General features: G+C 37.5%; 118 protein-coding genes and 1 tRNA gene (1 of these 119 running past the window's edge). 70 read left to right on the forward strand and 49 right to left on the reverse strand.

What is annotated here, in order from left to right; genetic code table 11:
* Positions 1-503 precede the first annotated feature (503 nt).
* Entirely contained in the window at positions 504-1,190 is a 687-nt protein-coding gene (locus tag B5X53_RS02815; protein WP_079711731.1) for an outer membrane beta-barrel protein, read from the forward strand.
* A 136-nt stretch (positions 1,191-1,326) separates the two neighbouring features.
* Positions 1,327-2,013, forward strand: a complete 687-nt coding sequence (locus tag B5X53_RS02820) for an MCP four helix bundle domain-containing protein (protein ID WP_157822088.1) — start codon at positions 1,327-1,329, stop codon at positions 2,011-2,013.
* 83 nt (positions 2,014-2,096) lie between these two features.
* Here B5X53_RS02820 and katG read toward each other — a convergent pair whose 3' ends face one another.
* Positions 2,097-4,352 (reverse strand): catalase/peroxidase HPI, encoded by a 2,256-nt coding sequence (katG, locus tag B5X53_RS02825; protein WP_079711733.1) that lies wholly within the window; start codon positions 4,350-4,352, stop codon positions 2,097-2,099.
* A 316-nt stretch (positions 4,353-4,668) separates the two neighbouring features.
* Here katG and B5X53_RS02830 point away from each other — a divergent pair, with 316 nt between their 5' ends.
* The 14 genes from B5X53_RS02830 to B5X53_RS02890 all read left to right on the forward strand — a co-directional run bounded on the left by B5X53_RS02830 (position 4,669) and on the right by B5X53_RS02890 (position 17,086).
* Entirely contained in the window at positions 4,669-5,211 is a 543-nt protein-coding gene (locus B5X53_RS02830; protein ID WP_079711734.1) for a lipid-binding SYLF domain-containing protein, read from the forward strand.
* Between the two features lie 264 nt (positions 5,212-5,475).
* Entirely contained in the window at positions 5,476-6,576 is a 1,101-nt protein-coding gene (locus B5X53_RS02835) for a sensor histidine kinase (protein WP_079711735.1), read from the forward strand.
* Position 6,577: 1 nt separating this feature from the next.
* Positions 6,578-7,897 carry a sigma-54-dependent transcriptional regulator gene (locus B5X53_RS02840; RefSeq protein WP_079711736.1) on the forward strand — a complete coding sequence of 440 codons (1,320 nt, stop codon included), beginning with the start codon at positions 6,578-6,580 and terminating at the stop codon, positions 7,895-7,897.
* A 170-nt stretch (positions 7,898-8,067) separates the two neighbouring features.
* The gene (locus B5X53_RS18995) at positions 8,068-8,232 is read left to right on the forward strand and encodes a hypothetical protein (protein ID WP_157822089.1); all 165 of its coding nucleotides are present in this window, start codon (positions 8,068-8,070) and stop codon (positions 8,230-8,232) included.
* A gap of 12 nt (positions 8,233-8,244) precedes the next feature.
* Entirely contained in the window at positions 8,245-9,525 is a 1,281-nt protein-coding gene (locus B5X53_RS02845) for a Glu/Leu/Phe/Val family dehydrogenase (protein ID WP_079711737.1), read from the forward strand.
* Positions 9,526-9,542: 17 nt separating this feature from the next.
* Positions 9,543-9,956, forward strand: a complete 414-nt coding sequence (locus B5X53_RS02850; protein ID WP_079711738.1) for a GreA/GreB family elongation factor — start codon at positions 9,543-9,545, stop codon at positions 9,954-9,956.
* 6 nt (positions 9,957-9,962) lie between these two features.
* Positions 9,963-10,379, forward strand: a complete 417-nt coding sequence (locus tag B5X53_RS02855) for a hypothetical protein (protein ID WP_079711739.1) — start codon at positions 9,963-9,965, stop codon at positions 10,377-10,379.
* 292 nt (positions 10,380-10,671) lie between these two features.
* A complete protein-coding gene (locus B5X53_RS02860) occupies positions 10,672-11,187 on the forward strand; it encodes a c-type cytochrome (RefSeq protein ID WP_079711740.1) in 516 nt (171 codons plus the stop codon).
* A 67-nt stretch (positions 11,188-11,254) separates the two neighbouring features.
* Positions 11,255-13,222 (forward strand): Sec-dependent nitrous-oxide reductase, encoded by a 1,968-nt coding sequence (nosZ, locus tag B5X53_RS02865; protein WP_079712070.1) that lies wholly within the window; start codon positions 11,255-11,257, stop codon positions 13,220-13,222.
* Between the two features lie 126 nt (positions 13,223-13,348).
* Positions 13,349-13,963, forward strand: coding sequence for a hypothetical protein (locus tag B5X53_RS02870; RefSeq protein ID WP_079711741.1), 615 nt, complete (start codon positions 13,349-13,351; stop codon positions 13,961-13,963).
* On the forward strand, positions 13,963-14,367 hold the full coding sequence (locus tag B5X53_RS02875) for a nitrous oxide reductase accessory protein NosL (protein ID WP_079711742.1): 405 nt from the start codon (positions 13,963-13,965) through the stop codon (positions 14,365-14,367). The genes B5X53_RS02870 and B5X53_RS02875 overlap by 1 nt, the downstream gene beginning before the upstream one ends.
* 6 nt (positions 14,368-14,373) lie before the next feature.
* Positions 14,374-15,609 carry a nitrous oxide reductase family maturation protein NosD gene (locus B5X53_RS02880; RefSeq protein ID WP_079711743.1) on the forward strand — a complete coding sequence of 412 codons (1,236 nt, stop codon included), beginning with the start codon at positions 14,374-14,376 and terminating at the stop codon, positions 15,607-15,609.
* Positions 15,603-16,298, forward strand: coding sequence for an ABC transporter ATP-binding protein (locus tag B5X53_RS02885; RefSeq protein ID WP_079711744.1), 696 nt, complete (start codon positions 15,603-15,605; stop codon positions 16,296-16,298). Before B5X53_RS02880 ends, B5X53_RS02885 begins: the two co-directional genes overlap by 7 nt.
* A 5-nt stretch (positions 16,299-16,303) precedes the next feature.
* Positions 16,304-17,086 carry an ABC transporter permease gene (locus B5X53_RS02890; protein ID WP_079711745.1) on the forward strand — a complete coding sequence of 261 codons (783 nt, stop codon included), beginning with the start codon at positions 16,304-16,306 and terminating at the stop codon, positions 17,084-17,086.
* 6 nt (positions 17,087-17,092) lie between these two features.
* Here B5X53_RS02890 and B5X53_RS02895 read toward each other — a convergent pair whose 3' ends face one another.
* From B5X53_RS02895 to B5X53_RS02915, 5 genes are all read right to left on the reverse strand, one after another.
* On the reverse strand, positions 17,093-17,689 hold the full coding sequence (locus tag B5X53_RS02895) for a Crp/Fnr family transcriptional regulator (RefSeq protein ID WP_079711746.1): 597 nt from the start codon (positions 17,687-17,689) through the stop codon (positions 17,093-17,095).
* A 162-nt stretch (positions 17,690-17,851) separates the two neighbouring features.
* Positions 17,852-19,078, reverse strand: a complete 1,227-nt coding sequence (locus B5X53_RS02900) for a hypothetical protein (protein WP_232764090.1) — start codon at positions 19,076-19,078, stop codon at positions 17,852-17,854.
* 276 nt (positions 19,079-19,354) lie between these two features.
* A complete protein-coding gene (gene ric, locus B5X53_RS02905) occupies positions 19,355-20,077 on the reverse strand; it encodes an iron-sulfur cluster repair di-iron protein (protein ID WP_079711747.1) in 723 nt (240 codons plus the stop codon).
* A 232-nt stretch (positions 20,078-20,309) separates the two neighbouring features.
* Positions 20,310-21,737, reverse strand: a complete 1,428-nt coding sequence (locus B5X53_RS02910; RefSeq protein WP_079711748.1) for an exonuclease domain-containing protein — start codon at positions 21,735-21,737, stop codon at positions 20,310-20,312.
* A gap of 272 nt (positions 21,738-22,009) precedes the next feature.
* Positions 22,010-22,573: a DUF4256 domain-containing protein gene (locus B5X53_RS02915; protein WP_079711749.1), complete on the reverse strand. Its 564-nt coding sequence runs from the start codon at positions 22,571-22,573 to the stop codon at positions 22,010-22,012.
* Positions 22,574-22,835: 262 nt separating this feature from the next.
* On the opposite strand from B5X53_RS02915, the gene B5X53_RS02920 reads away from it, so the two are divergent.
* The 3 genes from B5X53_RS02920 to B5X53_RS02930 all read left to right on the forward strand — a co-directional run bounded on the left by B5X53_RS02920 (position 22,836) and on the right by B5X53_RS02930 (position 25,161).
* Entirely contained in the window at positions 22,836-24,014 is a 1,179-nt protein-coding gene (locus tag B5X53_RS02920) for a DUF6920 family protein (protein ID WP_198550737.1), read from the forward strand.
* A 44-nt stretch (positions 24,015-24,058) separates the two neighbouring features.
* On the forward strand, positions 24,059-24,577 hold the full coding sequence (locus tag B5X53_RS02925) for a hypothetical protein (RefSeq protein ID WP_079711750.1): 519 nt from the start codon (positions 24,059-24,061) through the stop codon (positions 24,575-24,577).
* A gap of 92 nt (positions 24,578-24,669) precedes the next feature.
* On the forward strand, positions 24,670-25,161 hold the full coding sequence (locus B5X53_RS02930) for a DUF2306 domain-containing protein (RefSeq protein ID WP_079711751.1): 492 nt from the start codon (positions 24,670-24,672) through the stop codon (positions 25,159-25,161).
* Between the two features lie 94 nt (positions 25,162-25,255).
* Here B5X53_RS02930 and B5X53_RS02935 read toward each other — a convergent pair whose 3' ends face one another.
* The 4 genes from B5X53_RS02935 to B5X53_RS02950 form a co-directional block, all read right to left on the reverse strand.
* Positions 25,256-26,260, reverse strand: a complete 1,005-nt coding sequence (locus B5X53_RS02935; protein ID WP_079711752.1) for a potassium channel family protein — start codon at positions 26,258-26,260, stop codon at positions 25,256-25,258.
* 123 nt (positions 26,261-26,383) lie between these two features.
* On the reverse strand, positions 26,384-26,836 hold the full coding sequence (locus tag B5X53_RS02940; protein WP_079711753.1) for a DUF1801 domain-containing protein: 453 nt from the start codon (positions 26,834-26,836) through the stop codon (positions 26,384-26,386).
* A 106-nt stretch (positions 26,837-26,942) separates the two neighbouring features.
* Positions 26,943-27,788: a universal stress protein gene (locus B5X53_RS02945; RefSeq protein ID WP_079711754.1), complete on the reverse strand. Its 846-nt coding sequence runs from the start codon at positions 27,786-27,788 to the stop codon at positions 26,943-26,945.
* Positions 27,789-28,039: 251 nt separating this feature from the next.
* Positions 28,040-29,431 (reverse strand): dipeptidase, encoded by a 1,392-nt coding sequence (locus B5X53_RS02950; protein WP_079711755.1) that lies wholly within the window; start codon positions 29,429-29,431, stop codon positions 28,040-28,042.
* 213 nt (positions 29,432-29,644) lie between these two features.
* On the opposite strand from B5X53_RS02950, the gene B5X53_RS02955 reads away from it, so the two are divergent.
* Both B5X53_RS02955 and B5X53_RS02965 read left to right on the forward strand, forming a co-directional pair.
* A tRNA-Leu gene (locus B5X53_RS02955) sits at positions 29,645-29,726 on the forward strand.
* A gap of 336 nt (positions 29,727-30,062) precedes the next feature.
* Entirely contained in the window at positions 30,063-30,581 is a 519-nt protein-coding gene (locus tag B5X53_RS02965) for a hypothetical protein (RefSeq protein ID WP_079711757.1), read from the forward strand.
* A 242-nt stretch (positions 30,582-30,823) separates the two neighbouring features.
* On the opposite strand, the gene B5X53_RS02970 is transcribed toward B5X53_RS02965, so the two are convergent.
* From B5X53_RS02970 to B5X53_RS19000, 12 genes are all read right to left on the reverse strand, one after another.
* Positions 30,824-31,201, reverse strand: a complete 378-nt coding sequence (locus B5X53_RS02970) for a type IV toxin-antitoxin system AbiEi family antitoxin (RefSeq protein ID WP_101023048.1) — start codon at positions 31,199-31,201, stop codon at positions 30,824-30,826.
* Positions 31,202-31,437: 236 nt separating this feature from the next.
* Complete coding sequence (locus B5X53_RS02975; RefSeq protein WP_079711759.1) at positions 31,438-31,686, reverse strand: hypothetical protein; 249 nt, start codon at positions 31,684-31,686, stop codon at positions 31,438-31,440.
* A complete protein-coding gene (locus tag B5X53_RS02980; protein WP_079711760.1) occupies positions 31,640-31,954 on the reverse strand; it encodes a rhodanese-like domain-containing protein in 315 nt (104 codons plus the stop codon). The genes B5X53_RS02975 and B5X53_RS02980 overlap by 47 nt, the downstream gene beginning before the upstream one ends.
* On the reverse strand, positions 31,944-32,240 hold the full coding sequence (locus B5X53_RS02985) for a rhodanese-like domain-containing protein (protein WP_079711761.1): 297 nt from the start codon (positions 32,238-32,240) through the stop codon (positions 31,944-31,946). The genes B5X53_RS02980 and B5X53_RS02985 overlap by 11 nt, the downstream gene beginning before the upstream one ends.
* Positions 32,241-32,510: 270 nt before the next feature.
* Positions 32,511-32,900 carry a DUF302 domain-containing protein gene (locus B5X53_RS02990; RefSeq protein ID WP_079711762.1) on the reverse strand — a complete coding sequence of 130 codons (390 nt, stop codon included), beginning with the start codon at positions 32,898-32,900 and terminating at the stop codon, positions 32,511-32,513.
* Between the two features lie 122 nt (positions 32,901-33,022).
* Positions 33,023-33,232 (reverse strand): YgaP family membrane protein, encoded by a 210-nt coding sequence (locus B5X53_RS02995; protein WP_079711763.1) that lies wholly within the window; start codon positions 33,230-33,232, stop codon positions 33,023-33,025.
* Between the two features lie 17 nt (positions 33,233-33,249).
* Positions 33,250-33,555 (reverse strand): hypothetical protein, encoded by a 306-nt coding sequence (locus B5X53_RS03000; RefSeq protein WP_079711764.1) that lies wholly within the window; start codon positions 33,553-33,555, stop codon positions 33,250-33,252.
* Positions 33,556-33,678: 123 nt separating this feature from the next.
* A complete protein-coding gene (locus tag B5X53_RS03005) occupies positions 33,679-36,933 on the reverse strand; it encodes an efflux RND transporter permease subunit (protein ID WP_079711765.1) in 3,255 nt (1,084 codons plus the stop codon).
* Between the two features lie 26 nt (positions 36,934-36,959).
* The gene (locus B5X53_RS03010) at positions 36,960-38,036 is read right to left on the reverse strand and encodes an efflux RND transporter periplasmic adaptor subunit (protein ID WP_079711766.1); all 1,077 of its coding nucleotides are present in this window, start codon (positions 38,034-38,036) and stop codon (positions 36,960-36,962) included.
* A gap of 9 nt (positions 38,037-38,045) precedes the next feature.
* On the reverse strand, positions 38,046-39,353 hold the full coding sequence (locus B5X53_RS03015) for a TolC family protein (protein ID WP_079711767.1): 1,308 nt from the start codon (positions 39,351-39,353) through the stop codon (positions 38,046-38,048).
* A gap of 21 nt (positions 39,354-39,374) precedes the next feature.
* Positions 39,375-40,526 (reverse strand): NAD(P)/FAD-dependent oxidoreductase, encoded by a 1,152-nt coding sequence (locus B5X53_RS03020; RefSeq protein WP_079711768.1) that lies wholly within the window; start codon positions 40,524-40,526, stop codon positions 39,375-39,377.
* Entirely contained in the window at positions 40,523-40,669 is a 147-nt protein-coding gene (locus B5X53_RS19000) for a hypothetical protein (RefSeq protein ID WP_157822090.1), read from the reverse strand. Before B5X53_RS19000 ends, B5X53_RS03020 begins: the two co-directional genes overlap by 4 nt.
* Positions 40,670-41,064: 395 nt before the next feature.
* Here B5X53_RS19000 and B5X53_RS03025 point away from each other — a divergent pair, with 395 nt between their 5' ends.
* Positions 41,065-42,315 carry a S8 family peptidase gene (locus B5X53_RS03025; RefSeq protein ID WP_079711769.1) on the forward strand — a complete coding sequence of 417 codons (1,251 nt, stop codon included), beginning with the start codon at positions 41,065-41,067 and terminating at the stop codon, positions 42,313-42,315.
* A gap of 102 nt (positions 42,316-42,417) precedes the next feature.
* Here B5X53_RS03025 and B5X53_RS03030 read toward each other — a convergent pair whose 3' ends face one another.
* The 5 genes from B5X53_RS03030 to B5X53_RS03050 form a co-directional block, all read right to left on the reverse strand.
* Complete coding sequence (locus tag B5X53_RS03030; RefSeq protein ID WP_079711770.1) at positions 42,418-42,735, reverse strand: hypothetical protein; 318 nt, start codon at positions 42,733-42,735, stop codon at positions 42,418-42,420.
* Positions 42,736-42,814: 79 nt separating this feature from the next.
* Positions 42,815-44,191, reverse strand: a complete 1,377-nt coding sequence (locus B5X53_RS03035; protein WP_079711771.1) for a TolC family protein — start codon at positions 44,189-44,191, stop codon at positions 42,815-42,817.
* An 8-nt stretch (positions 44,192-44,199) separates the two neighbouring features.
* Positions 44,200-45,573 (reverse strand): HlyD family secretion protein, encoded by a 1,374-nt coding sequence (locus B5X53_RS03040; RefSeq protein WP_079711772.1) that lies wholly within the window; start codon positions 45,571-45,573, stop codon positions 44,200-44,202.
* A gap of 2 nt (positions 45,574-45,575) precedes the next feature.
* The gene (locus tag B5X53_RS03045; RefSeq protein ID WP_079711773.1) at positions 45,576-47,240 is read right to left on the reverse strand and encodes a peptidase domain-containing ABC transporter; all 1,665 of its coding nucleotides are present in this window, start codon (positions 47,238-47,240) and stop codon (positions 45,576-45,578) included.
* 181 nt (positions 47,241-47,421) lie between these two features.
* Positions 47,422-48,705 (reverse strand): Kelch repeat-containing protein, encoded by a 1,284-nt coding sequence (locus B5X53_RS03050; RefSeq protein ID WP_101023049.1) that lies wholly within the window; start codon positions 48,703-48,705, stop codon positions 47,422-47,424.
* Positions 48,706-48,827: 122 nt separating this feature from the next.
* Between B5X53_RS03050 and B5X53_RS03055 the strand changes: the two genes are divergently transcribed.
* Positions 48,828-49,478 (forward strand): flavodoxin family protein, encoded by a 651-nt coding sequence (locus B5X53_RS03055; protein ID WP_079711774.1) that lies wholly within the window; start codon positions 48,828-48,830, stop codon positions 49,476-49,478.
* 56 nt (positions 49,479-49,534) lie between these two features.
* On the opposite strand, the gene B5X53_RS03060 is transcribed toward B5X53_RS03055, so the two are convergent.
* The 5 genes from B5X53_RS03060 to B5X53_RS03080 form a co-directional block, all read right to left on the reverse strand.
* Positions 49,535-49,687, reverse strand: a complete 153-nt coding sequence (locus tag B5X53_RS03060; RefSeq protein WP_079711775.1) for an SsrA-binding protein — start codon at positions 49,685-49,687, stop codon at positions 49,535-49,537.
* A 180-nt stretch (positions 49,688-49,867) separates the two neighbouring features.
* Positions 49,868-50,278 carry a hypothetical protein gene (locus B5X53_RS03065; RefSeq protein WP_079711776.1) on the reverse strand — a complete coding sequence of 137 codons (411 nt, stop codon included), beginning with the start codon at positions 50,276-50,278 and terminating at the stop codon, positions 49,868-49,870.
* A 31-nt stretch (positions 50,279-50,309) separates the two neighbouring features.
* A complete protein-coding gene (locus B5X53_RS03070) occupies positions 50,310-52,352 on the reverse strand; it encodes a M56 family metallopeptidase (protein WP_079711777.1) in 2,043 nt (680 codons plus the stop codon).
* A gap of 3 nt (positions 52,353-52,355) precedes the next feature.
* Positions 52,356-52,721 (reverse strand): BlaI/MecI/CopY family transcriptional regulator, encoded by a 366-nt coding sequence (locus tag B5X53_RS03075; protein WP_079711778.1) that lies wholly within the window; start codon positions 52,719-52,721, stop codon positions 52,356-52,358.
* Positions 52,722-52,784: 63 nt separating this feature from the next.
* A complete protein-coding gene (locus B5X53_RS03080) occupies positions 52,785-53,798 on the reverse strand; it encodes a carboxypeptidase-like regulatory domain-containing protein (RefSeq protein ID WP_079711779.1) in 1,014 nt (337 codons plus the stop codon).
* Between the two features lie 115 nt (positions 53,799-53,913).
* On the opposite strand from B5X53_RS03080, the gene B5X53_RS03085 reads away from it, so the two are divergent.
* The 19 genes from B5X53_RS03085 (at position 53,914) to B5X53_RS18835 (ending at position 73,863) form a co-directional block, all read left to right on the forward strand.
* Positions 53,914-54,861, forward strand: a complete 948-nt coding sequence (locus tag B5X53_RS03085) for a calcium/sodium antiporter (protein ID WP_079711780.1) — start codon at positions 53,914-53,916, stop codon at positions 54,859-54,861.
* 122 nt (positions 54,862-54,983) lie between these two features.
* Positions 54,984-57,170, forward strand: coding sequence for a glutamine synthetase III family protein (locus tag B5X53_RS03090; protein ID WP_079711781.1), 2,187 nt, complete (start codon positions 54,984-54,986; stop codon positions 57,168-57,170).
* Positions 57,171-58,132: 962 nt separating this feature from the next.
* Positions 58,133-59,254: a hypothetical protein gene (locus B5X53_RS03095; RefSeq protein WP_079711782.1), complete on the forward strand. Its 1,122-nt coding sequence runs from the start codon at positions 58,133-58,135 to the stop codon at positions 59,252-59,254.
* Positions 59,255-59,741: 487 nt separating this feature from the next.
* Entirely contained in the window at positions 59,742-60,851 is a 1,110-nt protein-coding gene (locus tag B5X53_RS03100) for a hypothetical protein (protein ID WP_079711783.1), read from the forward strand.
* A 115-nt stretch (positions 60,852-60,966) separates the two neighbouring features.
* Positions 60,967-61,110 carry a hypothetical protein gene (locus B5X53_RS19005; protein WP_157822091.1) on the forward strand — a complete coding sequence of 48 codons (144 nt, stop codon included), beginning with the start codon at positions 60,967-60,969 and terminating at the stop codon, positions 61,108-61,110.
* A 282-nt stretch (positions 61,111-61,392) separates the two neighbouring features.
* Positions 61,393-61,794 (forward strand): curli-like amyloid fiber formation chaperone CsgH, encoded by a 402-nt coding sequence (gene csgH / locus B5X53_RS03105; protein ID WP_101023050.1) that lies wholly within the window; start codon positions 61,393-61,395, stop codon positions 61,792-61,794.
* Positions 61,795-62,069: 275 nt separating this feature from the next.
* Positions 62,070-62,384, forward strand: a complete 315-nt coding sequence (locus B5X53_RS03110; protein WP_079711785.1) for a hypothetical protein — start codon at positions 62,070-62,072, stop codon at positions 62,382-62,384.
* A 217-nt stretch (positions 62,385-62,601) separates the two neighbouring features.
* Entirely contained in the window at positions 62,602-62,826 is a 225-nt protein-coding gene (locus B5X53_RS03115; RefSeq protein ID WP_157822092.1) for a hypothetical protein, read from the forward strand.
* Positions 62,795-63,058 (forward strand): hypothetical protein, encoded by a 264-nt coding sequence (locus tag B5X53_RS03120; protein ID WP_157822093.1) that lies wholly within the window; start codon positions 62,795-62,797, stop codon positions 63,056-63,058. Before B5X53_RS03115 ends, B5X53_RS03120 begins: the two co-directional genes overlap by 32 nt.
* Positions 63,059-63,488: 430 nt before the next feature.
* Positions 63,489-64,535 carry a hypothetical protein gene (locus B5X53_RS03125; RefSeq protein WP_079711788.1) on the forward strand — a complete coding sequence of 349 codons (1,047 nt, stop codon included), beginning with the start codon at positions 63,489-63,491 and terminating at the stop codon, positions 64,533-64,535.
* A 468-nt stretch (positions 64,536-65,003) separates the two neighbouring features.
* Positions 65,004-66,161, forward strand: a complete 1,158-nt coding sequence (locus B5X53_RS03130) for a hypothetical protein (protein ID WP_079711789.1) — start codon at positions 65,004-65,006, stop codon at positions 66,159-66,161.
* 43 nt (positions 66,162-66,204) lie between these two features.
* The gene (locus B5X53_RS03135; protein WP_079711790.1) at positions 66,205-67,101 is read left to right on the forward strand and encodes a hypothetical protein; all 897 of its coding nucleotides are present in this window, start codon (positions 66,205-66,207) and stop codon (positions 67,099-67,101) included.
* A 63-nt stretch (positions 67,102-67,164) separates the two neighbouring features.
* Entirely contained in the window at positions 67,165-67,656 is a 492-nt protein-coding gene (locus B5X53_RS03140; RefSeq protein ID WP_143533231.1) for a hypothetical protein, read from the forward strand.
* 11 nt (positions 67,657-67,667) lie between these two features.
* The gene (locus tag B5X53_RS03145; RefSeq protein WP_079711792.1) at positions 67,668-68,414 is read left to right on the forward strand and encodes a CsgE family curli-type amyloid fiber assembly protein; all 747 of its coding nucleotides are present in this window, start codon (positions 67,668-67,670) and stop codon (positions 68,412-68,414) included.
* A gap of 15 nt (positions 68,415-68,429) precedes the next feature.
* The gene (locus tag B5X53_RS03150) at positions 68,430-68,837 is read left to right on the forward strand and encodes a curli production assembly/transport component CsgF (RefSeq protein ID WP_079711793.1); all 408 of its coding nucleotides are present in this window, start codon (positions 68,430-68,432) and stop codon (positions 68,835-68,837) included.
* Positions 68,838-68,843: 6 nt separating this feature from the next.
* Positions 68,844-70,229, forward strand: a complete 1,386-nt coding sequence (locus B5X53_RS03155) for a CsgG/HfaB family protein (RefSeq protein WP_079711794.1) — start codon at positions 68,844-68,846, stop codon at positions 70,227-70,229.
* Positions 70,230-70,233: 4 nt separating this feature from the next.
* Entirely contained in the window at positions 70,234-71,727 is a 1,494-nt protein-coding gene (locus tag B5X53_RS03160) for a carboxypeptidase regulatory-like domain-containing protein (RefSeq protein ID WP_079711795.1), read from the forward strand.
* A gap of 118 nt (positions 71,728-71,845) precedes the next feature.
* The gene (locus B5X53_RS03165; RefSeq protein ID WP_079711796.1) at positions 71,846-73,024 is read left to right on the forward strand and encodes an AIR synthase related protein; all 1,179 of its coding nucleotides are present in this window, start codon (positions 71,846-71,848) and stop codon (positions 73,022-73,024) included.
* Between the two features lie 506 nt (positions 73,025-73,530).
* On the forward strand, positions 73,531-73,863 hold the full coding sequence (locus tag B5X53_RS18835; protein WP_143533232.1) for a hypothetical protein: 333 nt from the start codon (positions 73,531-73,533) through the stop codon (positions 73,861-73,863).
* Positions 73,864-73,880: 17 nt separating this feature from the next.
* On the opposite strand, the gene B5X53_RS03175 is transcribed toward B5X53_RS18835, so the two are convergent.
* Positions 73,881-74,540 carry an ATP-binding cassette domain-containing protein gene (locus tag B5X53_RS03175; RefSeq protein WP_079711798.1) on the reverse strand — a complete coding sequence of 220 codons (660 nt, stop codon included), beginning with the start codon at positions 74,538-74,540 and terminating at the stop codon, positions 73,881-73,883.
* Positions 74,541-74,921: 381 nt separating this feature from the next.
* Between B5X53_RS03175 and prfA the strand changes: the two genes are divergently transcribed.
* The 3 genes from prfA to B5X53_RS03195 all read left to right on the forward strand — a co-directional run bounded on the left by prfA (position 74,922) and on the right by B5X53_RS03195 (position 77,727).
* A complete protein-coding gene (prfA, locus tag B5X53_RS03185; RefSeq protein ID WP_079711800.1) occupies positions 74,922-75,998 on the forward strand; it encodes a peptide chain release factor 1 in 1,077 nt (358 codons plus the stop codon).
* A gap of 127 nt (positions 75,999-76,125) precedes the next feature.
* A complete protein-coding gene (pyrF, locus tag B5X53_RS03190) occupies positions 76,126-76,944 on the forward strand; it encodes an orotidine-5'-phosphate decarboxylase (protein ID WP_079711801.1) in 819 nt (272 codons plus the stop codon).
* A 9-nt stretch (positions 76,945-76,953) separates the two neighbouring features.
* Positions 76,954-77,727 (forward strand): ABC transporter substrate-binding protein, encoded by a 774-nt coding sequence (locus B5X53_RS03195; RefSeq protein ID WP_079711802.1) that lies wholly within the window; start codon positions 76,954-76,956, stop codon positions 77,725-77,727.
* Here the strand turns inward: B5X53_RS03195 and B5X53_RS03200 are convergent.
* The 3 genes from B5X53_RS03200 to purU all read right to left on the reverse strand — a co-directional run bounded on the left by B5X53_RS03200 (position 77,724) and on the right by purU (position 79,655).
* Positions 77,724-77,906 carry a Lacal_2735 family protein gene (locus B5X53_RS03200; RefSeq protein ID WP_079712072.1) on the reverse strand — a complete coding sequence of 61 codons (183 nt, stop codon included), beginning with the start codon at positions 77,904-77,906 and terminating at the stop codon, positions 77,724-77,726. The two genes, B5X53_RS03195 and B5X53_RS03200, sit on opposite strands and share 4 nt — an antisense overlap.
* A gap of 127 nt (positions 77,907-78,033) precedes the next feature.
* Positions 78,034-78,741, reverse strand: coding sequence for a DUF4197 domain-containing protein (locus B5X53_RS03205; RefSeq protein ID WP_079711803.1), 708 nt, complete (start codon positions 78,739-78,741; stop codon positions 78,034-78,036).
* 62 nt (positions 78,742-78,803) lie between these two features.
* Positions 78,804-79,655: a formyltetrahydrofolate deformylase gene (gene purU / locus B5X53_RS03210; protein WP_079711804.1), complete on the reverse strand. Its 852-nt coding sequence runs from the start codon at positions 79,653-79,655 to the stop codon at positions 78,804-78,806.
* A gap of 141 nt (positions 79,656-79,796) precedes the next feature.
* Here purU and B5X53_RS03215 point away from each other — a divergent pair, with 141 nt between their 5' ends.
* The gene (locus tag B5X53_RS03215; protein ID WP_079711805.1) at positions 79,797-83,252 is read left to right on the forward strand and encodes a methylmalonyl-CoA mutase family protein; all 3,456 of its coding nucleotides are present in this window, start codon (positions 79,797-79,799) and stop codon (positions 83,250-83,252) included.
* On the opposite strand, the gene B5X53_RS19110 is transcribed toward B5X53_RS03215, so the two are convergent.
* Both B5X53_RS19110 and B5X53_RS03220 read right to left on the reverse strand, forming a co-directional pair.
* Entirely contained in the window at positions 83,176-83,598 is a 423-nt protein-coding gene (locus B5X53_RS19110) for a hypothetical protein (protein ID WP_198550748.1), read from the reverse strand. The genes B5X53_RS03215 and B5X53_RS19110 overlap by 77 nt on opposite strands.
* On the reverse strand, positions 83,562-83,939 hold the full coding sequence (locus tag B5X53_RS03220) for a hypothetical protein (RefSeq protein ID WP_198550749.1): 378 nt from the start codon (positions 83,937-83,939) through the stop codon (positions 83,562-83,564). Before B5X53_RS03220 ends, B5X53_RS19110 begins: the two co-directional genes overlap by 37 nt.
* Before the next feature lie 109 nt (positions 83,940-84,048).
* On the opposite strand from B5X53_RS03220, the gene B5X53_RS03225 reads away from it, so the two are divergent.
* Positions 84,049-84,660, forward strand: coding sequence for a MarC family protein (locus tag B5X53_RS03225; RefSeq protein ID WP_079711806.1), 612 nt, complete (start codon positions 84,049-84,051; stop codon positions 84,658-84,660).
* A 17-nt stretch (positions 84,661-84,677) separates the two neighbouring features.
* Here the strand turns inward: B5X53_RS03225 and B5X53_RS03230 are convergent, their stop codons facing one another.
* Positions 84,678-85,082 (reverse strand): hypothetical protein, encoded by a 405-nt coding sequence (locus B5X53_RS03230; protein ID WP_079711807.1) that lies wholly within the window; start codon positions 85,080-85,082, stop codon positions 84,678-84,680.
* Between the two features lie 117 nt (positions 85,083-85,199).
* Between B5X53_RS03230 and B5X53_RS03235 the strand changes: the two genes are divergently transcribed.
* The 3 genes from B5X53_RS03235 (at position 85,200) to B5X53_RS03245 (ending at position 87,590) form a co-directional block, all read left to right on the forward strand.
* Positions 85,200-85,649 carry an Lrp/AsnC family transcriptional regulator gene (locus B5X53_RS03235; RefSeq protein ID WP_079711808.1) on the forward strand — a complete coding sequence of 150 codons (450 nt, stop codon included), beginning with the start codon at positions 85,200-85,202 and terminating at the stop codon, positions 85,647-85,649.
* A gap of 217 nt (positions 85,650-85,866) precedes the next feature.
* Positions 85,867-86,061, forward strand: a complete 195-nt coding sequence (locus B5X53_RS03240; protein WP_079711809.1) for a DUF1328 domain-containing protein — start codon at positions 85,867-85,869, stop codon at positions 86,059-86,061.
* 104 nt (positions 86,062-86,165) lie between these two features.
* Entirely contained in the window at positions 86,166-87,590 is a 1,425-nt protein-coding gene (locus tag B5X53_RS03245; RefSeq protein WP_079711810.1) for an alpha/beta hydrolase family protein, read from the forward strand.
* Positions 87,591-87,803: 213 nt separating this feature from the next.
* Here B5X53_RS03245 and B5X53_RS03250 read toward each other — a convergent pair whose 3' ends face one another.
* From B5X53_RS03250 to B5X53_RS03270, 5 genes are all read right to left on the reverse strand, one after another.
* The gene (locus B5X53_RS03250; protein ID WP_079711811.1) at positions 87,804-88,919 is read right to left on the reverse strand and encodes a porin; all 1,116 of its coding nucleotides are present in this window, start codon (positions 88,917-88,919) and stop codon (positions 87,804-87,806) included.
* 111 nt (positions 88,920-89,030) lie between these two features.
* Positions 89,031-90,272 carry an ammonium transporter gene (locus B5X53_RS03255; RefSeq protein WP_079711812.1) on the reverse strand — a complete coding sequence of 414 codons (1,242 nt, stop codon included), beginning with the start codon at positions 90,270-90,272 and terminating at the stop codon, positions 89,031-89,033.
* A 32-nt stretch (positions 90,273-90,304) separates the two neighbouring features.
* Positions 90,305-90,643 (reverse strand): P-II family nitrogen regulator, encoded by a 339-nt coding sequence (locus B5X53_RS03260; RefSeq protein ID WP_079711813.1) that lies wholly within the window; start codon positions 90,641-90,643, stop codon positions 90,305-90,307.
* Between the two features lie 169 nt (positions 90,644-90,812).
* Positions 90,813-91,187 carry a fluoride efflux transporter CrcB gene (crcB, locus tag B5X53_RS03265; protein ID WP_079711814.1) on the reverse strand — a complete coding sequence of 125 codons (375 nt, stop codon included), beginning with the start codon at positions 91,185-91,187 and terminating at the stop codon, positions 90,813-90,815.
* A 6-nt stretch (positions 91,188-91,193) separates the two neighbouring features.
* Positions 91,194-92,225, reverse strand: coding sequence for an SRPBCC family protein (locus B5X53_RS03270; RefSeq protein WP_079711815.1), 1,032 nt, complete (start codon positions 92,223-92,225; stop codon positions 91,194-91,196).
* 437 nt (positions 92,226-92,662) lie between these two features.
* Here B5X53_RS03270 and B5X53_RS03280 point away from each other — a divergent pair, with 437 nt between their 5' ends.
* Positions 92,663-93,691: a Gmad2 immunoglobulin-like domain-containing protein gene (locus B5X53_RS03280; protein ID WP_079711817.1), complete on the forward strand. Its 1,029-nt coding sequence runs from the start codon at positions 92,663-92,665 to the stop codon at positions 93,689-93,691.
* A 115-nt stretch (positions 93,692-93,806) separates the two neighbouring features.
* Here B5X53_RS03280 and B5X53_RS03285 read toward each other — a convergent pair whose 3' ends face one another.
* Positions 93,807-94,874: a branched-chain amino acid aminotransferase gene (locus tag B5X53_RS03285; RefSeq protein WP_079711818.1), complete on the reverse strand. Its 1,068-nt coding sequence runs from the start codon at positions 94,872-94,874 to the stop codon at positions 93,807-93,809.
* Between the two features lie 103 nt (positions 94,875-94,977).
* Here B5X53_RS03285 and B5X53_RS03290 point away from each other — a divergent pair, with 103 nt between their 5' ends.
* The 3 genes from B5X53_RS03290 to B5X53_RS03300 all read left to right on the forward strand — a co-directional run bounded on the left by B5X53_RS03290 (position 94,978) and on the right by B5X53_RS03300 (position 97,133).
* On the forward strand, positions 94,978-95,484 hold the full coding sequence (locus B5X53_RS03290; protein ID WP_079711819.1) for a DUF4920 domain-containing protein: 507 nt from the start codon (positions 94,978-94,980) through the stop codon (positions 95,482-95,484).
* 1 nt (position 95,485) lies between these two features.
* Positions 95,486-96,160, forward strand: coding sequence for a tRNA (5-methylaminomethyl-2-thiouridine)(34)-methyltransferase MnmC2 (gene mnmD, locus B5X53_RS03295; protein WP_079711820.1), 675 nt, complete (start codon positions 95,486-95,488; stop codon positions 96,158-96,160).
* Positions 96,161-96,230: 70 nt separating this feature from the next.
* Positions 96,231-97,133: a TIGR01777 family oxidoreductase gene (locus B5X53_RS03300; RefSeq protein ID WP_079711821.1), complete on the forward strand. Its 903-nt coding sequence runs from the start codon at positions 96,231-96,233 to the stop codon at positions 97,131-97,133.
* 70 nt (positions 97,134-97,203) lie between these two features.
* Here the strand turns inward: B5X53_RS03300 and B5X53_RS03305 are convergent, their stop codons facing one another.
* Positions 97,204-97,872: a YceI family protein gene (locus B5X53_RS03305; protein ID WP_079711823.1), complete on the reverse strand. Its 669-nt coding sequence runs from the start codon at positions 97,870-97,872 to the stop codon at positions 97,204-97,206.
* Between the two features lie 171 nt (positions 97,873-98,043).
* Between B5X53_RS03305 and B5X53_RS03310 the strand changes: the two genes are divergently transcribed.
* The 7 genes from B5X53_RS03310 (at position 98,044) to B5X53_RS03340 (ending at position 105,318) form a co-directional block, all read left to right on the forward strand.
* On the forward strand, positions 98,044-98,637 hold the full coding sequence (locus B5X53_RS03310) for a nucleotide exchange factor GrpE (protein WP_079711824.1): 594 nt from the start codon (positions 98,044-98,046) through the stop codon (positions 98,635-98,637).
* A 30-nt stretch (positions 98,638-98,667) separates the two neighbouring features.
* Positions 98,668-99,795: a molecular chaperone DnaJ gene (gene dnaJ, locus B5X53_RS03315; protein WP_079711825.1), complete on the forward strand. Its 1,128-nt coding sequence runs from the start codon at positions 98,668-98,670 to the stop codon at positions 99,793-99,795.
* 303 nt (positions 99,796-100,098) lie between these two features.
* Positions 100,099-101,028: an ABC transporter ATP-binding protein gene (locus tag B5X53_RS03320; protein ID WP_079711826.1), complete on the forward strand. Its 930-nt coding sequence runs from the start codon at positions 100,099-100,101 to the stop codon at positions 101,026-101,028.
* Positions 101,021-102,313, forward strand: a complete 1,293-nt coding sequence (locus B5X53_RS03325; protein WP_079711827.1) for an ABC transporter permease — start codon at positions 101,021-101,023, stop codon at positions 102,311-102,313. The genes B5X53_RS03320 and B5X53_RS03325 overlap by 8 nt, the downstream gene beginning before the upstream one ends.
* Positions 102,314-102,316: 3 nt before the next feature.
* On the forward strand, positions 102,317-103,249 hold the full coding sequence (locus B5X53_RS03330; protein WP_079711829.1) for a mechanosensitive ion channel family protein: 933 nt from the start codon (positions 102,317-102,319) through the stop codon (positions 103,247-103,249).
* Positions 103,242-104,150, forward strand: a complete 909-nt coding sequence (locus tag B5X53_RS03335; protein WP_079711830.1) for a DUF6268 family outer membrane beta-barrel protein — start codon at positions 103,242-103,244, stop codon at positions 104,148-104,150. Before B5X53_RS03330 ends, B5X53_RS03335 begins: the two co-directional genes overlap by 8 nt.
* Before the next feature lies 1 nt (position 104,151).
* Positions 104,152-105,318, forward strand: coding sequence for a sigma-54-dependent transcriptional regulator (locus B5X53_RS03340; RefSeq protein WP_079711831.1), 1,167 nt, complete (start codon positions 104,152-104,154; stop codon positions 105,316-105,318).
* Positions 105,319-105,325: 7 nt separating this feature from the next.
* Here B5X53_RS03340 and B5X53_RS03345 read toward each other — a convergent pair whose 3' ends face one another.
* Positions 105,326-105,856: a hypothetical protein gene (locus B5X53_RS03345; protein ID WP_394341612.1), complete on the reverse strand. Its 531-nt coding sequence runs from the start codon at positions 105,854-105,856 to the stop codon at positions 105,326-105,328.
* Between the two features lie 300 nt (positions 105,857-106,156).
* Here B5X53_RS03345 and B5X53_RS03350 point away from each other — a divergent pair, with 300 nt between their 5' ends.
* From B5X53_RS03350 to B5X53_RS03365, 4 genes are all read left to right on the forward strand, one after another.
* Positions 106,157-107,575 carry a M20/M25/M40 family metallo-hydrolase gene (locus tag B5X53_RS03350; protein ID WP_079711833.1) on the forward strand — a complete coding sequence of 473 codons (1,419 nt, stop codon included), beginning with the start codon at positions 106,157-106,159 and terminating at the stop codon, positions 107,573-107,575.
* Between the two features lie 82 nt (positions 107,576-107,657).
* Complete coding sequence (locus B5X53_RS03355) at positions 107,658-109,028, forward strand: MATE family efflux transporter (RefSeq protein ID WP_079711835.1); 1,371 nt, start codon at positions 107,658-107,660, stop codon at positions 109,026-109,028.
* 3 nt (positions 109,029-109,031) lie between these two features.
* Positions 109,032-109,262: a hypothetical protein gene (locus B5X53_RS03360; RefSeq protein WP_079711836.1), complete on the forward strand. Its 231-nt coding sequence runs from the start codon at positions 109,032-109,034 to the stop codon at positions 109,260-109,262.
* The gene (locus B5X53_RS03365) at positions 109,262-109,831 is read left to right on the forward strand and encodes a phosphatase PAP2 family protein (protein ID WP_079711837.1); all 570 of its coding nucleotides are present in this window, start codon (positions 109,262-109,264) and stop codon (positions 109,829-109,831) included. Before B5X53_RS03360 ends, B5X53_RS03365 begins: the two co-directional genes overlap by 1 nt.
* Here the strand turns inward: B5X53_RS03365 and meaB are convergent.
* Positions 109,828-110,916 carry a methylmalonyl Co-A mutase-associated GTPase MeaB gene (meaB, locus tag B5X53_RS03370; RefSeq protein WP_079711838.1) on the reverse strand — a complete coding sequence of 363 codons (1,089 nt, stop codon included), beginning with the start codon at positions 110,914-110,916 and terminating at the stop codon, positions 109,828-109,830. The genes B5X53_RS03365 and meaB overlap by 4 nt on opposite strands.
* Positions 110,917-111,011: 95 nt before the next feature.
* On the opposite strand from meaB, the gene B5X53_RS03375 reads away from it, so the two are divergent.
* Positions 111,012-111,443, forward strand: coding sequence for an organic hydroperoxide resistance protein (locus tag B5X53_RS03375; protein ID WP_079711839.1), 432 nt, complete (start codon positions 111,012-111,014; stop codon positions 111,441-111,443).
* A 187-nt stretch (positions 111,444-111,630) separates the two neighbouring features.
* Here the strand turns inward: B5X53_RS03375 and B5X53_RS03380 are convergent, their stop codons facing one another.
* Positions 111,631-112,194, reverse strand: coding sequence for a DUF2911 domain-containing protein (locus B5X53_RS03380; RefSeq protein ID WP_079711840.1), 564 nt, complete (start codon positions 112,192-112,194; stop codon positions 111,631-111,633).
* A 153-nt stretch (positions 112,195-112,347) separates the two neighbouring features.
* On the opposite strand from B5X53_RS03380, the gene B5X53_RS03385 reads away from it, so the two are divergent.
* The 4 genes in view from B5X53_RS03385 to B5X53_RS03400 are tightly spaced (at most 56 nt apart) and all read left to right on the forward strand, a layout consistent with a single transcriptional unit that may run on beyond the window.
* Complete coding sequence (locus B5X53_RS03385) at positions 112,348-112,893, forward strand: RNA polymerase sigma factor (RefSeq protein WP_079711841.1); 546 nt, start codon at positions 112,348-112,350, stop codon at positions 112,891-112,893.
* The gene (locus tag B5X53_RS03390; protein ID WP_079711842.1) at positions 112,877-113,491 is read left to right on the forward strand and encodes a hypothetical protein; all 615 of its coding nucleotides are present in this window, start codon (positions 112,877-112,879) and stop codon (positions 113,489-113,491) included. The genes B5X53_RS03385 and B5X53_RS03390 overlap by 17 nt, the downstream gene beginning before the upstream one ends.
* Positions 113,481-114,869, forward strand: a complete 1,389-nt coding sequence (locus B5X53_RS03395; RefSeq protein ID WP_232764108.1) for a DUF4097 domain-containing protein — start codon at positions 113,481-113,483, stop codon at positions 114,867-114,869. Before B5X53_RS03390 ends, B5X53_RS03395 begins: the two co-directional genes overlap by 11 nt.
* Before the next feature lie 56 nt (positions 114,870-114,925).
* A protein-coding gene (locus B5X53_RS03400) for a peptidoglycan DD-metalloendopeptidase family protein (RefSeq protein WP_079711845.1) crosses the window boundary here: on the forward strand, positions 114,926-115,343 show its 5' portion. Its footprint extends 284 nt past the window's final position; only the first 418 of its 702 coding nucleotides appear in the window; the start codon lies at positions 114,926-114,928; its stop codon lies off the right edge, out of view.

Consider the following 115,343-nt stretch of genomic DNA (forward strand, 5'->3'; position numbering starts at 1 on the left):
CATAGATCGCTGGTACCGTCGACGTCTAAGGATGTGTATCTGGAAACAATGGAAACGCATCCGCACGAAAGGAAAGATGCTTATCAAGCTTGGCCTGAACAAGTGGAAAGCGTGGGAATATGCCAACACGAGGAAAAGCTACTGGCATACAGCTAACAGCTTTATCCTCAAAAGGACTATTACCATCCACAGACTGAGACAGGCTGGTTACACTTCTCTTCTGGACTATTACCTTAAAGTTAGAACGTAAATTAGGGAACCGCCCAGTACGGAACCGTATGCTGGGTGGTGTGGGAGGACAGGTAGGGAAATAATCCTTACCTTTCTACCCGATCTGATTATTTTAAGTACTTTAATTTGTATTAACGGGCGCAGAAATATATTATATAACAGATATATACGCAATTGAATTTTTATGCGTTAAAAAGAAACCGGGAACTCTATTATTATTTTAGATAATTGATATATTTACCCGCAAGAACAGACCTACTAAATTTATTTTTATGAACAGATATTTTTTAATGATTATTATTAGCATTTTTTGCGTGTCTTTTACTCAGGCTCAGGAGTATAGTTTTGGCGTTAAAGGTGGTGGTAATTACGTTATGGGAGGGGAATTAACCGGACTTGATTCTGGTGAAGGTTTTAATTCTGATACTTTTAATGCCGAAGCACAGTTTGGATTTCATGCGGGAATATTTTTTGAATTAAATTTTGGTAAATTTTTCGTTCGTCCCGAAGTAATCTATAATTCTATGGAAACTGAATTTCCTTTTCCGGATCAAAATTCTACCTATGCCGTAGAAAAATTAAGTATTCCCCTATTATTTGGTTACAACGTATGGGGACCTGTAGATGTGTACGCTGGGCCTGCGTACCAGAATATAATGAATGCCACTCTTGAAGGAACTGAACCCATAAATCAAACAATTGTAGCACAAAATACTCCGCTAGCTGCTCAGGCCGGAATTAAGGTTGGATTTGGAAGGTTTGAAATTGATTTTAGGTATGATAGGAGTTTAGCTTCAGCGGAAACTCAGTCTATTGACATTAATAATGGAGATTACGGGGTTAATCGAGCTGAATTCACCGATACAAGATTAAACCAATTCTTAGTAAGCCTTAGTTTTAAAATAGGCGATAGTGAATCTAATACCGGACGAAGAAGAGGTGGAGGATGTTATTTCTAACCGAAAAGTAAAAAGTAAATAAGGAGCCTTAATTGTTAATTTTTCAATTAAGGCTTTTTTTATGAGCATAATCATAAAATAAATGGCTTAAAATCATTAAATTGATAGGTATATTTGCATGCTTAAATTTATCGAAATGAAAGACCTCTATTCCATAAAGCCGAAAAAACGCAAACGTCTTATCTTATTGTTAAGTGCTTTTTTTGCACTATTGTTAATCACAGAAATTATTGAGAAAAGAAGTTTGAAAAGCATAGACCAGGATATTTCCTCCCTTTATCAGGACCGACTTCTGCCTGCTTCTCAAATTTATGAACTTTCTGAAATTCTCCATGAGAAAAGAATGCTATTTGAGGACATTAAAGATAATGGGGAGTATAATGCAGCCTTCAATTTAATGGAAATTAAGGCCTATAATTCTCAAGTTGACCAGGTTTTAAAAGATTATGGTAAGACCTATTTAGTAGAGCGCGAGGAAGTTTATTTTCAAGATTTCCAGAAGCATTATGAAGAGTACCTGGTTTTAGAAAACACTATTCTAGAAAATTTAAAGGAAGAAGATTTTACTACTGCTATCTACCTAATTAATAAAAATGCAACCGACTATTTTAAAATCTTAAACGTCGATTTGCATAATATTGCCAGCATTCAACCGGAAATTGGGGAGCAATTAATGGCTCATTATAAAACCAGTTCGGGAATAACTTCGTTACTCTACTATTTCAAAATAGCATTAACCATTTTAATAGGTATTTTTGTATTGCGCCTTTTAGGTTTAGAAAAGCTACTGCGCCAACCCAAACAACAATTTGAGCTGAATTAACTTTTTAAAGTTAGCAAAGGTTTCAAAAAATAAACCCCATAATTACAGATTATGGGGTTAAATAATTACCAGTTTTTTAGGTATCAAACATCAAAACGATCTAAGTTCATAACCTTGTCCCAGGCCTTTACAAAGTCTTTTACAAACTTTTCCTGTGAGTCTTCACACCCGTACACTTCGGCTAAAGCACGCAGTTCAGAATTTGATCCAAAAATAAGATCTACTCTTGTTCCTGTCCATTTCACACTGTTTGTTGTACGATCGCTTCCTTCAAATTCTGTTTGAGCATCTGATGTTGCTTTCCAGGTAGTTCGCATATCCAGAATATTCTTGAAAAAATCGTTGGTTAGCTGTCCCGGGCGATCTGTGAAAACACCATGTTTAGAACCATCAAAGTTTGTATTTAATACACGCATCCCGCCAACTAACACAGTCATTTCTGGCGGAGTTAAGCTTAATAATTGAGCTTTATCTACCAGCATTTCTTCCGCTGAAGCTGAAATATTATCCCGGTTTCTGGCATAATTTCGGAACCCGTCAGCATTTGGTTCTAATGGCTCAAAGGCTTCTACATCGGTTTTCTCTGCCGTGGCATCGGTACGTCCCGGTGTAAACGGAACTCCAATATCAAAACCGGCATCTGCAGCAGCTTTCTTAATAGCCACGCAACCTCCAAGGACAATAAGATCTGCAAGGGAAACCTTTTTGTTTCCGGTTTGCGCATCATTAAATTCTTTTTGAATATTTTCAAGCTTGGTGATTACCTGTTGCAATTGTGGCGGATTGTTAACCTCCCAGTGTCTTTGTGGTTCGAGCCTAATACGAGCACCATTTGCACCACCTCTTTTATCTGAATTTCTAAAAGTAGAGGCCGATCCCCAGGCGGTAGATACCAACTGTGATACCGTTAAACCTGAATCAAGAATTTTTTTCTTAAGTTGAGCTACGTCTTTATCGTTAATTATTTCGTGATCTACCTTTGGTACTGGATCTTGCCAAATAAGCTCTTCTGACGGAACTTCAGGGCCTAAATAGCGCGAAAGTGGTCCCATATCACGGTGGGTTAATTTATACCAGGCTTTAGAAAATGCTTCTGCAAATTCTTCAGGATTTTCGTAAAAATTTCTTGAAATCTTCTCGTATGCAGGATCTTCCTTTAAAGATAAATCGGTGGTAAGCATAAAGGGAGCATGACTTTTGGAAGGATCATGGGCATCTGGAATTGTACCGGCTCCGGCATCACCTTTTGGTTTCCACTGGTAAGCGCCACCCGGTCCTTTAATACATTCCCAGTCATATTTAAAAAGATTGTCAAAGAAGCTATTGCTCCATTTAGTCGGTGTATTGGTCCAGGCACCTTCAATTCCACTGGTTATGGTATCCCCAGCATTTCCTTTTCCCATACTGTTTTTCCAGCCAAGTCCCATTTCTTCAATAGCACTTCCTGCAGGTTCTGCACCTACATATTGCTCGGCGTCTCCCGCACCGTGGGTTTTTCCAAAGGTATGACCGCCGGCTATTAACGCTACTGTTTCGTAATCGTTCATCGCCATTCGACCAAAAGTTTCGCGAATATCTTTGGCTGCTGCAACGGGATCTGGATTTCCGTTAGGACCTTCCGGATTTACGTAGATAAGACCCATATGGGAAGCTCCTAAAGGGCTTTCCAATTCGTTATTTTCAGAATATCTTTCTTTATTTCCCAGCCATTCACCTTCAGAACCCCAGTAGATATCTTCTTCCGGTTCCCAAATATCTTCACGGCCACCACCAAATCCAAAGGTTTCTAATCCCATAGATTCCAGGGCACAGTTCCCGGTAAGAATCATAAGATCTGCCCAGGAAATTTTTCTTCCATATTTTTGTTTAATTGGCCACAATAAAAGGCGGGCTTTATCTAAGTTGGCATTATCTGGCCAACTGTTTAAAGGAGCAAACCGCTGTGAACCTGAGCTGGCACCCCCACGCCCATCGCCAATACGGTAGGTTCCCGCACTGTGCCAGGCCATGCGTATAAAGAAAGGACCATAATGCCCATAATCGGCCGGCCACCATTCCTGGGAATCTTCCATAAGCTCAAAAATATCTTTTTTTACAGCTTTTAGATCCAGGCTTTTAAATTCTTCAGCATAATTAAAATCTTCGTCCATAGGAGTGGACAAATTAGAGTGTTGTCTTAAAATTGACAGGTTTAATTGGTTAGGCCACCAGTCACGGTTAGAGGTTCCGCTACCGGCAGTTTTATCAAGTGCGCCACCCATAAACGGGCAACGACTGGATTCGTTTACTTCCCATACCTTGTGATTATCGGGATGGTTTCTGTGATCGTTTTTTTCCATAATTTGGAGAGTTTTAAAGGATTAATAGCTTAAAATTACTATAATTATTTTTTATGGAAATTTATTATTCATATTAAATAACTATGGTGATTAAGTAAAAACTATAATATAGTAAAAATGGCGCACACTTTTAATCATAAAAATGACCTTAGCCCTTAGGACCCCGCTTCATTTTATATTATTTCAGGCTAATTTGATTGTGTTTTCTTTAACTATTTGTGCTAAAAAGCTAATGTTAAGCAAAATAACAGTCGATTAACAATTTTTCTTTATTTGAATAACTAATTTCATAAGGAAACCAAAAAATAATGAAGAAATGAAAGCACTAACCAACAATTTTTACAAACCAGTATTTGTAATAGTACTTTTGCTTTTTGCAAGTTGCGGAAGTATGCAGAATACTGAAGACGATCTAAGAAGTGATGCTACTGATGCCAGAAATGAAATAAGGCAGAATCATACTAACGCGGCGGAGATGCTAGATAACTCTGCGGGTTATGCTATTTTCCCAAATGTAGGTAAAGGAGCCTATGTAATTGGGGGAGCTTCCGGTAATGGTGTTGTTTATCAGGGCAATAACATTATAGGATATGCAGACCTTAAACAAGTAGATATTGGCTTACAGGCAGGAGGAAAGGCTTTTATTGAAGTTCTATTCTTTGAAACCGATGCCGATCTGGAAAGATTTAAAGAGGGTGATTACGAGCTTTCTGCAAATGCATCTGCCGTAATTCTAGATAAAGGAGCTTCACGGGATATTGATTTCCAAGATGGAGTAGCCGTAGTAACCATTCCTAAAGGTGGTGCAATGGCTGGAGTTTCCGTTGGAGGTCAGCGATTTTCCTTCCAACCTAGATAGAATATAATTATTTACAGTTTTGAAAGCGGCTCTAAGAGCCGCTTTTTTTGTTTTTACTCGATAATCGAGATTTAAATATTCCAAGGTTTATCTTGAAAATTTGAACAATATTTATCAATGAATGCCTCGTGAGTTTGCTCCGCGGTAGTTTACTCCTTAAAATTAATGTTTAAAAAGTATTTTGATATATACTTAAGTCAAAACCTACCTAAATTCACTTAGCTTAAGAAATCCCCTTATCTTTGCTGAAAGAATCCTTTTAAAATGGCGCCTGAAAGTATTTCTGTAGAAGAGAAGTTGCAAGAGCGAATTAAAGAACTCTCCTGTCTTTATCAGGTTTCATCGGCTATTAGAGAGTTTGAAGGTTCTTATGAAGTTACTTTAGAATCTATTGTGCAAATTCTTAAAAGTGCCTGGCGTTTTCCAGAGCTGGCAACCGTAGAGATACGGTGCGAATCTTATCATTTAAGCTCTAACCCAATTCCAAAGGAAGGCTACTCTCAAAAAAGCATCATCAAAATTTCTAAAAATGAAATAGGTTTTATAAAAGTACATTACCCGGCTGCAGATTTATCTAAAGCGCATTTTCTGGTAGAAGAACAGCGACTTTTAGATAAAATTGCCGATGAGATTGCGCTGTTTTTTGAACGTCAAAATATTAAGGTTCAGGAAGAACATTTAAAACAAACTGCCGCAAGAAATGATCGGCTTGCCATTTTAGGAGAAATTACCGCGGGTATAGCTCACGAGCTGAATACTCCCCTTGGTAATATTTTAGGTTTTGCCGAATTTATTGAAGAAAAGACTGCTGAAAAACAAACTAAACGAGATGCGCAAAAAATCCTAAATTCTGCGATTTATTCCAGGGAAGTAGTAAAAAAACTTATGTTTTTCTCCTGTGATATGCCTCAGGATATTAAAAAGATTAAGGTAAAACCCATAATTACCCAGGCACTGTCGCTTTTAAAACCTAATTTCAAAAAAGCTAATATTCGGTTTAAATTTAATATTCAGGATCCCGTTTTAAAAGCCCAGGTAGATCCTATACAGTTAACCCAGGTGTTTTTTAACCTGGTAATAAATGCCATTTATTATTCCCCGGAAAATTCACAAATTGTTATTTCTATTTATAGTAATGAAAGTCATTATACTATTGAAATTGCCGATGAAGGCAAAGGAATTGATCATAAAGTAAAAGATAAAATATTTGAACCTTTTTATACTACAAAACCCCTGGGAGAAGGCTCCGGGCTGGGATTAAGCGTGGTACATGGCATTATTAAAAGTCATAAAGGAGAAATTAGCATTGCCAGTAACATTCCAAAAGGAACTATCTTTAAAATTAAATTACCATTGAACTTCTAATATGTCTATACGCAAAGAAAACTTACTTATAGTAGATGACGATTACGATATGCTGGAAGTACTGGACCGCCATCTAAAACAGGAGAATTACCATAATTACAAGGCTGGTTCGGTGATGGAAGCGATAGATATTTTAAAGCACAGCAGTATAGATTTATTGATAACCGATTTACAAATGCCGGGAATGAACGGGATGGAATTGGTTAAATATGTAGACGATCATTATCCTGAAATTCCAAAACTTGTAATTACCGGCTATCCTTCTATAGATAATGCTCTAACAGCAATAAAGTCTGGGGCGTTAGATTATTTGCCTAAACCTTTTACGAAATCTGAATTACTTACTTCAGTTAAAAAATCTTTAGTAAACCGGCCTTCAACTCAAAAATCAACCGCTACGAAAGAAATTAGAACCAATTACGGTGGAATGGTGGGCTCTTCAGCAAAATTTGAAGAGTTGGTTGATATTATTGAAAGGGTGAAAAATAACCGCGCTACAATTTTGATAAGAGGGGAGAGCGGTACCGGGAAAGAACTTGTGGCAAGGGCAATTCATTACAAAGGTTCTTTTGCACAAAATCCATTTATCGCGGTAAATTGTGGCGCTATTCCCGAGAATTTACTGGAATCAGAATTATTCGGATCTACCAAAGGTGCCTATACCGGCGCTTCAGAAACCCGGGAAGGTTACTTCCAGGCGGCTAATGGTGGTACTATTTTTTTAGATGAAATAGGAACGGCTTCACTGGCGGTTCAGGTTAGATTGTTGCGGGTGCTTCAGGAAAAAGAAATAAGGAAACTGGGGGGCAGAAATTCAGAAAAAATCCAGGTTCGGGTTATTGCCGCTACAAATAGTGATTTACGGGAAATGGTAGAAAAAGGAACTTTTCGAGAAGATCTTTATTATCGTTTAAATGTGGTAGATATTCTTACACCGCCGTTGCGGGAACGTAAAGAAGATATTCTACCGCTTGCCAAAACCTTTCTGGATAAATATCAGCGGGATTATGGAAAAACCGGTTTAAAATTATCTGAGAAGACCCTTGAAATTTTAAAACGTTACAATTGGCCGGGGAATATTCGGGAGTTAGAAAACGTAATTCAACGGGCTATAATTATGAGTGAAGATGAAATTCTTCCGCAGGACTTACCTGCGTCGGTAAAATACCAGGTTCCGGCTGTAGATGATGAATTAGTTGCCTTAAAAGAGGTAGAAAAAAAACATATTTTAAAAGTTCTTGCCGCGGTAGATCAAAATAAATCTAAAGCTGCAGAAATCCTTCAAATAGACCGCAAAACCTTACGGGAAAAAATTAAATAATCGCCGGGTAATTATCTCCCACCCGGGTAATTTCTTTCCATCAGGGAAAATAAGAAGAATTCTCTCATTCTTTATTGTTATCTGATAATCAACAAATTAAAATAATCATTCTCTTTTTTTAATTTTTTGGGCACAGCTTTAGCTTTAGTGTATTCCAAAATACAGATTCTATGAATATAGTTGAAATGGAAAGACCGGCAGTTGTAGAAGAAACTGAGAAAGAACTGGAGCAGGCAGGTAGCGAACTCTTTAAAACGCTTTGTTTTAATTGCGATTTAAGGCACCACTGCAGCTGGAAAGATAACAGAAAAATGTATTGTGAACATTTTCAATAAAATTATAAAAGAATGATAGCAACAAAGTCAATGCCCAAACAAAGTATGTATGATACGGTTATAAAGCAGTTTAATAAAACGGCCGATATCATCGATTTAAATCCGAATATTAAAAAAATACTTGAAATTACCAATAATGAGATTGTGGTACACTTTCCCGTAAAAATGGATAACGGCAAAGTAGAAATTTTCACCGGTTACAGGGTTCAGCATAATAATGCGCTGGGACCATATAAAGGTGGATTACGTTACCACCCAACGGTAGATGTAGATGCTGCCAAAGCCCTTGCTATGTGGATGACTTGGAAAACTTCTTTAGCAGGTTTACCTTATGGCGGAGCAAAAGGAGGAATCCAGATAGATCCCAGGAATTATTCTGATGGAGAACTGGAGCGAATTACCCGTAGGTTTACATATGCATTAGGTGAAAATATAGGTCCGGAACATGATATTCCCGCACCAGATGTGAATACCAATGCGCAAACTATGGCGTGGATTGCAGATACCTATATGTCAACAATTTCTACTTCAGAACGTTCGCAAAACCAACATGTAGTAACCGGAAAACCGGTTGGTTCAGGTGGTTTGGAAGGCCGTGACCGTGCTACCGGTTTTGGGGTGTATTTAACCACTAAAGAACTTGTAAAATCTCGTGGAGAATCTTTAAAAGATAAAACTTTTATTGTACAGGGATTTGGAAATGTAGGTTATTGGGCTTCAAAATTCTTGATTGCCGATGGTGCAAAAATGCTTGCGGTACAAGATGCGCACGCCACATTATATAATGAGGAAGGAATTTCAGTAGAAAAATTATTTGAACATTCAAGTCCAAGAAAAGGTTCTATCCAAGGCTTTACTGATGCGGAAGAAATGAATCCTGAGGATTTTTTTGGCCTGGAATGCGATATTTTAATTCCGGCCGCACTTGGTAACCAGATTACCGGCGAGAATGCTTTCAAAATAAAGGCTTCAATAGTTGCTGAAGGCGCTAATGGGCCTACAAACGAAGAAGGTGAAGCGATTTTGTTAGAAAAAGGAATCACTATTATTCCCGATATTCTATGTAATTCAGGAGGAGTTATTGGTAGTTATTTTGAATGGCTACAGAACCGAAATGGTGAATTATGGGAGCTTGATGAAGTAATGCAGAAATTAGAGAAAAAACTGCTTCAGGTGTTTAAAAAAGTTGAAAAAGAAGTTGAAGAACGAAAAACCGACTGGCGAACTGCTGCTTATATCCTGGCTATTTCCAGGATTGAGACTGCTTATAACCAGCGAGGTATTTTTCCTTAATTAATTGTTGTGAAGAAATGAAATATGATGTCATTATAATTGAAAAGGTAGAGTATGAGCTTTTAAAACGAATAGTTTCCATGGCGCAATATTATAAAGATAGTACCTATCGTGCGTCTATAGAAAAGCTAAAGAACGAACTTGATTTTGCTAAAATTGTGAGTGAAAAGAATATGCCCGAAGATGTGGTGAGATTCAACTCTAAAGTCGAAATTTCTACTCCTTTTGGTGTAAATAGAACATACCAGATTGTCACTCCAGATCATAGCAATATTAAAGAAAATAAGATTTCTATTCTTGCCCCCATGGGTCTGGCCTTATTTGGGTATGCCCAGGGAGACAAGGTAGAATGGGAATTCCCTACCGGTAAGAACGCTGTTAATATTATAAAAGTAGAACAGATGGCAAGGGAAATGAAAATGCAAAAATAAAGGAAGATGATGGAAAAATTTCAGGAACATCATAATGATGAGGAAATACAAATTTTAAGTATCCAATCTGAATCAGAAGACTGGGAGGAACACCTGATATATATTAGTGAGGAAATTAATTTCTTCAGCAATATTTTAAAATCAGGCTTAAAAGAAACTATAGAGGTGGAGATAAACCGGGAAGATGCTTCGTACCTAAAGAAGCAACTTGATTTGTTAAACAAAGCCAATGAGTTTCATTTAACCACCTTCTTTGATTATAAAAATAAGCTAGAAGGATTAAAAGAATGTGACGATGTACAGTGTGAAAACTTTTATTTAAAAGATCACCTTGTTTTTAAAAATACACTTCGAAAACATTTTAAAGACTTCAGACAGCTTAAAATTTTAATATTTAAATTCTTAAAAGTTAGTTTCAACTAGTTTTTAAATTTGACTGTGTTTGGTTGACTAATGTGGGGCGGTTTTTAACCGCCCCTTTTTTGTTTTAAAAATTCAACAACAGGCCACATCTACTTCAGAATAAGAACTTTCTTATTTGATTAGTTTTTTTCTCAAAAATATTAATCAAAATACTACTCGAAAAGTTTTTTAAGTGATTAAAAATCAACAAAATAAACCAATTACTTCAATTAATCCCCTTCCTTATGATTGGGGTCATAAAATAAGATTGACTTCTCGGGTAATTTTACCATCGAAATCAAAATCTATAACTATGAAATTAATTGTAAGAATAGGATTGGCTCTAGCCCTTGTATTTTCTTTTGCGGCTTGTGGCGATTCTGAAAAAGAGGAAAAAGAAAACCTTCGCTTAGATGATTACTCTTCAAAACCACAAGAAAAAGAAACTGAAACCACAGAAGATGAGGGAGATTCCGAAGACGATTTGTCTAATAAAGGAATTGGTCCAATAAAATCTATGGATTTACCAGAGAGCATTGACTCAGATATGGCAGCTAATGGAGCCAGTATCTTCAAAAATATGTGTTCTGCCTGCCACAAAATGGATAAGAAATTTGTAGGCCCGGCAATAGAAGGTGTAACCGAAAGACGCTCCCCGGAGTGGATTATGAACATGATTCTTAATCCCGAAGAAATGATTAAAAAAGATCCTATCGCTAAAAGGTTAATGGTAGAGTCTAATATGGCAATAATGGCCGATCAGGGACTTGAAGAAGATCAAGCCAGGGCTATTGTAGAGTATTTTAGACAATATGATGCCGAAAACTGATAGTGCTCATGGAAGCTTGAAAATAAACACCTTAGTTTTGAATCACATTCAATTAATATCTAATCAGATGAAAAAAATCACAAATTTTATTGCCGTTTTTGCACTTGCCGCCATCTTTACTTCCTGTAACCAGAATGACGAAGGAGAGAAATCTGGTGCTATGGCTTCCAGTGCTGCAGAAAAAGTTTATGTTAGCCCTGGAGAACATGACGAATACTATGCTTTCCTTTCTGGAGGGTACAGTGGAAACCTAACTGTTTATGGGCTTCCATCAGGAAGAATGCTAAAAGAAATTCCTGTATTTTCTCAGTTTCCTACCAATGGTTATGGTTATTCTGAAGAAACAAAAGATATGCTAAAAACCTCCTTTGGAATGGTTCCTTGGGGAGATTCTCACCACCCCGATATTTCCCAAACAAACGGGGAAATAGATGGTAGGTGGATTTTTATTAACGAAAATAACACCCCAAGAATTGCCAGAATTAGCCTGGAAACTTTTGAAACCGAAGAGATTATTGAAATCCCGCACAGTGCGGGTAACCACTCATCTTCTTATGTGACCGAGAACACCGAATATGTGGTGGCCGGTACACGATTTTCAGTGCCTTATCCACAACGGGATATGCCTATAGATGAAATGAAAGGAAATTTCAAAGGCCCTCTTACTTTTATCGCAGTAGACGATGACGGACATATGGAAATTGATTTTCAAGTAGATATGCCTGGCTTTAATTATGACCTTTCTCACCCAGGTCGTGGGGAATCTCACGGTTGGTTCTTCTTTACCACTTACAATACAGAAGAGTCACATACTATGCAGGAAGTAAATGCTTCGCAAAACGATAAGGATTTCATCGCTGCAGTAAACTGGAAAAAAATAAGCGAATATGTAGAAAATGGAGGCGGGGAGATTATGGATGCCGAGTATGTTCATAATGTTTTTGACCACGATACTCAAACTACTATTTCTACCACTAAAAACGAGGTGCTTAAAGTAGATCCTCGTGATATACCCGGTGCAGTATTTTTTATGCCAACTCCAAAATCTCCTCACGGTTGTGACGTAGATCCTTCAGGAGAATATATTATTGGAAATGGAAAACTATCCAGTGACCTTACTGTGCATTCATTTAGTAAAATGCTTGATGCTATTGACAATGAAGAATTTGATGGTGATGCTTACGGGATTCCAGTCCTTAAATTTGAGTCTACCTTAGCCGGAACCGTTAAAGACGCAGGTTTAGGTCCATTGCATACCGAATTTGATGATAAAGGAAACGCTTATACCACATTCTTTATCTCTTCTGAAGTAGTTAAATGGAAAGTAGGTTCCTGGGAAGTTTTAGACAGACAACCAAGTTACTATTCTGTTGGTCACTTAATGATTTCCGGAGGGAATTCAAGAAAACCAGATGGAAAATATATGATTTCCTTAAACAAAATTACCAAAGACAGATACTTACCAACCGGTCCTGAGTTAGAACATTCTGCCCAGTTGTTTGATATTTCTGGTGATAAAATGGAATTATTACTCGATTTCCCAACACACGGTGAGCCGCACTATGCTGCTGCTATTAAAGCTGATAAAATAAAGGAAAATTCTAAAAAGATTTACAGACTTGATGAGAATAATCACAAATACGCCGCTCTTAATGAAGGTGAAACTAAAATGGTTCGCGAAGGTAATGAAGTACACGTGTATATGACAACGGTAAGAAGTCACTTTGCTCCAGATAACTTAGAAGGTATTCACGTAGGCGATAAAGTTTATTTCCACGTAACCAATTTAGAGCAGGATTTTGATGTGCCGCACGGTTTCGCAGTAATTGGAGCCAATACTTCAGAGCTTTTAATTATGCCAGGACAAACAAAAACCATTACGTGGGAACCTAAGAAACCAGGTGTATGGCCATTCTATTGTACTGACTTCTGTTCTGCCCTTCACCAGGAGATGCAGGGTTATATAAGAGTTTCTGCAGAAGGAGCTAATACCCCGATGAAATGGGGCTTAGACGACGAATATACAAGTAACTAGTTAAAGGTTGTTTTAGATTGATAAGGAGGGTGGCGGCCATTTGTTTGCGCCCTCCTTTATTTTTTGAAGGTATTTAACCTAATCCTATGGATAGCTTCCCAAATCTATTTAATAATATTTAAGATTATGAAACGATCTGCAATTTTAATGATATTGGGCTCACTCCTCTTACTAGGCCTGTTTTATTTTCCTTTATGGAATATTCAACTTGGCGCACCCCAATATCCCGATCCTATGGGAATGAATATTTTTATTAGCGGGATAGAAGGTGAAGAAGAGTTTGATATTCAAAATATAGACGGGGTAAATCATTACATTGGAATGAAGAAAATTCCAACACCTGCAGAAATGTGGGAATTCCAGGTTTTCCCGATAGTAATTGGAGGAATGGCAGCCTTAGGAATGGTTATTGGCGTATTGGGCTTTTTTAGAAAAATTCACCCTTCCTGGTTTTTAGGTTGGTTTATCTTAATGCTGGTACTGGGATTACTGGGAATGTACGATTTCAACAACTGGTTGTTAGATTATGGTACCGATCTGGATCCTAAAGCCATTATAAAATTAACCGATCCAGAGGGAAATCCTATAAACTATAAGCCTCCATTATTCGGTACTCAAAAAATTCTAAACTTTACTGCTCATTCTTATCCGAGAACCGGTGCTTACCTAATGTTTGTTGGAATGACCTTAACTTTGGGAGCCTGGTGGATTCGAAAAAAAGCTTTAAAAACTATTAAATAATGAAATTTTCATTTTACATATTAGCCATAGTATTTGTTTTTTCGGCCTGTAATTTTGAGCCCGAACCAATCAATTATGGTGAAGACAATTGCCATTTTTGTCAAATGACTATTGTAGAGCAGGCTTATTCGGCACAAATGGTGACCGATAAAGGAAAACAATATAAGTATGATGCCATAGAATGTTTGGTTAATGATATGAACCAGAGAGAATACCAAACCTCCTTTCTTTTAGTATCTAATTACGATAAACCCGGTAAAATGCTTCCGGTTTCTGAAGCCGAATTTGTGCAAAATGACAGCTTAAGAAGCCCAATGGGCGCCAACCTCGCTGCTGTGAAAAAAGAGAGTCGGGATAGCGATGAACTTCAGGATTGGGAAGAATTGAAAAATAATTTTAAGTAATTTATAATGAAAGCTGTACTCTTCATCTTCCTTTCTTTTGTTAGCTTCAGCTTTTATGCCACAGAAATTACCGTCTGTGAAACCTGTGAAATCAAATCGATTAAAAAAGCGGTTGAAGTTGCTGAATCCGGGGATACAATTAGGGTGAAACCTGGAATTTATAAGGAAAATGATATTGTTATAAAAGATAAATCTATAACCATAATTGGAGACGATTTTCCGGTTATTGATGCTGAAATGCAGGGCACGGCTATTAGTATTAGCGCTGAAGCATTTAAAATTGAAGGTTTTAAGATTATCAATATTGGGAGAAGCCATACGAGCGATTTTTCTGCAATTCTAGTCAGTAATTCCACTAATTTTGAGATTAAGAATAACCGTTTTGATAATATTTTCTTCGGAATTTTAATTGAGCGATCTAATAACGGGCGCATTATTGGCAACAGGGTGACCGGTAAGGCGAAAAGCCAGGCCCATTCCGGGAATGCTATTCATCTTTGGAAAACTGAAGAAATGCATATTGAAAATAATTACCTGGAAGGCGTCCGTGACGGGATTTATCTGGAATTTACAGACGATACTGAAATTATAAACAATGTTTGTAAAAATAACCTAAGATACGGTCTGCATTTTATGTTTTCTGATGGGAATACCTATTCCGGAAATCTTTTTGAAAACAATGGAGCAGGAGTTGCGGTAATGTATTCCAAAGAAATTTTAATGTACCGCAATACTTTTAAAAATAACTGGGGAAGTGCTTCTTATGGTTTACTGCTAAAGGACATAACAGATTCTGAATTGAAACAAAATACTTTTGAAGAAAACACAGTGGGTATTAGTGCCGATAATACCAACCGGATAAATTATATAGAAAACGATTTTAAAAGTAATGGCTACGCGGTAAAAATTAGAGGTGGCTGTTATAATAACGTTTTTGAACGAAATAATTTTTTATATAATTCATTTGATCTTACCTATAACGGGCATAGTAACGAGAATACTTTTAACGGAAATTACTGGAGTAATTACTCCGGCTATGATCTTGATAAAGACAATTTTGGAGATATTCCTTACAGGCCGGTAAGTTTGTTTTCTTATTTAGTAGATAAAACGCCCGAAAGTATTGTAATGCTTAGGAGCCTGTTTATTGATCTGATTGAATTTTCAGAAAAAGTTTCTCCCATTTTTACCCCGGCCAATGTGCTGGACGAACAACCTTATATTAGAAAAATACAATGGTAACGGTAACAAATCTTCATAAACGTTTTGGTTCACAAAAAGTTTTAAACGGCCTAAACCTGGAGACCCACCTCCCGGGAATAATTGCGGTGCTTGGACCAAACGGTTCAGGAAAAACCACACTTATTAAAAGTTTACTGGGGATGGTAATTCCGCAAAAAGGAGAAATCGCTGTCAATGGCAAGGAAATTCGCCGGCAAAGTGACTATCGAAAAGAGATTGATTACCTCCCTCAAATTGCCAATTTCCCCGGTAACCTTACGGTGAAAGAATTGATCGGAATGATTAAGGATCTAAGGGGGAAACCTGCCCGGGATAAAGAACTAATTGCTTTTTTTGGTATAGAAAGTTTCCTGGATAAAAAACTAAGTAAACTCTCCGGTGGTACCCGCCAAAAGGTGAATATCGTATTGTGTTTTATGTTTGACAGTCCATTAATAATTTTAGATGAACCAACTTCAGGGCTGGATCCTGCTTCTTTAATAAAACTAAGAGAGTTATTGCAAAAAGAAAAAGCAGCCGGGAAAACAATTATTATCACTTCTCACATTATGAATTTCGTGGAAGAAACTGCCGACAGGATTTTGTTCCTTTTAGAAGGAGTAATTTACTTTAATGGTAGTATCACCGAGCTTAAAACACAAACCGGCCAGGATGATCTTGAACACGCTATTGCCCAAATTTTAACCTAAACCTTATGTTTAAAATTCTTAAATACAGTTTTTTTGATCTTTTTAGAAGTCGGTGGAGCTTTGTTTATTTCTTCTTCTACCTGTTATTGGGCTTGGTGTTATTGTTTTTAAATAACGACCTTTCTAATGCGATCATTACTTTAATGAATGTTATTATTGTTTTAGTACCGCTTATCGGGACCATCTTTGGAATTATGTATTTTTATAATTCCCGGGAATTTACCGAGCTTCTCCTGGCGCAACCCATAGCCCGAAAACATATTTTCTTAGGGCAGTATTTAGGCGTGGCAATCTCCCTGGCGCTTAGCCTCGTATTAGGACTGGGAATTCCCTTTATAATTTATGGTTTGTTTGAATCTTCAGCCATTTGGGATTTCTTTTCCTTATTGGTGGTGGGTTCTTTCCTTACTTTTATTTTTACCGCCCTTTCCTTTGGAATTGCACTTAGGTTTGAAAATAAAATTAAAGGTTTCGGGATGGCAATTTTAATGTGGTTATTCCTGGCCATTATTTATGACGGAATTTTCCTTTTGCTTTTAATGTATTTCCAGGAGTATCCTTTAGAAGATTTTGCGCTGGCTGCAAGTGTGTTAAACCCTATTGATCTAAGCCGAACTTTGATTTTACTAAAATTGGATATTTCAGCACTTTTAGGTTATACCGGTGCAGTATTTAAATCATTTTTTGGTACAACCAAAGGGAGTATAATAAGTTTTGGCGTGTTGCTGGCCTGGGTAATTTTACCGATTTGGGGAATGCTACGCCTTGCTTCAAAAAAAGATTTCTAATCGGGATTAACGATAAACTTTTCCGCTTCTAATTTTTAATTCGCCTTTTTTCTCAAGGCCTTTCATAGCTCTAATAACGGTTTCTACGCGCAGTCCGGTTAAATCAGCTATCTGTTGTCGGGTAAGGTTTACTTTAAATTTAAACTGCCCTTCAATTTGATGTACGTAGCGTTTTAAATAATCCAGGATCCTGATTATTCTATGCTCCGGATCCTGACTCGAAATTTCGGAAACCATAATCGCCTTGTAAAAAAGCCGTTCGGCCAGGGTGCGGGTGAGTTTTAGGTGGGTTTCGGGATGTTTTGTAAGCAGCTCCAGGAAATTTAATTTTGGCAGCTTTAAAACTTCAGAGGTTTTTATAGCTTCAGCATTTGCAGGATACTTTACATCGGCCAGCAAGGGTGGTTCACCAAAGGTTTGCCCGTCTGAAAACATTCCCTGGATGAATTCTTTTCCATCGGCATTATAATTATTCATCTTGATTTCTCCGGAAATTATCTGAAAAAAATTAAGCGCAATTTCTCCTTCCCTAAAAAGCTGGTCACCTTTATGATAAGTTTCCCTTGAAGCTCCAAATTCCAGTAAAATATTTTCCGCAACCATATTTTAAATTTTTAATCAAAACAAACTTATAAAAAACAAGGAGACCATACCTAAGTCAACACGCTAAAGCTAAACATTTCATTATTTATCGCTTCAATAAATTCACTCGATAATCGAGGTTCAGATGCTCCTAGGCTTGCCTCGAAAATTTAATCATGGTTCTCAATGAATGCCTCGTGAACTTGCTCCCAGGTAGTTCACACCCACAATCCATCCCACCGCTATTGGCATTAAGGCACTTACTAAAACCAGTAATAAAAAATAATTACTGAAAAATGGCAGTCCCAGCCAAAGTACCAGACCTTTGTAGAAAATAAGTATTTCAGAAATTAAGAAGCCGCTGAGGTAGAGATAAAACGCATTTTTTGGAATACGAATCAATTTTAACCAGTTTAGAAAAGCGAATAAAGCCAGGGAAACAAATCCCAGGAAAACCCAGTGTAAATACCCAATTACAAAATCGAGGTTATTAAAAGCCAGATCGGCGAAAAATGGTATGGCGCTAAGGCTTTGCATTAAAATTTTACCGACTAGCAATACCCCCGAAATCAATAAAATTCGATAATTAAATGTGCTTAATACCGATTTCAGAAGATTTTTATTCCGTAGGATAAATGCGAAAAGTTGGTAAAAAGCTATCAGGAGCAAAATCACACCGAGGCCGCCCAACAGGTAGAAGACTAATGGCGGATTGGTCCAGTAAGTAGAAAGAAAAAAACTTAAAATAACGCCTGAATTCAGCAACAGGAAAAACCGCTTGAATTCCTTTCTGCCGAAATCTAAATTTAATTTCTGAAAGAGGTAAAATAAAATTCCCAGCAGTGCTACTAAAAACCACGCATTATATTGAAAATGTAAATAGAAATATACTGAGAGTTTGTACCAAATTGAGGTGTTTCCCAGGGTACTCATAATCCCTCCCAGCGCCCAGGGGCCAATACTGGAAAATACCATATACCACAAGGATGCTTTAATTAGTTTAAAGCTTAGGGTTTTACTGTGCTTATGTGGAATGTTCCGCAGTACAAAAGCTGCGTAAAAATAGGAGCAAAAGAGAAAAAGAGTAGAAAAAATAATAGAAATGATTGCATATCCCTGGAAAGGAAAACTAAACAGCATTCCTAATAAGCTAATATTAGTAGCCAGGAAAATATAAATGTATTTTTTTGAAAGTTTTGTTTTATGAAAATATAAACCATAAATAATCCCGGTTAAAGCAAGATACACCCAACCTAATAAAGCAATATGCGAATGCGCGTGCAGAATGTATTTATAATTTCCGGGAAGGGGAGTGACGTAAAATAATCTCAAAAATATTCCCAGCAGCGCTGCCAGGAGAAAATAGGCGAGGGCGATGTTGTGATGAGTTTTTAAATCTAAACGCAGCATAGGCCGAAAGATACTAAAAAGAAAAGAAGTTAGCTTAAAAACTGAACTAGGAATGATATTACGAACGCAGTGAAGTAATCTACAATTTTAACCTGAAATCTATAGATTGTTTCTCCCCATAAATATCAGGATCGCAATGATGATTTAGCGATATCATTATAATGATTAACCCCATAACATTGCTGCTATGGGGTTTCTTCAACACAATTAAAACATTCTAAAATAAAAAACTAAATTTCACATAGGTATTGGGGATAGTCCAACGTGAAACAACCTTTAACCGTTTAAACGGCGTTCAAGCTCAATCGCCTTGGGGAAAAGTATATTATTTTCTAAATGTACGTGGTGGTGCAAGTCGGTTTCAAATTCTTCCAGTTTTGCATAAAATGCCCTGTAGGTATTGCAGGCCCATTCAGGATAATTATAATTATCGCTTAATTCTGAAATTTCTTTAAAAATGGCCCCGGCATCATCGTGCTCGGTTTCCATCATTTTAATAGGATTGTCAATTTTCCCAAATTGTGGTTGGGGTACCGGTGTGCCTTCTTCCTGGGCTCTTACCAGTTTCTTGATAAAAGGAAACAGGATAAGTTCTTCTTTCTTTAAATGAGCGCTTAATTCCTGGGCAACTTCGGTAAATAATTGCTGAATTCTTTTAAGTTCAGGTCTTTCATGGCCGTGTACTTTGGCTACACGTGCCGCATATTGAATAAGCAATGGAATATTTTCTTCTACATACTGGTGATGTACATTTATAATATGGTCGGTTAAAAAATCCAGCTTCCAGGCTTTAAAATCGTATCCGGGTGAGGTAACCGAGGCTGTGTCCTCTAATTCTTTCTCCAGCACCTCAAGGCTCACATTAGCCTTTTCCGCAGCCTGGGCTAAACTAATTCCGCCACCGCAACAAAAATCGATCCCGTGTTTTTTAAACAGGTGAGCGTTTTTAATATTTTCAGTAACATAGTCGGCTACGGTTTTTACAGTTTCGGTATTCATAATAATAGCTTTAAGTTGAACAATATTTCTTTACAAATATCTGCCTTGTCTTCTTGCTATTTTATGAGTTTGGTCATAAGCCTAATTTTTTACTCAATAATCGCAATTTAATGCGTCGGGGCTTGCTTCAAGTAGGTTACTAAAAAATCCTGATATTAATTAAAAAATTGTCAGCCGCGCTCCTGTCGGGAAGTTTTATACCAGGCTTCAACTTAAAAAGTCCCGAATTAATTTACCCAAACCATTCTTCGGTCTCGCGTTCTTCAACTTCTTCGCCTGTATTCAAGTTTAAACGGGTAATATTCTTTTTTGTATTTAAATATCGGTTCACAATTCTGTCGGCATAACTGGAATTTGTTTGCGGCACCAGGTAATCTTCAAACTGCCCGGGACCATTAAAATCATCTGAATTTTCTACGAATCCGTAGCCGGCATAGCGGCCTTTCTTGAGGTAGATAAAAGATTTTTCAGCTTTCGTTCTTCCTTTTTCTACCAGCAGGCAGGAGTTTTCATATTGCTGAATATACTCTACCGCCTCAGAAACTCGTCGGTTGTATTCCTCTTTATTAATTTCTCCTTTACACATCCCGCTGCAGTTGACTATTTTATAATGGCTGCAATGCGAAACACCGGTTTGCAACCCGCAATAACGTGGGCATAAATCAAATTCTGTGCAAATATTTTCCAGGAATTTTATAGCTTCTTCTCGGGTGTAAAATTTCATCCAGCTTACCGGTGAAACTTTGTTTTTATGAATCACAAACTGTTCGATCCCTTTTTGATTATGGTAGGAGGTAAGGGTATAAGGCCTACTCACTTTTTTCTGCGCCTTGTTGAATTCAGGGAAATGTTTTAGAATCAAAGCCGATTCCCGCAAAAGCGCCAGCAATTCACTACCGGTAAGTTCGTAGTCTATGCTGTACGTGGCCTGCATCAGCTTATATTTTCGGTTCGATTTTTCCTGAAAATGAGATTTTATCCTGCTTTTAATATTTTTAGCTTTCCCGATATAAAGCGGAATCCCATCTTTATCCTTAAAAAAATAGACTCCCGTTGAAGCGGGTAATTTTTCGAAATCTGAATTTTTGAAATTGGGCGGAAGATAAGAAGCCGCCGTTCTTTGGTTCAAAAATGCTTTAAAAACTTCATATTCGGGATCCAGGTCCAGGCAACGCTGAAAAAGTGTGACCGTGGCTTCGCAATCGCCGCGCGCCCTGTGCCTGTCTACGTGCGGAATATTAATAGACGTACAAATATTTCCCAGGCTGTAAGAAAAAAGCCCCGGAATTAGCCTCTTGGCGAGCCGTACCGTACATAGACGTTTTCGTTGAAACGACAGTTCCAAATTATTAAATTCAGCCTTAATAATATTATAATCGAAATTCACATTGTGGGCTACAAACACACAATCTTTGGTGATTTTATCAATTTCAGGAGCTATTTCAGCGAATTTTGGCGCATCGGCCACCATGTTGTCAGTGATGTTAGTAAGGGTTTCAATATATAGTGGAATCTCGGTCCCGGGATTAACTAAAGAACTGTACTCATCTATAACTTCTCCGTTTTGTACTACCAGCACACAAATTTCGGTGATCTTATTTCCCTTAATCCCGCCGCCTGTGGTCTCAATATCGGTTATGGCAAATTTCACATCTTTCATGCGGCCAAATTATAATTATTTCTGAAAGTTTAAAAGGAAAAAATACTAAATAATGGAAATATTCCTGATTTAGTTAGGTTTCGTCAAAATTAAAAGAGGTCTCGACTGCGCTCGATCTGACACGGCTTGAAAGTTTCGTGGATCGTCATTCCACTTTCCCGAAGCCTCGGCGTATTTCAGACTTTATCCCGAATTAACTTTGGGATTCTAACATGAAATAAGTATCAAGCATCTTAGATCCTGAAATAAGTTAGGATGACTGTTTAAAAAACCTAAACCTTTAAAAACCCTCTAAAACCCCGCGCGCCGTAGTACGATTCGGCGCCGTTGTGGTAGATAAAAACTCTGCCAAATCTAAAATCTCCAAAAATAGCTCCACCGAGTTCCCTGATTTCTTCTGGGGTTTTGAGCCAACTGGATGTTTTAGTGTCAAATTCTCCTAATTGCTGTAATTCCCGGTACTGTTCTTCATCTAAAATTTCAATGCCTATTTCGGACGCCAAATCCAGGGCGTTGTTTCTTGGTTTAAATTTTTTTCTGGATTCCAGGGCTTCGCGATCGTAACATAAACTTCGCCTGCCTTTCGGACTTTCCTTCGAAAAATCACAAAAAGTGAACTCATTGGTTTTAGCGTCGTAGCTAAGCAAATTAGGCTCACCGCCGGTTTCTTTCATCTCGTTTAGAACCTGGAGTTTCTTAGGATTTGCCTTTAATTTTTCTTCAATTTCAGGCCATTCCACTTGCTTAAAATAAGTTTTATGCTGCTCAAAACGGGTTTTTAGCATTTGAATAATTTCTTCTTCCCGGTCTTTTGAAAGGGATTTTTTCCTACTCATCTCCAATAAATTTTTTCAGCATTAATTTAATAATTATTTGTTTTAAGTAATAAACTTTTCTTGGCTAAAAGATTTTTCCAGGGAATTTTTACAATATTTAATCTTCTTCCTATATTGTTAAAAATCTAACATAGATAGATTAATTAAACAACACCTATCCAAACGGCCATCCCTACAGGCTGATTGTTTTATCAAGAACTAATATTCCTGATTTTTTTTTGGAATAACTTTATTTTACCGCTGACTATAAATAGAAATAATAATGCGAATAGCTTTAATCATATTGATTGGAATACATGGAATCATCCATTTATTCGGATTTTTTAAGGGATTTGGCATAGCTGAATTTAGTGCGATTTCCCAACCAATTTCAAAAACCTATGGAATATTTTGGTTCTTAACATTTCTGCTTTTTGCACTTACCGTTATTTTAGTTTTGGTTCATTCTAATTATTGGTGGGTAAGCGGTTTTTTGGCGGTGCTTTTGTCCCAGGTTTTGATCTTCAACTATTGGTCTGACGCAAGGTATGGGACTATAGTAAACCTGATTATATTATTAGCGGCAATGATTGCATTTTCAAATTTCAACTTTAAGAATCTAATCAAAGGAGAAAGAATAGCGCTGTTTGAAAATTCGCAACTTAAAACCCGGGAAATTGTTACCGAGGAGGCATTGCAGGATTTACCGCAAATTGCTCAAAAATGGTTGACTAATAGCGGAATGATAGGTAAACCATTAATTTCTAATGTTCATTTAGTTCAGGAGCTGCAACTCAAACTGAAACCCGAACAAACAAGCTGGAATAATGGTACGGCAGAACAATACTTTACCATTCAGCCGCCAGCGTTCAATTGGAATATTAATACTAAAATGAACTCCATGTTGAGCGTAGTAGGTAGAGACAAATTTGAAGATGGCAAAGGCGAAATGACAATAAAACTTCTTTCACTTATTCCGGTTGTAAATGCAAAAAATGACGAAAAGGTAGACCAGGCAACTTTGGAACGATATTTGGCTGAAATCGTTTGGTTTCCCTCAGCTGCTTTGAGTCCGTATATAGAATGGGAGCCTATAAACGAGTATTCGGCCAGGGCAACAATGGAATATAAAGGAACAAAGGGTTCAGGAGAATTTCATTTTGAAGAACAAGGGGTTTTTAAAAAGTTTGTAGCGATGCGTTATCAGAATGCAAATGATACCAAACCTACCAAATGGACTGTGACTGCGACCAAAACCGAAGAAATGAATGGAATAAAAATACCTGTGGAATGCGAAGCAAGCTGGGAATTGGAGAGTGGTCCATGGACCTGGTTAAAATTGAAAATAAAGGAGATTCAGTACAACGTAAAAGAAATGCCGGTGGCTACCAATGGTAATAAGCAATCGGGGCTAGGTTCCGAAGATGATACTAATAAGATAGGCATTCAAACAAATGATTAAAATCCTCACATCACTAATAACAACAAAAACTCAACTGAAAAACTATGATTTGGTTTAACCTCAAAAAACTGGAACGACTACTAATTCAAAATAAGATCACCGAAGCAATTTCTTATCAATATTTACTGGTTTTACTGGTGCTGCTCACTTTAAGCTCTAATGTTCCGGTAAAATATTTTTCGCATACCGGCTGGGAAATTTCTTATATTATTTTAGATTTATTGATAACCATCGTGGGTACCTATTTGTTATTTAAGGTAAATTCAAATGGAGATAACCGCGACTTCCTAAAACGCTATTTTTCGCTCGCCTTTGTGAATGCTCTTCGCCTGATAATATTCTACCTGGTTTTGAGGCTGATTTTTAAAATAATTATGTTTGTAATTCCGCTGGATCTCTGGTATACTATCAATGATTTTCTGGGTGAAGATGCCGGAGAATTTTTCTTCGATATTATTTTCTCTTTAATCTTTTACTGGTTGTTAATGAGTTCTTTTAAAAGAGTAAATTCAGGCAGGAGTGAGGAAAAAGTTGCAGTGCAAAGTGATGTAAAAAAGGCTTAATCTTTACAATTCATCGGTATTTTTCTACGTTTCAGAATTATAAAATGGCATTTCTAAATTTTCTGCTTCAGTTTTGTATCAAAACCTGAAAAATGCCACACGATATTATCGGATGGATTCATACTATTGCCGCTATAATTGCTTTAATCACAGGAAGTATGATTTTAGCAAAAGCTAAAGGAACTTTTCAGCATAAAATTACTGGAAGGATTTATGGAGTTTCTATGCTTATTGTTTGCATCACCGCATTTATGATCTACCGGGTTCATCACACGTTTGGGGTTCTTCATGTTTTTGCGGTGGTTAGTACAATAACGCTGGTTTTAGGAATGCTTCCTATGTATTTAAAGGTTTATAAAAAACCAAGGATAGTACACTTATCTTGGATGTACTGGTCGGTTATTGGGCTTTACTGCGCTTTTGCTGCTGAGATTTTTACTCGCCTACCGCTTATCTTTGACCTGCCCAATACCTATGGATTTTTCTATATGTTAGTCGGATTATCGGCCGGTGCAGTAGGAATGATCGGCAGTTACTTTTTTAAACGGAAGCAAAAGGTGTGGGAAACGCGGTTTGGTACGTAGTCTAATCGGCGGCGCAAACAAAGCTACTTTGCGTCATCGCGAACGCTCGACTGACGGCTCAGACACCAACGACAAACAACAAATTAAAAAATCATCATTTCTCTTCCACCACGTCTTCCCACTCCCAGCCGTCTTTTTTAATATAACCAAGCAATTTACCGCGGCGTTTATTGAAATCTTCATCTTTGGGAATTCCGGGATCTTCTTCAAAATTCGCCTTTAATTCATCGGGAAGATCATTAAAATAATCAAAAACCGGCGGATCGTCTGCCAGCGACGTATAACTTTCATGAAGCCTTACCGCCAGATTATCCATAGCCCCGCGCAAAACGCGCCAGGTAAATGCATTAGCCGATTTATCTAAATGATAAGCTTCCTGGATATTTAAAGCTTCATCTAATATAGCGAGGTTCAACCTTATATTATGAGATCTTTTATGAGTATGAAAGTAATGCAGAATAGGATAGGCAAGGTGATGCTCCCCGTGTTTTAAAAGCATAGTTTCCAAATTCTGTAAGCGGGAATAGAGCGGCGAAAAATCTTCTCCGTTAAAACCTTTATTGATAATTTCTTTAGGAGATCTTCCTAGTTGATAGATATAAACAGCGAGTGTTCTTTTATCTACAACAGCCTGAAGCACGGGCAGTAAATAGGAAATTCCCAGACTTATAAAGATCATACTGTTCATCCCCATAATATTAGAAATAATACGCCAAAAGTCTGAGCCCGCCCTAAGATCGCCGTTTCCCAGGGAGGTGAGGGTGTAACCAACGTAATAAATGTTTCCGATAAAATTGGCATTTTCACCGGTACTGGTTTCTACAACCGAATTAGGGTCTGAAAGGTAAATTAAACTGTAACCCACCCAAATTAAAAAGATCCACATGGCAACCAGGGCCATTAAAATTGTACCTCCGGCAAAATTGAGAATAGGGGCTTTTCCCTTGCCACGGGCAATTTTAAAATATACCCACCATATTTTTCTGGCAGTGAAGGAAGACAGCCTTCCGCCACCGTTTATGTAAAGAATAGTTTTAAAAATATCTATGAGCGCAATTACAAGAATAAATATCCCTAGAGGAATTAACAGATAACTCATCTTTAATGGTTGGTTGTGGTTTGAAACTCAAATTAGGAAGTATTGCTGAAAATCAGTGTTTAAGGAAACTTAATTCTTTGTGAAATGATGCAAAGGGAATAATTTATTATCCCTATTTCTGAATTATCGTTGTGTACATTCGTATAAATCAACCCACTCCTGCACGCTCATTTTTGAAACCAATTCTCCAATTAATTGAAAAGGAATTTTTTCAGAATTTTTAAACCTGATACAACTTTTCCCCATATCCAGTTTATTAAGGGGTAATTTGGCATATTCCTCTTTGAACCATTGCAATAATTCAGGATCGGCATATAAACCCATATGATAAAGCGCGATAAAATTCTTTTGCATCGCGATATTTATAAAAGGTAGGGGTAGTTTTGGGTTGGCGTGGTATCCAGCGGGATAAATTGTGTGAGGGATCACATAACCAATCATTCCGTAGTTTAGAGTTTCGGTAAACCCTTCGGGAATATTTTTAAGAATAACATTTCGAAGTTCAATTATAGCCGGTTTTTTATCTTCCGGAACCTTAGCTATATATTCTTCAACAGTGGCAGCTTCAATTTTCATCTTAAAAATTTTAGTCGATAATCGAGATTTAAATGCTACGGGGATAGCTTCGAAATCAGCTTGTATTTTTCAATATTGCTTCGTGGACTGACCCCGAAGTAGTTTATTATTCCAGTTCTTTTAAAATCAATACAGGTACCTTCGGATTAAAATCGATTTCTTCCTTAAACCGCTGCGAAAAGAGTTTACTGAAAAAACCCTGTTTACGTTTATAAAGCGCCAGGAAATTACTGTCCCTACTTTCAATAAATAAATGAATCCCTGTAGTTTCTGTAGTCTGCGTGAGTTTATGAAAACTGAAATCTACATCTGAAAAATAAGTTTTTAGCGCCTCCTTGTTTTGTTCCTGTTCTTTGCTAAGTGGCCTGCCATCGCTATCAATATATAAGATCCTAATGCTTGCTTTTAAATTTCGGGCCATATCTATAAGCGCCGCCACTTCTTTATTTTTAAAGGGAAACTTATAATTAGTAGGAAACACAATTTCCCGTTTGGAAGCCGGTAATTCCTGCATTTTCTCTGGAAGAATTAAAAAAGGACAGTCCTGGACTTTTTCGGTCACCTCAGAAATTTCGTTTTCAAATGCTGCGTTTATCGAAACATTTTCGCCTCGGGAAACCATTAAAATCAGGTCTATATTATGCGTGTTTACAGCTTCCTGTAGTGCTTCAACCAGATCCTTATTTCGGGAAATAGTTTCAAACTTATGCTTCTGATTTTCTTTTCTGAAATTTAAACCCTGTAGAATTTTCTGCAGGCCATTTTCAGATTCAGCCTTCGCTGCTTCCAGTTCAGCGCTGTGATTCCGCTTTAATGAAATTCTTACAGGAACTTCGTAAGCATTCAGAATATAAAAAGTACAGGGAATATTTTTGTAAAGATTCAAGGCATACACCAGGGTATTCCAGGCATGTTTCGTGAAATTAGTAGGAATAAGAATTTTCTTTTCCATAGAAGAAATTGAATTTAAAAGCAATCCCTGTAAATATACTAAAACTTACTTCCCGTTATTTCTATTTTTCTACGGAAAAAAGGTGTGTTGAAAATTGACGTCATCCTGAACTCATTTCAGGATCTAACATGTTTTTATCTAGAACCTAGATGCTGAAATAATCCCGAAGCTTCGGGACAGGATGACGTTTATTTTCAGACAACCTCACATGAATGATTTTACTCATTAAAAAAGTAAATCCTCAAATCAATCTACTCCTGCTTCATTTCGGTGAAATATTTATAAAACCATGGAATGGTTTCTATGCCTTTTAGGTAATTCCAGATACCAAAATGTTCGTTAGGGGAGTGGATGGCATCGGTATCAAAACCAAAGCCCATTAAAATAATTTTGCTTTTAAGTTCTTTTTCAAATAATGTCACAATAGGTATACTGCCCCCACTTCGCTGGGGAATTGGCGTTTTCCCGAAAGAAGCTTCATAAGCTTTGCTGGCTGCACGGTAGCCAATATTGTCTATTGGAGTCACATAAGCCTGGCCGCCGTGGTGAGGTTTCACTTCAACTTTAACCGCATCTGGGGCAATACTTTCAAAATGTTTTTTGAAGAGTTGGGTAATTTCTCTCCAATCCTGGTTAGGAACCAGTCGCATAGAAATTTTAGCATAAGCTTTACCCGGAAGCACCGTTTTAGCGCCTTCACCAATATAGCCGCCCCAAATTCCGTTGACATCTAAAGTTGGACGAATAGAGGCTCTCTCCAGCGTTGAAAATCCCGCTTCCCCGTAAACATCTTTAATATCGAGTTTCTTTTTATAAGCTTCTTCGCTATAAGGAGCTTCAGCCATTTTAGCGCGTTCTTCCTTGCTTAATTCTTCAACCTTATCGTAAAACCCGGGAATGGTTATATGGTTATTTTCATCGGTTAAAGAAGCGATCATTTTACTTAAAATGTTGATGGGGTTTGCCACAGCACCACCATAGAGACCTGAATGCAGGTCACGGTTTGGGCCGGTAACTTCAACTTCAATATAGGAGAGTCCGCGCAGGCCGGTAGTGATAGAAGGTGTGTCTTTGGCGATCATCCCCGTGTCGGAAATAAGGATCACATCATTGGCCAGTTTTTCTTTATTTTTTTCTATAAACCAACCCAGGTGTTCACTACCCACTTCTTCTTCACCTTCAATCATAAATTTCACGTTGCAGGGCAGCTCGTTGTTTTTGGTCATATATTCCAGCGCTTTTACGTGCATAAACATCTGACCTTTATCGTCACAGGCGCCACGCGCAAAAATTGCTCCTTCTGGATGAATTTCGGTTTCTTTAATCACGGGTTCAAAAGGAGGGGAGTTCCAAAGGTCTAAAGGGTCTGGCGGTTGTACATCGTAATGCCCGTATACCAAAACCGTGGGTAGGTTTTTGTCTGTTATTTTTTCGCCATACACCACCGGATGACCGGGAGTTTCACAAATTTCGGCAGCATCACAGCCTGCTTCCAGCAAATTTTTCTTTATTGCTTCAGCGGTTTGCAGCATGGAATCTTTGTAGTTAGAATCGGCGCTTATAGACGGAATTTTCAGTAAATCAATAAGTTCAGTTAAGAAACGATCTTTATTTTCTTCAACGTAAGATTTGATGTCTTTCATTCTTTGAAATTTTAATTCACTAAGTGAGATTTGAAATATTTCGATGCCTATCGAAAATTAAACAATTGTTGACTATGAATGCCTCGTAAGCTTGCTTCGAGATAGTTGATTAATTTATTATGATAAAGGTAAAAAAAATATTTCCAGACTATTTGTGAATTGAAACATTTATGTATATTTGCATCCGCTTACAACAAGCAAATATATTGAAATGCGGGCGTGGTGGAATTGGTAGACACGCTAGACTTAGGATCTAGTGCCTTACGGTGTGAGAGTTCGAGTCTCTCCGCCCGCACATAAGAAAGAGCTTAACAGACTGATAAATAGTTTGTTAGGCTTTTTTTTATGTTTTGTATTCCCCGAAAAAACACCCCATTTCATAAACCTATTAGATTATTAATCAATTTTAATCATTTCGAATTTTCATTTTCTCTAATTAAAAGCAATTTAAAAATTGACCCGGGGGCACCCATAATTCAATCAAAAAGAGAAGGGGAAAGCGGGATGGTACCTATTGAGTTTACTGCGATTAAAATTTTGGGTTAATTACTATTTATGGGTATAATCCAGTATTGAGAAATTTTATTAAAATTCATTATTTGAAAAAGTAAATTTTATAAAATTTAGGAAAATGCCTTTACCAGAAATTTGGTTTCCATTCAATAAAGATTCTGACGTAGACAATGTGGTACATTTCTTAGAAGAGCTTCCAGCAAATATCAAAAGTATTACTGATCCTGATAATTCAAACTTTTACGAAGTCTGTTTATATAAGGCAGAACTTGGTATTGACAGAATATTATATGAAGCGAGCCTTAAGGAAGCAACTGAAGAATTTTTAAGTAGTCTAGATGAATCTAAAGAAAACTGGTCAGAGCAAAATTTAAGAAGAATTGGTTTTTCTGGAGAAAGTTTAATATTAAAGGCGAAAATTCTTGATGGTTTATGGAAAAAAATGCGAGATTTAATGAAGGATGTTTGGAAGGAATATATTGACTTTACAAATGATACTGTAGTTAAATGGCTACGAGAGTTTTTAGCTTTCCTAAATTCCATCCTGGGAAGCTTAAAGACTTTAATTCCAGGGATTGATAGTATAAAGGAATCTAAAGAAATAATGGAAACCTTTATAAGTATCACAGAGAAATAGTTTTATTCTTCGACAGAAAATTAGTATGCCGAAGAATCCAAGACTTTATAAAACTATTTTGCCTTTTTTAGACAGTTGTTAGACTATAGTGTCTATATTTTTTTTTATCATTGGATAATTACAAATTAAAATTTACAATGATTTAAGAATTAACCTTTTCTGATTCAGATTTTAAACATCCTAATCATCATTTTCCAGAAGAAATAACTAATAACCCTAGAGTTCTTTATCACCCTTACGATTTAAAATATTTTTTCTGGCCAGTTGGAAACGGTAAAAAAGTCAAGTTTAACAGCTCCTTTGGAGACTGAAGGCAATGGGGATTTATCGTGAAGTATATACTCCTTTTGTATTTGTTGGTGGCTTGTACCAAAATACTTTGCAGCAGAATATAGGCCGAGGTAATAGTTTCTATTTTGAAAACCAAATAGTTTATCTAAATACAGCTCTATAGGTAGTTTGCCAGAATGAGAATATCTAGGCGGAATAATTAGATAAAACTTATGCCGTAATGAAACAACATCGCCATTACTCACAGCATAGTAGAGATCATTACGTATCAAGGATTCGGATTTATCAGACATCCCTTCAACTGGTTTTATAAATTTGCTTATACTCATCTTTAGTAAAAATTCTAGAAATACAGTGATTTTTGCCACATTTCTCGAATAATTACTAAAAAATATAATAAGGTTTTTTCTAATATAGGTTGTCTAAGAAAAATCATTTATTGAAAAATTATACTTTTTCGACAATACCTTTGGCGATGAACCTGCAGAATTTTATTTCTAATCCATAGTATTCAATTTGTAGCTGGTGAATTTTCAAATACTATATGGGGCTTTAATAATCAGGTCTATACATTACAATTTCCATCATCGCAATTTTTTTCTGGGCAAGCAAGTCCGAAAAGTCCCATAACAGCAGGCCAGGCGCCAAGAAGAATTCCAATCCATTCTCCTTCAAATGCACTTTGTACAATTACGAAAATTGCTATAAATAAATAGGCAGCTCTTATCCAGGTCCAACCTGTGGAATTCGTTCTAACATCAAAAGGATTATATTTTACTCTGTAGGGAAGCCCAACTTCCGCCGTTATACACATTGTTAAATCCGCTGGATTTTAATATACTCTTGGCTGAAGCACTTCGCATCCCGGAAGCGCAACAGGTAATAACCGGTTTATTTTTATCCTTTAGAATATTGGTGTTTGCATTTAGCGTTTGCAAAGGAATATTTTTCGAGCCTTTTATATGCCCACCGGCATATTCAGCCTTAGTTCTTACATCTATTATTATTCCGCCTTCTTTGATTAATTGACTATAATCGGGTGGAGGTTTTATGCCTAATAATTCTTTTAATTTATTTATCATATTCGGTTTCTTTTGAGGTTAAATAGTTAACGTCTAGCCAGGATCCTCCATTTACACAATCATATCCCTTATTGCCAAGATAGTTCGCGGCCTGCCCACTTCTATTTCCAGAGGCACAGCATAGAATTAATGGTGATTCTAATTCTTTTAATTCATCAAGCCTTAATGGAATTTCGTTTAATGGAATATTTATTGCCCTTGCAACACTTCCGCCCTGGAATTCTGGAACTGTTCTAACATCTACTATAGTTCCTTTATTATTTTTAATTAAATCTTCTGCCTTCATCCTGAAAAAATTTTATTTTAAAATTCGTTTTAATCTGTATTAAAGAATATACATTTAATAAGACAAAATTACCGTTTATCTCTGCCTGCTACAGTTACTTTTGTTACATAACCGATTAAAAAACAGGGTGGAAGAGAAAATCAATGATTCAGAAAATCTAAATGAAGCTTGCAGTGGAGATAGAAGATATAAGAAGCAAGAAGAGGGTATAAAAAAATTCAGGATGACGTAATTGCCATCCTGAAAATAATATTTCGAAATTTAACAAATCTAGGAAAGCCGCTCGATTACAGTTTTTAATTTAGAACGAACTTCTTGTGCAATGCTTCCAAGTTCGTCGTTTTCTATGGCAGTCATCGAAGCTACAGGATCTACCGCAGAAACTTCAGTTTTCCCATCTTCAGTTTCCTGTACAATCAGGTTGCACGGTAGCATGGTACCAATTTTACTTTCAGCCGAAATTGCCTGGTGCGCCATTTTTGGATTACAGGCTCCAAGAATTCTGTATTTTCTAAAATCTACATCAAGTTTCTTCTTGAAGGTTTCCTTTACATCAATTTCCGTTAGGATTCCAAAACCTTCTTCTTTTAATTCTTTGGTCACTTTATCTATTGCCTCGTCGAATGAATCGTCAAGGACTTTTGAAAAATAATAGCTCATAATATAAAATTTTATTGATTCCCTTAAAGTTAATTGTTTTCTATCGTGGGAGGAAAAAGGAAATATTAATCTTATGTGAATTTCCTGAGAACTTCCTTTTTATATTGATTTTCCCAAAAGTGTTAGCACTTCTGGTCGGGTCTGATTTCATCTGTCACTCCGAGCCTTTCCAGTATCTTATCCATAAGACACCAGTGGGTTAAGGAAGATTGAAGGAGGTTTGCCCCTACAAAAGCGGTAAACCACAACCAATTTATGTTTACATAGACGGCTAAAAGCAAGCTTACCAGGACAAATGTTCCTGCAATTCCACGTACAACTCTGTTTTTCATTTTAGATAAATTTTGGATTAGATATAATTTTCAATGTTGACCACTGCCACCCTTATGGGGTTATTGGTTTCCAGATTTTTATTGAATTCTGAAACCAGTTCGAACAGCAGGTCGATCTTTTCTTTTTCGGTGAAAGAGAAAAACATAAGAGATTCGTTTCCACCTTTTTCTCCGGGAAACCAGCTCATAGTGGCTATTACCGAATTCGAACTTTTATAGCCGTCTATTTCTGTGCGGCTAAAGGCTTCAATATTTGCCTTTTTAAAGATGTTGAGGATCTCTTTCTGAAATTCTGCAACACTTGTGACTATTAGTAGTTTCATAATCTAAGACTTTAAAGTTCAAAGTTTAATGTTCAAGGTTGTTGTTGAATTTGATTGCGTGCTACTCCTCTCCGCCTCCCTTTAGGGCAGGGCAAGGCGGAAAGCGCGACACACAACTCATAACTATTTCACTTCAACCGGTTCCTTTTCTTCTACAACCACCGGCTTTTCATCCCGGGCTTCATACTTCTTGCGCTCAATCATATAGTACACTAAGGGCACTACCAACAACGTAAGAATAGTCGAGACAATAGTTCCTCCCATAAGGGAGATCGCCAACCCTTGGAAGATCGGGTCGAAGAGGATCACAAATGCTCCTATTACAACCGTTCCCGCGGTTAAAAGAATCGGAGTGGTACGCACTGCACCGGCTTCTATCACGGCCTGTTTCAACGGTACTCCGTCCTCCAGTCGCAGGTTTACGAAGTCGATAAGCAACACCGAGTTCCTTACCATAATTCCTGCAAGGGCGATCATCCCTATAAAGGAGGTAGCGGTAAAGAAAGCTCCCATAATCCAGTGGCCCAGCACGATCCCAATTAAGGAAAGCGGAATGGCCACCATCATCACGATAGGTGCACGGTAGTTCTGGAACCATCCTACTATTAAGATGTAGATGATGAAGATCACCCCAAGAAATGCTATTCCCAGATCTCTGAATACCTCCAGAGTAATTTGCCATTCACCATCCCATTTTACTGTATAATCATCTTCCAGTTCGGGTTGTTGTATGTAGAGTTCATCAAGTTCATACCCCGCCGGAAGCTCGATTTCTTTCAGTTTATCTTCCATTCCGAGGATAGCATATACGGGGCTTTCTAGCTCCCCGGCCATATCGGCCATTACGTATACCACACGTTTTTGATTCTTTCTAAAAATACTGTTTTCCCTAACTTGTTCCTCGATCTGAACAAGATCGGCCACACTCACCATTTGTCCGGTTTGCGATACCATCTTGATCTGAGAAATATCTACAGGAGTAGATTTTTCCTGTTCTGCCAGGGCCAGAATGATCTCCACTCTTTGGGTAGCATCTTCATCATACAAATGTGCCACTGCTCTTTCTCCCAGTGCTGCATTCATCGTATGCACAATTTGCTGCGGAGCAATTCCATAGCGCATTGCCTTCTCCTTGTCGATCTCGAAATGGTATTCAATCTGGTCTGCCTCTACCATCCAGTCTACATCCACCACATCGGGAGTTTTTCTAAGGATTCCTTGAATTTTATCAGCGATCTCCATCTGCTTGTCGTAGTCGGGTCCGTAGACTTCCGCAACGATCGTAGACATTACAGGAGGTCCCGGAGGAACTTCCACGATCTTCACATTCGCATCAAATTTTGTCGCGATTTTCTGAATATCCGGCCTTAGCAATTTTGCAATGTCATGGCTTTGCTCACTTCTTTCGCTCTTGTCTTTCAGGTTTACCTGGATATCTGCAGTGTTGCTTGCTCCTCGCAGATCATAATGCCTTACGAGTCCGTTGAAGGTTATTGGAGCCGATGTTCCCGCATAACTCTGATAATTCACCACTTCCGGTCTTTTAGACAGGTATTGACTTATTTCTCTTGAGACCGTTGCTGTTCTTTCCAAAGTTGTGCCCTCTGGCATATCAATCACCACCTGGAATTCGTTTTTGTTGTCAAAGGGCAGCATTTTCACGGCAACCGATTTGGTAAAGAACAAGGCAACCGAGCCCAGCAACAACAGCATAGTCGTACCCAGGAAGATCCAACGGGTCCTTTTGTTGTCAATAAGCGGTCTTTCAAGTTTATTGTAGATCTTATAGATTCTGGTGTCTTCGATCTGTTCTGTGGATTCTTCCTCTACAGTCTCCTTACCTTTGCTTTTTTCTCTCAAAAAGATAAGGCCTAGGTAAGGTGTTATTGTTAACGCCACGAACAGAGACAGGATCATTGCAATGGAAGCTCCAATAGGCATCGGGCTCATATAAGGTCCCATCAATCCGCTCACAAAAGCCATTGGCAATACCGAAGCAATTACCGTAAAGGTTGCAAGGATAGTCGGGTTTCCTACTTCGTTGATGGCATAAAGAGCAGCCTGCTTGAAGGGCAGCCGTTTCATCTTGAAATGCCGGTGCATATTTTCGGCTATGATAATAGAATCATCAACCACAATCCCTGTTACGAATACCAGAGCAAAAAGGGTAATTCTGTTAAGCGTGTAATCCAATAAATAGTAACTGAGCAGCGTAAGCGCAAAGGTCACGGGGACCGAAAGGAAAACCACCAATCCGCCACGCCAGCCCATTGCCAGCATCACCACCAGGGTAACCGCTATTATGGCACCGATCAAATGCAGTAGTAGTTCGGAAACTTTGTGAGAAGCTGTTTCCCCATAGTTTCGGGTAACTTCCACGTGAACATCATCGGGAATAAGATTTGTCTTCAGATGTTCTACTTTGTCGAGGATCACATCGGCTATTTTCATAGCATCTGCACCTTTGATCTTAGCCACCGAAATGGTCACCGCAGGATATTCTGAAGAAAAATCACTTCCGACTGCAGAGCCTTTTCCGTAGCCAAAAGAGACATATTCCTTTGGTAATTCAGGTCCTTCGATCACTTCAGCAATCTGGTACAGATAGACCGGCTGTTGCTGCTGAGATCCAATAATAAGGTTCTCCACATCTTCAGCAGACTCCAGGAAACTTCCGGTGTTTACGAAGAATTCAGTGTCATTCTGATTAAAACTTCCGGAGGAAAGTTGCTGATTGCTGGCCTGGATCATTTTAGAAACACCAAGGAAATCCACTCCGCTGGCAGCCATTTTTTCCTTATCAAGCACCACGCGCACCTGCCTGCTACGGCCACCGATTTTGTTGGTAATGGAAACATCGGGCACCTTTTCGATCTCGTGCGTAAGTTCATTGGCAATTTGCCTAAGCTGGTAATCATCATAAGTTTCACTCCATAGCGTGAGGCCCAGCACGGGAACATCGTCAATGGCACGGGTCTTTACCAGCGGCATCGTCGAGCCCTGGGGCATCTGGTCCATATGCTTCATAAGTTCATTATAGAGCTTCACATAGGAGCGTTCGATATCTTCACCCACCAGGAACTGTACGGTCACCATTCCCTTTTCCTTCATTGAAGTGGAATAGATATATTCTACCCCGGGAATATTGGAAACCATTTTCTCAAGCGGTCGTATCACCCTCGATTCAAGTTCTGTTGGGCTCGCACCAGGGTAACCAACAAAGATGTCGGCCATTGGTACGTCTATCTGGGGTTCTTCTTCCCTTGGGATCAAAAATGAACTGTAGACTCCAATGACCATAAACACGATCATTAGAAGTACCGTAAGTTTCGAATCCATGAAGCCTTTGGCAATTTTGCCTGCTAATCCTTCTCTCATTTCGTAGTAGTTTTATTGCTGAAGGCTTACCGAATTTCGAGCCTGGTCCCGTTATATAATTTTCCTTCGGCGGTAGAGATATAGGACTCCCCTGCATTAAGGCCTGAAAGTATTTCCACCTCATCCCCAACCGTTCTGCCTAGTCGCACCCATCTTAAAATGGCTGTGTTTTGCTGGCTTGGTGTATAAATTCCGTGCAGATCCCCACGCGTAACAAGGGCTGAAGCCGGAATTAAAACAACCTCGCTGTTTTCCCTAGCGGTGGTTGGGAACTGAACGCTGGCATACATTCCCGAATAGATCGAGGCATCTGTCTCCTCCAGGGCTACTTTTACAACATACTGTCCTCCTGAATTCCTGGCGGAAGTGCTTATTTCTGAAACTATTCCTTTTAAGGTTTCTCCGGAAGATTTCACCAGTACATCGACTTCTGTTCCCTGTTTAACTGAAGCTATTTCAGATTCCGGCACACTCGCCTTTACTTCAAATTTTCCGGGAACTTCCAGGTTGAGTAGCGGCATTCCGGGATTTGCCATATCACCAACCTCCACATTCTTAGCTGTAACCACCCCATTAAAAGGAGCTACAATATTGGAATAGGCAAATTGTGCGTTGATCTCGTTCTTTTGCTGGGTTGCGCCTTCAAGTCTTGCTTTTGCCATTTCATACCTCGCGGTGATGTCATCCATTTCCTTTTGGGTAGCGCTGTTGTCTTCAAACAAAGACTTGTAGCGTTCAAAATCCTTTTCGGCATTATTGAAAGCTGCGGTAGCTTCAGTGATTCCTGCATTCACCTGTGCCCGCTTTGCCTGTAAGTCGGCATTGTTTATTTCGATTAGCAGCTCACCTTTTTTCACCTCATCTCCCACTTTGGCATTCACCCGGGTGACATAACCCATATTTCGGGTGCTTAAAGTGGCATTTTCAACAGCTTCTATTTTTCCGCTAAAAGTGAGGAAAGATTGATCAGATCTTGAAGGGGTTTTCACGGTAACTTCCACTGCCGGGGCATTTTCTGCAGTATTTTGCTCTGGTGAATCTCCGCAACTAAAGAGTAGGGTTGTTGCTCCCAAAAGACTCAGGATATATAATTTAGTTTTCATAAGTGACTGTTATTTATTTAAAAATTCAAGTTGTGCCTGTGCGTAATTGTATTCAAAAATGGTTTGTGCGTATTCCAGTTGTTTCTGGGAAAATTGTGCTTCGGCTGTAAGCAGGTCACTGGTTTTCTCAAGGCCCTGCTCGAACCTATTGGAACGTATGCGCAAAGATTCTTCAGCTTGTTCCAGCGCCAAGCGGGTTAGGTTGAGGTTATTTTCAGCATCCTTAACGGCACGGCTGGCCCTGTTCTTTTCCATCTCGCTCCTGGAAACATACGAATCGTATTCCAGCCTTGCTTTTTCATAGGTTGCCCTGCTTTTCTGAAGCTTTCCGAAGCGCTTATAACCTTCAAACACGTCCCATTTCAGCTGAATTCCCGCAAGATATCCGCTGGCATCCCCGGCAAAGACCTCGTCATCGTAAAGTTCATAGCTTCCAAAGGCATTAAGGCGGGGCAGGAAAGACATCTTAACTGCCTGCAGCATTTCGCCGTAAGCCTCAGTAGCCAGTTCCATCGCCCGGATATCTGCCCGGTCCGGAGAAACAGTCTCTAAATTTCCCTGAACAGGTACCGAAACTTCCAAAGGATCTGTAGGCTCAAAAATGGTATTTACAGGTTCGTTTAAGAGGTACGCCAAATAATCGGATGCGTTGATCACGTTACTCTTCGCATACTGCAGCTGATTATTCACTTCAGAAACTCTGATCTCCACGGAAAGCACATCAGATCGTTGCAGGTATCCCTGTTTATAGCTGTCATTCGCCAGTTTTTTATTGGCAAGTGCTGCTTTTTGTGCACTCTCCAGAACTGTTACAGCCTGCTGCGCAAGTTGCAGCTGCATATAGGCTTTTTCCACCTCCAGCACCATATAATCTACGGTACGATCCGTTTGTAAAGCAGTTGCATCCATCTTCTTTTTAGCCGCTTTTCTCTGGTAGATCCCATTCACATTGATAAGTGGTTGTTCTACTTCGATCTTTGTAGCAAAATTGTCGATCCTCTCGGGGTTGTTTAAAAAGTCAGGATTAAAGTCCTCTTGGGTAACTATTCCCTGGTTAAGTTTAGATCCAAAAGCCATCAATGGATTCGTTGTGGTCATCCCGGTATGGGATACTGCCACATTCGGCAAAAAGATCGAATTCGTTTGCCGGTAGTCTCCCCTTGATTCGAGGAATTCCTGCTGCGATATCTTGATCTTCCTGTTATTTTCCTTTACCAGCTGTATGGCTTCGCTCCGGGAGATTGGCTTCGTTTCCTGGGCCTGTAACCACAGTCCCGGCAGTAAAGCCAGTATCATTATTATATATTTATTCTTCATCGTTTCGTTTACATTTTCTGGTTAAAAGTTTTTGAAGAACCAGGATTTCTCATCCCACCATTTGGAAAAGTGTCCCCATTGGGCGGGAGTTTTCATTTTCACATCATTCTTCCCGGTAACCGAAAATCTTCCTCCGGTCTCACTGGCTTTTCCTTTCCCGACTTCGATAAAGTATTTTCCTTCGGGCACGAATGTTTGGTCAGGCTTCTGGTTAGCCAGTTTTCTGTCAATATTATGGGCTACAACAGCTGCCTGCTGCCTTGCAAAAACCCCGATCTTTGGTAGCACAGATCCATTTTTAGCTGTCACGTGGGTGATGTCACCAATCGCGTAAACATTTGAAAATTTGGTTTCCAGCGTTTTGTTATCGACATCTACCCACCCTGATTTTCCTGCTAAATCACTCGTTTTGATCACCTCGGGTAGCAGGTGCTTTGGAGTATATGCCAGAAGATCATAAGAATAAATTTCACCATTGCTGAATTCCAGCGAATTTCCTGAAACAATTTTCAACTCGTAGTTTGGATAATATTTGATCCCTTTCTTCTCCAGCAGCTCCCTTAGTTCCTGTGAAGCTTCAGCCCCTGCGAATTCCATAGGGCCTGCTTCAGGAGTGTAAAGGGAAACAGTGGTGTTTTTAAGGAGGTTGTTCTTTCCAACATAATCTTCTATAAGCATAGCTGCCTCATAAGGTGCTGCCGGGCTTTTGAACGGAAGGGAAGAGACCAAAATAGCAATTTCACCTCCGGCGAATTTTTTCAATTGAGTATAAAAATCTTGAGCTCCTTTTAGGGTGAAGAAATTGAAGCCGTATTTCCGGAGGTCAAAAGCATCTGTTTGTGCAACTCCAAGAGAAACTACCATATGATCTCCCTTGTACTGCTTTCCTTTAACAGTCACAGCAATATTTTTAGGATCTATGTTCTCTATTTCTCCTTTAATAACCTCCAGCCCCGAAGCATCCAGCCTATGTATACGCTCTGTGATCTCCTCCTGTTTGCTTTTTCCAACCATCACCCATGGGAGAGAAGGGGAATACACATTGGTTTCCTCTTTTTCGAAAACCAGGATCTTTACCAGGTTGATATCTTCTTCGTTCCCGCTATGTCTGCTCAATTCCCTGGCAGTTACAATTCCGCCTTGTCCGGCTCCTAATACTAAGATGGTCTTCATGATTGATTATTTTTAAGGTTAATATTGTGAACCCTTATTAGCAAAGCTTTAGGTTCTATTGGTGTAGGTTGCAGGGTAAAAACCAAGGCTTCCATAATTACTATCAAGGATTTTTTAAAATACTGGTGTAGCTTGTTCATCATTCAAGATTTTTAGTGCTTTGAGTAAAAACTCAAACAATTTTTATTTCTAATTTGATGACAAAATTAGGACGTGGGTTAGCTGTGGAAAGCTACTTTTGTTACATAAAAGCCTGATTGATAAGGGCGCATACGGGAATGTTTATTAGTATCCTATGATGCAGATCAGGTTTTTAAGAATCCGTACAAAAGAATTTAAATTTTAGTAGGATTACACTTATAGGAATAAAATATATTTCAAGCTTATAGAACTACTAGAAACAGTAGATTTCAACAAAAAATTTCAAAAATTCAATAATGATATTATCAAATTATTACGATAAAAGTTTGGAAATTGTCGATATAGTGATAGTTTAGACGAATCTATTAACCTTTAATTAATCAAACATTTTATTTTTATGAATTTAAAAAATTTTAAATCGTTCGCGGTAACTGCCATAGCTGCCGCTTTTTTTGTGTCATGTTCTCAGGACGAAGCACGGGAACAATCTATGGATGAAGAACTGGTAGCTCCTTCTTCAGCCGATATTATTGAAGGCCAGTATATCGTGGTTTTTAATGAAGATGTTACCGGAAATGCTTCTTCAAAATATCCGGAAAGTTATACCAAAGCCCAGGAGGAAGTAGCGAACACTACTAAGAGAGTCTTATCTGAAGCTAATATTCCTGATACCGAACTTTTAGCAGTTTACAGTAAAACAATTAATGGCGCTGCGCTAAAACTTAGCCTGGAGCAGGTTGAAGCTTTAAGAGGTAAAAAAGAAATCGCTTTTATCGAGGAAAATAGAATTGTACAATTCGCTCCGCCTTGTGGAACGCCAAACGGCGGGCCTTGTGATGAAGATCCGGGCGATGGAGACGATGGGGGAGGAGACTCTTCTCAAGATGTACCTTACGGAATTACACGTGTTAATGGTGTAGCTTCTTACACTGGATCTAACGTGGCCTGGGTAATTGATAGCGGGATTGACACAGACCATCCTGATCTTAATGTAGATGCTTCAAGAGGCTTCAATGCTTTTACCTCAGGAAAAGACGGAAAATCAACCGATGATGGAAATGGTCACGGAACGCACGTTGCCGGAACCATCGCAGCTTTAAATAATGATTTTGGAGTCGTAGGTGTAGCTCCGGGAGCTTTAGTAATTCCGGTAAAAGTTTTGGATAGTCGTGGTAGCGGTTCTTACTCTGGTGTAATAGCCGGTGTAGATCACGTTGCTGCTTACGGTAGTGCAGGCGATGTTGCTAATATGAGCCTTGGCGGACCAACTTCAGATGCGTTGGATAATGCTGTACTTTCAGCTTCAGAAAATGGAATTATTTTCGCCCTTGCAGCCGGAAATGAAAGTTCTGATGCGAATACCAGTTCTCCTGCGAGAGTGAACGGAACAAATATTGTAACAATTTCTGCAATGGATTCTAACGATAACTGGGCTTCTTTCTCTAATTACGGGAACCCACCGGTAGATTATGCTGCTCCTGGAGTTGCTGTTAATTCTACCTGGAAAGGCGGTGGTTATAATTCTATAAGCGGAACTTCTATGGCATCACCACACGCTGCCGGAGTTTTATTATTAGGTAGTGCCTCTACAGACGGTACCGTAAACGGAGATCCTGATGGAACTGCCGATGCGATTATTGTACACTAAAAAATAGCTTAAATTTTATACTGAAAAGCATCGCGCTGGCGGTGCTTTTTTTATATAGCTAAGAATCGTTTAAGATGAAATTATTCGTTAATGGTTAGAAAATTACTCCATGATTTTTACAGAAATGGGATCTAAACCTTTTTCCGTTTTTTCAACTTTAACTTCAACTTTCTGTCCTTTTTCTAATTCTGAAAACTCTACAGTATTACCATCTCTGGTTAATTGAGTATTATCATTAAAATATAGTTCCAAAGTTTTATTATCATCTATTTTTACATAGATTTCATCTTTAGAAGGTTCCACTTCTTCTATTGTTCCCTGGTAAGTTCCAGATTCAACAACATCTGAACTTTCCCCGCAGGAAACCATGAAAAGAAAAACACTTAAAAAAGCAACGGATTTTAAAATTTTATTGTTCATAATTTTAATATTTTGATTATTTATAAAGTTACGAATAATAAATTTTGGTAGGAGAAACCTAAATGATATCAGATAAAATTTACTGAACTGGGTTTCCCCCCAAGGCCTGAAGATATTCTGCCTGGGTTTTTAAATATTTAACCTGAAGATCTAATTGTTCCAGCCTGGCTTCAATAAACCGGGTTTCGCGGGTATTGATTAAAAAGATTGAACTTTCTCCGAAATTGAACTTACGCACTTCAGCCTGAAGTAAGACGTTGGAGTCCACAACCATTTGTTCTGTCATTTCAATTTGCTCTAGAAAGGCCTGTAGTTGTTGTTCTAGGGCGTTAATCTTGGCTTGTAGCTGGTTATCTTTAAGATTGAGCTCCAGTCTGGCATCCTGTAATTCGTATTCAGCTATCTTGAGGTCGCCTCGTTCCCTTCTTAAGAATAAAGGCATTGAGAATTTCACACCTGCTTTGTAAGCACTGGCATTAAAAGTTTCAAAATTATCGGGTTCTTCTGAAAGGAAATTATATTCCAGATCAATCTTTGGTAATAGCTGATTAATTCGATAACGTTTTTCTATCTGAAGCGCTTCTATTTTTCGCCTGTAAAATTCTAATTGCGGGTGGGTGTCTAAGTTTGCTTCCGGAATTTCAGAAATTAAGGTACGAAAAACTTCTTCGGTACTTACCGGAGACACCTGTTCCTCCAGAATAAGTGGTTGATCCTGATTCCATAAATAGGTAGAAAGTTCCAGTCTTTTTTTTCTGAGTTCTACCAAGGCCTGATTGGCCTGCAATCTTCGCTTTTGAATATTTAGACTTGCTTCTACAGTATCTATACCAGCAACTTCGCCCGTCTGGGCGCCGCGCCTGATTCCGCGGTAGCGTTCATTTGCATTTTCCAGGAAATCCTCAAAAATCTGTAGTTTCTGGTGTGCCCGTAACCAATCAAAATACACAAAAGAAGCATCAAGAAGAATATCATTTATTATTAATTGCTGCTCAGCACGACTTTGTTCCCGGTATGCCTGGGCTTTGCGTAAGCCCGCCATTCGGGAGTTAATCCAAAGTCCTTCTCCAACAGATAAAACTACCCCAGCCTGAAATAAACCGGCCTCCGGTACTTTATTTTGCGGATTTACATACGTGCCTTGATTTTGCTGAAATCCGCCTTTTAATTTTATTCCGTACCACATAGGTACCTGTAGTTGTGCATCAAGAAGATCGTAATATTCGGTTCCTTTATACTCTTTTTCCTTATAATCTACTTCAAACCGAGGATCAAATGCGCCTCTTGCTGATTGTACCTCGGCATCACCAATATTTCTCACTAAACCGGCCTGGCTAACCACGGGATGTTCGCTTATTACAATATCTAAAAATTCGGTATAACTCAGGCTGTCTGTTTGGGCAATTGCCGAAGAACAAATAAAAAACAGGATAGTAAAATAGTGTACAAAGCGCATTTATTTGTCTACTTTTTATTATTATTTTTTGCAGCTTGATTTTCGGTATTACCACCCGTTTCTGGTTCATAATAGTTAGGTGGGAAACCATTTAGGTTTCGCCATAATTCATACCAAATTGGAACATTTTCTAAGAGGGCGATGGTTTGCGCGCCACTGCCGATACCAATCTGCTCGGGCCAGGGATTATCTTCAGGATCTGGCGCAAGAAGTACACGGTATTTACCATTTTTAGAAATATAATTTTCTACCGCTACAACTTCGGCACCATAAGTACCATAAGAAAGGTTGGGCCAGCCACTAAAAATAATAGAAGGCCAACCATCAAATTGAATACGTACATCTTCGCCAACGTGAATTAATGGCAAATCCAGGGGCCTTACATAAGTTTCTACAGCCATTTGATAGTTGGAAGGCATTATACCAACTAATTGTTCTCCTTGGGAAAAAGTCTCACCTAAACCGGCGCGCAGTGCTTTATTTACATAACCATCCTGGGGCGCGAGGATATAATATAAACTGCTGCGTTGTTCGTAATTTGAAAGCTGAATTTGAAGTTTATCAACTTCAGCGAGGGTACCAAACTGGTTACTTTGTGTGGTAAAAATTTCCTGCCGGGTTTTAGAAATTTTATCAGCATATTCAGCAGAAATACGGTTGATTTCAATTTCAGCATTTATTACTTCATTTCGGCTGGCTAAAAGTTGATTTTCCTGGGCTATTAATTGCGCCTGGGCTTCCTGCAATCTTAAACGTCTTGCTTCTAAATCGGTTAAAGATTTCAGACCTTCTTCCTGCAGGGTTTGCATACGTTCAAATTGCGTTCTGGCAATTTCTACTTCGGTTTTGGCTGCTTCCAGTTTTATACTATCGCTTCGAACTTTTAAGCCGGCTTGCGCCAGCTTATTAGTAGCCATACTTCGTTTTAACTCGCGTTCCTGCTGCTGCGCGTCTAATTGCTGCCTGAGTGCATTAATCTTTTGGTCATACGAATCAGCCGACTGGCTTTTTGCATCTATTTGGCTGGAAGTTCTATTGATTAATAGAGGATCAAAATAATCACTGCTTACCTCTGAAATTCTCAAAATAGTGTCTCCTCTATTTACAAAATCACCTTCGTCAATATACCATTGTTCAATTTTGCCCGGAATGGGAGATTGTATGGTTTGCGGGCGGTGTTCAGGACTTAGCGTGGTAACATTTCCGCTGGATCTTATATTTTGCGTCCAGGGGAGAAAGAGAATAATTATAAATAATAAGAACATTCCAATAAGCACCTTATTGAAGATGGTGTAGTGCTTTCTATTAAATACGAATTTCCCCGATCTTGAATCAGAAAGATCTATGCGTTCATTTAATTTTTCTTCAGAAATATTCAGCATATCTACAGGGATTTAACGATTTTGCCGTCCTCTAATTCCAGGCGCTCATCACAAATATCTTTCCATAAATCATCATTACTGGCTACAATTAAGCTCCATTTATGCTGCGGATCGGTTAAAAACTTCAATATCCTTTTCTTTTCCTGAGGTTCAAATTTTGTAAAAGGTTCTTTTAAAATAAGTATTGCGGGCTTTTTCACAATAGCCCTGGCCAGGATTATTCTTTGTGAAATAAGCGTAGACAAATACCTCCCTTCAGGATGAATTTGAGTGTAAATGCCGTTATTTTGCTCTCTTACAAATTCCTTTAAGCCCGAATGTTCTAATGCCCAATCTATATCCTGATCTGAAATAGATTCATCTCCAAAAGTTATATTCTCCCAAAGACTGCCTTCAAATGGAATTTCATCTGGTAATAAAGTGCCGAGATATTGCCTGTATTCATTTAAAACCAGGGTATGACGGGCAAGATCGTTTATGTAAATCTTACCTTTTGTAGGGCTAAAAATACCGGCAATTAGTTTTAAAAGGCTGGTTCTTCCATTTCCTGGCGGGCCGGTAATGACCAGATACTTTCCAGGATTAATCGTAAAATTAATTCCCTTTAAAACCGAATAACCTTCAGGTTCAAATGCCACGTCTTTAAATTCTAATTTAATACCATTTACCGGGTTTACAGAATTCTGATTTTCGGCAGGTTCTAAGGGTTTATCTACAACCTGTCCCAATTTTTCCAGAGAGGTAAGGGTATCGTAAATATCCTCAAGGCCGCGTATCATCTTCTCTACTGAAGAAATAATCAATAAAATTATGATCTCGGCGGCTACAAATTGACCAATATTCATTTGCTGATTTAGAACCAACATTCCTCCAATAGCCAGCAGACCGCCGGCTACCAGAACTTTAAAAACAATCAGTTTGATGTATTGAATTTTAAGAACACCAAAATGCTCTTCCCGTTCTCTTAGGTATTTTTCGGTAAGTCTATCGTTTTTATCCAGCGCCAGCCTGCTTCGGCCAGAAATTTTAAAACTATTTAAATTACGGGCCACTTCCTGGATCCAGTGAGCAACCTGGTATTTGTTCTTCGATTCGTCTAAGCTGGTTTTTAAACCTTTTTCAGCGGTAAACTTAAAAACTATATAAAGTAATAGCACCAGTAATAATCCGTATAAAATAAAGAACGGATGATAAAGAGAGAGCAGGATAACTCCAAAAACAACCTGAACTGTGGCTGCCGGAAGATCCAGCAAAATCTTACTTACTCCATTTTGAACTTTTATGGTGTCAAAGAATCGGTTTGCCAATTCTGGCGGATAGATATTTTGTAAAGCTTCGCTTTTAATTTTTGGGAAACGATAAGAAAACTCAAAACTGGAACGGGTAAAAATTTTTTGTTGAATATTTTCTGCCAATCTAAGTTGCAGTAGTTCGAAGACTCCAACCAAGCCTACTGCGAGGGTAACTAAAATCACTAAAATAACCCAGCTGGTACTAACTTTTCCTCCCTGGATTAAATTTACAATTGCCTGGATTCCTAAGGGAACTGCTAAATTGATTAAACCGGCAAAAAGTGCATAAAATAGAATATGGCTTACATCTCGCTTGTCTAATTTAAGTAAATTCCAAAGTCTTTTTACCGGAGTACCTGGTTTAGTTTTGCTCATCAATTAATACTATGCAGTTTAAAAGCGATTTTTCTATAATATGCAAAAATAATTTTCAATAGAATTTTTAACTAGGGTTTAATCCAATTTTAACGCTTGTTCTAGTTTAATTTCTGTCTAGGTCTCGGTTTTATTTTATTTAGAATGCAAATTTATTTGATTTATAATTAAGATTAAAATACTATTTATCGTTTTTCCTATTCAGCGTTACTTTAAGGTCTTCTTTTTTACCCGCTCTTTTAATAATTAATTCTCCTGTATTTTGATTTCCTTTTATTTTGAGTTCAAATTCTGAACGTGGGGCTAAAATGAAAGGGAGACTTTTCTTGTTTACAATATTGAAGTTATCGCTAATGTTTATTTTGGTAATCACAATGGCCTGGTTGCCGCCTTTATGAGAAATTCGAAGACTTTTAGTTTCTTCTTTTGAAAAATCAAGATTGTCTTCTGAGGCTCTTAATTCACCCGCAAGGATAGCATCGGTACTAAAATTAAGGGAATTGTCTTGCGCAAAAACCTCAAAAGAATTTAGTTCGGGGCCGCCGCCACGGTTTCCACTTCCTGCGCCAATAATAATTTGTTTATTAATAGTGATTGCCTGGGTGCCGTGCCGGCCTTCTTTTAAAGGGGGCAGGCTATCCCATTTTCCTTCGGCAAAATCAAAGATTTCAGCTTCGTTGTGAGCTTCTTCCTGCGCATCGCTTTCACCTCCCAAAATCACAGGATTATGATCTAAAAGACCAACCGCTGTACCGCCTCTTGGCGTAGGAATTTCAGAAATAGTTTTCCATTCTTCGGCTTCAAAATCGTAAACATCTGTGGCTTTTACCGTACCGGCAAATCCGTTTCCTTCAACACTTCCCGATTTTCTTCCGCCGGCAACAAAAAGTATATCCCCGGTTATTACCGCCTGGAAGTGATCGCGTTCATTAGGCGAATTTAGAAGTTTTTTCCATTTATTATTATAAACATCATACTCATCAAACCAGTTTACCCAGCCCGAAGTATGCCCATTGGTAATTCCGTTTATTAAATAGATCTTTTTATCTTTTACTACAACCCCGGCTGCACCGCGCCTTCTATCTGCAGGGATTTCCGGGCCTTTGATCCAAAGATCTTCCAATGGATCGTAAATGTAAATATGAGGGATAGGGTCTTCATCTGGCCAGCCGCCGGTAAAAGCACCTAAAATATATACCAGTCCGTCCAGACTCACCGCCTGGGTGTGGTGAATTTCCAGGGGAGGTTGTGCGCCTTTTTTCCATTTCTGGTTTTCGGTATCGTAGATATCAATTGGTTTATTACCGCGACCCCCAATTAAAATAAACCGCTTTCCTGCCTGTACAAAGGCATTTTCGTGGCGTTCCTGTGCTTCTTCATTGGCAGGAAGTGTTTTCCAGGATTGAGAATTAAGGCTTAATACCGAAAAACAAAAAATGCTAAGTAAAAGGTATTTCTTCATCATAATTAATACTTTACCATAAATATAGGGCTTCTAACAAAACACTAAGGTAGGTTTAACCAAGCCTTAACTGCTTTAGGTTTGGCTTTTTAATAAGTTGCAGTGTAAACCATAAAATCTAAATTATGAAACTGAAAGCTTTATTTTTGAATTGTACCCTTAAAAAATCTCCTAAAACTTCTAATACCGAGGCCTTTATTGAAGAAGCCGAAAAGGTGTTTAAAGATCTTGATGTTTATACCGAAATTGTTCGCGTGGTAGACCATGATGTGAAATTTGGTGTTACCTCTGATGAAGAAAATGGAGATGAATGGCCTAAAATATTAAAGAAGGTTAAGACCGCCGATATTTTAATTCTTGCTACACCAATTTGGCGTGGAGATCGTGGTGCTGTTGCAAAAATGGTTGCAGAACGTTTTGATGGAATAATGGAAGAGGGAAGCGAAGAAAACGGGCAATTCCCAACCTATAATAAAGTGGCCGGAGTTATGGTAGATGGTAACGAAGACGGTGCTAAAAAAGCAATTTCCAGTATGGTTTTTGATCTTTCTGAACACGGATTTACGGTGCCCGTGAACGGATTTTGTTATTACGTTGGTGAAGCTGGCCCCGGACCAAGTTATATTGAAGCAGGAGGGAATAAACACGAATTCACCAATAACATGATGTTGCTTATGGCACACAACCTGGTGCATTTAGCAAAAACCTTAAAAGAAAATCCGTATCCTACTGATGTGAAAAAACTGGAAGAGAAAGCTAAAGAAATGAGTAAGTAAAAAAACGATTTTAATATTTTACAGAAAGCTCTTGAAAATAATTTTAAGGGCTTTTTTTAATCTAAAGAATTCCGGGTAACCCAGGATTTCCAGCCAATAATGGCCATTTGTACTTTACTGGCTTTTCTAAGGTCTAGTTCCTTTTTAGTATAACTAGGCAGGAATTTCTTATTAAGTTTTGAAAGTGCTTTAAAAATTTTCTTTTTCATTGTGGGTTGGTTTACTCGATCATCGAGATTTAAATGCCCGGAGCGTAATTCTTGAGTATGCTCCAAAGCGGTTTACTTCAAAGATATTGAAAATCAGGCAAAAGAAAAAGGCAGGGAATGAGCCTGCCTTTAATTCAAATTTAAATGAAAAGAAAAATTATTCCTAGTAAGTTTCTAATTTCAAAATCTGTATCTTATTCCACCACTGCCTCTTAGAACACTTGATTCTCTTAAAATTGGTGCTAATTCAATTTGAAAGCCAAAATTCTTTTTCTCAAAAGGATAAATATTTAAACCAACGGGGACAACTATACCTTCTAAACTCCCAATTCTTCCACCAACACCGGCATAGATATTAACTATTTCATTTCGTTTAAAAATATAATTAACGGCAAATTCCAGGCTTGTATCTTCTATATAATTATCGGCACCAATTCTAAGCTCAGGAAGAAACTTATTATTTATCTCATAACTTATTCCTACAAAAGGTAAATTAGATTGATGAAAACTAACCCCTAACTGAGCAAAGGATTTAATTGAGATGAAAAAAATGGATAAAACAAGAATACATTTTAAAGTAATTTTGTACATAGTTGATCGCTGGGTTAGTTAATACTATATTTTAGTTCTGCTTTGTATCTGAAGGTGATTTAGTAATAATTTCAATTACCCCATCTTCAGCATCTTCTCCATATTTTTCTAATGCAGCTTTACCTTTAAGAACATTAATGTTCTCGATGTTTTCCGGTTGCAGTTCCTCTTTCATAAACTCGGCACTTTTCTTTTTTCCATCAATTATAACTAAAGGAGAAGGTTGTTTCCGTTCATACGTGAAAACATTCGCTTTAACGCCATATCCCGTTACCTGACCGGATTTTTTATTTTTCTCATATTTCTGAAAAGCGTTTAGATCATCCGAATCAGAAAGACTGAAACTGTTGCCGGTCATTATTTTGTAATCTGATTTCTTCTGAAACCTGTTTTCCTTTTCCTGAACATTAATAGAACCAGTTCCGTTTAGGGTTTTATTATTTCCTTTATCTAAAGTTTTTGTAGTAATAATTACCGCCCCCTCTTTGGCTTCTTCGCCATAAAGAGAAATTGCGCTTTCGCCTTTTAGAACATTCACGCTCTTAATTAAACTTTTATCAATTAGCTCTATAATGTCCTTTTTACTTTTTTCGCCGTTTAGGATATAAATTGGATTGCCAGGAATCTCCTGAAGGTTTTTTGAAGTTTTTGTAGTGATAAGTATCACCCCATTCTCACCTTTCTTCCCAACGTCATCTATTGCCTCTTCTCCCTTAAGCACCTGCATTTCGGCTATTTCCTCCGGGTTTAATCTCTCTGCATCTGCTATAGAAACTATTTCCCCATCAATTTTATAAACTAAATTTTCAGGTAGTTTTTTGTGCTTTATTGGCGGAACCTCTTGTGCAATTAATTGAGAATTAACGGGTTCGCCTAATTTTTTATTACTAATTGAAATAAAAGCTATTTTACTGTTGTCATGAAATCGGGCACCAATTTTAAACGCTAATAAGTTCCCATCATCATTAGTTTCTGACTGAAATTGACGGCTGTCTCCAGTTTCTAAAGTATAGGTTATATGAATATTTTTAAGTTTATTATCTGAATACTGAATGTCTTTCCACTGAAGTTTTACATTTTTTTCAGCGAATGCATCCTGGTAGTTTTGAAGATCTTCTTTTGAAGTGTTTTCTGAAAAATGAGCTTCTAATAGTTTTTGATCTTCTTCAATATTGATATTCTGAAATTTTTTGTCATCTGAAGGAGTAATGCGGGCCTCGGTCTTGACATTAAAAGTTAGCATAAAAGCCAGGACAAAAGGAAAAACAAGGCTTATTTTCCAAAGTCCGGAGTTTTTAGATGGTTTTTTATTTAGCATAAGAATTCGTTTTTTGATAAATGAATGATAAAAATGATTAGTGAGCGCCGGTTGTAAGTTGGCAATAGAAACTTTTACCAGGGCTTGTTGATACGATTTTTTTGCGCCCGAAATAGCCACAGTTTCCCTGTCGGCAATAAATTCCAGGTTTTGTTCCACGCTCTTTTTATACAACCAGCTTAACGGGTTAAACCAGAGTAGGGCAGTAGTGAGATTAGCAATTAGAATGTCTGTAGAATGCCATTGCGCAGCGTGTATTTTTTCGTGCTGCAGGATCATTTGCAAATCTTTTTCTGAATGCGCGGCCGGATTGTAAACGATGAATTGAAAGAACGAAAAAGGACTTACGGTAGCCTCTGTTTTGAGAAAGCTAAAACCATCAGCTTTGTGTATTTGGCTTCGTCTAATAAGTTTTTGGATATTGAAAAGCTGCACCGAAATTTTTACCAGGAAAAACAGCGTACCAAGTAAATAAATTACACCTAAAATTTCCCAGGTCCCAGTAGTTGATATAATATCTTCTGAAGAAACATGGGTAGTCACAGGAACATCGTTGAAGGAAAAACTACTGGCTTCCACAGTCACTTTTCGGGTAAAATAAATGGCAGGTAAAACTGCAGAGGTTAAAATTCCACCCAGTAAAAACCTGCGATTTACCTGGAAATTGGTTTCTTTTTTCAGTAGAATAATATAGGCGAGATAAAAAATACATAACAGGCCGGCACTTTTAAGAAGATAATTTAGAAATGCTTCCATAAGTTATTCTTTTTTGTCCTTTTCTATAATTTCAAGGATTTCCCTAAGTTCCTTGGCACTTATTTTCTCTTCTTTAGCGAAAAAGGAAACCATACTCTTATAAGAATTGTCAAAAAAGCGTTTTGAAGTAAGGCTCATAATATGTTTTCTGTATTTCTCTTTAGAAATTATGGGATAGTATTGATGCGTATTCCCATAAGCTTTGTGCGCTACAAAGCCTTTGTCTTCTAAATGCCTCACAATAGTTGAAACCGTATTATAATGATATTTTTTATCCTGTATAAGCGGGATAATTTCCTTTACAAATGCTTTCTCTAATTGCCAGAGAATACGCATTACTTCTTCTTCTTTATTAGTTAATCTTTTCATTTATGATTTTGTTTGGTTATTTCAAAATTAACGAAAAAAATAGTTTAAATACTATTATTGTAGTTAATTTTCGATTCTATAATTTAAAGGCAAGGTTTCAGCCATTCGTTTATGGGCAATTTCTCCACTAAAAATTATAGAGTTTGGGGGTGAATGATTTCCCATTTCATCAATTATAAAACTACCTATTGTCTGAAAAGCTGATTGTTCCAAATCTTTATAAAGAATACTTATTTTGGAGGTAAGAAGTTTTACTTTCGTGAAATTTCCTGTATTATTTATTTCGAAAAACTTGTAAGGAGATACCTGGAATTTCTCGTGAAAAATCCTGAAATTATTTTCTACCAATTTTTTTGTGGCTAAAGCTCGCATAAAATGAAGTCCAGAGCCGGAATAACTATTTTTCCGGTTTTTGAAAATTTTTTTTCGAGGGTTTTTACGTAATTCTTCAAAATAGCTAGACCCCTCATAATAAACTGAATGAACTAAGCTTAACCCTGACGTTCCGGTCCTGAATTTGACTTCAAAATTCGTTAAATTGTACTTTATATTATAACTTAAATATCTATTTTTAATTATCAGATCCTGATTAGCTTGAGCTGTCAGGGTTTTAGTAGAAGGGCGGTAATTAAGCTCAAGAACTTCTTCATTCAAAATCTTACATTTACTGGCTGAGCTTGTCTTACCCAGAAATTCCTTTTGAAAAATTTCCAATTTTTTCTTTCGGCTCCAAGGATCTGTTTCTACAAAAACCGCATCTAGATTATCGGCTTTTTCTTTAAGATAAATATCAGGGATTTTATTAAGGCCGGAATAATTACTAACTGTTACCTTTTGAAATCCTAAAGAACTAATAATTAAAGGAGAAGAACTTTCTTTAGAACTTGCAATTTTATAAAATCCCTCCTCATTTGTTGAAACCCCTATACTGGTGCCATCGAAATATACCGAGGTGCCAAAAAGTGCCGTAGAATCTTCAGCACTGTAAACAAATCCACTTAGCTGTGTTTGTCCCTGGCAAATCCCTACAATTAGAAGAATACAGGCTGGTATTATTTTATTTAGGTTATTAAACATAATTCAAATATAACTATAAAAATAGTTTTAATACTAGAAAAATAGTTAAGTTAACAATTTTATGTTCATGATGAAACCTTGGTAGTTTCTTTTATCTTCGCAAAAAAAACTTTAGATGAGTATTGTTTTTATTCTTATTGGGCTTGCTTTGTTAGTGGTAGGGGGAGAATTTTTAGTTAGAGCTTCCGTAGCTATCTCTTTTAAATTCAATATTTCCCGAATGGTAATAGGCTTAACGGTGGTATCTTTTGCTACTTCGGCTCCAGAGCTTCTGGTGAGTTTACAAGCCGCTTTAAGTGGATTTTCTGATATTTCCCTTGGAAATGTAATAGGTTCTAATATTGCCAATTTAGGTTTGGTGCTGGGAATTACGGCGATAATTACTTCCATTTCTGTAGACAGGGAGTTTTACCGGTTTAACTGGCCGACAATGATGCTTTTTTCTATTGTACTTTACTACTTTTTATATACCGGTGGACATATCTCCCGTTTGGAAGGTCTCTTATTATTTATAGGCCTTATCGTTTTTCTAATTTTATTAATAAGAAGATCTCGTAGAAAAACTGAAATTGCGGTTGAAGGAATAGACGATTCCCTTAAAGATACTTCTAACTTTAAAATGATAATGTGGTTATTAATAGGAGGTGTTGCACTTTGGGGAGGCTCAGAATTGCTGGTAGATGGGGCCGTAGATCTTGCCACCATGTTAGGGGTAAGTGAACGAGTGATCTCGGTTACAATGATTGCGGTAGGTACGAGTGTGCCCGAACTTGCAGCTTCGGTTATTGCAGCCTTAAAAAAGGAAAAAGCGCTTTCGCTTGGAAACCTTATAGGGTCTAATATTTTTAATATTGCTTCGGTTTTAGGGATCACTGCAATGATTCAACCTATTTATATTCAGTCAGATCAGATACTTACTAACGACATTTTCTGGATGATTGGTATTTCTTTTGCCATAGCACCGCTCGCTTTCGTACCAAAAAGATTTCTTTTCACCAGATACAAAGGTGTGATTTTATTTGTGAGCTATGTAATTTTTACGGGTCTTGCATTTTTGGGTTAATTTTAAGGGGGTATATTAAGGAATACATAAAAATTTAAATCAGAGGGTTGATATTTGACGGGGTGTCTGTAAAAATACATACATTTGGTAGCTGAAATTTAAAATTTATCAAACATACCAATATGTCAACTTTACGATTTGAAGCTTTAAAAGAAACCTTTAACCGCAAGCCGGTTAAGATTAAAGAGCCGGCCAGAAGGTCTGAGCTTTTTGGAACAAATGTGTTCAACGAAGCCTCCATGAAGCAATACCTTACCAAGGAAGCTTACGAAAATGTTATGGAAGCTATAAAAACCGGTAAGAAAATTGACCGTAGAGTGTCAGACCATATTTCTACCGGGATGAAGGAATGGGCCATTGCAAAAGGAGCAACCCATTACACGCACTGGTTTCAACCATTAACGGGGGCAACTGCAGAAAAACACGATGCTTTTTTTGAAACTCAGGCCGATGGTTCTGCAATAGAAAAATTTGGTGGAGGAGCTTTGGTACAACAAGAACCAGATGCCTCTAGTTTCCCAAGTGGAGGAATTAGAAATACTTTTGAAGCCCGTGGTTATACTGCATGGGACCCTACTTCTCCTGCTTTTCTTTGGGGAACAACACTTTGCATTCCTACGATTTTTGTTTCTTATACAGGTGAAGCTTTAGATTATAAAACGCCACTTTTACGAGCATTACAGGCTGTAGACCAAGCTGCAACTTCAGTAGCTAAGTATTTTGATAAAAATGTTACAAAAGTAACTGCAACCCTAGGTTGGGAGCAGGAATATTTTCTTATTGATTCAGCTTTAGCAGCAACCCGACCAGACCTTTCTTTGGCCGGACGTACTTTGTTGGGACATTCTCCTGCAAAAGGACAACAATTAGACGATCATTATTTTGGTTCAATTCCATCAAGGGTATTGGCCTATATGCGTGACCTGGAAATTGAATGTATGAAACTTGGTATTCCGGTAAAAACGCGTCATAACGAGGTTGCACCAAATCAGTTTGAGCTTGCACCTATTTTTGAAGAAGGTAACCTTGCTGTAGACCATAATTCATTAATTATGGATATTATGAGCAAAATTGCCGAAAAACACCATTTCAAAGTAATTCTGCACGAAAAACCATTCGCAGGAATTAACGGTAGTGGTAAACACAATAACTGGTCTTTGGCAACAGATACTGGTACAAACCTTTTAGCACCGGGTTCTACCCCAATGAAGAACCTTCAATTCTTAACTTTCTTTATCAATATTATTAAAGCGGTTCACGATAACGAAGAGTTGTTGAGAGCGGCCATTGCCAGTGCATCTAACGATCACAGGTTGGGAGCTAACGAAGCACCACCGGCAATTATTTCAGCATTTATTGGTTCTCAGTTAACCGAGGTGCTGGATGAATTAGAAAAAGTAACCGACGGAAAACTTTCTCCGCAAGAGAAAACGGAACTAAAACTTAATGTAGTAGGGAAGATTCCGGAAATTTTACTGGATAATACCGATCGTAACCGTACCTCTTCTTTTGCCTTCACCGGTAATAAATTTGAATTTAGAGCTGTAGGTTCTACCGCGAACTGCGCGAACCCAATGACGGTGATTAATACTATTATGGCCAAGCAACTAAACGACTTTAAAGCTGAAGTTGATGAGTTGATTAAAGGCAAGAAAATGAAGAAGGATGATGCTATTTTTAATGTACTTAGAGAATACATCAAAAAATCCAAAAACATCCGTTTTGAAGGAGATGGTTATGGTGAAGCCTGGGAAAAGGAAGCTAAAAAACGTGGTTTAAGTAATAACAGAACTACTCCGCAAGCTTTAAAAGCTCAGATTTCTGAGAAAACAATCGCTCTTTATGAAGAAATGAAGGTGATGAACAAAGTGGAACTTGAAGCGCGTCACGAAATTGAATTGGAAGATTACGCGATGCGAATCCAGATTGAAGGTAGAATCCTTGGAGATATCGCCAGAAATCATGTAATCCCGACTGCAGTTCGCTACCAGAATATTCTTATTGAGAACGTAGAAGGTCTGAAGCATATTTATAACGAAGACTTCAAGAAACATTCTAACGAGCAACTGGAACTCATTGAAGAGATTTCTGAACACATTGCTAAAATTAACAGCGGAGTTAAAGCTATGATAGAGGCAAGAAAAGTGGCTAATAAGATAGAAGATTCTGAAAAACGAGCCTTTGCTTATTGTGATGATGTGAAGCCTTATTTTGATGAAATAAGATACCATTGTGATAAACTGGAACTTTTGGTAGATGATGAGCTATGGCCATTAACTAAGTACAGGGAGTTGCTTTTTACTAGGTAATCTCAGTAAGCAAATAAATAAATATTAGAAACCACGTGTGTAAAGCACGTGGTTTTCCATTTTTGAGCGCCATTGTATTGCTTGCTTGTTAATTTCCACCTATACCTCGATTCTGATTATATCCTTTGCTTGGTAAATTTAAAGTTTATAAGGTTTAGTTATAAAATTATCATATCCCTGTTTTCTTTTATCTTTTGCTTTGATATCGGAAAAATATAAGGTAAAAAATCAGCAATGCTTCGTAAAATTTCCATTTATATATAAGTGATTTCCTACGAGCATTATTAAATAGTTCCCTTTTTCACAACTTTTTTAGATTTTCTTATTTGTACTAAAACGAGTTGTTGAACGTGCTGGTATTTAGTTGTTTATGACTAATGTATTTCTGATATCCATAGCGTTTTGTTTGTTCACGTGAAGAATATTCCTTTTTAACTTACACCGATAAATTCTACTTTTTATAACTTTTGACTCTTTATATGATAGCTTCCGATTTTCACCATAATTTCAGATTTATACAGATTTATATAAATTTAAAAATCAACTAATTATATTCTAATTAATTAGGTTTATTGTAAAATGAATTCCCAGAATTTGCATACAAAGGAAGTAAGAAAAAACCTACATGTTTTTTAAAAACAGGGCATGTTTATGAAGCTGTGCTTTAATAAATTGGGTATTCCTATTCATCAAATATTGCCGCAATTCATCGAAAAAAATTACTGAAAAGTTAAAATACTTCTACATTAGCACCAGAATTGTCACCCCTGCTGCCCCGGATAATTCACGTGATACGATACCTACAATTACTCCCTACTATTTTAAGCCCCCCCTGAAATGAACTTAGGCTCTGATTTATGTTCATTTGGTTAAAATGTCACGAGACACTATATGCCCTGCCCCAAAATTGAGTTTTAATGAAAATTTTATTTAATCAATTTTATAACCTTTAATTATTTATTATGAAAAAAGTGATTTTTTGCGCGTCAGCGCTAATGTTTGGAGCAATTGGATTTGCTCAAAATAATGAAAGTACAGTCGGACAAACCGGAAATGCTAATGATGCTCAGGTAAACCAGATAGGTAGCAATATGAGTTCGGTAGCACAGGAAACTACTGCAAACGTAGCCGAAGTGAATCAAGTAGGAGAAAATACTTCAACGGTACAACAACGTGGTGATGTAAACGATAACGTTGCTGCTAGTGGAGAGAACAATAGGGCTTACGTTCATCAGTATGGAGAAGAAAATGACTCCGACATTGATCAAAATGGAGATCGCAACTTTGCTTCGGCCTGGCAGTATGGAAGTGACAATGATTCAGACATTATGCAAGGAACTGGTGGTGCAGAGGATAATAAAGCCTTTGTAACTCAAATGGGTGATGGCAATACTTCTAATGTAGAGCAACATAATGATAACAATCAGGCATATGTAAAGCAGGATGGGCAAGATAACTCCGTATGGTTGTATCAAAATGCGCACGGAGGAAGTACAGATGGAAACTTTTCTTTCTTAGTGCAGCATGGTAATGATAACGAAATAGAAACTACCCAAAGGACAGATTCTAGAAATAATGGCTATATAAGCAATCGAGAGTCTGTAGTTCAGGCAGGCAATGATAATTACTCTTTACTAAACCAGTGGGGTGATGGTAATCTATCCAGCCTATACCAGGCCGGTAATGACAATAGTAGTAAAGTTTCTCAGGGAAATCCAACTAGTGAAGGCCCTTATAATGATAATACCTCTTATGTTACCCAAATTGGTGATGATAATGATGCCTTTACCAGACAGTGGGGGAATGATAACTGGAGTGCAACAAAACAATTTGGTGAAAATAATGATTCTAAAGTTCGTCAGGAAGGTGATGACAACTTTAGTTTAGTAAATCAATACGGTAATGACCATGTCTCTGATGTAACCCAAAACGGATCAGCACATATGAGTATGGTTAAGCAGTGGGGTGGTAATGGAAACGCTGCTACTGTTCTTCAAAATGATATGAATCATAATAGTTCTATTATGCAAAATGGATCAGGGAATACTGCTACTGTTACCCAGTCAGGTTTCGTTGCGCAGTAATATAATTTAATTTTTCTATTTTCTTTTATAGATTTTAATATGGTAAAAGGAAGGTGAAAATTAATTGGATATAAGTGAAGGATGCTAAACAGTCCTTCACTTTTTTATTAGGACTATCCCATAAACTGTGTATATAGAAAAATAACAGGGGTCGCGACCCCCTGTTATTTTTTTGTCTAATTTAAATTTTACACAGTATGAAAAAAGAAGAATTATTTAGCGATGAATTTTTGAATAATAAGTCTTTTCCTACAAGTTTATTTTCGAAATTCCATGTTTATATAATCTTATTTCCTTAAAATATCAACATAACGATTTTTCGGGTTTCCTATCGAAAATAATCTATTTGCTGTTATTAATACCTTAAATTCACATAAGGATGAGAACATAAAATCTCTAATTTTTATCCTCAAATATACTTAAAACTGCCTCCTGCCTCAATTTCTTAGTAAGAAGATATCAGTAGTTAATAATAAATTTTTCAATTATGAAAAAAGTGATTTTTTGTTTGGGGACACTATTAATTGGTTCCCTTGGGTTTGCTCAAAACAACAGTTCTGTAAGCCAGGTAGGTAATAACAACGACGCTTCTGTAGTTCACTCGGGTATCCAAAATGTCTCAACGGTTATCCAGGGTATAGATGGGGATGAAGCCTACTCTAACAAAGCGATCATTACACAATCCAGCCATAGGAATGAGTCTACTGTGAAACAATTTGACGGTAGGGAGGGGGAGAATGAAAACAACTTGGCTACTGTGACGCAAACAGGTTATGATCACGTTTCCATGGTGGAGCAATTAGATGATGATAATATTGCAGAGGTTTCTCAAAGAGGGAGAAGAAGTAATAGTGATATATACCAAAATGGGTCTTCCAATTTTTCTTATATAGATCAGGTAGGGAGTCTACATACCTCTGTTATAAATCAATCGGGCGACGCAGGGGAGATTGAACCCAACAATGAGACTTATGTATACCAGAGTGGAAAGGCTAATAATTCTATAGTTTACCAGGATAATACCTTAAATTTTGCAGATGTTTATCAACGTGGTGTAGTTAATGAATCGGAAGTACAACAAGCAACCATTAATCCCACCGGCGGTACTGAAAATCATGCTGAAATTTACCAGTGGGGTGACTTCAATACTACCCGTGTAATTCAGGCGGGGCAATATCCTCAAGGCAGGTTGGGCTTAGGTAGTTATTACAATGAATCTTTCCAGACACAAATTGGGGATTATAATGAAGCCCTTGTAAGGCAGGAAGGAAGTGGTCATTTAGTTGTTCAGGAACAATTTGGTAACGGCAACCGGGTAGATGATTTTCAAAAAGGTGCCTCCCAGGAATCTCAAGTGCTGCAGGACGGGGATTATAATGTAAGTGAGACGCTTCAAAATGGTTGGGATCATTATTCAGACGTAGGCCAACTAGGGTCTGGGAATGATAGTAATGTTTACCAAACCGGTGGCGAAAATCATTCCACAGTAATCCAGGACGGTATGAGTAACGCTAGTATTGTTAGTCAAATGGGAAATAGTAATGCAAATACGGTTAGTCAAACAGGAAATGGAAACTCTTCGATGGTAACACAGTAGTGATTGTTATTTTCAATGCCTTTATCTATTAAAACAAGCATATGAAAACTTCAGTAATGTTGATGTTTTTTTAATCCTAAGTTTTGATGTATGTGCTCAAAAATTAATAAGTCCAGTGGAAGAGCGAACAATTATTGAAAACAGGGAATTTGGAAATGTTATTGCCTTTCAGACCCCACTTTCAATATTTAAGATCCCTGGAAATAAAAAAGAAGTACAGGGCGATACTCAAATTTGTATAGGACAAATAGAGATGTAAATTCTGTAAATGCGGTTAATTATCGGAGAATAGTAATCTGAATTATTTCAATTTGGTACTGAAAATTATATTTAATACATGGGGGATGCCAGAAACCTGGAAGGGCCAGTTATCCAGGAAGGGGGTAATAACAATGCCTTTGATTTTACGGGAACCCCAGTCCGGATATTACCGCTAATGTCATACAGGGTGGTAATAATCTCTATTTTGAAAGATACGGCGCTAATTCCATTTGTCATAGTTTGAGATTTATCCAAACCGGGACAATAAATCTGTAATTATATGAAGTTTTCAATGAAAGATTATTTAAGTATTCCAACAATCTTCTTAATGTTTTTTTGTGTTAGTACTTCTTTTAGTCAGGATCACAAGGAGCAAAATATTGAAGCGAAAATAAAGCTGGATAACAAAGACAGGTTCCTAAATATTTCAGGAGAGGCCATAAATAATACTTCTGAAGATTATCAATTACGTTATAAACTCTCGGTAGTTACCGGTGGTGAGCAGCATAGCAATTCTTCCCAAAACAACCAGTCAGGAAGTTTCTTACTTCCTTCTTCTGACACCAAAATACTCTCCAGAACTTCCATTTCTCAAAACCCAGGCAATCGGGCAGAAATCCATCTTCATATAATGGATAAGGATAAAGTAGTGGCCAGGGATTCAATCACTTTTCAATTCTAATTCATACAGAATAAGCGTTTCCTAAAAACCCTCTGGTTTTTGCCTTTTTGTATGGGATAATACACGTATTCGATCAAAAAAATCAGGATATCGATTTTAAGCGTGATCTGTCGAATACATTGTAAGGCTCCCCTGTATTTTTTATAATTACGACGTGCAAGAAAGGAAAACCCTACTTCTTCCCGTAAGCTGCCCCAAAAATAATTTACAAGTTTTACTAAGCACATTAATGATTGTGTTGGAGTCTTATTTATTAATTTATTAAATTTTTTAGAATGAAAAAAGTTATTCTAGGCGCAGCAGCGCTAATGATTGGAGCAATTAGTTTTGCCCAAAGCAATGGAAGTACAGTTGGACAAAAAGGAGATAATAACGCTGCCCAGGTTGATCAGGTTGGGTATTCTCATATTTCGACAGTGGAAACAAAAGGATTTGAAAACGCGATAGATGTAGATCAATATGGGGGAAATCAAAATAACTCTGATGTTTTGCAGGGTGCCTCTAATGCAGAATATAATTCGGCTGTTGTAGAGCAGGTTGGAGATTATAATGATTCTGATATAGAACAGCATAACGATTATAATTGCTGATGTAAGCCAGGACGGAAATAGAAATACTATTGATCTTTATCAAAACGCTGATGGCGGTAGTACAGATGGGAATTCTTCTACGATTAGCCAGGTGGGAAATAATAACAGAACCGAAACTGATCAGCAAACAGCTGACAGAACTTTGGAGTTATTAGCAATACTGAAGTTGTTACTCAAACTGGAAACGGAAATGGATCTGATTTAAGTCAGTATGGCGATGGAGATTTCTTTAAGCCTAACACAGGTAGGTGATAGAAACTATAGCCAGGTAGTTCAGGGAGTAAAGTTAAATGTAGGTCCTTATAACGACCACACTTCCAATGTTGAGCAAATAGGAGACGATAACAGAAGTTTTATAAAACAGTGGGGTGAAAATAATAGGTCTTCCGTCGTGCAAACCGGTGATGACAATGATTCAAAAACATTTTCAGCAGTTTGGTAACGATAACGTATCCGAGGTTATCCAAACAGGAAATGAAAATATCTCAAGTGTAACACAAGAAGGAAGCCGCCATTGGAGTATGGTGGACCAATTAGGTAATGGAAATAAGGCTACTGTAAATCAATTTGGCAATGACCATTCAAGCACGATCATGCAAAACGGATCAGGAAACACTGCTACAGTAAATCAATGGTTCAGTTTTTCAATCTTAAGTGGGTACTTACTAGCATAAAACGAAGATATTATATTAGTTCAAAAGTAGGCATTGATGATCTTAATGTCTATTTTCTTTTTGGTCTGATACAGAATTGTTGTTATAAAAGCCATCTTTTTTTCAATTCCGTAGGATTTTTGAGCTTAAAAAGAAGCAAAACTTGTTTTACGCTATTATATATAAGTGTTTTCCTACAAAGTTGCAGCCTTTGCAACTGTAAAATTTTGTTTAAATAGATTTACTGAGGAAAAGGCATCTGAATAACGATTTTCCGGGTGTTCTGTCGAAAATTCCTTAAACGTCCTTAAAATTAATATAGTTTAGCAATGTGATAAGGGAAAACCCTACTTCTTCCCAATCGCTGCCCCAAAGTTTTTTTGCAATTAACACGAGCACATTCTAAAAATGTGTGGGAAATCTTTATTTATTAATTTTTTAATTCATTAAAATGAAAAAAGTAATTTTAGGAACAGCAGCTTTATTATGTGGTGCTGTAACATTCGCTCAGAACAACGATAGCGATGTAAATCAAAACGGTACTAATCACGGGGCAGTTGTTAATCAAACGGGAACTTCTAATAGAAACGATGTAGATCAGGATGGTCATGCTAACAATGCTGAGGTAGGCCAGGAAGGGATATCGAATACATCATCAGTAATTCAAACAGATGGTGATCCAGACGAAAACTCAAATCATGAGGCTTATGTAGATCAGTACGGAATAGATAATGACTCTTACGTTCTTCAAGCCGGCGATGATCAGATTGCTCGTATCGATCAAATTGGAAATAATAATGAATCTGATACTTATCAGTATGGTTCGTCTAACCTTACGGAAGTTTGGCAAGATGGAAACGGGAACAATGCTTTGGTTTTCCAGATGGGAGATGCCGGGGCAACTGAACCTAACAACCGTGCCTTCGTAACCCAGTTAGGAAATAATAATACTACTATTCAAAAACAATTCGGAACAGAGAACCTGGCAACATCTATGCAGGAAGCTAAAGGAAGTGATGTATTTCAGCTTCAGATAGGTGCCAATAACGAGGCTGAAGCTACTCAAACCGGGGGTGTTCCAGGTCAAAGTGGAAGAGGGATTCATGCTGTAGTTCAGACGCAGCTTGGGAATGATAACATTGCGGTTTCTAACCAAATGAAGAATAACCAGGAAGCATGGCAAACTCAAACTGGTGATGGTAACGAATCATATGTGACTCAAACAGAACAGCATAACGATTCCTATCAGACTCAAGTTGGTTATGGTAACCAATCTTCAGTAGATCAAAGACATGCTCTTATGCCTATAAATGGAGATAGAAGTAGAAACGTATCTGTAACTTTACAAATAGGAGAGATGAACAACGTAACCCATATGCAAAATGGATTAAGGAATGAAGCTACCACTGAACAATTTGGAGCTTTTCATTCTTCTAACGTAAACCAAACAGGTGCTTATAATACAGCAACGGTAACGCAATCTGGTTTAGGACTGTAATTGAGCAATTTTGTTTCAAATAAATAAGCAGGCATTGCTCGTATCTGTGCCTGCTTATTCTTTTAGAACATAATGTTCGGAAAATCACCTAACCTGGTAAACACCATATTTATAAACTATTTTGCATGGTCGTATATGCCTAAAAGATGGCCGTTGGGATCAAAATCTTGGAAATAGAATGGATAAAAAATATAAGTTTTTTCCTACAAATATTGTGATTTTTCATTCTAAAATTTATAAGACTACAGGTATATTCTGTTAAAAATACCATAATAACGATTTTTCAGGCGTTCCGTCGAAAACTTTACAATGCTCCTTGAAAATTATATAGTTTAGCTAAGCGTTAAGGGATAACCCTACTTCTTCCCAACCGCTGTCCCAACAATTACTTACAACGATTATCCAGCACATTTAAGCTATGTGTGCAAACCATTTATTTTATTTATTAATCTATTAATTCTTTACAAAATGAAAAAAGTAATTTTAGGAACGGCAGCTATTTTATGCGGCGCTGTTACATTCGCTCAAAACAATGACAGCGATGTAGATCAAAACGGAAATGCCAACTCGGCAATTGTTAACCAAGTTGGATCAATCAATCTATCGGAGATCACCCAGGAAGGTGGTGACAGTGATGAAACTGCCAATCACGAGGCGACAGTGAATCAGACTGGTACAGATAACTGGTCTTTTCTTACCCAAATTGATGATGATAACATCGCATTTATAAATCAAACTGGAGATATAAACACTTCCGATGTTTATCAGGAAGGTTCTTCAAACCTTGCTAACGTAGATCAAACTGGTATTTTCAATAACGTATTGACAGTACAAATTGGTGATGCGGGTACTATCGAGCCAAATAATGTTATCGACATTGATCAAATTGGTGGTCTTAATGACGCAAGTGTTTATCAAGAGGGAGCGTTAAATTCCTCGGTTGTGCTTCAGGAAGGTGATCTTAATAGTGCCTTAGTTGAACAAATCGGGTCTGGAAATTCAGGAGATATCCGTCAGTGGGGTGATGGTAATTCTGCTTTTCAATTTCAGGGAAACCCTCTTGTGGATTTAGGAACGGATAATACTGCCATTATTAGACAGGGAGAAGCTCTTAGCGGATGGCAAAGTGCACAAAATAGTGTTGCTCAACAAGAGCAGTACGGCGAGGATAACTATGCTGAGATTACTCAAAGAGGAGATACTCAGAGAGCTATTCAGGCACAACTTGGGGACGATAACGTAGTGACTGCATACCAGGGTAATGATAATAACTTTTCCAGACAATACCAGGAAGGTGATGGGAACGATGCCAATACCCAGCAATATTTCAGTGGGAACATTTCTTTCCAGGAACAAGTTGGTAACGATAACATAGCTCACACTGTTCAAACAGGGCCTGGAGCAGGCTTGAATTTCTCTATATTAACCCAGAGTGGAAATGATAATCTTGCAATGCATACCCAGAATGGTTTCTTCAATGATGCAAGTACTACTCAGGTAGGTGATATGCATATAAGCAATATCAACCAGCTGGGGAGTAATAATCAAACTACTGTAACTCAAAGTTCTCCAGGAGCTATAAGTGTTCCAGCTAGTTATCAACCACAAATGGTTGGAGGACTATAATATCAAATATCAAAAATTTTTAACTATAATTAATTAATATCTTATGAAAAAAGTAATTTTATGTTTAGGTGCACTAACTTTCAGTGCTGCTATGTTTGCTCAGTCAAATGAAAGTGACGTAGATCAGGATGGAGATCTTAACGCTGCAATTGTAACTCAGGTAGGAATGGATAACGAGGCTGTTACCAATCAATCGGGTACAAGCAATTCTTCAGACATAGATCAGGAAGGATTGGCCAATGAGGCAGTAGTCCTTCAGGTAGGAACTTCAAATGATGCAATCGCTACTCAGGCAGGAGAAATAAACGACGCAAGGATAGACCAGGCAGGAGAAGGTCATTCTGCTATTCAGGACCAGTCTGGGGATGATAACAGAGCCAATACTTTCCAAAGAGGTTGGGATAACACTTCAATGCAAGTTCAGGATGGTACGGCCAACCAGGGAGTTGTAGTACAAAACCAGGGAGATAACCTTGCAGTACAATTTCAGTCAGGTTCTGGTAATTTCGGTCAGCTAAACCAAAACCATTTTGGAGCCGGAGGTTCTAATGAAGGTTACCAGGTTCAGGTAGGAGATAATAACGGAGCGTTTATTTACCAGGCTTCTCAGTATGGTAATGGCACCAATAATTCTACAGCTGTACAATTTCAACTTGGTGAAGATAACCATGCAGAAATAGAGCAACAAGGGAATAACCACATGGCTGTACAATTGCAGTATGGAAATGGAAACGAAGCTTACGATCTTCAAAAAGGGGCTAGTGAAGAATCATTAGTATTACAATCTGGTATGGATCATTTCAGTACTGTAGAACAAAACGGTTGGGGACATGACTCAGTGGTTTCACAGTATGGAAACAGCCACGAGAGTGATGTTTTCCAAACTGGAGGTCAAAACTCTTCTGTAGTTACCCAATATAATGGGATGACTGCCAACTAAATTATAAATATTAAAGGCGGTATGGTAAACATGCCGCCTTTTTTTAATATTTTTATAATGAAAATGAAAATAACAATATTAAATATCATATTTTTCTTTTGTACGCTTGGCGTTTTTTCTCAAATTGAGAATATTCCAAGTACTTCTTTGTGGGAAATGCAAATGCTTTCAGAAAATATGAAGCCCGAAAGTGCCAGTGCGGCTAAATCATTAAATGAAAATAATGTTTTTATCAGGCAGGTAGGGGAGGGAAATAATGTTACCGCTAATATTAGTGCTAATAATACTGCTGTTTCTTATACCCAGGAGGGTAACTTTAATCATATAGGTGTAGACGTTAATGTAGAAGATTACCAAAGCACTATTAATCAAAATGGTAATAATAATAACTTTTTTGATCAAATGTATAACTCAGATACCGGTGCTTCCATGGAACTGAATCAAACGGGGGACAACCTACATTTTGAGCGATTTGGATCCAATAGTATAGGCGACAAGCTTCAGTTTAATATGACCGGGGAATCCAGAAGCATTATAGTTAGAAATTTTAATTAACCTAAGAATTAATGAAAATTTTTGTTTTTGTAATGTGCTTATGCATACCCACTATTTTATTCAGTCAAAATTTTAATTCCAGGGTAGAAGCTATTATAAATACCAATGATAACAAAGATGATATCCTTGAAGTTACCGGAATTGCACAGAATAAAACCGATGTTAGTTATGGGTTGCGCTACGAACTTTCAGTCATCACTTCTAATCCAGAATTTTCCAATAATTCTTCGAAAAATTCACAATCTGGGTTTTTCACTCTTGGATCATACGAAACCACGGAGTTATCCACTACCTCGGTTTTTATAGATCCGCAGATGCAAACCATAATTTTATTGCTTATTTATGACGAGGATGATGAATTGGTTGGTACTGCAAGAAAAGTTTATGAAGCATCCTCCGTTTCACGAGCAGCGAAAAATGAAAAACTGTCCTACAAAAAAGAGAATGAGGGCATTCAGCTATACGGTTTAGTAACCGAAACTACTAAAACAAAACCGGGGAAGGATTTTTATGATTTTTTCTATCAGAAATATCAGTTAAGTCAAAATCCCGAAAATAAAATTATAGAAATTGACGAAATGATAAGTTTTGGAAGAACTACCAGGATCATGGTTAAAATTGAAAATCAAATAATCTTCCAGTTCTTTTCCCGTCCAAAATTAGACTACCTGGAAGAAATGGCAGAAAATGCCCTGCAGAGGGTAAACCGTTACTTTCAGGACCTACGAAAACAGAAACAACAAATAATGCAATATTAACCCAAACTATTATAAATGAAACTAACCTTTACACTTTTATGTATTTTCGGATGTTTTTATGCATCCAGCGCACAGGACCTGGTGTATCAACCAACAAATCCTGCTTTTGGCGGCAATCCTTACAATTACCAATGGTTGTTAAGTTCAGCCGAAGCTCAAAATAGCTTTGAGGATCCCGATGCTTCTTTAGGAAGGCAGCAAGAATCGGAATTGGAAAGGTTTACTTCCAGTTTAAATTCACAATTATTAGGACAGGTTACAAGGAGATTGTTTACCGACCAATTTGGTCAGGGTGCACTGGAAGAAGGAACGTATTCTTTTGGAAGCCTGGCAGTAGATATTTATCCATCAAACGAAGGTTTGGTTATAAATATTCTCGATACAGAAACCGGCGAGCAAACCCAGGTAGTAATTCCTAATTAATAAAATATGCGTTTTTATAATTTTACAATTATTGTTGCAATTGCATCAATACTAACTTCTTGCGGTTCTTATTTAAGTCAGCCAGTTGATTTTGAAGCACCGCGCACAGGAGAAATATCAGAGACAACAAAGCGTTTAAGAAGTTTACCAGAGCCAGAAGAAAAAGTTGTTGTAGGTGTTTACAATTTTAGGGATTTAACGGGGCAGTATAAGCCTTCTGAGGTTGGAAGTACTTTTAGTACAGCAGTAACCCAGGGCGCGACTTCAATTTTAGTTAAGGCCCTGGAAGATTCCGGATGGTTTACAGCAATTGAAAGGGAGAATATCGGTAACCTTTTAAACGAGCGAAATATAATAAGATCTACACGCCAGGAATATCAAGGCGGTAATAGTAGCGAACCACAGCTACCACCGTTGTTATATGCGGGAATATTATTAGAAGGTGGTATTGTTTCTTATGACACCAATATTATGACGGGTGGTTTAGGTGCCAGATATCTTGGTGTTGGTGCTTCCACTCAGTACAGGCAGGATAGGGTTACCATTTATTTAAGAGCCATTTCTACGTCTAGTGGAAAGATCCTAAAAAATGTTTATATCTCTAAAACTATTCTTTCTCAGGCTCTGGATGCAAGTTTATTTAAATATGTAAGTTTTCAGCGATTATTAGAGGCCGAAACAGGTTTTACCCGGAATGAACCGGTACAAATTGCTGTAAAAGAAGCTATCGAAAAAGCCGTTGAAGGCCTGGTCGTCGAAGGTATTGAGGATAAAATCTGGACTCCAAAAGGAGGAGACACTATTGCCAGTCAGTTAGTTAATGATTATAGTTTAGATAAAGAGGAAGAAGAACTAACAGGATTGTATAATAGAAAATATATTGAAAGGAAATATAATAGTGCATTGGGAGTAAGCTTAGGGGCATCCCTTTTAAGTGCAGATTTTTCTAAAAATTATCTCGCTCCTCAACTTACCATTGATTATAAGAACCATATTTACCGCGGGTTAGCTCTTCAATTAAGTGGAAGTGTGTTTGAGCTCAATGGGGGAGCGGCCTTTACAGAAACTTTTGGAAGCCTGGGTGCAGGGCTGAACTACACCGTTTTGCCTAACGACAAGTTAACTCCTTTTGTACAGGCCGGTGCAGGCGTTCTAAGCAGGCTGTCAGAAATCGAAATTTCAGACGCGAAAAGCAATTTCTTTAAATTACAATACGGTCTTGGAATGGAATATCTAATAACGGATAATCTGGGCTTAAAAGGTTTTGCCACCCACAATATAACACTTAGCGACGAGTTGGATTACACTATAAATGGAACCCGCGATGATCATTACTTCAATTTCGGGATAGGTGTAAATTTCTATTTAGGAAAATCTAATAACAATAATTAAAATTATGAAAAGCATAAAATTTATATACACGCTTTTTTTAGCGATCCTGGTTTCAAGTTGTAGCGAAGAAACGATAGATAACGTTCAGGTGGGTACCATAACTGGAACCGTTGTTACTGAAGGGAATTTTGAACCAGTGCAAAATGCCAGAATTTCTACAAACCCGGCTACTTCTACTGTTTTTACTGATGAGAATGGAGAATTCATACTAAAGAATATTCCCGCCCAGGAATATTCTGTTCAAGCAAGAAAAGATAGTTTATTAACCCAATTTCAGGGCGTTGAAATTACTGCAGACGGAGAAGTAAATGTTGTTTTTGAAATGAAACCTGAAACGGCAGATAACCTGGCACCAAAAGCGCCTGAATTAGTTTCTCCTGAAAATAATACCGAAGGACTTTCCAGGGATGTTACTTTTACCTGGACTTCAGAAGATGTTGACGGGGATGACTTAAATTATCAATTAGAAATTAGGAACGATCGCAATAATGATGTTCAAACCTATTCCAATATTTCTGATACAACTTATACCGTAGACAACCTGAATTATGGTTATAAGTACTTTTGGCAGGTACGCGTAAGTGATAGTATAAATGAAGATGTTCTTAGTGAAGTGAATACTTTTAGTACCCTGGAATTTCCAAAGAGCAGGATTGCTTATGTCAAAAAGATAAATGGGAATAATGTAATTTTTTCACGTGATCTTAACGAAAATGAATATCAGTTGACTTCAGCCAATCACAATAGTTTTAGACCAAGAAAAAATCACAGAACGGATAAAATTGCTTTTCTAAGAACCATTGGAAGCCAAACACATCTTTTTACAATGAATTTAGATGGATCTGGAGAGCGTCAAATTACCAGCAACATTCCTGTTAATGGTTTTAAACTGGACAAGGTAGATTTCTCGTGGGCTAATGATGGCGCCAGTCTTGTGTATCCAAATTTCGATAAACTTTATAGAGTTAATGCTACCGGAGATGGAACTACACAAATTTATAGTGAACCCGATGGTAAATTTATAACTGAAGTTGATGTAAGTAATGATAATTCCAGAATGGCGCTTTCAGTAAACGATGCTGATGGATATAATGCATCTATTTATCTAATAAATAACGAAGGGCAGAGGACAAATACAATTATTTCAAATATTCAAGGAGCACTTGGAGGTATAAACCTATCGGTTGATAATAATAAAGTTTTATATGCCAGAGATGTTTCAGGTTTTGAAAGTGAAGATTACCGGCAACTTAACTCGCAATTATTTGTCTATAATATAAACACTCAGGAGACCATGAATGTTAGCGACAATAAACCAGATGGAACAAATGATCTGGATCCCAGGTTTTCCCCGAATGAAGCTGAGGTTATTTTTGTAAATACTTCTAACGATGGAATTTCCCAGAATAATATTTATTCTACCGAAATTAATCCTGGTACCACTGAAGAAAATAGGGCCTTATTGTATGAGGATGCCTCTATGCCCGATTGGGAATAAAAAATTATATTTTGTAAAGGAAAGCGGTAGCGGATTTTTTGCTATCGCTTTTTTTATTTTTATAATACTTCAGTGACTAATCTAATCTGTTTATCTTTGGGGCTTCAACAACACAATTATGAGTCAGGAAGTTAGTAAAAGATATGCTCAGCGCGGCGTTTCAGCAGGAAAGGAAGATGTTCACAATGCGATTAAAAATGTAGATAAAGGTTTATTTCCAAAAGCATTTTGCAAAATTGTGCCCGATTATCTTACCGGTGATGCAAATCATTGCTTAATTATGCACGCCGATGGTGCAGGCACCAAATCTTCCCTGGCTTATATGTATTGGAAAGAAACAGGAGATCTTTCGGTTTGGAAAGGCATTGCCCAAGATGCACTTATTATGAATATAGATGACTTGCTTTGTGTGGGCGCTGTAGATAACATCATGCTTTCTTCAACCATTGGCCGGAATAAAAATAAAATTCCGGGTGATGTAATTTCAGCAATAATCAATGGTACTGAAGAACTGATTGCCGAATTAAAAGAATTTGGAGTAGAAATTCATTCTACCGGCGGTGAAACTGCAGATGTTGGCGATTTGGTCCGTACGATTATTGTAGATTCTACTGTAACCGCCAGAATGGAAAAAGCAAAAGTTATTGATAATGCCAATATTAAACCCGGAAATGTGATTGTTGGTTTGTCTTCCTCCGGCCAAGCTTCTTACGAAAAAGAATACAACGGCGGAATGGGCAGTAATGGACTTACTTCTGCGCGCCACGATGTGTTTTCTAATGATTTAGCTGAAAAATATCCCGAAAGTTTTGATAATGATATTCCTGAAGAGTTGATCTATTCAGGAACAAAATCTTTAACTGATTCGGTTGAAAATTCACCTTTAGATGCAGGAAAATTAGTGCTTTCTCCAACCCGAACTTATGCACCAATTATTAAGGAAATCCTTTCTAAATTCAGCAATAATGAGATTAATGGAATGGTGCATTGCAGTGGCGGGGCACAAACAAAGATTCTTCATTTCATAGATAATCTGCATATTATTAAAGACAATATGTTTGAGGCACCACCCCTTTTTAAGCTAATTCAGCAGGAAAGCAAAACCGACTGGAAAGAAATGTACCAGGTTTTTAATATGGGACACCGCATGGAGCTTTATGTAAACCCTGAAATTGCTGAAGAGATAATCGCTATTTCCAAATCCTTTAATGTAGAGGCTCAAATTATTGGTAAGGTAGAAGGTTCAGAAGAAAAGAAACTAACGATTAAGAGTGAATTTGGGGAGTTTTCCTATTAAAAATTTCTTTTTTGCTTATTTTCAAAAACTTATATCAGTGTTTAAAAAAAGTATAGATTGCGCAGAACTATAAGCTAAATTTTTAAGGTCTCCCTAATTTCCTTTAAAAATGTACTCTATTGGCGAATAAGTTAAATATATATAACTCCAAATTTGTATTTGCCTCAACTGTTTTTTGGGTGATACTCAATCTACTTAGTTTGTATTTTTTCACCGAAGAAGCCAGTAGGTGGTTAAGGTTGGCAGCTTCTACCTATTTCGTTATATGGAGTTTGTCTTTTCAAGCGCTTAATTCCCGAATACAATATGTACTGCTAGCTTTTTGGATGTGCGATATATCGGTACTCTTTTATGAAAACCAATTTTTTAATTTTTTGACATTCATTACCAGGTCGCTTACCTTTTTCCTATTAATCTCGATTGTCTATCCCAAGATACATGGGGTAAAATTTAGGTTATCAGAATTGTTGGTAGGAATTGCTATTATAGCTATAAACATTTATTTATTGTGGGAACTTTTTTACATGGTGCCGGAAGCTCATTTGTATGATTATTTTGTCCCGGCCTATTTAGGATTTACTATTCTAACCATGGTGTTGGTTGGAGTTGCAATTACTTGTAATAACAGGTATAGCAGCAAGGCAAGCTTATACCTTTTACTGGCTACACTTTTTATGGCGCTTTCTGACATTAATTTTTTTATTGCGTTTTATTTAGATATATCCATATTTTATTACCCCGATAGATTTCTGCATATTTTTAGCTTAGGATTAATACTTCTTTTCTGGATCAATCCATTAGAAACTTCTATGCATAATCTTGGAAATCGTGAAATTTAATTCTGTTTTTTGAAAATCTAAATTGTACCGGCTCTTAAATATTGATAATCTTCAAGTGCTTTTTCTTCTTTTATAAGCTGTGTGCTGCCGTTTTTTAAAAGATAAATCTCATCGCTGGATTCCAAAATATGCCGGTACATATGGTCGGTAATAATTATGGCTTTTTCTTTCTTTAATTTTTGAAGTAATTTCTTAATTTTCTCGACATACAAGGGCGATAGATGCGAAAATGGTTCATCTAAAAGTATAAGCTTGGCATTGCTGTTTAGGCAGATATAAATTTCAATAAGCCGTCGTTGCCCGCCTGACAGCTCTCGCATTCTATTGTTTTTCCCAGCCTTAAATTCAGGGAAATCATATAGAAACTCCTTCAGATTTATTTTGAAAAGTTGAAACGCACTTTTTAGATTCATCTTGGGCGGGATAAAGTTTTGTTGCGGCAAATAGGTTACGATTCCGTATTTAAAAAGTGGCTTCAGGTAAGGCTTCTTATTAATTCTAATCAATTTGTGCCTAGGTTGTAAGCTTCCGAAGAAAATATTGAGTAAACTGCTTTTTCCGCAGCCATTTGCACCAAGTATTCCGGTAATTTTTCCTGTTTCGGTCTTCAGGTAAACACCGTTTAGAATTTGCTTTTCGGCAAAATAGAGTTCAATATTATCAATTTCAAAAATCATAATAAAACAGAATAAATTCCGGTGGAAAGTAGGATGAAAAGAAAGTCAATCATAAAACTATAAACAAAGAGTTTAGCACTGCTAAGAGAAAGGTTTTGATAAAAATAAAGGTGATCTTTATAAGAGGTTTTGTATAAATAAAACCCTAAACAGGCTAGGAAAAGTTTGAATACAACGATTAAGACTACCGGATTTCCGAAAAGCAGGAATAAGAAATTCAATAAAACCGAAGGCAGAATAAATTGCCTATAAAAATAAAATATGGCCCTGGTTTTGCTTATCATGAATCTCGCTAGATCGTTTCAATTTACAATTCTTTTTTCAATCCTGTAATTCAATCAATTTATCGTAAATTTGCTTTTCTAAAATCAGTGTGATTATATGATTGAGAAGCTTAATATAGTAAAGCAGCGTTTTGATGAGGTGAATGATCTAATTATTCAGCCCGATGTGATTTCAGATCAAAAACGATATATAGAATTAAATAAAGAGTATAAAGATCTTAAGGCTTTAATGGATGTGCGCGAAAAATATTTGGAGCTCACAAACAATATCGAAGAAGCAAAGGAAATTATTTCCGACGGAAGCGACGCAGAAATGACCGAAATGGCCAAGATGCAGTTGGAAGAAGCCGAAAAAGAAGTGCCAAAGCTGGAAGAAAAGATCAGGATGATGTTGGTGCCTAAAGATCCAGACGACGCTAAAAACGTAGTGATGGAAATTAGAGCGGGTACCGGTGGGGACGAGGCCAGTATTTTTGCGGGCGATCTTTATAGAATGTATACCAAATATGTTGAAAGCAAAGGCTGGAAACACAATATTGTAGATTATAGTGAAGGTACCAGCGGCGGATTTAAAGAGATGATTTTTGAAATTACCGGTGAAGATGTCTACGGAACAATGAAGTTTGAAGCCGGTGTGCATCGTGTACAACGTGTACCGCAAACCGAAACCCAGGGCCGGGTGCATACTTCTGCAGCTACGGTAATGGTACTTCCTGAAGCTGAAGAATTTGATGTAGAAATAGACCCAAAAGAAGTAAGAATAGATTATTTCTGTTCTTCCGGTCCAGGTGGGCAATCGGTTAACACTACCTATTCTGCGGTACGTTTAACCCACGAACCGACCGGATTGGTAGCCCAGTGTCAGGATCAAAAATCGCAGCATAAAAACAAGGAAAAAGCTTTTAGGGTTTTACGTTCGCGTTTGTACGAGATGGAACTGGCTAAAAAGCAAGAAGCCGATGCTGCTAAGAGAAACTCTATGGTTTCCAGCGGTGACCGTAGTGCCAAAATTAGAACCTATAATTATTCCCAGGGAAGGGTTACAGATCACCGTATAAATCTTACACTTTATGATCTTTCAAATATTATAAATGGGGATATTCAAAAAATTCTAGACGAGCTTAGACTTGTAGAAAATACCGAAAAGCTTAAAGAGAATTCAGATATATTTTAGAAATAGTCACCTCCCTGCATGCGGAGGTCTATTTTGAAATTATCCCGAAGCTTTATTTTAAGAATTACTTTCCGCGAAAGCGGAATTTTCTTTTTATTTTGAATCATATAAATTATAAATCTAAACTATGTCCACTAAAGAATTAACCGAACAAATTTTAAAGAAAAAGTCTTTTTTATCTGTAGGACTGGATGTGGATATAGACAGAATTCCCACTTATTTATTATCAGAAGACGATCCTATTTTTGAATTTAACAAAGCGATTATAGACGCTACCCACAAATTCTGCGTGGCCTATAAACCTAATATCGCTTTTTACGAAGCTAACGGTGTGGAAGGCTGGCAGGCTTTAGAAAAAACAATAAATTACCTTCACCACGAGTATCCTGAAATTTATACCATTGCAGATGCAAAACGGGGTGACATTGGGAATACGTCAAGAATGTACGCCAAAACCTTCCTTAAAGATCTTGGATTTGATTCGGTAACTGTGGCGCCTTATATGGGTAAGGATTCGGTAGAGCCTTTTCTTGAATTTGATAACCGGCAGGCAATTTTATTAGCGCTAACATCTAATGAAGGTGCTTTCGATTTTCAGACTCAGCAAATTGACGGCGAAGAACTTTATAAAAAGGTCCTCAAAACATCGAAAACCTGGAAGAATTCTGAGAATTTGATGTATGTAGTTGGGGCTACTAAAGCCGAATTTTTAAAGGAAATTAGAGAAATAATTCCCGAAAACTTCCTGTTAGTTCCGGGTGTTGGTGCCCAGGGCGGAAAACTGGAAGATGTTTGTAAATACGGAATGACCAAAAATGTTGGGCTTTTAGTGAATTCTTCCCGAAAGATTATTTACGCTTCAGAATCTTCAAATTTTGCAGAAATAGCGGGTGCCAAAGCTGAAGTTCTTCAGCAACAAATGGCCGATGAGTTGAAACAACTTTAAATATTCACAATGGAAGTTAAGGATCAACTGCAAAGAAAAATTAACCTTCCCGACGTTCCAAAACGAATAATCTCATTAGTACCCAGCCAAACCGAGTTGCTTATAGATTTAGGACTGGAAGAAAATCTCGTTGGCGTTACTAAGTTCTGCGTTCATCCCAAATATCTTCGGAAAATCAAAACTATTGTGGGTGGTACAAAGCAGGTGAAAATTGAAAAAATCAAAGTTCTTGAGCCTGATATTATTCTCTGCAATAAAGAAGAAAATACGAAAGAAATGGTGGAGGAGTTGGAAGAAATTGCTCCAGTTCACGTGTCAGATATTGTGAAACTTGAAGATGCTTTTGAATTAATGCTTCAATATGGAGATATCTTTGACAAAGAAGCTTTGGCAGAAACCATAGTGTCTTCTGTAGAGAAAAAAATAGCCTTGTTCCAGGAACAAATCAAAGATAAACCGAAAAAAAAAGTAGCATATTTTATCTGGAAAAAGCCTTTAATGGTGGCGGGAAAAGACACTTTTATAGACGAACTTTTAAAGTTGAATAAGTTTGAAAATGTATTCAAAGAGTCTCGCTATCCCGAAACTTCTTTTGAAGAATTAAAAGCCAAAAATCCTGATTTATTATTGCTTTCTTCAGAACCATATCCATTCAAGGAAAAGCATAAAGAATATTTTTCAGAATTAAATATTGAAATTCAACTTGTAGATGGGGAATACTTTAGCTGGTACGGGTCCAGGCTGGCAGGAGCAATAGATTATTTTAAAAAGCTTAGAAGCTAATAATCTATTTTATCATATTTCATTCTTCTAAGTTCTCTAAGAATAGATTTTGCACGAGCATTTAGTCGGTCACTTTCCTCTTTATCGGTAAGCGCCAACTTGTAAGCTTTGTGCATAAGGTGAGTATACTTATCACACAGGCATTCTTCTGTAGATTTTGTTTCAAAGATTTTGAACATAAGTCTGTTTTCGTCTTTGATACAAAGATAGGAGCCCGGACCGCAAAGGATTGCTAAGTCGGCGTTAATGTTCATGTAAAAAACCTTTTTTCCGGGCTTTAAATGTTAAAAAATTAGAGAAAGCCTTTTAATATTGGTTGTCTTGCAAGGCAAATACACGTTTTAAAAGATTTGTAGTTCTGGCAGAAGTCTTTTCCCTGATTTCTTTTTCTTCCACAGCTATCATAGTGTAAACTCCTTGAAGCGCTTCCTGAGTTACATAATCTGCAAGGTCTGGGTTAACATTGTTGGTTAGTGGTAAGCTGTTATAACGATTAATAATATTGGTCCAAACCTCTGTAGCGCCCACTTTTTCCAATGAACTGGTCACAACCGGATTAAATTTACTATAAAGTGGCTCTTCGGTTTTTCCGGTAAGATACATTGTAGCTGCATTATCCTGACCTAATAAAATATTTCTTGCATCGTTGAATGTGATTTCCCGAACAGCATTTACAAAAATTGGAGTAGCTTCTTTTACTGCTTCTTCCGCAGCACGATTTAATACCTTTAAGCCTTGATCTGCCAAAGCGTCCAGGCCAACATCACGAAGGGTTTTATCGACCTTTTGCAGTTCTGCAGGTAAAGTAATTCTTACTAATTCATTACTGTAAAAACCGTTTTCTTCAGTTAGTTTTGTTACTTGTTTCTCAATTCCCATATCTAAAGCCTGGCGCAAACCTGTAGCTATTTCGGTATTACTAACACCGGTTTGCGGATAATTTTCTGCGATAGTTTGTAGTTCTGCACAGGAAGAGAAAATAAATATGCTTAAAATAAGGGTAATCTTTTTCATAGAATGATTTTTTACAAATGTACCATTTTTGCGCAGAAACCACTTGGACGGGAAAACAGCTGTTAAGTAAAAACTATAGTTTTGTTATTGAAAACTAATGTTTTTCTTTCAATATGATATTTTACTCCTTTGGCTAAGACAATTTTTTCCAGGTCTCTTCCTTTAAAAATAAGGTCTTTAATTGAATGGCTATGTGAAATTCGGGTAATATCCTGTTCAATTATGGGGCCTCCATCTAGCTCTTCAGTTACGTAATGACTGGTAGCTCCAATTATTTTTACACCTCGCTTGTAGGCCAGATGGTATGGTTTAGCTCCGGCAAATGCAGGTAGGAATGAGTGATGAATATTAATGATTCGATTGGGAAAAGCTGTTATTAAAGACTTTGGAATTATCTGCATATACCTGGCCAGGACAATAAAATCTACTTTTTCTTTTTGAAGCAATTCAAGCTGGAATTCAGCAGCTTTTTCTTTAGTCTGGGCCGTTACGGGGATATGATGAAACGGAATTCCAAAATTTTGTGCTACTTGCTCAAGGTCTTTATGATTGCTAATAATTAAAGGTATAATCACCTTTAGTTCGTTTGATTTATACCTGCTTAAAATATCATACAGGCAATGGTCGTATTTAGAAACGAAAACGGCCATTCTGGGTGTTGTATTTGCTGAGTACATTTCCCAGGACATATTATATTTTTCAGCTACAGTTTCCTTAAATTCATCTTTGGTGGCGCTAATATTGGTTTCCGCATTAAACTCGCATTCCAGACGCATAAAGAAAACAGTATTTTCTACATCTACATACTGATCTATATAAATAATATTGCCCTGCTTTTTATAAAAGAAGGATGTGACGTGAGCAATAATTCCTGAAGTGTCAGGGCAATATATAAGAAGCGTAATTTTTGACATAGCAGGATTTTATAAAAATAAAATTAAGCATTTTGGGCTGTTTCATCAGACCTTAATTTAGAATTATATTAATATCATGGAAGGCTATTGAGAATTACAATTTTCGTAAATTGCAGTACCAAAAACACGATATCATTACAAATGGAACAACAAAAACCATATACGCCTAAAAATAAAATAAGAATCGTTACCGCAGCTTCGCTTTTTGACGGGCACGATGCGGCTATAAACATTATGCGCCGAATCATCCAATCTACAGGAGTTGAAGTAATTCACCTTGGCCACGATCGTAGTGTAGATGAGGTGGTGAATTGCGCTATCCAGGAAGATGCGCAGGCAATCGCAATGACTTCCTATCAGGGCGGTCACACCGAATATTTTAAGTATATGTACGATTTGCTTCAGGAGAAAAATGCAGGCCATATTGCTATTTTTGGCGGTGGTGGCGGAGTAATTCTTCCAGAGGAAATCAAAGAATTGATGGATTACGGGATTACCCGAATTTACGCTCCGGACGATGGTCGTGAAATGGGACTCCAGGGAATGATTAACGATATGGTGAAGCGGGTGGATACTGAAACTCGCGATTTAGTTCAAGAAAAATCTGTTGCGGATGATTTAAAAGATAAAAATGTAAATACCATCTCAAGGCTTATTTCGCTTGCTGAAAATAAACATGATTCTTTTCTGAAACATTTTGAACCAATAAGAAGAGAAACCGAAAATAGTAAAATTCCGGTTCTGGGAATTACAGGAACCGGTGGTTCCGGAAAATCCAGTTTAGTAGATGAATTAGTCCGCCGATTCTTAACCGATTTTTCTGAAAAAAATATTGGAATTATTTCGGTAGATCCTTCTAAAAGAAAAACCGGCGGCGCTTTACTGGGAGACAGAATTAGAATGAATGCTATAAACAATGAACACGTTTATATGCGTTCCCTGGCTACGCGCCAGTCTAATCTTGCACTTTCCAAACACGTGGCAGAGGCCGTGGAGATTTTAAAAGCAGCTGAATTCGATTTGATTATTCTGGAAACATCGGGAATTGGCCAGAGTGATACTGAAATTATGGACCATTCTGATGTTGCACTATATGTAATGACGCCTGAATTTGGCGCAGCAACTCAGTTGGAGAAAATCGATATGCTGGATTTCGCAGATTTGGTGGCTATAAATAAATTCGATAAACGCGGGGCACAGGATGCCTTGCGTGATGTAAAGAAACAATATCAGCGTAATCACCAGTTATGGCATGAAGATCCTGATAAATTACCGGTTTTTGGAACTATCGCCTCTCAGTTTAACGATCCTGGGATGAACACCCTGTACCGTCAAATTATGGATACTATTGCCGATAAAACTAAAGCTGATTTAAATTCCACTTTTGAGATTTCTGCGGAAATGAGCGAGAAAATCTTCGTAATTCCGCCGAAACGAACACGTTATCTTTCAGAAATTGCGGAAAATAACAGAAGTTATGATGAAAAAGCTGCAACCCAGGCTGAAGTAGCTCAAAAACTCTACGGGGTTTTTAAAACTATTGAGTCGGTTTCAGGTTTAGATATGACTAATAATCAATCCCAATATTTAGAAAAACACGGCGTTAACCAGGATGAGATTAACGACTTTACAGAAGATTCTCGAAAGGATTTTTTAAAGTTACTTTTTGCAGAATTTGATCGTGTAAAAATGGATCTTGATCCTTATAACTGGGAAGTGATACAGAGCTGGCAGGAAAAAGTTACCAGATATGTAGAGCCGGTTTATTCGTTTAAAGTTCGGGATAAAGAGATCAAGATAGATACGTATACCGAATCGCTTTCACATTCTCAAATTCCAAAGGTTTCATTACCTAAATATAAAGCCTGGGGAGATATTTTAAAATGGTGTCTCCAGGAAAATGTTCCGGGAGAATTTCCATATACTGCAGGGCTTTATCCATTTAAACGCCAGGGTGAAGATCCTACGAGGATGTTTGCCGGGGAAGGTGGACCGGAGCGCACTAATCGCCGTTTTCATTATGTAAGTATGGGCTTGCCTGCAAAAAGGCTTTCCACCGCGTTCGATTCGGTTACCCTTTACGGAAACGATCCAGATGAACGTCCCGATATTTACGGGAAGATTGGTAATTCTGGGGTTTCTATTTGCTGTTTGGATGATGCTAAAAAACTCTATTCTGGGTTTGATCTGGCAGATGCGATGACCTCGGTAAGTATGACCATTAATGGCCCTGCGCCTATGTTGCTGGGGTTCTTTATGAATGCCGCCATAGATCAGCAATGTGAGAAATACATCAAGAAAAACGGACTGGAAAATAAGGTTGAAGCAAAATATAAAGAACTCTATGATGACAACGGGTTAGATCGTCCGGTTTATCGTGGTGATCAACCAGAAGGTAATAACGGACTCGGATTGATGCTTTTAGGCCTTACCGGAGACCAGGTGTTACCTGCAGAGGTTTATAAAGAAATAAAAGATCAAACCATTAGCGTTGTTCGTGGAACAGTGCAGGCTGATATTTTAAAGGAAGACCAGGCGCAAAATACCTGTATTTTTTCTACGGAATTCGCATTGCGTTTAATGGGTGATGTTCAGGAATATTTTATTAAAGAAAAAGTAAGAAATTTTTATTCGGTTTCAATTTCAGGATATCATATTGCTGAAGCCGGTGCAAATGCTATAACTCAGTTAGCCTTTACGCTGGCTAATGGTTTCACTTACGTGGAATATTATTTAAGCCGGGGAATGGATATCAATAAATTTGGTCCTAATCTTTCGTTTTTCTTTTCTAACGGAATTGACCCAGAATACGCCGTAATAGGAAGAGTAGCCAGAAAAATTTGGTCAAAGGCACTGAAATATAAATACGGTGCAAACCCGAGAGCGCAAATGTTGAAATACCATATCCAGACTTCCGGAAGATCTTTACACGCCCAGGAAATAGATTTTAATGACATTAGAACTACGCTTCAGGCGTTGTATGCAATTTATGACAACTGTAATTCCCTACACACTAATGCTTATGATGAAGCAATTACAACACCTACTGAGGCTTCGGTAAGAAGGGCAATGGCAATCCAGTTAATCATCAATAAAGAGCTGGGACTTGCGAAAAATGAGAATCCAATCCAGGGCTCTTTCATTATTGAAGAGTTAACCGACCTTGTGGAAGAAGCCGTGTTAACCGAGTTTGACCGTATCACAGAAAGAGGCGGCGTTCTTGGCGCCATGGAAACTATGTACCAACGTGGGAAAATTCAAGAGGAAAGTCTGCATTACGAAACCTTGAAACATAATGGTGATTACCCGATTATTGGTGTAAATACCTTTTTAAGTTCAACAGGTTCGCCGACGGTTACACCGGGCGAAGTAATAAGGGCAACAGAAGAGGAAAAACAACATCAGCTTAAGACTCTGAATACGCTTCACAAAGCCAAAGAAGATTCAGCTGAAGAAGCTTTAGAGAAAATCAGAGAAGCTTCCATCAAAAATGAAAATATTTTCAAGGAACTAATGGAAGCTACCAAAGTTTGTTCTCTTGGCCAAATAACCAAAGCGATGTTTGAGGTAGGTGGGCAGTATAGGAGGAATATGTAAGCAGGGAGCCACTTTTCAAAGCTTTTTGCTTTGGAAAGTGTGCGAATCGCTTATCGCGATGAGCACAGCGATATTGGGATCTTCTTGAGATACATGTTTTTTTAAGCAAACTAATGTTAACAGGTTCCCTTACTCCTGATGACGAAGTCTCATCGGGATTTTTGTTAATCAGTAAAATATAAAAAGCAAACCCAACTTTTCCTAAATTATTCAGTTCGTCTTCTCCTAAAGGATTATCAAATGGAATATCATCATCTGTATCTTTATCGTCGTAATCAATCCCGGGCGGATTGAACAATCCCCAACGATCTATGATGTAATTCCACTTGTCAAAGTTTTTACCCATTCGGCAAAAAGTACCCTGAATTCTTCAATGGTATCCCTTAAAAGATCCAGGTATTCAGTTTCTTTAAAATCTTCAGCAAAAAAATGATTGCAGGACACAAAAATATCCCGTTCACTTTTCCGAATTATCGTGGCATTTTCCATCCGGATATCATAAAGATCGGCTCCTTCGGCCCCGGCAATTTTAGAGGGTAGTTTTAAAGCATCGGCCATCATAAAATCGCCGGTACTCTTTAGCATTTCATTTTCTTTCGGTATTAATTCAATAATCCGGTGTACCATATTTAGAATTTCTTCAGCTTTTTGATAAAGCGGGAGCTCTCTGTATTTATCAAGTTCCATAATGCTTAAAAAATTTTATCTTTTTTATTGGGCAGGGCTAAAATTCAGATTAGTTTTGCAGCTTCTAAAATTTAACCTGTAACTTCGTAAGTGCCAAAAATATAAATCTATGGAAAATATCTGGTTATATGCCATAGGTGCGTTTACCGCATTTTTCGCGATTAACAATCCCGTGGGGAATATTCCTATATTTCTGAGCCTTACCAAACAGGCCGACGGGAAAAGAAAGCGTTTTATTTCTAAAAAAGCGACCTTCACGGCTTTTGTAATTGTTACAGGATTTATACTGTTGGGAAAATACATATTTCAACTATTCGGCCTAACAATTCCGGCCTTTAAAATTACCGGTGGAATCCTTGTGTTTTTTGTAGGTTTTGAAATGATTAGAGCGCAACAGTCCAGTATAGATAACCAGACCGAAATTGACTTTAACGAAGGGATCTCAATTTCTCCACTGGCAATTCCAATTCTGGCCGGGCCGGGAACTATTGTAACTGCAATGAATTACACTACAACGGCCAGTTATATAGATATGGCTATTATTGTGGCTATGTTTGGATTAATTATGGTTTTAAATCACCTGGCATTTATTTCCAGTGATTATTTGGTGCGGTTTATTGGGCAAAATAAGATTATTGTAATCGAGAAGATTATGGGGCTAATAATTGCAATTATTGGAACCAATATGCTAATTGAAGGAATTAAAATCGCCTTCTTTTAATTCTTTAAAACTGAAGATTATACTTTTCTAATTTGCTGAATCCAATCGGTAATCATCTTGTCGAAAATATGAATTTCCTTCTTAAGTAAATTTAGAAATTCATGTTCTTTAGCTCCTGAAAATTCGAGGTTTTTACAGAGTAATTTTAGACTTTTACTCGCTTTTTTAATATTTCTAATTCGTTCTAAACGCGAGCCTGAACTTTTTGCCGTGGCTACTGAAGCTATCCCGGGAGCAAGCTGAAGTGATTCAGATACCAGGTCTCCGGCATACCGGTCTTTTGGACAGGCCGAAAATCCCATTTCAACAACGTGCTTATCCTGGGTGAAATGCACCGCCATGGCCCTGGAAAGTTTAAAGATTTCCAGCGCTTTCCGGTAAATCGGCATTTGATAAGTGTTATTTGGAAAAGCCTGCGACATTTTTATTTTAATTTCAGCATAAAATTAAAGAGAAATTAAATAGCTTATCTTTGTATGTTAATCTCAAATATAGATTTTACCTTTAATTTAAAGGTAATTTAATGTTAAAACTTAAATATGCAAGTAGATGAACTTAACTGGGCAATCTTACTGAGATTGCAGGAAAACGCCCGATACTCTTTTGCAGAAATTGGTCGGGAAGTTGGCTTAAGCTCGCCGGCCGTGGCAGAAAGGGTCAAGAAAATGGAAGATGCCGGGATAATAAAAGGCTACAAAACACAGATTTCTTATCATAAAGCAGGTTACCAATTGAAAGCGATTATTACGCTTAGGGCTTTTATGGGGAGGCTAAAACCATTTTTAGAAAAAGTAAAAGAATTTAAAGAAGTAAATAATTGTTATCGCATTACCGGAAACGAAAATATAATTATGGAAGTGGTTCTTCGAGACCAGGTTCATCTGGAAGAATTTATTGATAAACTTATTACATACGGGGAGACAAAAACCCATATAGTGCTCTCCCAGGTAGTGGATTTCGCCGCCATAAATAAGAGTAGAGTAAAATGATCTTAAATTTTATTAAAGCATTACTTCCTTCTCATTTCAAACTCATCAATTTTCAATAATAAAAAATTAGAAAATCGTTAAATCCACCTGCTTTTTTACGGGTTTTTAACGGAATTCTCAGCCTCATATTTGTTTTAGTTAAAGTATAGCAAATTGTAATTTTGTTAATACCATTACGACTATACTATAGCTATTTTTACCAAAAAGAAATTACATTATGAGAAAGTATAGTACATTATATCTAATCGTAGCTGCCTTAACGGGTGCGATAGGATTTTCCGGATTAAATTTTGCCGGTATTGAAGTAGTGAGGGTGTTGTTTTTAATCTTTGCAGACTTACTTGTAGTCTCTTTAGTTGCGCGTTTGCTTTTTAGAAACGACAACCTGAGATTACAACGAATCAAAAAATAGAATCTTTCACCTATATAATTATTTAGCCTTCATCTATGGATGAGGGCTTTTTTATGCACGATCTTTGATATCTATGCTTATATTTATATTAATTATTTGATATTATGATGAAAAGGATACCATTTTTAATATTGCTTTTTACTTTTATTTTTCAGTTTAGCAATGCCCAGGAAATAGAACTTCCACTTGGTAAAATTGTAGATTCTATTCCAACTGCAGATACCACGGCGAGCAGTTTTGCTTTATATCTGCCAAAAAATTTTAATGAAAAGGAAAAATGGCCGGTAATTTTCGTTTTTGATCACGAGGGCAGGGGGAGAGCAACCACCCAGCTTTTTAGAACAGTGGCGGAAGAACAGTCTTATATAATTGCTTCATCCAATTTGAATTTAAAAGACGATTCTTTAAAAAATAATCTGAATAAAATAGGTCCGTTTATAAATCAGGTAGACGGTATGTTGCCTATAGATCGGGAACAGGTTTATGTTGCCGGCCTTTCAGCGGGAGGACAATTAGCTACGGCACTGCCTTTTCTTTACAATAATATTTCCGGGGTGTTGGCGGTAGAAAATGCCTGGATAAATACCGAATATTTAAATACCAACAATAAGTTTATATTTAGCGCAGTGGCCTGCGATAGTAATAATTCAATGTTTGTCTTAGAGGAAATTGAAAATTATCTTGACAGTAAAAAGTTTCCGACTGAATTAAATTTTTATACCTGTGAAGAAGTTGTAGAATGGCCAGATGCCGATATTGTTAGAAATGCTGTGGCCGGGTTTACACTTAATGCGATGAATGAAGGAAAGAGGACTAAAGATATAGAATTAGTAAAAGAACTTTTTGATGCTGAAGTAGAATATGCCGAAGTTTTAAGACGTACCCGAAATTACTATCAGGCTTTTGAAAAACTAAAGCAAATAGAAGATAAGTATGATGATTTTGAGATAGATGTAGATTTACGCTATCAAATAAGGAATATTAGAAGAAATAAAGCCTTTAAACAGCAGAGACGGGATTACCGGAATGTAGCAGCATCAGAAGAAGCTAAACAGGAAGAATATTTGTACTATATGGAAACCGATGTGGTGACGTCAAACTTTGAAAATGTAGGGTGGTGGGCTTCCCAGGTGGAGGAATTAAAAGAAAACGAAGAAAAATTTAGTGGTCCCAAACAAAAAATGGCCAGCAGGCTCCAGGGTTTTCTTGATAATTTAAGTAAGAATTATTACGATAGCTATGTGGATTCACAGGCTACGCCGCGGTCTAAAGTTTTTGTGAGCGTGCTTAGAACTATATTTGACAGGGAAGATCCTGCGGCTTATTTAAATATCATTAAAATTGCCGGCCATGATGGCGATCACGAAACCGCCCTTTTATATCTTGAAGATTTACTGAAAACCGGATTTGACGATATGGAAGCTTTATATGATATAGAAGGTATTTTAGATCTTAAAGTAAGTGAAGCTTATAACGAGAAAATCAGGGAATACCTGGGAGAAGCAAAATATTATAAAGCTGAAGGTTAAAAAGAATAAAATAATTTGAAGTGAAACTTATTAATTGCGAAACCACCAACTCCGGCGGACGGTATTCAGACTTAAGGATACCGGAGGGTGATTCCAATTTGTAAATCTTTTTATGGCATAATCCTTTCTATGCTTATAAGGTACTTAGTTCTCCGTTTCATAATCATTTAAAAATAGCCGTTTAAGACGGAGATAAAATTTCAAGTATCTGCTTTAAAAGGCGTAAATCGCAGCCAGAACAAAAGAGGAAAGATTATCGGTTCCTTCTAAATCAGAGTTTACAAAAACCGGCGATGCTGTATTAGAAACTTTATCTAATCGTAGCTCTGGTTTTATGGTTAAGCTTCCAACATTATAACTGCCGGTTAACGTGAAATCTATTGCTTCTGCATCTGCACCGTAAACTGGGCCGCCATCTTCTAATTCTTTAAAATATTCGGCTCTTAAACCAATTGCAAAACTATCAGAAGTTTGAATTTGTGGATATAGTGCAGCACCATAGAATCCTTCTCCATCTGTAGTATTGTAAGTGGTATTAAACCCTAAATAGAAAGCATCGCTAAAATCCCATCCTGTTGTTAAATCTATTTGAAAGGTAGCTTCGTCTGAAAGTGGCATTTGTTCACCATAAATCAGGTTTAAAAAAGCACTTCCTTCCCCGGTTGAATAGCCAAGTTGGCCTCCAAAAGAATATTTTCCGTAAGGATTAAATTCTGTCCAATCTGTTGGATTCATTACAGCTAGCATTGCACTCCAATTATCATCAATGGTAAAATCGGCTCTTATTCCGGTATGGGAAAATGGGCCGTAAGAGAACATATATGATGTAGAATAATTGAAGTTGGCAGCCGGAGAAATTACCTCATAGCCCAGGAAAGTATTAAAATTACCCATCGTTAGAGTCACCGCGTCTGAAACATTCCAATACACATATAATTGGTTCACAATATTACTGGGTGCTGCTGAGGCAAAAACCGCATCTTCCCCACGCGGACCAAATACCAGGTCGGCTACAAATCCTACTTTTTCCCCTTCATACCCTAAAATTACATTGGCCATCCCAATGGCAAAACCGGGATCGTTTGCGAAAGAAGAAGCGGGTGCCTGCGGGGCTGCAATTATTTCACCCGCATCATTATATTCGTACTTATTTAATCCATTAAAATTAGTTCTAAAATAGGTGTCTACAGAGCCACTTATACTAAAATTTGACATAAAGCTTTCAACTTCAGTTGTTTCAGCTTCCTGAGCCTTTAGGCTAGAACTTAGTCCAAAGCATATCCCTATAAGGAATAATTTTTGGATATTTGCAATAGTAAATTTTTTCATAATAAAAAGTCTTGTTTAATGAGTTGAAATGTGTTGAGCAAAGCTTTATGAGAGGTTTACTTTTATAGGGAGCGCTCCGCCAAGCGCTCCTTTCTTTATATAAAAATTAATTTATCTTTCTTGAACTGTCCCAAATTCGGCATAGGCATCCATACCGTGCTCGTGAGCATCCAGGCCTTCAGTTTCCTCTTTTTCTTCCATTCTTAATCCCATTGTGGCTTTAATAATTGAAAGGATACCGAAAGCTGTAATACAACAGAAGGCACCAATTATCCCTACGCCCGCCAGCTGTATAAGTAGTTGATTAAAACCGGCCAAACTTCCAAAAATTCCTACCGCCAGAGTTCCCCAAATACCACAAGCAAGGTGAACAGCCACGGCACCAACAGGATCATCTAATTTAAGTTTTTCAACCAGGGCAACACCTAACACAATAACTCCACCGGCAACAAGGCCAATAAGTACGGCGTCTAATGGAGACATAAGGTCTGCTCCTGCAGTAATACCTACAAGCCCTCCTAATATTCCGTTTAGGAACATGGTAAGATCATAGTTTTTATAAGCGATTGTTGAGACCACGAAGGCGGAAATTCCACCGGCTGCGGCAGCAAGACAGGTTGTTACCAATGTAATAGAAGTCAAAGAAGGATCGGCTGAAAGTACAGAACCACCATTAAAACCAAACCAGCCTAACCAAAGAATAAATACTCCCGCAGTGGCCAGAGGAATATTATGGCCGGGAATTGCGTGGGATTGTCCGTCTTTACCAAATTTTCCTAAACGAGCTCCCAACAAATAAATAGCTATTAAAGCTGCCCAACCTCCTACAGAATGAACAAGGGTAGAACCTGCAAAATCGTAAAAGCCAAGTCCGTCTAAGAACCCGCCGCCCCATTTCCAGGATCCAACAATAGGGTAAACAATTGTGATATATATCACAGAAAATAGCATAAAACTTCCCAGTTTAATCCGTTCCGCAACTGCTCCAGAAACTATTGTAGCTGCAGTAGCCGCAAACATTCCCTGGAAAAGAAAATCTGTCCAGTAAGTATAGCCTTCGTTATAAGCTAAGTCTAAAGAACCGTCCGCCACTGGAGCGCTTAATCCAAAAAGGTCGAAGAAATAATCAGGAATAATTCCGGCAATAAAAGAACCGGGGTACATTAGGTTGAATCCTATAATAGCATAGGTAAGTAGCCCGGCGCAAATTATAAATACGTTTTTAAATAGGATGTTAATGGCGTTTTTTTGCCTGGTAAGCCCAACTTCAAGCAGGGAGAAACCCAGGTGCATAAAAAACACCAGCGCGGTGCACACCATCATCCAAACATTATTAGTAGTAAGTAATTCCATAAAAGTATTTTTTATAATGAGTTGATTAGTTTTTAAGAAAGCGAGTCGGTGCCTTTCTCTTTAGTTCTTATGCGATAGGCTTCTTCTACCGGAGAGACAAATATCTTCCCGTCACCAACAGAGCCTGTGTGTGCAGCTTTTAGAATGGTTGCAACGGTACTGTCAACATTTTCATCTGATACTACCAGTGAAATTTTTCGTCTCTGAATATCGCTGGTGCTATAAGAAACTCCTCGATAAACATGACCTTGTTTTTCGTTACCTACCCCGGTAACATCCCAATAGCTAAAAAAATTAACTTCGGTCTCATGAAGTGCTTTCTTAACTTCATCAAACGTAGATTTTCTAATAATGGCTTCTATTTTTTTCATAAAAACTTGATTTTGATGATGTAAATGTATAAAAATATCATAACACCCATTAAAAAATAGGGTCATATGCTAAATAAATGTGAAATAAATAAAAACAACCCCTAAAATTTTAGGGGTTGTTTTAAATTATATAGGTGTTTTGATTAGTTTCTAATTTTTTGACGAGGGACTAGGTGAATTTTGAGAGAAAAAGACCTAAAAAGACAGCCAAAATTCCCAGAATAATGCTTCCGAAGGTGTAAAAGAAGAAATTTAGATAATCTCCGGAACGTAAAAGCGCCTGATTTTCAAAAGCGAAACTCGAAAAGGTAGTAAAGCCGCCACAGAACCCAACGGCAAGGAATAATACAATATTAGACGAGAAAAAATCTGATTTAGCTGCGATTCCAAGGATTATACCCAGAAGTAAGCTTCCGAGAATATTTACAGTGAAAGTACCAAAAGGAATAAATGCAGTTTCCAAATTTAAACTCTTACTGATGAGGTAGCGCAATACACTGCCAAGTCCGCCACCCAAAAAAATCAATAATAGTTGTTTAAGCATATTTGTTTATTTAACCGGAATATAAAGATGCGTAATCCATTTTGCAGGGTTGGCCACTTTCTCTGGAGAAGTTAAATGCACTTCAAAATTTTTTGCTTCTTCAGCGATTTCAAGATCGTATTCTTCAATGTAGTTATAAGCAGTATCCCAGGCTTCTTTTAAATTTTTATAGTCTCCTTTCAAGGTAGTTTTTAGTACTTTCTGGTTCGGTAAAAATCCGGTTAAAATCTCACTTTCTGCAGGAGTAATTACTTCGCTTGGGGTGAATATTCCGGCGGAAAAAATTACGTTTCCAGAATTTTCATTCCATTCATTATAAAGTACAAACGGATTTCCGCTTTTCTCAATTCCGTTTTCATCCATATAAGTAGAAACTTCAGAAAACATAGAAGACATTTTTTCATCTACCTGGCTTATTTTGCTGGCAGTAGTAGTGTACATATAATAACCGCCCCCGTGCTGAATAACTCCGTCTACATTAATAGCGTATTTATCCATTTTATTCAAGACAACGCTTTCCATATTGTTAAGCCCGGTTTGGAATTTAGGACGCATCATTTCGGTAATACTTTCATCCTGAAAAGTAAAGGCCAGTTTTTCCATAAAACTTTGGTTTCCTTTTATTCCCCAGGTTACTTCAGTGCCATTTTCAATTTCTTTGAATTCCCAATAAACATCGCTGGTAGTTGTGCCAAATGGAGTTTTAAAACTAATTTCCTGTTCAATTTCAGAATAAGGTTTAGCCGAAATAGTTCTTATCTCCCCATCGCCGGCGCCTTCACTTTTCCAGGAGTAAGAAGCATTATCACCGCTGGTTTTTTCTCCATATTCGATAATCATATCATCTGCTTCAGCCGACCATGGTTCCCAATTCTCCCAATTTTGAAATTCATTTACTTCCTGAAAAACCATTTCTACCGGTGCTGTAATTACTTGATTTTCTTCTACCTGGTAATCCCCATCTTTTGTAGCGATATAAATAGAGCCTGCAATTATTACAATAAGCAGTAGGAAGAATAAGTATTTTAGAATTTTCATATTGGTAGGTTTATAAGCGAAGATACTTAATTTAACATAATTAGTAACTTACTTTGAAAAGAAGCAAACTACGGATTTAAAAAGCCTTTCAGGATAAAAAGAAGGCCTATAAAGGCAAGAAATGCTACAAGAACCCAAAAACTTCCTTTATATTGTTTTCTGTGTAAAACGGTGTCTTTTTTATAACTAAATGCAATTATTATTATAAAAACAACCACAAATAAACCCGCAAAAATGAGTTGGCCGGTGCTAAACATTTTATTTAATTTTATGCAAAGTTAAGGTTTTAGGCTTAACCTGTAATTGATTTTATGTGGGAAAAAGGCAAGGTTGTAAAAGGCTCAAATTATTGTAAGCCCGATATAATGAAAGTACTCAAAAGTTGAATTTATAAATTTTAAACTAAAGCTGTTGAACTTAATTTAAAACCGAAAAATATGAAAATTTCGTTGCTTTCTATTTTATTATTACTCGGAACTTTTGGTTGTAAAAATAATCCAGAGACCGCTGAAACTTCCAGAGACCCCAAACAGTTGGATACTACAAAAACCACCAATGAAGTTCAAAAATATGTTGATAGTACCTGGAATTTTGCCCTTGAATATCCTTCAAATTTTAAAGTTTCCGAAGGCGAATTACCGGGAAACAGCAGTGTGATAAATGTTTATCCAAAGAACACTGAAATTACTGAACCGCTCTCTATTCACGAAGAACCCGATATAGCCTACATCGCTTTTTTACCTAAAGGCTTTGGCGTAGATGGGCCTTCAGGCAGACAGAAATCTATAAATGAATGGGAATCGAACCTGGATCTATCTTTTAATATCAATAAAAACGATTCCCGGGTCTACCTTTTAGAAAACGGTAAAGCCTGGGCTTATTTTTTGAAATTTTACCAGCCTCCGGAAAAATGGGATAAATACGGTGGTATTTATTTGCATTATCAAATTGAGAATTTTAAGGCTACCTGTATTTCATCTGAAGGGGAATCAAAACCTATGCAAGAATGCGATCCGCTGGCTGAAGATGAAGTGCGTCTTTCGGGAGAAATTAACGAGGAAACTAAGATGCAACTGGATAAAATTATGAGTTCTCTTTATTTTTTTAGAGAAAATGCTGAAGAGCGTACCGAACTTTCAGATCTTATAAATGTTGAAAAACCTTCGGCACATGAGCTCATTAATTCTCCTTTAAAAATTTCTGGTAAAGCTCGTGGAAATTGGTTTTTTGAAGCCGAAGCTCCCGTAAAGTTAGTCGATGGAAACTATAAAATTTTGACTAAAACTTCAATAAAAGCAAACGGGGAATGGATGACCAGCGATTTTGTTCCGTTTTCTACGGAATTATCTTTCGAGAAGATTCCGGAAGATGAAAAAGGATATTTGATCTTTGAAAAGTCAAATGCTTCAGGAAAACCTGAATTGGATAGAAAACTAACACTTCCCGTGCGTTTTCGTGAGGAATAAAATTACGCTAACCTGAACCTGTTTCAGGTTCTAATTTGAAAAAAAGTCAGACTTCCTAAAAAACCTCACAGTTTCTATATCTGTGAGGTTTAATTTTTATAAAAATCAGGAAAAACTATTTCACCTGGTATCTCCAACCGTGCTTATCTTCAGCCTGGTTGTATTGAATTTTCATTAAGCGATCTTTAAAAGATTTCCCGTAGGAATTTTCCATTTTTGGAAGCTCAAATTTTTCATTTTTATATCCAAATCCGGCAATAGGATTGATTACCGTTGCAGTACCTGAACCAAAGATCTCTTTGAGCTCACCTTCCCTGGCAGCTTCAACGATTTCAGAAACCGGCACTCTTCTAATTTCAACTTCAATATTCATGTCTTTTGCAAGATCTATCACACTTTTTCTCGTAACTCCGTCAAGGATTCTGTCACTGGTAGGAGCGGTAATGAGCTTATCGCCAATTCTAAAGAAAATATTCATTGTTCCGGCTTCTTCCAGGTAATCGTGCGTATTGGCATCGGTCCAGATTATTTGCTGGAAACCAGCTTCTTTTGCAAGATTGGTAGGGTAGAATTGCGCGGCATAGTTGCCGGCAGCTTTGGCAGCTCCCACACCCCCGTCGGCAGCACGGCTGTATTTTTCTGAAAATTGAACCCTTACTTCACCGCTGTAGTACGCCTGGGCAGGAGAACAAATAATCATAAATTTATATTTGGTTGAAGGATTGGCAGAAACACATTCTTCGGTAGCAATTACGAACGGACGAATGTAAAGCGAGTTGCCATAACCTTTTTTAATCCAGTCTTTTTCTAGTTTTAGTAATTCCTCTAATCCGTTGAAGAAAAATTCTTTTGGAAATTCAGGAATTGCCAACCTCGCGCTAGATTTATTAATTCTTTTGTGGTTTTCTTCCGGTCTAAAAAGCCAGATCTGGTCGTTTTCGTCTTTATAGGCTTTCATTCCTTCAAAAACGGCCTGGCCATAATGAAATACTTTAGCCGATGGATCTAGTTGAATAGGTCCATAAGGGGTAATTTTAGGATTTTGCCACTGGCCATTTACATAATCACACACAAACATATGATCGGTGAAAATTTCGCCAAAAACCAGTTTGTCAAAATTTACTTCTTCAATTTTAGATTTTTGGACTTTATTAATTTCGAGCTGGTCAGTATCGTATTTCATTATCATAAGTTTAGTTAACAAATTTACCTAAATTAAAACAGAATCAAAATCTAAAGTTTTGGTAAATTTGACTCCTTGCAATGTTTTAACTAAAAATAATAAAATGAGAAAAATCACTGCTATATTGGTTTTATCCTTAATATTTATTGCCTGTAAAAATGAAAAATCTAATGAAGAAGCTGAAGTTTTTGCCGAAGTCAAAACTGATTCTTATAATTCTTTTGGAACTGAAATTGATTCAGAAAATGCCATCTCATCAGCCCAAGCTCTTGAGAAATTCAATTCGCTAAAACTCGGTGATACTTTAGATTTAAAATTTACTTCAAACATAAATAGCGTTTGTAAAAAGAAAGGTTGCTGGATGATCTTAGAACTTCCTGAAGAGGAAGATGTAAGAGTAACTTTTAAAGATTACGGATTTTTTGTGCCGAAAGACAGCGAAAATACCGAGGTGATCGTACAGGGAAAAGCTTTTATAAATGAAATGTCTGTTGAAGATCAAAAGCACTATGCCGAAGATGAGGGGAAATCTGAAACTGAAATAGCCGCAATTACTTCCCTGGAGATTTCCAGGGCATTTATTGCTAATGGCGTACTTTTAAAAGAATAATTTGGAAAGAAAAATTATAAAAACCGGCGATGGATCGGTTACCATTCATTTAAGCGAATGGGATGAGCAGTACCATTCTAAACACGGTGCGATCCAGGAGGCGCAGCACGTTTTTATAAAAATGGGACTGGAATATTGGGTAGGACTTAACAAGGAGAAAAATCCCGCCATTCTGGAAATTGGTTTTGGTACTGGCCTTAATGCGTTTATCACTTTTCTTGAAGCTAAAAAACTTCAGCTGAAAATAAATTATACAGGGGTAGAGGCCTATCCGGTTTCAGCGGCCGAAATAAAGGAGCTTAATTATGCCGAAATGCTTTCTGCAGAAAATCAATTAGATTCTTTTCAGAAAATGCACGAAATTCCGTGGAATGAAAAAGTAGCTATTTCTGAAAATTTTCAGCTTGAAAAACAACAAAAACGCTTCGAAGAAATTGAAGATGCAAATCAATACGATTTGGTGTTTTTTGATGCTTTTGGCGCCAGGGTTCAACCCGAACTTTGGACAGAAGATATCTTTGCTAAAATGTTTGCAGCGATGAAAAGCAATTCAGTTTTAGTTACTTATTCTGCTAAAGGAAGTGTAAGAAGAGCTATGCAAACTGCAGGTTTCATCGTAGAAAGGCTTCCCGGCCCTCCAGGTAAACGTGAAATGTTAAGAGCATTAAAAAAGTAGGCTGTTTAGCTGTTAAATCAGTAATAAACTTTAGTAGAGGTTTATACTTGTTGCTATCTTGTAAAGAAAAATGCGAGTATTAATAACAGGAGCTACCGGTTTAATTGGATCTAAGATTAGTCGGTTGTGTCGGGAAAAAGGAATACAAGTTCATTACCTCTCTACCAGTAAAGAAAAGCTGGAAAATAAACCTGATTATAAAGGTTTTTACTGGAACCCTGACGAGAATGAAATTGATAGTAAAGCCATAGAGGGCGTTGATGCTATAATAAACCTTGTTGGGGCAAGCGTTGCGGAGCGATGGACACCAGAACAAAAGGAGAAAATCTTAAAAAGCCGTACCGAAACGGCGAATTTACTTTACACTTGTTTACAGGAAAATGAACACCAGGTAAAAAACCTGGTGTCAGCCAGTGCTATTGGGATTTACCCCAGTTCCCTTGAAAAATTATATACCGAAGAAGCCCAGGGTGTAGATGATTCTTTTATAGGAGAAGTGGTGGTAAAATGGGAAGAAGCCGTAGATAATTTCACAGACCTGGGAATTGAAGTAGCCAAAATTAGAATAGGCCTTGTCCTTGCCGAAAACGGCGGAATGCTTCAAAAATTAAAAGAACCGGTAAACTTTAATGTTGGTTCTCCGCTTGGCAATGGAAAACAATGGCAATCCTGGATTCATATAGATGATATTAGCGGGATATTTATGTTCGCTGTAGAAAATAAGTTAACCGGCGTTTATAATGCGGTAGCACCAAATCCTGTTACCAATAAAGAACTGGTGAACGAAGTAGCTTCCCAACTGGGAAAACCAGTATGGCTGCCTAATGTGCCTAAAGTGGCTCTTAAATTAGTTCTGGGAGAAATGTCCCACCTGGTTTTGTCAAGCCAATTGGTAAGTAGTGACAAAATAGAGCAGGAAGGTTATAGTTTTAAATATGTAAATCTTTCTAAAGCCCTGGAAGATTTAATTTAGGATTTAAGAGATTTTAAAGCATAAAAAAAGCTGCCAAATTTGGCAGCTTTTTTTGTATTTAATAATGTTCTTAAGCTTTAGTAGCTTTTAGGTTAACTTTTAAAGTGATATCATCACTTACAAAGTTATCTCCAAGTCCGTCAAATACAGATTTAGAACCAAAGTTCACATTCCAGTTTGTTCTGTCTATAGTGAATTCTTCACTAGTGATCTCAATACTGTCATCAGATTGGTTAATGTTAACCGGGAAAGAAACGTTTTTGGTTTCCTCTTTAATAGTAAGGTTGCCAGATAACATTTTTTGTCCGTTTTCTTCAGTAATTTCAGTTACTTCAAAAGTAGCTTCAGGATATTTTGTAGCGTTAAAGAAGTCACCTTCTTTACCTTCTACAGTTCCCATTAAATGTGCTTCAAGGTCTTTTTTATCGTCACCTTCAAGATCTGTTACAGTAATAGATTGCATATTAATCACGAAATTTCCGCTTTCAATAATGCTATCATTAGCGCTAAAAGTACCTTCAGTAAGTTTAATGGTACCGGTATGTTCACCTGTTGGTTTGCTACCTCTCCACTCAATAGTAGAAGCCGAAGTATCTACTGTAAACTCCATAGCCTCAGCTTGTGCAGTTGCTGCATCTTTAGCTTCTGAAGTTTCTGCCTTATTTTTATCGTTTTTACATCCTACAACCGCAGTTAAAAAAGCTGCAATTACAAAAGTGCTTAAAATTGATTTTCTCATTTGTGTTAAAATTTAGTTTTATTTTAGTCTGCGAAATTACATAAACATCCTATACCCTAATGCTAAATATTTACTAAATAATTTGATCAAATATTGCTTAATGACATTTTGACATTGAATCATAATTGGCAATGATTTTGACCCGTTGAGGCTGTATTAAAATACATAAAAATGAGCAACAAGAAAAAAGATATAAGAGAAGAGCAACAGGACCAACCTGTTAAAGATCAAATTGAAGATGCTATAGATGAAGCTATAGACGAGGTAGAAGGTGAAAGAGAAAATGAAGATAGCAATGAAGATTCTCCCGAATTTACTGAAGAAGAAAAGCTAAAAGAAGACCTTCAGAAGGAAAAAGATAAATTCCTGCGTCTTTTTGCGGAGTTTGAAAATTATAAAAGAAGAACCTCAAAAGAGCGTTTAGAGCTATTTAAGACTGCCAACCAGGAAGTAATGGCAGCTATGTTGCCAGTTTTGGACGATTTTGACAGGGCTTTAAAAGAAATTCGAAAATCCGGAGATAAAAATTTAGTACACGGGGTTGAGCTTATCCACAATAAATTTAAAGAAACACTTACCAGTAAAGGTCTTGAACCAATGGATGTGAAAGAAGGAGATGACTTTGATTCCGAAATCCATGAGGCTATAACTCAAATACCTGCACCTAAAGATAAGCTTAAAGGCAAGATAGTTGATGTAGTAGAGCGTGGATACAAGTTAGGGGAGCGAATTATTCGATTTCCTAAAGTAGTAACTGGCAAATAAAAGCTTTTTTAGAATTCGCAAAACGAGACCATGAAAGAAGATTATTACGACATATTAGGCATAAGTAAAGGTGCTTCAACCGCCGAGATAAAGAAAGCATACCGAAAAATGGCCATTAAGTATCACCCAGATAAGAATCCGGGAGATGCTGAGGCTGAAGAAAAGTTTAAAAAATCGGCTGAAGCTTACGAAGTACTTAGCAATGAAGATAAACGAGCCCGTTACGACAGGTTTGGCCACCAGGCATTTGAAGGTGGCGGCGGAGGCGGAGGCTTCGGCGGAATGGATATGGACGATATATTCAGCCAGTTTGGAGATATCTTTGGAGGTGGCTTCAGCGGAGGCGGAGGCTTCTCTGGTTTTGGCGGCGGTTTTGGTGGTGGCCAAAGACGTGCTAAAGGGAGCAACCTTAGAATTAGGGTGAGTCTTACTTTAGAAGAAATTGCCAATGGTGCCGAGAAAAAGATTAAGGTAAAAAGAAAAGTCCAGGCTCCTGGTACTACCTATAAAACCTGTACTACCTGTAAAGGAACCGGGCAGGTAACTCGGGTAACCAACACTATATTAGGTAGAATGCAAACGGCATCTCCCTGTACTGCGTGTAGTGGTTCTGGACAGATTATAGATCAAAAACCACCGGAGGCAGATGCGCACGGATTGGTACAAAAAGAAGAAACTGTTTCTATTAAAATTCCTTCGGGAGTTGAAGATGGAATGCAGTTAAAGGTTGCCGGTAAAGGAAACGATGCTCCAGGAAATGGAGTTCCGGGAGATTTACTGGTAGCTATTGAAGAAAAGGAACACCACAGTCTTCAACGAGAAGGAGATAACCTTCATTACGATTTGTATATAAGTTTATCTGAAGCTGTTTTAGGTTCTTCAAGAGAAATAGACACCGTAACCGGAAAAGTTAGAATAAAGGTTGAAGAAGGAGTACAATCTGGAAAAATCCTTAGACTTAGAGGAAAAGGAATAGGCAATCTTAACGGTTACGGAAAAGGAGATTTACTGGTTCACGTAAATGTTTGGACCCCTAAAAATCTAAATAACGAACAACGCGATTTCTTTGAAAGAATGGCTGAAGATGAGAACTTCCAGCCGAATCCGGAGAAAAGCGATAAGTCATTCTTTGAAAAAGTTAAAGATATGTTTTCTTAGAACCCCGGTTTTAAGAAAAAATTTATATATTTGATTATCACTAAGTCTTTTAGTGATAATTTTTCTTTTTCATAGCAATTTTTTTCCCATCCTTAATTTATTAAGGGTGGGTTTTGTTTTTTAGAGAAGTCCGGAAATTATAATTTCTTCTTAATCGAAAACATCTCTCGAGTGATTTCAATATATTTACTCATCAGCTTAGATAGAGTAACATTTGGATTTAGAGTCTTAAATGTTCTATAGTTCTAAACAATACCTTGGGGTTGTTCCAGGGTATTTTATTTTTTTTACCAGCACTTTTATATGGAAAATCTTTTAGTAGCAGAAAATATCTACAAACAATTTGGCAATTTTACTGCACTAAATAATGTCTCAATCGCCATCCCGCGTGGTAGCATTTTTGGACTTTTAGGTCCAAACGGCGCAGGGAAAACTACTTTACTACGTATTATTAACCAAATTACCATGCCTGATAAGGGCCGGGTTTATTTAGATGGAAAACCTTTGCATCCCAACGATATTGCCCATATTGGGTATTTACCGGAAGAACGCGGACTTTACAAATCTATGAAAGTTGGGGAGCAGGCACTTTACCTCGCTCGATTAAAAGGACTTTCTAAGGCTGAAGCTAAAGAACGCCTGGAATACTGGTTCAAAAAGTTGCAAATTGAAGGCTGGTGGGACAAAAAGATCCAGGAGCTTTCTAAAGGAATGGCACAAAAAGTTCAGTTTATTATAACTGTTTTACACAGGCCTAAATTGTTGATTTTTGACGAACCTTTCAGTGGATTTGATCCCGTAAACGCCGGTTTAATTAAGAACGAAATACTTCAGCTGAAAGAAGAAGGTGCGACTATACTTTTTTCTACCCACCGAATGGAAAGTGTAGAGGAATTATGTGATTATATGGCTTTGATTCACTTATCGAATAAATTATTAGACGGAAAAGTTTCAGAAATAAAGCGGGAATATAAATCCAACACCTATGAAGTAGGTCTGGAAAGTGAAAATGATACCGCACTTTTAGCAGAGTTAAAAGAGAAATTTGTGATTGGTAATACTAATTTTAAAAGTATTAATGATGATCTAAAATTAACTATTCAGCTTAAAGAAGGAGAGACACCCAACCAACTTTTAGATTATCTTCTTGGCAAGGCCAGGATAAATCATTTTGTAGAAGTTATTCCATCAGTAAACGATATTTTTATAAAAACCGTAACTCAACATGCGTAATTTAAAGCTTATAATTCAGCGGGAATATTTGGCGCGGGTAAGGAATAAAACCTTCATTATAATGACTTTTTTAAGTCCGCTAATTTTGGTAGGAATGTTTGCGCTAATCGCTTATTTAAGTATGCTGAATAGCAGCGAGCAACGCATTATAGGTTTATTTGATGAAACTGAAATGTTTGCTTCAGAATTTAAAGACCAGGAACAGGTTCAATATTTAGACCTTTCAGGGAAAACCTTTGAGGAAGCAAAACAAATGGTAAATGAACAGGATTATTACGGGCTCATTTACATTCCTGAAAATATTAATAATGACCTGGAAGGCGTGCAGTTTTTTGGAAAAGAATCTCCCGGTTTGGGGACTATTCAGGCTATAGAAAAAACTATTGCCGACAGACTTACTCGCGAAGAACTTATTGAACGCGGTATTGATGTAAACCAGTTAAACGAAGCCAAAACCGAGGTAAGGATTGAAATCCAGAATTTCTCTGGAGAACGCACTTCCAAAATGTCTAACTATATAAAGATGTTTTTTGGAGGTGCAGCGGGCTATTTATTGATGATGTTTATTATCATTTATGGCAATATGGTAATGCGCAGTGTAATCGAAGAAAAAACGAACCGGATTATTGAGATTATTGTTTCTTCGGTAAAACCAATTCAGCTTATGATGGGAAAGGTTTTAGGCACCTCTTTAGCGGGAATTACACAATTTACAATTTGGGTAGTACTGGCGGGAGTTTTAGCAATGACCTCCTTTTACGTGTTAGGCATTGATATTTTTACTGTTCAGAAATCACAATTAGAGACGGTTGAGCAAATTGCACAACCCGAAATAGCGCAGCTGGTAATGGATGTGCTTAATTTACCAATTCTTAAATTAATTATATTTTTCCTTATTTATTTTATTGGTGGTTATTTTCTTTACAGTTCTATTTACGCTGCAATTGGTGCTGCTGTAGATAGTGAAACCGATACCCAGCAATTTATGTTTCCAGTAATTCTACCTTTAATGTTAGGTATTTATGTAGGTTTCTTTTCGGTAATAGAAAATCCGCATGGGACCGTATCTACTATTTTTTCCATGGTACCGCTTACTTCCCCAATAGTTATGTTAATGCGTATTCCTTTTGGAGTGCCATGGTGGGAACTGGCAATTTCGGTAGCGCTTTTAATAATTACCAATTTTATAGTAATTTGGATAGCGGCTAAAATTTATAGGGTAGGAATTCTTATGTATGGTAAAAAAGCCAGTTACAAAGAACTATTCAAATGGCTCAAATATTAGAGAATGCAGGAACAGGAAAACTCAGAAACCACAGAAGCAATTAAAGATGTTGTTCAGCAGGATATCTGGGGAGCAATTGTAGATATTTGGAATTTCGTTTTAATCCCAATAGAAACCGGGGAGAATACGGTAAAAATTACTGTGGGTTTAATTTTACTGGTGATTTCTGCATTTGTTGTTACCAGTATTGTTCTAAGATTAATTAGATCTTTTATCACAAGTAAACTAGCGCAGGGAGACAAACATAAATTTATAAGTGTTTTTAAGTTTATTAAATACTTTGTGTATTTGGTGGTGATTCTTATTACTTTAAGCTCTGCAGGGATAAATATTACCATACTTTTAACAGCCTCTGCTGCACTTTTTGTTGGTATAGGTTTAGCTTTACAAGAGCTCTTTCAGGATATTATTGGAGGGGTTTTTATAATTTTAGACAAGTCACTTTTGGTAGGAGACGTTATTGAAATGGAAGGCAGAGTTGGTCGTGTTTTTGAAATTAAACTGAGAACAACCCGAGCTTTAACAAGGGATGACAAGGTAATGATTATTCCCAATCATAAATTTATTAGTGATGTAATTTATAATTATACCCAAAACCATGCAACTACCCGGGAAGGCGTTCAGGTTGGTGTGGCCTATGGGAGTGATACGCAAAAAGTAAAAGAGACATTATTGAAATGTGCCCTTGAAAATGATAGTATTGTGAAAAGCCCTGAACCATTTGTACTCTTTGATGATTTTGGAGAATCATCTTTGGTTTTTTCCCTACATTTTTATGTAACCGATAGTTTTGTAGACCCAAAAATTAAAAGTGCACTTAGATTTAAAATAGATGAAGAATTCAGGAAAAATAACATCACAATCCCATTTCCACAGCGGGATGTGCATTTTTATCCTACCCAAAACCTAACCCAAAATTTATCTAAAAATGAATAAGACCTTTAAAATTATAGTCTTCCTTTTGCTGGGAGCTGTAACTTTTCCGGCAACGGCCCAATCTACAGATTTAGCCCGTATAGAATATACTTATTTTCCGCAGTCAGATTCAGATAATTCATTTCGTAGATTTAGAACCTTTGTTAATTTACCCATTAAATTAAATGGAAAAGGTGCTTATTTAATTCCTGGAGTAGAATATAGAAACGTAAACTTTAAATATAAAAATAGTGAAGCTTTTACTACCAATAACCTGGACAGGTTTCAATCGTTTACAGGAAAAATAGGCTACACTTTTAAAATGAACGAATTATGGCGTTTTGGCGCTGAGACCGGGGTGAAAATTGCTTCTAACTTCGCTACCAGTGAGTTGGTTAAAGACGATTTCATTTATACCGGATCGGTTTATTTTATAAAAATCAAGGAAGATGAGCGTTATATAGAACCCTGGCGACTTATTTTAGGACTTAGTTATTCTACCACTACCGGTTTTCCGTTTCCATTGCCTGTAATAAATTATTATAAGCGTTTTGATGAAAATTGGTCTTATGGGCTTGGAATACCAAAAACCAACCTGAAATATTATTTCAACGACAAACATGAAGTTCAGGGATTTGTAACCTTAGATGGGTTTTTTGCTAATATTCAGCAAAATTTTAATCCCTATCCGCAAACAAATCCTGGCGCAAACCGGCTTGCAGAGAGTATGTCTATGACCATAGTTTTAAGCGGTTTGGGATACCAATATAATATTTCAGATCATATAGCATTCTATGCCTATGCCGGTTATACGGTTATGAACGATATTCGATTAAGAGATAATGAGAGGGAAAACCTCTATACAATAGACGACAAGAACACTTTCTACGCCCGCAGTGGCTTAAAATTTAGTATTTTATAATATGGCACGTATTTTATTAATAGAAGATGAAGCAGCAATTAGAAGGGTTTTAGTAAAAATCCTGACTGAAGAAAATGATAATTATGAAGTTGAAGAAGCAGTAGATGGCCTGGAAGGAATTGAAAAGATAAAAGACGAAGATTTTGATCTTGTACTTTGTGATATAAAAATGCCAAAAATGGATGGCGTAGAAGTCCTGGAGGCTATCATGAAAATAAAGCCTGAAATTCCAGTGGTTATGATTTCCGGTCACGGAGATCTGGAAACTGCAGTAAATACTATGAAAGTAGGCGCCTTTGATTATATCGCCAAACCACCAGATCTTAACCGATTACTCAATACAGTTCGCAATGCGTTAGACCGTAAAGAACTTGTGGTAGAGAATACTCGGCTTAAGAAAAAAGTTAGCAAGAATTTTGAAATGGTTGGCGAATCAGAAGGAATTCAGCGTATTAAAGAGCTAATTGAAAAGGTTGCTCCCACAGATGCTCGAGTGCTAATTACCGGTCAAAATGGTACAGGAAAAGAACTCGTAGCGCACTGGATACACCAAAAAAGCGACCGGTCTAAAGGGCCAATGGTAGAGGTGAATTGCGCCGCTATTCCTTCAGAATTAATAGAAAGTGAACTTTTTGGCCACGTAAAAGGAGCTTTTACCTCGGCGAATAAAGATCGCGCCGGTAAGTTTGAAGTTGCCAATGGCGGTACTATTTTTCTTGATGAAATTGGTGATATGAGTCTTTCGGCGCAAGCCAAGGTTCTGCGTGCACTTCAGGAGAATAAAATCTCCCGTGTTGGTAGCGGAAAAGATATTAAAGTAGATGTTCGGGTTGTTGCGGCAACAAATAAAGATTTAAAAAAGGAAATAGAAGACAAGAAATTCCGGGAAGACCTTTATCACAGGCTTGCGGTAATTTTAATAGAAGTACCATCGCTTAATGAGCGCCGGGAAGATGTTCCGTTACTTATAGATTATTTTAGCGAAAAGATTTCTGCGGAACACGGTTCGGGTAAAAAAGAATTTACCGAAGATGCCTTAAATACTCTTAAAGATTATGACTGGCGCGGAAACATACGTGAGCTTCGCAACGTAGTGGAACGACTCATTATTTTAGGAGGCGATAAAATTACTGAAGAAGATGTAAAACTCTTTGGAAGTAAGTTTTAGAGAAAAATTAATCGATTTTTTTCGGGGGCGGATTATATCTTAAAAAGTACATTGTATCCCCGCTTGGGTGTTGCCATTCGTGGAATAACTCAAAACCAAAACGTTGATACACCAATGCATTTTTACGCATTCTGGTTTCGGCATAAAGTGGGATCTGATATTCTGTGGCCTGGCGGTAAAATTCATCTTTCATTTCTTTACCCACCTGCGTATCTGCCCCGCGTGATTCGGCTAAAATTCCCCAAAACCAGCAATAGAGATATTCCCCGGTCTGCGGGCGTTGCTTTTTAATGTAATTCTGGTTTTTTACAATGCGATAAGCATTTTTTATTCCGGTAACATTTAAAACCAAACCTATTTGGCTTGAGATATCTTTCAGGAAGTTATCGTCTTTTTTACTGGTTTTAAATAAAATAGCAATTCCCATTCGGTTTTCAGAAATAATAAGAGCATCTTTCTCAATCGCCTTCTCTACCATATGGGTGGCGAGATATTCAAAACGTTTGTGACGGTTACCTCCCTTTTTTACAATATCCATAGAGGATGGGATTTCCTTTAAAAGGCTGGTAACCTTTGTAATAATCTCTTCTTTCTCTGCTTTGTTCAAACTGCTATAATTTAGCGGCGAAGATATAAAATTTATCTTTTTTGAGGCTGAAAGTAAAGCGATTAAAATTCATCAAATCGAAATACTTTTAAGGCATATTCTTTGTTATCAAACAGCTAACTTAAAATTCTTCCTGAAAATTTCAGAAACTATTAAAAATTAAAATAAAAGCTTCCGAAGGAATATTTATTTTAGCATTTAAGACTTGAAAAACTAAATCTTATTTCCCCGATGAAAAAATACATTTTCGCCATTTTTGGCCTCTTTCTTACAATAAATCTTAATGCACAGGCGCCTGAAGCCAAAGAAGATTCCCTTAAAATCAGGGAAATCTATTCCGCCGCTTTGGTACACGGTCAGGCCTACGATTGGTTGGACCACCTTTCTAATAAAATTGGTGGTAGATTATCGGGTTCCCTTAATGCGCAAAAAGCTGTAGAATATACCAAAGCCCAATTAGAAGAACTTGGCCTTAATAAAGTTTGGCTACAACCGGTTATGGTTCCAAAATGGACGCGCGGAGGTCGGGAACACGCTTATATTCAAACGGGCCCGGGTATGACTACCGAAGTAAATATAACGGCACTTGGAGGCTCCGTTGCCACCACTACCGGAGGTTTAAAAGCAAACGTAATAGAGGTACAGGGAATTGAAGATTTAGAAAATTATAAAGATGAAATAAAAGGCAAAATTGTTTTCTATAATCGCCCGATGAATCCCGAACTTATTCAAACTTTCTCAGCTTACGGTGGTTGTGTAGATCAGCGTTATTCGGGCGCTGAAGCAGCTGCAAAATACGGTGCTGCCGGCGTAATTGTGCGTTCTTTAAGTCATAAAATTGATGAAAATCCGCATACAGGTTCAATGAGTTATGGCGATTTACCAGATAGTAAACGAATTCCTGCTGCGGCGATTAGTACTAAAGATGCCGAATATCTTTCCGGAATGCTAAAGTTGAAAAAGGACCTGGAATTTTATTATAAATTAAGTTCCGAAAATCACGGCGAAGTACAATCTTACAATGTAATTGGCGAAATAACCGGAAGCGAATTCCCTGAAGAGATTATGGTGGTTGGCGGGCATTTAGATTCCTGGGACCTGGGAGATGGTTCTCATGACGACGGTGCCGGGGTGGTACAATCTATGGAAGTGTTGCGATTATTTAAGGAAACCGGTTATAAACCCAAAAGAACCATAAGAGTGGTTTTGTTTATGAACGAGGAAAATGGTTTACGCGGCGGGAATAAATATGCTGAGGTTGCCGAGAATAAAAATGAACATCACATTTTTGCTTTAGAAAGTGATGCCGGTGGCTTCACTCCACGCGGATTTTCTTTTGAAGCCGATGATGCCCAATTTGCACAAATTGAAAGCTGGAAACCACTTTTTGAACCTTACCTAATCCATTATTTTGGAAGAGGTGGCAGCGGTGCAGATATTGGTCCGTTAAAAAAGGGAGATATTGTTCTTGCCGGCTTGAGACCAGATTCTCAAAGATATTTTGATCACCACCACGCTGCAACCGATACTTTTGAACACGTAAACAAGCGTGAACTGGAACTAGGAGCTGCTACAATGACTTCTTTAATTTATTTAGTGGATAAGTACGGGATGAAGCGAATTAATCTGGAAAAAGATCAAAAGCTTTAAGCTGAAAATTTAATTATTCTTTATCGCAATTTAAATTTTAGGGCGGCAAAATCCTATTATCTTTGCCGCCTAAAATTATGTTTTGCAGCTAAGCGCCTACACACAAGAATTCAGTAAAAATTTAAATATTGCCTTTCCCGTAATGCTCGGTCAGTTAGGCCATGTTTTAGTGGGGCTGGTAGATAATTTAATGATTGGCCAATTAGGGCCGGCACCGCTTGCTGCTGTCTCCCTTGGAAATTCCCTGGTGTTTATAGCGCTTTCATTAGGAATTGGCTTTTCATTTGCCATTACCCCTTTAATTGCTGAGGCCGATGGTGTGCAGGACATAAATAAAGGCCGAAGCTATTTTCACCATGGGGTGATTTTATGTACCATTAACGGAGTTTTTCTGTTTCTCATTTTACTGATAGCGAAACCGGTATTATATTATTTAGATCAGCCGCCGGAAGTTGTGGAACTCGCAATTCCATATCTCAATATCGTAGCATTTTCAATGATTCCGTTAATGATTTTCCAGGCTTTTAAGCAATTCGCTGACGGACTTTCACAAACAAAATATGCCATGTATGCCACAATACTCGCTAATGTGGTGAACGTGATTTTTAATTACCTGCTCATTTACGGGATCTGGATCTTTCCAAGGTTAGAGCTGGAAGGGGCAGCGGTTGGGACTTTAATATCTCGCTTCTTTATGCTTTGGTTTGTTTGGGAAATCTTGAGACGAAAAAAGAAATTTGCCGAATACTTTAAATGGGGAAAAAAGGAATCTTTGAATTCGGATGTATTTAAAAGGTTATTGAATCTCGGTTTTCCAACGGCATTACAAATGTTGTTTGAAGTAGGTATTTTTACCGCTACCGTATTCCTTGCCGGTTTGCTGGGGACCAATCCACAAGCGGCAAACCAAATAGCTTTGAATCTCGCTTCAATGACTTTTATGATCGCCGTTGGACTTGGAGTTACGGCTACTATTAGGGTAGGAAATCAAAAAGGTCTTGCTAATTTTAAAGATTTACGTAGAATTGCATTTTCAACATTTCTGCTGGTATTTTTAATTGAAGCAGTATTTGCTTTAGGCTTTATTCTGCTTAAAGATTGGTTACCTACATTTTATATAGATAATGCCGAGGTAATTCTATTGGCTGCACAATTATTAGTTGTCGCTGCTTTATTTCAGCTTAGTGATGGCTTGCAGGTGGTTATTCTTGGAGCTTTAAGAGGCCTTCAGGACGTAAAAATTCCCACGGTAATTTGTTTTATTTCTTACTGGATTATTGGCTTTCCGGTTTCCTGGTATTTTGGCAAAGCCGAGAATCTTGGAAGTATGGGGATCTGGCTTGGGCTCCTTGCAGGCCTCTCTGTTTCGGCATTAATGTTGTACATTCGATTTAACTATTTAACTAAAAAACTTATTTTGCAAGAATCAAGTCTTGTTCAATCAAAAATATAATTTATGGATTTCCCTAAATTTCTTCTCGGTGATAATACCGATTATCCCACTGCAATTTTCGTAGTACATACCGAATTTCCACGGTTTATAATTAATCTTGAGAATGATGAAGTTGAATGGCTGGAGGAATTTGACCAGCACGATGAAGAAGAACTCGAAAATGAAACAGAAGGCCTTATCAAAGAAGCTTCAGAATTTTACGATAGGGAAATAGAGCGATACGAAGACGATTAATGGACAAATTAATAGAATTAGATCACAAATTATTTATTTGGCTTAATAATTTAGGAAATGAGTCCTGGGATTGGCTTTGGTTACTTATTACCGATAAATGGACGGCAATCCCGTTATACGCCTTACTTTTATTCCTGATTTTTAAGAAATTCGGTTGGAAATCGAGCCTGGTAACCGTGGTTTTTATCACCTTATTGATCACGGCTACAGATCAACTGGGAAATGTTTTTAAAGATGCTTTTGAACGTTTAAGGCCCTGCCGGCAGGAAGGTATCATGGAATATGCCCGATTTGTTGCGGTTCGTTGCGGCTCTTATGGGTTCTTTTCAGCACATGCCTCCAACTCTATGGGAGTGGCTATTTTTCTTGGATTATTATTTAGAAAAGTGTTTCCTAAAATGATATTCTGGCTGATTGCCTGGGCATTATTAGTAGCTTATAGCCGGGTTTATCTTGGGGTGCATTATCCCGGAGATATACTTGTGGGAATGCTAATTGGTGGACTTATAGGTTTTATTTTCTACAAACTTCACGAATGGGCTCAGCAAAAAATCTTTAAGAAAGATTAATTCAGTTTTTCAAACTTTTCAATTAAAAGATCAGCTGCGGCGAATGCGGTGATTTTATTATCTTCTATGGCTTTTAGCTGAACTTCCAATTCCTTTTTCATCATAACATTCTGATAAAAACGGTTTTTAAGATGTTCATTTATGGTTTGCAAAAGCCAGAATTTATCCTGCTCTTTTCGGTTTTTCTGAAAATGTCCATTGGCTTCCACCATTTTTTCAAATTCAGAAATAAAATCCCAGACATTATCTATTCCGGTTTGTTTTAAAGCACTACTAAGGGCAACTTTTGGTTTCCAGCCACTTTCTTTTGTAGGATAGAGTTGAAGCGCACGATTAAATTCCAGTTTTGCCTCTCTCGCAGCTTTAATATTATCACCATCGGCCTTATTAATCACAATGGCATCGGCCATTTCTATAATTCCGCGTTTTATACCTTGCAATTCGTCTCCGGCCCCGGCCAGTTTCAGCAATAAAAAGAAATCGGTCATACTGTGCACCGTGGTTTCACTTTGACCTACACCTACAGTTTCAATAAGCACCACATCAAAGCCTGCAGCTTCACAGAGAATAATACTTTCGCGGGTTTTTTTGGCTACACCCCCAAGTGAAGAACCTGAAGCCGATGGACGGATAAATGCACTTTCTTCTTTTACCAGGTTTTCCATCCTGGTTTTATCGCCTAAAATACTCCCGTGAGAAACACTACTACTGGGGTCTACCGCCAGCACCGCAACTTTTTTTCCCTGCTGAATTAAATAAGACCCAAAGCTTTCTATAAACGTACTTTTTCCCACTCCGGGTACTCCGGTAATTCCGATTCTGATTGATTTTTGGGAATAGGGCAGTGCACCTTCCAAAAGCTGTTGCGCCTTTTTTCTATGAGAGAATTGATTGCTTTCAACTAAAGTGATTGCACGGCCCAGGGCAGTTTTATTACCATCCAGTAATTGCTGAAGCAAATCTCTTTCTTCAAATTTATTTTTTCGGGAAGCTCTTATCCTTTGCGCTGAGTTTGGATTCACATTCGCTGAAGTCGGCTTACTGCCAGATTCACTTAATGCCGATGCTTGGTTTTTCTTGCTCAAACTATACTTATTTATGACAAATTTATGAATTCGATCTTTGGGAGCCTTGTTTATGCTTGGTATATTCAGGCCTAATTAATATAACTTAAATAACGATGAAAAATTTGTATAAAACAACGGTAACTACAAAAGGAGCGAGAAAAGGCCACGCTAAAAGTGATGATGGAATATTAGATGTACAATTAAGTATGCCAAAATCTATGGGCGGTGAAGGCGGAGATTATACCAATCCCGAACAATTATTTGCAGCGGGGTATTCTGCTTGTTTTGGAGGTGCATTGCAGCTAGCTGCTAAAAATCACGGTATAGAATTAGATGAAAATGTTAGTGTGAGCGCAGTAGTAAAATTAGGCTTGACAGACGATGAAGAATTACAACTTTCAGTAGTTTTAGATTGCTTTTTACCGGGTGTTGAAGTAGAAGCTGGTGAAAAAATCGTTAATGAAGCGCACGAAATTTGTCCTTATTCTCGCGCAACGAGAGACAATATTGATGTAACGCTAAATCTTTTGGTAGACGAGGATTAAGGAAATTTTATTTCAAACTTTCTTATCGTCATGCTGAATTTATTTCAGCATCTAAGTCGTTTTTTAGCGTCTAATTTGAAAAGAATCTCTTTCAACCTAGACCCTGAACGAGTTTAGGATGATGTTTAGGAATGAAATTAAGAGAAAAACCTCACAGCATTTTAAGACCCTGTGAGGTTTAATTTTTTTATACTTTTTCAGGTTTTATAGGGAGACTAACCAGTGTTTCGTCCCAGGCTAAATTTAGAAATACAAACTCATTTTTTTCATTAAACGCTATGGTAAACTGTTCCATTGTTCTTTTTAGATCTTTGGTAGGCACTTCAAGAACCAGCGCATCAAACTCAGGATCACGATAAGCTTTTTCCTCCATATCAATTCCCCAGGGATACATATTTTTATTGAATATCACTTTCCAGGAATTTTCCATCGGGATGGTCCATAAGGTGTATTTCCCAGCTTCTAACAGCGAGCCATCTACCATAATATCTTTGTTAGTTTCAAAGGTAGTAGCTTCATTAGCGCCGGTTCGCCATACTTCATTGTAAGGCACCAGTTTTCCGAAAATTACCCGATCTTTTTTATAAGGCCGGTTATAAAAAACCTCCAGTTTAAGATCTACCTGGGTATAACTCACGGTGTCTTCGGGACTGTGAGCTTTCGTGCTGTAGCGCATTATAAACACCAGTACCGCGGCCAATAGAATAATCACTCCGCCAATCTTTAAAAACGTTTTTACCGGTTTTTTCATTATTAATTTTATTTAGAATAATACAGTTCAAAAAGCGTGCAAACTAATTTTTGATCCTTTAAAAAGGAAAAACGTATTTTCAGCTGCAAATTAAAAGAAGCTTGCAACATTGCAAAAATAGTTTCGTCTTTAGAGTACAACCAATCAAAGAAAATGATACAGCATCAATTAATAGAAGCCTGTAAAAACAATGATCGCAGGGCCCAGCTGAAGCTCTACAATCAATATTGCCAGGGAATGCATTATGTGGCCTTGCGTTTTTTGAAAGACCCTTTTGAGGCAGAAGACGCGATGCAGGAAGCTTTTATAAAAGCCTTTGCAAAACTCCAGCAATTTACGGGAGAAGTAACTTTTGGCGCCTGGCTTAAGCGCATCGTAATCAATAAATGTATTGACAAGTTAAAAGCGAAAAAGCTGGAATTAGTAGCTATAAACGAACAGGTTTTAAGCACTGCCGAAGAAAACGACAATTGGCAGGTTGATGACGGGATTGGAATGGAAGAAATAAAGCAAAGTATGGAAAAACTTCCCGAAAAATACAAATACCCACTGATGTTGTTTTTGATGGAAGGCTATGACCACGAAGAAATATCAGAAATTTTAAAGATAAGTCCGGTAGCCTCGCGGACTTTAGTACACAGAGGTAAGAAAAAATTGCAGGAAGAATTAAAGACTAAAAAAAATGGCACAGGATATTAGAGAAATGTTCAGGAATGATAAGGAGCCCAAACCAAATACTTTACCCAAAGGGCACCAAAAGCGATTTGAAGATCGCCTGGAAAAGGAAATTCCCTCGGAAAAAAAGAATAATACCTTCTTTTTTCTGAAGATAGCAGCAGTGCTGGTGGTAGCACTGGGCGTTGGATTCTTTTTTCTGAATTCAGGTGGAGATAATTTTAATGATGGACCATCGGTAGCCGATACTCCAAGGGAAACTTCGGAAGAAAAGGAAGATAAGCTACCAACTGAAAATAATTTTCAGCTAAGTGAAGTTTCGCCAGAATTCAAGAAAATTGAAGATTATTATATGGCGAACCTTAATATTGAACTTTCCAAAATTAATATTACGCCGGAAAATAAGGCGCTAATCGATTCTTTTATGAACCAGATGGCCGAGCTGGATAAAGAATACCAACGTTTAAATACAGAAATTAAAGAAGCCGGGCCCAATGAGCAAACCCTGGAGGCGATGATCGCGAATCTTCAGCTAAGACTGGATTTATTATATAAGCTGAAAAACAAATTAAAAGAAATCAAACAATCAAAGGACAACGAATATGAAAACTATGAGGTATAATTTAATAGTTGCGCTGCTGCTCTGCCTTCCGGTAACACTCGGCGCACAAACGAAGAAGCTGGACAAAACTTATAAAACTTCCGGCGATGTAGAAGTGAAAATAGATGCCAGTCATACCAATATCATTGTAGATTACTGGGATAGAAATGAAGTGAAAATTGAAGCCACTTTAGAAACCGATGAACTTGAAAAAAGCGAAGTGAAAGATGTTCTTGCTGCCTGGAAACTCTCTACTTCAGGGAATGCTTCAGAGGTAACTATTTCTTCCGGGGGTGGAATGCAATGGAGTGGTGATATAGACCTAAGCGGACTTGAAAAACCTTTGGCCAGTCTTCCCCAGATGCTGGAACCGTTAATGAATAATTTGGTGACGCCTTTGATGCAAAGTATGGGTGAGAGTATGGGAGCACCGCTTCCACCGGAATTCAGTGAAAAAATGGGCAATATTAAATTTGACTATGAAGCCTATAAAAAGGATGGTGATAAATATATCGCAAAATTTGAAAAAGAGATAGAGGCAAATTTTGGAGAGGATTTTGAAAAAGATATGGAAAAGTGGGCTTCACAATTTGAGAAGAATGCAGAAAAATGGGAGAAGAATTTTGAAATGAAGATGGAAATAAATAGCGAAGAACTCGAAAAGTCTATGGAAAAATGGGCCGAAAGTTTTGGGAAAGATATGGAAGCCTGGGGTGAATCGTTTGGAGCACAAATGGAAGCCCGTTTTGGAGATGTGGAAGGTGAAGAGACTAAAGTTATCGGCCTTAATAATTCTAAGGCTAAGAAAACTATTAAATTGAAAATTCCGAGGAATGGAATACTAAATCTTGATGTTCGCCACGGGGATGTAAACCTCTCGGGAACTACCCATAATCTTCGCGCCGATCTTTCTCATAGTAAACTAACCGCTGATAGGATAAATGGCAAAAGCACAAATGTAGAAGCGGCTTATACTCCTGTGAATATTAACTACTGGTCTTATGGAATAATGGATGCCAAGTATGTAAAGAACTTTAAAATTAAGAAGGTGAAAAGTATCAAATTGAGTTCTAATTCCAGTAATGTGAATATTGATGAACTTGAAGATACAGGGATTTTATCGGGTAATTTTGGGGAACTGAATATTGCAAGTGTGGGAGCTAATTTTAAAAACCTGGACATTAATTTAGAAAACAGCGATTTAGAACTTGGTTTACCTTCTTCAGCATTCAATTTTATTTACAGTGGTACGCAGAGTGATATCAAACACCCGAATGCTCTGAAGCTAACAAGTAGTGAATCTTACGATAATAAAAAGCTCACGGGTTTTCATAAAACAAAAGATTCTGGAGGGAATATAAGTATTAAAGCAAATTTTAGTGATATCTTGTTAAATTAGATTTCAAGGTGTAATTTTAGCGATTATTAAACGGCAAATCGTTTAAAAGATCGCTTATGGGAACCACAAATTTTTCTGAATTTCTTTCGCAGTTAACTCCCGGTTTCACCCAGGTTTTAGACGTGAATTTAAAAGCAGAAGATTATATAGTAATAGATTTATCTGAAAATAATGTAGAGCTCGGAAAAGTAGATATTTCTTCTTCCCGGGCTTTTTCTGATTATATCGCTGAATATTTAAATGCCTTCGGAAAAAAGGTTGCCTTTGGAGGTTATTCTGAAGTGCGAAAACTTTATAACCGAAGTGAGCTTTTTACCGCTTTAGAAGATGAGGATAGTAATAGGAACATCCATTTAGGCCTGGATTTTTGGGCAGATGCTCACACCGATGTTTTAGCGGTTTTAGATGGAAGAATTCATAGTTTTAACGATAATTCCAGTTTTGGTGACTACGGTCCAACAATAATTCTGGAAC

The organism is Salegentibacter salinarum (genome assembly GCF_900168115.1).
In the GTDB taxonomy this organism is placed as follows: domain Bacteria; phylum Bacteroidota; class Bacteroidia; order Flavobacteriales; family Flavobacteriaceae; genus Salegentibacter; species Salegentibacter salinarum.

Bases quoted from the DNA above. Each gene is read 5' to 3' on its own strand.
- B5X53_RS02845 (WP_079711737.1), top strand. From the start codon at position 8,245: ATGATAGCAACAAAGTCAATGCCCAAACAAAGTATGTATGATACGGTT.
- B5X53_RS03205 (WP_079711803.1), bottom strand. From the start codon at position 78,741: ATGAAAAAGATTACCCTTATTTTAAGCATATTTATTTTCTCTTCCTGT.
- B5X53_RS03005 (WP_079711765.1), bottom strand. From the start codon at position 36,933: ATGAGAGAAGGATTAGCAGGCAAAATTGCCAAAGGCTTCATGGATTCG.
- B5X53_RS02850 (WP_079711738.1), top strand. From the start codon at position 9,543: ATGAAATATGATGTCATTATAATTGAAAAGGTAGAGTATGAGCTTTTA.
- B5X53_RS03200 (WP_079712072.1), bottom strand. From the start codon at position 77,906: ATGTTCAAAATCTTTGAAACAAAATCTACAGAAGAATGCCTGTGTGAT.
- B5X53_RS03175 (WP_079711798.1), bottom strand. From the start codon at position 74,540: ATGATTTTTGAAATTGATAATATTGAACTCTATTTTGCCGAAAAGCAA.
- B5X53_RS02875 (WP_079711742.1), top strand. From the start codon at position 13,963: ATGAAATTTTCATTTTACATATTAGCCATAGTATTTGTTTTTTCGGCC.
- katG (WP_079711733.1), bottom strand. From the start codon at position 4,352: ATGGAAAAAAACGATCACAGAAACCATCCCGATAATCACAAGGTATGG.
- B5X53_RS03235 (WP_079711808.1), top strand. From the start codon at position 85,200: ATGCAAGTAGATGAACTTAACTGGGCAATCTTACTGAGATTGCAGGAA.
- B5X53_RS03120 (WP_157822093.1), top strand. From the start codon at position 62,795: ATGATTCAAAAACATTTTCAGCAGTTTGGTAACGATAACGTATCCGAG.
- crcB (WP_079711814.1), bottom strand. From the start codon at position 91,187: ATGCTTAAACAACTATTATTGATTTTTTTGGGTGGCGGACTTGGCAGT.
- B5X53_RS02895 (WP_079711746.1), bottom strand. From the start codon at position 17,689: ATGGTTGCGGAAAATATTTTACTGGAATTTGGAGCTTCAAGGGAAACT.
- B5X53_RS02915 (WP_079711749.1), bottom strand. From the start codon at position 22,573: ATGAGTAGGAAAAAATCCCTTTCAAAAGACCGGGAAGAAGAAATTATT.
- B5X53_RS03135 (WP_079711790.1), top strand. From the start codon at position 66,205: ATGAAAAAAGTAATTTTATGTTTAGGTGCACTAACTTTCAGTGCTGCT.
- B5X53_RS03240 (WP_079711809.1), top strand. From the start codon at position 85,867: ATGAGAAAGTATAGTACATTATATCTAATCGTAGCTGCCTTAACGGGT.
- B5X53_RS03050 (WP_101023049.1), bottom strand. From the start codon at position 48,705: ATGATGAAGAAATACCTTTTACTTAGCATTTTTTGTTTTTCGGTATTA.
- B5X53_RS03020 (WP_079711768.1), bottom strand. From the start codon at position 40,526: ATGAAGACCATCTTAGTATTAGGAGCCGGACAAGGCGGAATTGTAACT.
- B5X53_RS03195 (WP_079711802.1), top strand. From the start codon at position 76,954: ATGGAAGTTAAGGATCAACTGCAAAGAAAAATTAACCTTCCCGACGTT.
- B5X53_RS03115 (WP_157822092.1), top strand. From the start codon at position 62,602: ATGGAGATTTCTTTAAGCCTAACACAGGTAGGTGATAGAAACTATAGC.
- csgH (WP_101023050.1), top strand. From the start codon at position 61,393: ATGAAGTTTTCAATGAAAGATTATTTAAGTATTCCAACAATCTTCTTA.
- B5X53_RS03380 (WP_079711840.1), bottom strand. From the start codon at position 112,194: ATGAAAAAACCGGTAAAAACGTTTTTAAAGATTGGCGGAGTGATTATT.
- B5X53_RS03130 (WP_079711789.1), top strand. From the start codon at position 65,004: ATGAAAAAAGTAATTTTAGGAACGGCAGCTATTTTATGCGGCGCTGTT.
- B5X53_RS03090 (WP_079711781.1), top strand. From the start codon at position 54,984: ATGTCAACTTTACGATTTGAAGCTTTAAAAGAAACCTTTAACCGCAAG.
- B5X53_RS02985 (WP_079711761.1), bottom strand. From the start codon at position 32,240: ATGAAGGCAGAAGATTTAATTAAAAATAATAAAGGAACTATAGTAGAT.
- B5X53_RS03010 (WP_079711766.1), bottom strand. From the start codon at position 38,036: ATGAAAACTAAATTATATATCCTGAGTCTTTTGGGAGCAACAACCCTA.
- B5X53_RS02995 (WP_079711763.1), bottom strand. From the start codon at position 33,232: ATGAAAAACAGAGTTGTACGTGGAATTGCAGGAACATTTGTCCTGGTA.
- B5X53_RS02990 (WP_079711762.1), bottom strand. From the start codon at position 32,900: ATGAGCTATTATTTTTCAAAAGTCCTTGACGATTCATTCGACGAGGCA.
- B5X53_RS02920 (WP_198550737.1), top strand. From the start codon at position 22,836: ATGCGAATAGCTTTAATCATATTGATTGGAATACATGGAATCATCCAT.
- B5X53_RS03395 (WP_232764108.1), top strand. From the start codon at position 113,481: ATGAGGTATAATTTAATAGTTGCGCTGCTGCTCTGCCTTCCGGTAACA.
- B5X53_RS03060 (WP_079711775.1), bottom strand. From the start codon at position 49,687: ATGAAAAAGAAAATTTTTAAAGCACTTTCAAAACTTAATAAGAAATTC.
- B5X53_RS03025 (WP_079711769.1), top strand. From the start codon at position 41,065: ATGAATTTAAAAAATTTTAAATCGTTCGCGGTAACTGCCATAGCTGCC.
- purU (WP_079711804.1), bottom strand. From the start codon at position 79,655: ATGTCAAAAATTACGCTTCTTATATATTGCCCTGACACTTCAGGAATT.
- B5X53_RS03220 (WP_198550749.1), bottom strand. From the start codon at position 83,939: ATGGAACTTGATAAATACAGAGAGCTCCCGCTTTATCAAAAAGCTGAA.
- B5X53_RS03260 (WP_079711813.1), bottom strand. From the start codon at position 90,643: ATGAAAAAAATAGAAGCCATTATTAGAAAATCTACGTTTGATGAAGTT.
- B5X53_RS03110 (WP_079711785.1), top strand. From the start codon at position 62,070: ATGAAAAAAGTTATTCTAGGCGCAGCAGCGCTAATGATTGGAGCAATT.
- B5X53_RS03285 (WP_079711818.1), bottom strand. From the start codon at position 94,874: ATGAAATACGATACTGACCAGCTCGAAATTAATAAAGTCCAAAAATCT.
- B5X53_RS02965 (WP_079711757.1), top strand. From the start codon at position 30,063: ATGCCTTTACCAGAAATTTGGTTTCCATTCAATAAAGATTCTGACGTA.
- B5X53_RS03055 (WP_079711774.1), top strand. From the start codon at position 48,828: ATGAAACTGAAAGCTTTATTTTTGAATTGTACCCTTAAAAAATCTCCT.
- B5X53_RS02980 (WP_079711760.1), bottom strand. From the start codon at position 31,954: ATGATAAATAAATTAAAAGAATTATTAGGCATAAAACCTCCACCCGAT.
- B5X53_RS02890 (WP_079711745.1), top strand. From the start codon at position 16,304: ATGTTTAAAATTCTTAAATACAGTTTTTTTGATCTTTTTAGAAGTCGG.
- B5X53_RS03070 (WP_079711777.1), bottom strand. From the start codon at position 52,352: ATGGAAGCATTTCTAAATTATCTTCTTAAAAGTGCCGGCCTGTTATGT.
- B5X53_RS03160 (WP_079711795.1), top strand. From the start codon at position 70,234: ATGAAAAGCATAAAATTTATATACACGCTTTTTTTAGCGATCCTGGTT.
- B5X53_RS03140 (WP_143533231.1), top strand. From the start codon at position 67,165: ATGAAAATAACAATATTAAATATCATATTTTTCTTTTGTACGCTTGGC.
- B5X53_RS02975 (WP_079711759.1), bottom strand. From the start codon at position 31,686: ATGTGTATAACGGCGGAAGTTGGGCTTCCCTACAGAGTAAAATATAAT.
- B5X53_RS03385 (WP_079711841.1), top strand. From the start codon at position 112,348: ATGATACAGCATCAATTAATAGAAGCCTGTAAAAACAATGATCGCAGG.
- B5X53_RS03375 (WP_079711839.1), top strand. From the start codon at position 111,012: ATGAAAAATTTGTATAAAACAACGGTAACTACAAAAGGAGCGAGAAAA.
- B5X53_RS03000 (WP_079711764.1), bottom strand. From the start codon at position 33,555: ATGAAACTACTAATAGTCACAAGTGTTGCAGAATTTCAGAAAGAGATC.
- B5X53_RS03150 (WP_079711793.1), top strand. From the start codon at position 68,430: ATGAAACTAACCTTTACACTTTTATGTATTTTCGGATGTTTTTATGCA.
- B5X53_RS19110 (WP_198550748.1), bottom strand. From the start codon at position 83,598: ATGGGTAAAAACTTTGACAAGTGGAATTACATCATAGATCGTTGGGGA.
- B5X53_RS02910 (WP_079711748.1), bottom strand. From the start codon at position 21,737: ATGAAAGATGTGAAATTTGCCATAACCGATATTGAGACCACAGGCGGC.
- B5X53_RS03280 (WP_079711817.1), top strand. From the start codon at position 92,663: ATGAAAATTTCGTTGCTTTCTATTTTATTATTACTCGGAACTTTTGGT.
- B5X53_RS03305 (WP_079711823.1), bottom strand. From the start codon at position 97,872: ATGAGAAAATCAATTTTAAGCACTTTTGTAATTGCAGCTTTTTTAACT.
- B5X53_RS02900 (WP_232764090.1), bottom strand. From the start codon at position 19,078: ATGCTGCGTTTAGATTTAAAAACTCATCACAACATCGCCCTCGCCTAT.
- B5X53_RS02840 (WP_079711736.1), top strand. From the start codon at position 6,578: ATGTCTATACGCAAAGAAAACTTACTTATAGTAGATGACGATTACGAT.
- B5X53_RS03320 (WP_079711826.1), top strand. From the start codon at position 100,099: ATGGAAAATCTTTTAGTAGCAGAAAATATCTACAAACAATTTGGCAAT.
- B5X53_RS02925 (WP_079711750.1), top strand. From the start codon at position 24,059: ATGATTTGGTTTAACCTCAAAAAACTGGAACGACTACTAATTCAAAAT.
- B5X53_RS03350 (WP_079711833.1), top strand. From the start codon at position 106,157: ATGAAAAAATACATTTTCGCCATTTTTGGCCTCTTTCTTACAATAAAT.
- B5X53_RS02930 (WP_079711751.1), top strand. From the start codon at position 24,670: ATGCCACACGATATTATCGGATGGATTCATACTATTGCCGCTATAATT.
- B5X53_RS02830 (WP_079711734.1), top strand. From the start codon at position 4,669: ATGAAAGCACTAACCAACAATTTTTACAAACCAGTATTTGTAATAGTA.
- B5X53_RS03030 (WP_079711770.1), bottom strand. From the start codon at position 42,735: ATGAACAATAAAATTTTAAAATCCGTTGCTTTTTTAAGTGTTTTTCTT.
- B5X53_RS03035 (WP_079711771.1), bottom strand. From the start codon at position 44,191: ATGCGCTTTGTACACTATTTTACTATCCTGTTTTTTATTTGTTCTTCG.
- B5X53_RS03075 (WP_079711778.1), bottom strand. From the start codon at position 52,721: ATGAAAAGATTAACTAATAAAGAAGAAGAAGTAATGCGTATTCTCTGG.
- ric (WP_079711747.1), bottom strand. From the start codon at position 20,077: ATGAATACCGAAACTGTAAAAACCGTAGCCGACTATGTTACTGAAAAT.
- B5X53_RS03225 (WP_079711806.1), top strand. From the start codon at position 84,049: ATGGAAAATATCTGGTTATATGCCATAGGTGCGTTTACCGCATTTTTC.
- B5X53_RS03245 (WP_079711810.1), top strand. From the start codon at position 86,166: ATGATGAAAAGGATACCATTTTTAATATTGCTTTTTACTTTTATTTTT.
- B5X53_RS03290 (WP_079711819.1), top strand. From the start codon at position 94,978: ATGAGAAAAATCACTGCTATATTGGTTTTATCCTTAATATTTATTGCC.
- B5X53_RS03085 (WP_079711780.1), top strand. From the start codon at position 53,914: ATGAGTATTGTTTTTATTCTTATTGGGCTTGCTTTGTTAGTGGTAGGG.
- prfA (WP_079711800.1), top strand. From the start codon at position 74,922: ATGATTGAGAAGCTTAATATAGTAAAGCAGCGTTTTGATGAGGTGAAT.
- B5X53_RS02870 (WP_079711741.1), top strand. From the start codon at position 13,349: ATGAAACGATCTGCAATTTTAATGATATTGGGCTCACTCCTCTTACTA.
- B5X53_RS03250 (WP_079711811.1), bottom strand. From the start codon at position 88,919: ATGAAAAAATTTACTATTGCAAATATCCAAAAATTATTCCTTATAGGG.
- B5X53_RS03045 (WP_079711773.1), bottom strand. From the start codon at position 47,240: ATGAGCAAAACTAAACCAGGTACTCCGGTAAAAAGACTTTGGAATTTA.
- B5X53_RS03390 (WP_079711842.1), top strand. From the start codon at position 112,877: ATGGCACAGGATATTAGAGAAATGTTCAGGAATGATAAGGAGCCCAAA.
- B5X53_RS03165 (WP_079711796.1), top strand. From the start codon at position 71,846: ATGAGTCAGGAAGTTAGTAAAAGATATGCTCAGCGCGGCGTTTCAGCA.
- B5X53_RS03080 (WP_079711779.1), bottom strand. From the start codon at position 53,798: ATGTTTAATAACCTAAATAAAATAATACCAGCCTGTATTCTTCTAATT.
- B5X53_RS19000 (WP_157822090.1), bottom strand. From the start codon at position 40,669: ATGATGAACAAGCTACACCAGTATTTTAAAAAATCCTTGATAGTAATT.
- B5X53_RS03145 (WP_079711792.1), top strand. From the start codon at position 67,668: ATGAAAATTTTTGTTTTTGTAATGTGCTTATGCATACCCACTATTTTA.
- B5X53_RS03155 (WP_079711794.1), top strand. From the start codon at position 68,844: ATGCGTTTTTATAATTTTACAATTATTGTTGCAATTGCATCAATACTA.
- B5X53_RS03300 (WP_079711821.1), top strand. From the start codon at position 96,231: ATGCGAGTATTAATAACAGGAGCTACCGGTTTAATTGGATCTAAGATT.
- B5X53_RS02945 (WP_079711754.1), bottom strand. From the start codon at position 27,788: ATGGAAAAGAAAATTCTTATTCCTACTAATTTCACGAAACATGCCTGG.
- B5X53_RS03015 (WP_079711767.1), bottom strand. From the start codon at position 39,353: ATGAAGAATAAATATATAATAATGATACTGGCTTTACTGCCGGGACTG.
- B5X53_RS03255 (WP_079711812.1), bottom strand. From the start codon at position 90,272: ATGGAATTACTTACTACTAATAATGTTTGGATGATGGTGTGCACCGCG.
- B5X53_RS02815 (WP_079711731.1), top strand. From the start codon at position 504: ATGAACAGATATTTTTTAATGATTATTATTAGCATTTTTTGCGTGTCT.
- B5X53_RS03345 (WP_394341612.1), bottom strand. From the start codon at position 105,856: ATGGATATTGTAAAAAAGGGAGGTAACCGTCACAAACGTTTTGAATAT.
- B5X53_RS03125 (WP_079711788.1), top strand. From the start codon at position 63,489: ATGAAAAAAGTAATTTTAGGAACAGCAGCTTTATTATGTGGTGCTGTA.
- B5X53_RS02950 (WP_079711755.1), bottom strand. From the start codon at position 29,431: ATGAAAGACATCAAATCTTACGTTGAAGAAAATAAAGATCGTTTCTTA.
- B5X53_RS02860 (WP_079711740.1), top strand. From the start codon at position 10,672: ATGAAATTAATTGTAAGAATAGGATTGGCTCTAGCCCTTGTATTTTCT.
- B5X53_RS02935 (WP_079711752.1), bottom strand. From the start codon at position 26,260: ATGAGTTATCTGTTAATTCCTCTAGGGATATTTATTCTTGTAATTGCG.
- B5X53_RS02835 (WP_079711735.1), top strand. From the start codon at position 5,476: ATGGCGCCTGAAAGTATTTCTGTAGAAGAGAAGTTGCAAGAGCGAATT.
- B5X53_RS02880 (WP_079711743.1), top strand. From the start codon at position 14,374: ATGAAAGCTGTACTCTTCATCTTCCTTTCTTTTGTTAGCTTCAGCTTT.
- B5X53_RS02820 (WP_157822088.1), top strand. From the start codon at position 1,327: ATGAAAGACCTCTATTCCATAAAGCCGAAAAAACGCAAACGTCTTATC.
- B5X53_RS03065 (WP_079711776.1), bottom strand. From the start codon at position 50,278: ATGTACAAAATTACTTTAAAATGTATTCTTGTTTTATCCATTTTTTTC.
- B5X53_RS03270 (WP_079711815.1), bottom strand. From the start codon at position 92,225: ATGAAAATTCTAAAATACTTATTCTTCCTACTGCTTATTGTAATAATT.
- B5X53_RS03340 (WP_079711831.1), top strand. From the start codon at position 104,152: ATGGCACGTATTTTATTAATAGAAGATGAAGCAGCAATTAGAAGGGTT.
- B5X53_RS03040 (WP_079711772.1), bottom strand. From the start codon at position 45,573: ATGCTGAATATTTCTGAAGAAAAATTAAATGAACGCATAGATCTTTCT.
- B5X53_RS03330 (WP_079711829.1), top strand. From the start codon at position 102,317: ATGCAGGAACAGGAAAACTCAGAAACCACAGAAGCAATTAAAGATGTT.
- B5X53_RS03215 (WP_079711805.1), top strand. From the start codon at position 79,797: ATGGAACAACAAAAACCATATACGCCTAAAAATAAAATAAGAATCGTT.
- B5X53_RS02940 (WP_079711753.1), bottom strand. From the start codon at position 26,836: ATGAAAATTGAAGCTGCCACTGTTGAAGAATATATAGCTAAGGTTCCG.
- B5X53_RS03360 (WP_079711836.1), top strand. From the start codon at position 109,032: ATGGATTTCCCTAAATTTCTTCTCGGTGATAATACCGATTATCCCACT.
- B5X53_RS03230 (WP_079711807.1), bottom strand. From the start codon at position 85,082: ATGTCGCAGGCTTTTCCAAATAACACTTATCAAATGCCGATTTACCGG.
- B5X53_RS02970 (WP_101023048.1), bottom strand. From the start codon at position 31,201: ATGAGTATAAGCAAATTTATAAAACCAGTTGAAGGGATGTCTGATAAA.
- B5X53_RS03365 (WP_079711837.1), top strand. From the start codon at position 109,262: ATGGACAAATTAATAGAATTAGATCACAAATTATTTATTTGGCTTAAT.
- B5X53_RS03100 (WP_079711783.1), top strand. From the start codon at position 59,742: ATGAAAAAAGTGATTTTTTGTTTGGGGACACTATTAATTGGTTCCCTT.
- B5X53_RS03335 (WP_079711830.1), top strand. From the start codon at position 103,242: ATGAATAAGACCTTTAAAATTATAGTCTTCCTTTTGCTGGGAGCTGTA.
- B5X53_RS18995 (WP_157822089.1), top strand. From the start codon at position 8,068: ATGAATATAGTTGAAATGGAAAGACCGGCAGTTGTAGAAGAAACTGAG.
- nosZ (WP_079712070.1), top strand. From the start codon at position 11,255: ATGAAAAAAATCACAAATTTTATTGCCGTTTTTGCACTTGCCGCCATC.
- dnaJ (WP_079711825.1), top strand. From the start codon at position 98,668: ATGAAAGAAGATTATTACGACATATTAGGCATAAGTAAAGGTGCTTCA.
- B5X53_RS03095 (WP_079711782.1), top strand. From the start codon at position 58,133: ATGAAAAAAGTGATTTTTTGCGCGTCAGCGCTAATGTTTGGAGCAATT.
- B5X53_RS02855 (WP_079711739.1), top strand. From the start codon at position 9,963: ATGATGGAAAAATTTCAGGAACATCATAATGATGAGGAAATACAAATT.
- B5X53_RS03325 (WP_079711827.1), top strand. From the start codon at position 101,021: ATGCGTAATTTAAAGCTTATAATTCAGCGGGAATATTTGGCGCGGGTA.
- pyrF (WP_079711801.1), top strand. From the start codon at position 76,126: ATGTCCACTAAAGAATTAACCGAACAAATTTTAAAGAAAAAGTCTTTT.
- B5X53_RS02885 (WP_079711744.1), top strand. From the start codon at position 15,603: ATGGTAACGGTAACAAATCTTCATAAACGTTTTGGTTCACAAAAAGTT.
- B5X53_RS03310 (WP_079711824.1), top strand. From the start codon at position 98,044: ATGAGCAACAAGAAAAAAGATATAAGAGAAGAGCAACAGGACCAACCT.